Below are 115,343 nucleotides of genomic sequence, written 5' to 3'. Positions count from 1 at the left end.
CCTGCTGTTCACGCTGCCCCGCTTTATGGGCACGACCGGCGTCTGGCTGGCCATCCCGCTGTCGGAGCTGATCGTGCTGCTGACCGTCTTCGCCTACATTCGCCGGCGCGCGCGTACGCGCATAACGGCCAACCCCGCCTGAGCGGGATTGGCCGTTTTTGCTTGTCGCTTGCCTCGCATATCGCTCGCATTCGTCCTTATCCGGCTCTTGCTGCGACCTAAGTCTAGGCGCACGTACCCCGTCGTGCCGGCATATTTGCGCCGGACGTCACAAGTCCAAATGAGGCTTTATGACGTGCGCCAAACGATCGGCCAAACGATCCGGATCCGCAATATCTTCATCGGTCAATGTCACCTTCACGCACCGCTCGTCCCAATCGAACGTTTCTTCCAGCATACCGAGCAGCCCTTTTCCGCGTCGATCGATTTCCATATAAAAATCAACCTGCCGCTCGTTTTTTACCAAATAATACACTTCGATTTCGTCCAGCGCCGACGGAAGCCGCGGCTTGAATTCGAACTCCTGCACGAACGGCAGGCTCGACTGCAAATCGGGCATGCGGAGCAAGGATACTTCGTGCAGCCGAAGACCCAATAAACCGACCGCTTCGAAGAAGGCGGAGACGATAGGATGCGGCAGGATCGTTACGCTGTCTTTGTCCGTTCGAACCGATTCCGGATCTGTCTCGACCTCCGTTTCCAACCATACATTCGACGGTCCGAGCTTCACGGGAGCCGCAAACGGGATCGTAAAGGCGAAAGGGATGCTCCTCTCTTCGCCGGACGCCATGGAAACATCGGTGTCGAGCATATAGCGATATATAACCCCGGACTGCTTGGCGATCCGTTTATCCTTCTCATAAATGAATTCCGCCGCCAATTCCAAAGAAATTCGCCGGACCCGCCTTGCGCCTTGCCCGTTCTTCAGGACGACATTCCCGCGCAGCTCCTGCCCGACCCGGACTCCCTCCGGCCTTTCGAGGCGAGTATCGACGTACAGGCCGTTTTTGCCCGCCTTGCTTATCATTCGATCGTAAATCGACATTTTCCCGCCCACTCTCCATTTTTGTCACCATCGTATCGAAATGACGACAATACGGCAACCGAAAAATCGACAAATTTCCGGTTAATTTGAAACTTTGCCCAATTTGCTGCGTAATGACAAAAGCGCGTTTCCAAATATCTGGACGCAATCATACATATTTCGGGAGGTTACGACTGTGGGATTGTTCGATATGTTTAAAGGCGACAAAAGTACGGAAGGGATGACGCCCCATTTTGCATTCGCAACATCGCTGCTGTACATGATGCAATCGGACGGCGAGATGGATCACGAGGAAATCGGGCAGCTGCTTGCCGTATTGGGCGGGGAAGAACAAAACGGCGTGATTGGAGTAGGCGCAAATAACCGGCAATTGCTTGACCGTGCGTTGAAATACGTTCGCTCCCATTCCATAGATAAGTTTTTGCAGGAAGCCGCTCCGATTTTGACGGACGCGCAAAAAATGTGCATTTTGGTCAATCTGGTCGACTCCTCGCTCGCGGACGGAGAACCGGAAGCCCAGGAACAGCAGTTGTTCGCCAAGTTCCTGAACGGCTTCGGCATTTCCGAAGAGCGGTTTACCCCGTTCTTCGAAGTGATTGTGCTGAAAAACGACCGCTCTGTGTTCATTAACCAAAATCACCCGAAAAACCAACCGGGCTATCAAGTTTCGCTTCAACTATAAGAACACGGCCGTCAAAAACGCGAAAAAGGCGACGATAAATCGCCGGAAATGAAAAAAGCGGACGTCCGTCTCGACGAAAAGCCGAAACGGACAGCCCGTCCAAATAAAAGACAAAGCACAGGAAGAAATCCGGCCGCGCCGCGTCATGGCGCCGCAATCGGAATCGCATCCGCGGCATGCGGTCGCGCCTCACGACAGGCTGTCCGGCCCATCGGCCGGCGGCCGTTTTGCAGCTTGGCGCATGTCCGCCTTGCTTTGCCGCAGCCGACCGGCACCCTACTCTTTCATCAAAATGGCCGTAATGCCGGGTTCGATCAAATCGATAAATTTCACCGCATCGTCCCGCGTGCCGACCACATCGCCGTAATGGTACGGAACGACAATGCGCGGACGAATCCGATTCGCCGCTTGGGCCGCTTCCTCGTATGCCATCGTATACGTGCCGCCCATCGGCAGGAAGGCGACGTCCGCGTCGATGTCCTTCATTTCCGGAATGAGGTCCGTATCGCCGGCCATATAGTAGGACGCCCCGTTCACTTGAATGATGTACCCTACCCATTCCCGGTCTTTCGGATGATTGGTCTTTTCCGTATTGTACGCCGGCACCGTCTTGTAGGAAACGCCTCTTACGGTTCCCTCTTCGTTAGGCGCAGCGCCGACGATTTCCTCGAACCCGGCATCCGCCAATTTGTCCAGCTCTTTGGCCGGGAACACGATGGCCGCGTCGGGCTTCGCCACCTTGCGAATTTCGCTCAAGCTGAAATGATCGCCGTGCGTATGCGTAATAAACACGATGTCGCCGTCCATCGGCTCGCCGTCCACCTTATAGGGATCGATGTAAACGACCTTCTCCCCGGTCAGCTTGACCATCGACTGCTTGAACAGCTGAACGCCCTTCAGCACGTTCGACTTCGTCGTGACGGAAACGGTCGACTTCGCTTGATCCCAAACCGCCTGCGCCCCCAGCTTGTCCCGGATGAACGCAAGATCGACATACACCCGGCCGTCCTTCAAAAACGGCTTGCCGCCGTTCGCCGTTTGCTCCGGCTTGAACGTTACGGCCGCATTCCCTTCCCCGATCCGCACCGACTTGTCGGTCTCGTTCCAGAATACCGGAATCCCCATATTTTCCGCGGCGATCCGGACCGGGATGTAAACGCTTGCGTAGACGCTGCCCGTTACCGAATAAGGCTCGGCGTCCGGAAATACGATTTCCCGACCGTCCACCTGAACCGTTACCGGACCGCCCCCCGCCTTATCGTCGGCTGCGAACAGCGCCCCCGGACCCGCCAAAGCCAAAAGCAAAACGAGTAAAACAGCTGCACGTACTTTCATTCGGATTCCCTCCATTTCGAGTTTGTTTTTCTTTCCCGGAGCGGACGGCGCGCCTTCGGAGGTTTCCGGCGAAGCCGCTTCGGCGCATTCACCCGAGACGAATCCGTCGCAACCTCATTAAAGCCCGCCCGGCGCCGGTTAACAAATCTTGGATGCAGTTCGAATTCCCGTTAGCGATTACATTCTACAACGACCGCAAAGTTCCTGTACGGGCCGGCACAAAATTATAAAAAAAATAAGTCGCTGTCCAAATATCAGGTACTTACTATTGGTAATCGATTCCAGCTATGTATGCGCTTGACCTTCACGCTGCGTAAAGGTGTATGCTTCTTTCGAAGCCGACATAAAGGTTCGCTCTCAAGGAGGAGATTCGGATGATAATGAACGGTATCGATATGCTGCGAAATCAACGTTTGCTATTGGAAGCCGCACCGGAGCGTAGACAGGATTTGTACGGGGAGCTGGTCGTCGAGCCGCTGAGGCCGTTTTGGGAATCGATGCTGGCGAAAATGCCGCCCGGACAGAATACGACGGATCCTGCCGGGCTGATGGGCGTGTTCCCGCCGGATTCGGACGACAACGAAGGGTTGGAGGCGATCGCCCGGCTGGAGCGCGCCGGCTCTTGGCAAGCATGCCTGAACGCGATCGAACAAGCGGAACGGCTGCTGCGTCCGGCCGATTACGGCGTCTCTCTCGATCGTCTGCAATATTCGCTGGTCCTTGCAAACCCCGAAAAGGTAAAACATCTGCACGGCTTCACCGGTTTCGGCGGAACGCCGGGACAGGCCATCGTGCTCGTATGGCCGAGCGACTACAACGTACCGCGCCTGCCGGCGATGACGGCGCACGAATTTCACCATAATATCCGGCTGTCCTGCGAGCCATGGAGCGCCGATACGACTGTCGGTCAATATATCGTGGTAGAGGGGCTGGCCGAAGCATTCGCCGCCGAGATGTACGGCGCGGATAAATTGGGCCCTTGGGTTCGCTCGCTTGACGACGGGCAGCATGAGCAGGTCAAGCCGGTCTATCGGGAGGCGCTGTCGACGACCGGGTTCCCGGTCATTTCCGGCTACATGTTCGGCAACCCGCAGGCGGGCATACCGGCGTATGCCGGCTATTCGGTCGGATACCGGGTCGTAAACGAATATTTGCGGCGAAGCGGAAAATCGGTTGTAGAGGCGACCTATCGGCCTTGGCGGGAAATTATCGACGAATCGCGATACTTTTGACGTCGGCGAAAACGAAAAAGCCGGAACGCCTCCCCGAACGAGGAGCTTCCGGCCTTCTCTACTCCGTCGACCTGCCGATTCAAGCCGCCGCTAAGCGAAGAGACTGATTAAATTGCCGTCGGGGTCCCGAACGACCGCGTAGCGCTGCCCCCAGACCGCATCCCATGGCTCGCGGTACCCGCCGTACCCATGCTTCGTCACTTTGTCGAACAACGCGTCTACCGCTTCGCGGCTTTCGCAGCGAAAGGCCAGCTCGATACGATGTCCCGCGGGCTCTTCCCAACCGCCATGAATGTCCGTTACCGTTTCCCGGGTGTCAAAAGCAAGCCGGAAACCGTTTTGCGCAACTTCAACATGGATGTCGTCGTTCGCGCTCTCCGGGATGTCCAGTCCGAGCAAGCGATAAAACGCCAAAGCCTTTCCCATGTCCTTCACGACAATGCCGACCATATCCAATCGAATCGCCATCAATCCCATCCCCTATCGTCCAGTTTGATTCGCGCTCCCGCGAAAATAAAAAGTATGGATGCATGTATACGATAACACGTCATTTTGCCGCCGAAATAGTAAAAAACGGACTTGTTCAGTCCGTTTTCGACAGCTGCCCGGGCAGTATCCCGTAATAACGCTTGAAGTTTTTAATAAAATGCGATTGATCGTAGTAGCCGTATTTCGCCGCAATATCCGTAAAGCTTGAACGGGCGCCGCCGTAAAGCTCCTGCAGCACGCTTTGAAATCGAACGATTCCGAGCATTTCCTTCGGGCTTACCCCCAGCTCCCGATCGAAGGTTCTTCTAAGGTGGCGTTTGCTGAAACCGAGCTTGTCCGCCAGCTCCGACGCCGACAGGCTCCCCTTGAAGGCGTACATATATTGCAAGCTTGCGTATATCAAGGAATTGGTAGGAGCGCCGTCCGAACGCAGCATATGGTTCAGGTTACGTTCAACGATTTCAATAATGCCGGAGACGGTGTCGACGGACAACATTTCTTCGGCCATGAACCGCCCGCTCGCTCCCCATACATCCTCCAGAAAAACATGTTGTCCGAAAAAATCGGAAACGGGAAATCGTAAGACGGACTGCGCGGATTCCGAATAAAAGCGAATGCCGAACAACGACCGGGCTTCGGAAAAATTCAAAACTTCGAATCGGGTCATCAGCCCTGCGACGAAGGCCGCCTTCCGGCCGGAGGGCGACCGGCGGTCCAAGATAATATCGACGCAGCCGTCCGGGATGATCCGATGCAATTGATTCCCGACGTCCGCATGGAAGTCAACCGTCCAGTAACAAGCGACATGCGACGCCAGGCTTTCGCACGGAGCATATTCCCGGTAGCGGTAACCGGGACGCTGCTGCTCCTGCTGCATTTTGGGCGTTTGGATCGGGCGGTAACCGCTCGTCATCCCCTCCGAGACACCTCCCTGACAGTAGTCGATCGACGGAAAACGGCCGCTTTGCGCGCGAAGTCGAGCGACGACGCCCATCGGCCGCGCGAATGCCCCTGCCGCGGGTTGTTCGCGATCGGGAAGCCGTCCGTCTTGTCGCCGTTCGGCCGGCGTCCGGGCGCCTCCGCTCAAACCGCCGCCCGGCGGGCCAGCTCCCGAATATGATCGATCGACTGCTTGGCATATTCGTCGTACAGCCGCTCCGAGCCGCTCCGTTCCGCCGCCTCGTAAGGATTGGCGACCCGCGGCAAAAATTCCATCGTCACGTTTCCGCGGTAGCCGATCTCGACCAGCGTCCGGACGACCTCCGCGAAGTCGGTTTGACCGAGGCCGGCCGCTTCCCGCGTGTTGTCCGCGATATGGACGTGCATCAGCCGCGGAGCGACGTCCCGAAGCGCCCGGGAGCTGCTGCGCTCCTCGATGTTCATATGGAACAGATCCGCCATGACGCCGACGCTCGCGACGCCGACTTCCTCCGCCAGCCGGTTCGCGACGTCGAGCGTATTGACCAAATACGTCTCGAACCGGTTGAGCGCCTCGATCGCCAGCCGAACCCGCTTCGACTCCGCATAAACGCCGGCTTCCCGCAGGCTGGCGACGGCGTTGTCCCACTCCTCCCGTCTCGTCGTAACCGGTCCGCCCTTGCCGACCGGCGTCGGCACGACGATGACGACGGACGCGCCGAGCGTCTCCGCCATATCGACGCAATCCTTCACATACCGGACCGCATTCCCGCGCACCGTCGGGTCGGGATGCGACAAGTCGCGCTCCGCCGTATAGATGCCGCAGATCGACGTGCAGACGAGCCGATGCTCGCCGAGCCGCTCCCGGATCGCCGCCGCGTCCAGCTTCGCCGGCTCGCCGGCGAGCTCGACCCCGTCGTAGCCGAACCGGGCGAGCCGCCGCAGACTCGTCTCCAGCTCCTCGTTTCCGAAAATCCATTGCGTCGCGCTGTACGTGAACATTCGCCGTTTCTCCTCCCCGAATACCCGCAATTAGTTCTCGTGCAAACGGTCCTGCAAATCGAGCGACAGCCGCACCATATCTCTCAGCCGTATGCCGTTTTCGTAAATGTCTTCCTCGTAATGCCGCACGAAAAAGTCTTTGTCGATGCCGGTCATGCGAAAGCCGCATTTTTGGTACAGCGCAAGCTGGACGACGCCCGTGCTCCCGGTGCCGATCTCGATCGTATGAAAGCCGCGCGCTCTCGCTTCGTCGATCGCATGCAGGACGAGCCGCTTTCCGATCCCTTTGCCCTGCTCGGGTTCCGCGACCGCCACGTTGACCAGCTCGATCGTCCCCGGCCTCGTCGGCAGCAGCACGTACACGCCGACGATGCGGCGATCCGCCTCGCAGACGAAGCAGTCCCCCCGCGCGATGTATTCCTCCACCAAAGTCCGGGACGGGTCCGCGAGCAGCAGCAGCTCCATCGGGGGCGGCTCGTGCGGAGCCAGTTTTCGAATATGCATATCGGTCTCCTTTTGGATGAAGGCCGAGTGTCAGTCCGACAAAGCCGACCCGTTCCATTTTTGTTCCATTGTACGGATTCCGTCAAGGATTCGCCCGAATCGGTCCGTCGGGCAAGCTCCAAGTCCGGTCTATTGCCATTGTACCATCACGCCCGCAGCGAGGAAACGCGAAATTGCCGCAGATCGACATGCCGAAACGTACGGCGATGCGCATTCTTTTTCGCATACGGTGCGGATCGGTTCGGGCGCCATAAATACGAAGGAATACTCGTTGTGAAGCACGCACGGGCGATGGTATAATGGAAAGTAGTAATATGTAAAATGGTGTCGACTGCGATGAAACCGAACTTTAAGCAGCGAGGGGTCAGACTTATGAAATACGTCAAAGAATTCATGAGTCAGCGTCTGATTGTGGTGCTAACGTTCATTTTCGCGGTAAGCGGTCTCATGGCCGCCGTTACGTTCGGCGGCATACGGACGGCCGCCGCCGTCGGTGCGGGCATACTGCTCGTCGTCGTCACGGAATACGTCGTTCACCGGTACATTTTGCACGAATTTCCGAAAGCGGCGCCGTCCGCTTACGAAGGACACGTCGCTCATCACCTTCATCCGACCGATGCGAAATATTTGTTCGGCCCCGTCGCGTACGATGCGTTCGGCTATGCGATCGTCCTGCTCGTCGCGTACGCGGCGACCGGCTTCGATTGGCATTTGGCTTGCGCGGTCGTCTTCGGCGCATCGGGCTTCCAGCTTTACTACCAGTGGACGCACTATGTGTCGCACCGGCCGATTACGCCCCGGACCCCCTGGGGCAAATGGCTCAAGAAACGGCATTTGCTGCATCATCATCTGGATGAGCATTCGCTCTACGGCGTATCCAATCCGGTGCTGGACATCGTGCTCGGCACGAACAAGCCGCAGGCCAAATCGTCCTCCCGGTCATCCTCCGGGCCGCCCGGCTCACCCGGGTCGCCGGGCAGATCCGGTTCGAAGCCGACCCGTTCCCGCCGCGATTCGGGCCTTCCGCTTTCTTGATCCGTTCTCGTACGACCTAATGCGGCCCGTCCCCGCAGCGCCGGCTCGACGAGCGGAAGAAAACGAGCAAGAAGTAAGCTGCGGGCGTCCAAAAAACGAAGGCTGCGGGCATCGTCCCGCAGCCTTGTCTGTTCGCGCATCAAACCATAATTTTGCAAATGTCGTTCGTAAATTCGACCGGATCCTGCACCGGCAGCCCTTCGATCAGCAGCGCCTGATTGTACAGCAGATTCGTATACAGGCTCAGCTTTTCCTTGTCCTGGGCGTACGCGTTTTTGAGCGACCGGAACACGTCGTGGTTGACGTTGATTTCGAGCACTTTGTCCGCCTTCACGTCTTGGCTGCCCGGCATCGCCCGCAGCACCTTCTCCATCTCGATCGACAGCTCGCCCTCCGAGGACAGGCAGACCGGATGGGTTTTCAGCCGTTTCGACGCTTTGACGTTCTTGACTTTGTCCGCCAAAATCGTCTTCATCTGCTCGAACAGCTCTTTGTTGTCGTTGTCCTCGTTTTCCGCCTGCTTGTCTTCCGCGTCCGCCTCGATGCCGAGATCGCCGCTCGAAACCGACCTGAACTCCTTGTCCTTGTACTTCATCAGCATTTTGATCGCGAACTCGTCGATATCGTCGGTGAAGTACAAAATTTCATAGCCTTTGTCGGCGACCAGCTCGGTTTGCGGCAGCTTCTCGATCCGTTCGTTCGATTCGCCGGTCGCGTAGTAAATGTATTTTTGATCCTCCGGCATTCTCGATACGTATTCGTCGAGCGTCACCAGCTTTTTCTCCTTCGACGAGTAGAACAGCAGCAGGTCCTGCAGCAGCTCCTTGTTCGCGCCGAAATCGCTGTATGCGCCGAACTTGAGCTGACGGCCGAACGCTTTGTAGAACGTCTCGTACTTGTCCCGCTCGTCCTTCAGCAAGCTTTGCAGGCCGCTTTTGATTTTGCTTTTGATGTTTTTGGCGATGAGCGTCAGCTGCCGGTCGTGCTGCAGCATTTCGCGCGAAATGTTGAGGGACAGGTCTTCCGAGTCGACCATCCCTTTCACGAAGCTGAAATAGTCCGGGAGCAGGTCCGCGCACTTGTTCATGATCAGCACGCCGTTTGCATACAGCTCCAGCCCTTTCTCGTATTCCTTCGTGTAATAGTCGAACGGCGTGCTTTCCGGGATGAACAAAATCGCGTTGTACACGACGGCGCCGTCCGCGCTCACATGAATATGCTTCAGCGGCTTGTCGAAGCCGTACCGCTTCTCGTGGTAAAAGTTTTCGTAATCTTCCGGCTTCAGCTCTCTTTTGTTTTTGCGCCAAATCGGGGTCATGCTGTTGAGCGTCTGCTCTTCCGTATAATCCTCGAACTCGTTATCGTCGCTGCCTTCCTTCGGCCGTTTGCCCGTCACGTCCATCTTGATCGGATAGCGGATAAAGTCGGAATACTTTTTGACGATCGCCTTCAGCCGGTACTCTTCCAAAAACTCGTCGTAGTTGTCGTCCTCGGTGTTCGGCTTGATTTTCAAAAGGATGTCGGTTCCGACCGCCGCCTTCTCGCCCGGCTCGATCGTATAGCCGTCGGCGCCCTTCGACTGCCACACGTACGCCTCGTCCTCGCCGAGCGCCTTGCTGATCACCGTAATTTCGTCGGCGACCATGAACGCGGAGTAGAAGCCGACCCCGAACTGGCCGATAATGTTATGGCCGTCCTTCGCCTCGTTCTCCTTCTTGAACGCCAGCGAGCCGCTCTTCGCGATGATGCCGAGGTTGGTTTCCAGCTCGTCCTTCGTCATGCCGATCCCCGTATCGGAAATCGTCAGCGTCCGGCTTGCTTTGTCGGCCGTTATTTTGATGTAATAGTTGTCTTTGTCGAAGACGAGCTTGTCGTCGGCCAGCGCCTTGTAATAAATTTTGTCGATGGCGTCGCTGGCGTTGGAAATGAGCTCGCGCAGAAAAATTTCCCGCTGCGTATAGATGGAATTGATCATCATTTCCAGCAATCGTTTCGATTCCGCTTTGAACTGCTTTTTGGCCAAGATGAGTTCCCCTTTCGCCGTAAAAGTTGTTCGGGACCGCCGCTCGGCAGCCGCACTATGTCCTTATTTTAGCACTCATTTCCCTTGAGTGCCAATAATAAATTGTGTATCGCCGCTCAATCTCCGTATTTGGAAGAGGAGCGGCGACAAATCGAAGGTACCCGCCCTTCCTAATGGATAACCAGTGTGTAAACAATAGATAAGAAGGTGTAACCGAATGAATAAAGCAGAACGTTTTTGGGACAACAGAAACGTCATCGGCAAGCCACAGACCTCGCAACGGCTCGAAGACGCGGCAGCTCAAACGTCTGCTGTTCATGATAAGACTGGATTGGCATTAAGCTAAAGGATAGCATACGCGTATCGTTCGCACGGCATGAAGTTCAGCATGCCGTGCGCTCATCCGCTCCCTAAGCCGCCGGACGATGGGCGCCGGGCGGCCCGGAGCGGAATAAACGGCCGCATCACGACAACGCGCGATACATATCCTGCGCCAGCTCCTCCACGTCCTTGCAGCGAATGATCGGCTTGACGCCGCGAAACTGCGCGCCGCCCTGCTTCAGGTTGTCGTCGGCGCCGTACTGTTCGATGAACGCCCGGGAAGCGCCGGCGGCGATTTGGACGGTAAGCGGAAGCCGCTGCTGCATGATAGCCTGCAGACTGTCCTGACTGTGCCGGAAATAGAGCGTGATGTAGTAATCTTTGCGGATTTCCCCCGCCTTGTAGCTGGTCGCATACCAGCCTACGAGCGACTGGTCCCGATTGTACACTTCGACCGTGTTCGTTTTGAAAATGTTGGACGACCGGACCTCGATCGTGGCGCTCTTACCGGTAGACCGGCGGCGGACGGCGATGTCGACCTGGTTGAACGAGCCCCTCTGGCGGCTGATCCCTTGCACCGGTTCGGCGAACGCGTCCCCGGTCGGATCGATCTCCCGAAAGTATCGGTTCAAATAGTCCAGCACAACCGACTCCGCGATCGCTCCCGTAAACGCCATCGTCTCCCGGACCTGCATCGGCCGCTCGTTCCCGTCCGGTCCTTTCGGGTTGAGCTGCCCGGCGAGCGCGGGCGCTCTGCGCAAGGCGTCCGCATAGATCGGATCGCCGCTGTCCAGCTTGTAGTCGATAATCAGATGCGTCGTTTTTCCCTCTACGACTTTGCATGGCACATCCATTTTCTCTATCATGCAAAAAGCCCCCCTCCTCAGCCGTTCAACATTTTCCGCAGCATCATGCCGATATACGTCGCCGCCTGATCGCGCTGGAACAGCACGTTGCGCTCGTTGAACTGCTCGATCGTAAGCGTCGTCCCGCTGTTCGTCAGCTGCGCGTGCGGCGTATTCGACACGATAAACGAATGGAGCGACACGCGCGGATTGCCCATCTGCGCTTCCTTCTCCTTGATCGTCCGGTAAAACTCCAGCTTCTTATCCGTAATCGAATGGTGCTTGATCCCTTTCGGATCGACGAACGCCACGATTTGCCGCTCCCCCGTCACCAGCCACAGGATGAAATCGGGGTAAAAGCCGCCCGCCTCGAAAAAGCCGATCCCTTTCCGCGACCGGTTGCGCAGCAAAAACAGCCGGTTTTCCGCGAAAAAGGCCGGATCGCTTTCGCAAAAGTCGCTCAAGTCGCGGACGAACCGGTATTCGCCTTCGTTCAGCGCGACGGGCGTCACCCGGACGCCGCCGCCGTCGCCGGCGTAAACGAGCGGCCGGTACAAATGCGGCTCGAAGTCGAAGACGTCGAGGCCGGCGAAGCGGAAGCCCGCGTTGTCGCCGCTCTCCAAACTTTGCCGCAGCTTCTTGAGCCCGGCAAGCAGCGTCGTGTCGCCCGCGTCGACCGCGATGCGGTATTCGTCCGTAAAGTTGCCGTCGCTTTCCGACAAGGGGCGGTAGATCGTATGAGGCGCTTCCCACTCTTTGCGGCGGTAGTTATAGTACCGCTCGCAATACTGCTTCAGCAGCGCGAGGGCGATTTGCTCCCACTGCGCGACGCGCGCGTACGAATCGAACGCCAGCTCTTCCTTCGGAATGTACAGCGTATACCAGTCGGTCCGGGCCAAAATCGCGCTCAATTTGTCCAAATCGAGCTTCAAGTTGAACCAGCGCCGCTCGTTTTTGTATCGCTGCAGCTCGAAGTACAGGCGCTCCATGTTCAGGAAGGCGATGTGCGCGGGTCCGAGCTTGCCGCTGTCCCGAGCGGCCCCTGCCGGCAGGTCCCGATTCCGGCTCGCCGTCATGTCGATTTTCGGATACCAGTCGACCGCGATTTCGCCGAGTTCCATCCCGTCGTCCGGCACGTCGAGTACGGGCTTCGGCCCTTGCGTCTTGTAGTCGATCCCCGGCTTCAGGTCGAGCGTGACCAGCTCCACGCCGCGCTGCGCGTACGTCTTCGCGACCGGCAGCGTGACCGTTGCTTTGGCGCTTTCCCGGCCGGCGATATCCTCCGCCTCCAAATAGTCGCGGAACTGCTTCATATAATCGGCCCGTATGCCGAAAATCGTCAGCGTCTCCAACACGTCGATGAAAGGCGGCGGCTGCACGCCTTCGACATGGCTGCTCCGCTTCAGGCTGTGCCCGTAGCCTTTCAGCCGGACGCCCCGGCCGAACAGCTGGATCATTTCCGCGCCCTCGGTCCGCCCGACGTTCATCAGCCCCATCGTGCTGACGCGCCAGCTGCTCCACCCTTCGGTGAACTTTTTCGAGCCGATCAGCAGATGGATGTTCGAGCCGCGGTCGTCGAGCCGGTGAAACAGCGAGCCGGAAAACGGCTGCGAGGAAACGACCATCCGCTCCGGATACGCCTCGCACAAGCCGCACAGCTTGCCCGTATCGCCGACGTTGATGACGCCGAACGGCTCGTTATCGCCGAGCTTCAGCGCGATTTCCCCTTCCGCGCCCTGCAGGTCGCATACGTGCAGCATCGCCTCCGCGGACGCCGAGTTGAAGACGGTGCGGAGAATGTCCCGGTACATCTCCTCCGGGCCGAGCGGCAGCGTCGCCAAATACGTGAACGAGCTGCGGAAAATTTCCCGCCCCTCGCCGTCCGTCAGCCCCGGGCTGCCGCCGAGCAGCCGCCGGATCATCGCGACGCAGGCGTTCCGCTCTCTGACGAAGCCGGCCAAGAACAGCAAAATGTCGAGCACGTCGGAAACTTCCTGTTCCTTCTCCTTCTTGGCCGAAGCGCTCACCGTTTTGCCGACGAAAATCCAGAGCGGCTTCTCGATCCGAAACTCCCGCATCGCCCGCTCCTCGCCGCGAAACAGCTTCAGCTGCTCGTAAAACGTAAGCAGGCACGCGGTCATGTACAGCGTGCGCACCGACGGATCGGAGTCGTCCCCGAGATTGAGGATGCGGTAATCTTTCCCGTATCCGTCATTGTAAAAATATTTGTACGAATAGTCGAACAGGATGCATTTCGCATATTCCTGCTCCAGCTCCTTTTTGCCGGAGACGGCCTGCCCGAACGTCGCGGAATATTCGAAGGCGAACCCCCGCTCGCACAGACGGTCGCGCATCCGTTTCCATTCGTCGCCGCTCGAGCCCCGGTGGCCTTCGTCCACGAGCACGAGGTTGTTGCCCTCGAACGCTTCGACGGCGACCGTCTTGTCGCCGGACTCCTCGCGGATGCGCTGAATGTTGATGATCGTGACGGCGTGACGGTCGAACAGGCCGGCGACGTCCTTCTCGAACAGCTCGGCGTGAATGCCGGACAGCGCGAACTCGCGCAAATGCTGCTTCGACAAATCTTCCTTCGGCGTCAGCAGCACGATCCGGTCCAGCTCGTCCTCGCGCCGGTGCATGCGCAAATAATGCAAATACTGCTTCATCTGCACGTGCATGAGCAGCGTTTTGCCGGAGCCGGTCGCGTTCCAGAAGGCGAGCTTGCGCAGATCGTCCGCCGCATACGGCCGAATCGCCGTGCCTTGGCGCTCGTTGAAACGGTCCAGATGGGCGTTCAGCTCGGCCAGCAGCTTGTCCTCGCCGCCGAAGTACCGGTCCAAATACAGCTCCGTAAACAGCAAGCTCAAATATTGAAAATATTTCCACGAGACGAATTCCGGCCGTTTCTCCCGCAGCTGCAGCGTATGGGCCGTAATGTTCTCGTCATACCGCCGCAGCATGTCGTGCGTCACGCGGGCTTTCGCAGGCAGGACGGACGCGAGATGGCGGTAAAAGCCGGACACGTTCTCGTCGTCCCACCCTTCCAGCTCGGCGCCCTTCATCCCTTTGGCCAGCTCGTGAAGCGAGCCGGCGCCGAACAGCTGCACCGCCCAATCGAGCAGCGCCAGCTTTTGGGAGAACGGCGCTTGCGGCGCCTTGGTGTCTTTTGGTTTCGCGGCTGCTCTGGGCACTCCGATCTCTCCTTACCGAATCAAAGAACGGCAGCGTCGAACATGAGCCGATGGAACTGCTCCTCGATCAGCTGCACCTTCCACGTATCGCCTTCCGTTTTCGCGTTTTCCAAATGATTGTCGCCGTTGACATAGATCGCGTCAAACGCCGCGGTTTGCGTATAGCCGTGCACGAGCCGCTCCAGCTCCTCGTCGGTCGTCTCGCGCACGTTTCGCCAAACGACGAGCGCCGTTTCGCCCGTCGGCAGCTCGCCCCGCACCGTTTTGAAGCCGCCCGACGCCTCCACCTTCCGGACCGTCAGGCCGAGCAAGTAATTGAACGTTTCGACGAGATCGACCGCGCACGTCTTCGTTTCCCCGCCGGTCGCGATGCGCAGCTTGTAGTCGAACGGATTGTCGAACGCCCGCACGTTCAGCAGCGACGGACTGCCGGCGGCTTCCGTCTCGAGCATGTACGACAGCGTGTACGCCTCGCGGGCTTCCCCGCTCATCTCGGCCAGCGCCAGCTCCTGCTGCCCCGTCCGGACCGGCTCGATGTTGTTCAGCGAATCCTCGTACGATTCGAGGCGCAGCACCTTGATCAGCTGGCTGACGCCGTCGCGCTTCACCGGCTTGCCGTCCTTCCATTCGCTGGCGTAAACCGCCTTGCATACGCGCGGCTTCAGGGCGGTGTAGAAATGATTTCCCATCTCGACCAAAATATATTTGCGCTTGCCCCCGCCGCCCGGTTCGCTGCGGTTCATGTCGACGACGGCGTGGCCGGTCGTGCCCGAGCCGCCGAAAAAGTCGAGCACGACGCAGTCGGGCGAGTCCGACATGACGCGGATGCATTCCGCGACCGCATGCGGCGACTTCGGGAAGTCGAACCGCGCCTTGCCGACGAGATCGTCCAGCACCTGGGTGCCGTGCTCGCTCGCCGAAAACAGCGGATCGACCCACAGCGTCTTCGGCGTCTCCCCTTCCACGCCGCCGCGGAAGCGGAAATACACCTGCCGCCCGTACTTCGTTTCCTTCGTGAAAATATCGCCCTTGCGGAACATCGCGTCGATATCTTCCTTGCCCCGCCGCCAAATGCGCGCCTGCCCGGTCGTGTCGATCGGCCAGATGACCTCCGGCAGCTCGGTCGTCGCGCTGATCTGCCCCGTCGCGGGATCGTAATAGATCGGGTAGTACCGGGCCGCCCCTTCCTCGGCCAAGCTGTCCTGGCCTTCCTTGCGCAGGTTGCGCTCCTCGTACCACGAGCCGTCCTCCGCCTGCTTGTAGCTGTGCGTCTTGTCCTCCGGCGCGACGGGCAGCTTGGCGACCTCGGTATGCTCGTCCGTGGCGAAAAACAGCGCGTACTCGTGCTGCGCCGCCAGCTTCCGCTTCGACTTGCGCCCGCCCGGATTGATGCGGATGACCGCCGTGCCGAGATGATTGTCGTAGCCGTACCGCTCGCCCAGCAGCGGCCACAGCCGCGGCAGCTCGTAATCGTCGATCGTCACGCACAAAATGCCCTTCTCGCGCAGAAACGGCTTGGCCAGGCTGACGCGGTCGTCGATCAGGCTGAGCCACGACGAATGCTTGAACCCGTTTTTGTACAATATTTCCGTCGCGTTCGTATTGTACGGCGGATCGATATAGATGCAGTCGATGCGGCCCTCGTACCGGCTGCGGATCGTGTTCAGCGCCTGGAAATTTTCGCTGTGGATGAGCAGGCCGTTTTGCAGCCCGTCGATATCGTCCAGCCCGGCCAGCAGCTTGTCGACGAACGCGCGGGAAAAATGAACCGTATCGAGCACGAGGCTCGGGTTCGCCTCCAGAAACGGCTCCGTCAGCGGCTCCGCGTAGCCGTCCAGCGCCTCGATCGCGTACAGCCGCTTCCATTCTTCCCGCTGCGCGTCGTTCGCGGCGATTTCCGCGTACAGCGACCGCGGAACAAGGTCCAGCGTGACGCAGTAGTTCGTGTCGACGACGAACTTCTTTTTCAGCCACAGCTTCTTTTGGAAGTTTTCGATCTGCTCGAGAAACCGGATAATTTTGTGGGCGATCTGCTTGACCGCCTTGATTTTCGACAAATATTGCCCGATGCGCGCCTCGTTGTCCGTATCGAGATCGTCGAGGTGCATCAGCTCGTTTTTGATGTAAAAGTCGAGCTCCCGGCGCAAAAAGCCGCCCAAATCTTTATGGATGAAATAGTCGAACGTATTTTTCGCCGTATAGTCGGTCAGCTGCTTCTCCAGCAACGTCCGCTGCTTGTTTTTGTCCGTCGGCATCGGCGTCGCCAGCTCCCGCAGCCAGTCGGCGCGCCCTTCGGCGCCGAGCACCGCCGCGACGGCTTGCTCGTTCAGCTTGCTCTGCTTCGCCGCCTCGATTTTATATTCGAACTGCACGTACAGCTCCCCGTCCCGTTCGACGAGCGGCTCGTCCGCGTACAGGACGAACTTCCGCTCCTTGTCCTCCTGCTCCTTCACGTTGTTCTGCTCCGTGCTGGCGTCGACGAGCGTAAAATGCACCTTGCGTCCGGACGGCAGCGCGAACGCGTAGTCCCGGAAATATTCCGACGTCTTGATGTAATATTGGTCGGCGTTGGCGTAATGGAGCTTCACTTCCTCGCCCTCGTACGGGATGGCGTATACGTCCTTCTTGTACCGCCGTTTGGACAAAAAGTCGCCGCGATCGTAATACCGGCGAAAGAAGCCGGTCAAGTCCGCGTACACCTCGTGCTCGATCGTCGCGGCGTCGAAGCTCGCCTCCAGCTTCGCCCGCAGCTCCTTGTACTTCGGCGACTGCTCCGGGTCCATCCCGGCGTCCTCGAGCGTCCGCTTCAGCCGTTCCAGCTCCTTGCGGACGTCGTCCAGGTCCGCGCTGCGGTATGCCGCCAGCGACGCTTTCACCTGCGGCAGCAGCCGGTTGTGCAGAAAGTCGCGGATCTCTTCGCGCTTCGCGTTCATGATGCGGTATATGCCGAAGTCCAGCTCCTGGCTGTCGAACCGGAACATCGACTCTAGTAAAGCTATGAATTTATGGTAGCTGTCGCTCATACGATCCCCCGTTGCCTGGATAGAAAAAAGTGCTTGCTCGCATACTCGTCCATTTTACCATAGGTTGCCGGGGTTATAGGAAACATGAATTAGGAAAAACCGCCTCTTTCGAAAATTCGATAGGGGCGGTTTATGGTTGCAGGGTTATAAATAAAGTAACGGTATATCAAGTTCGCTTTGAACGAAGCTCATATCGGAATCTCTTGACACTAAGATTAACTCATGTACTAGAGCTGTTGCTATAATGAGCGCATCCGGGGTCTTCAGCTTTCGTCCCTTGCCGCTCTGATCCCTGCGGACAGATCCTGCCACAAATAACCTCTGCTCATGATCCCCATTCCTCACGGGATCTGTTCACTTCAGCGAGAAGTTCCTTGCCTCGCTCAGGGGAAAGCGTGCCGGCCGCTTCCAGAAGATCGTCAATCGAACAATCATCCTCTTGAGCCTCCACAGTCTGTTTCTCGAGATCAATCAATACGCGTGTATGATGAATATTCAATTTTGCAGAATGGATTTAATTGCAGTCGCTGTTTGTTGATCGATTTTTTTGGCGATCATGGATGTCACTCCAAATCCTGTTAATGCAACCGTTATAACATATATGCCGCACATCCAATACGTTATCGTTTGGTAAAACGCTTCGGTTATTATCTAAGCGTTTCTTCGATCATCCTGGCATCGGCCGACCGCCTCCAGCCAGTCCCGGCTTAACTTGGCAAGCGCGGTCTCCTGGAAGCATTTGACCCCGCGTTCCGCCATCGCCGCCCCCAAGCCGGCATCCCACGGAAGTTCGATTTGCTCCAGCAGCCTCCGTTCTTCCTCCGAAAATGCAGGACCGTCGCCGGATACATAAGTCCGATAAACCCCGGTATCCATATGCCAAGCCTCGAATGCGTCCGGAAACCGCGCCTCCATACTGGCCGCCATTTGCAAGCCGCCCACGTCGAAATCGCCCGCATAATAAAGCTTCGTCCCTTCCTTGGCCGCTTCCAACGACTTGCGTATAAAAAGCGAGGCCGCCGTGCTGGGCCGGCCGCTGGTGCAGATTAACGCGGGACAAGCAACGGGGTCCGCGCCGGCCGCCCCGCCCCGGAACGGCCCCAAAGCCTGCATCGCATCCAGCAAGGCGGAAAAGACGGAAGGATTCTCGACGACGTACAGGGCCGAAAAAACCGGCCATTCCGCCGCCGCTTCCACTTGCCTTAGCGTCACAACCGCCGGTTCGCCCGGCCGGGAAAACGGAGGGGCGCATACGAGAACGCCGGAGCTGACGTCGTCGTCCCGGATGCCCGCCTTCCGGTATAGCTGTCTGACGGCCCATGGGTCGTCGTTCGCGAATTCGGTTAGCGCGGAAGGACCGGCCGGCCAGCCGGACGATTCCGGTCCGTTCCACTTCCCGTTCGCCGATTCGGGACCGTCCCACTCCTCGTCCGCCGATTCCGCCCCCCACAGGTCGGATAAAGCGCACCAGAACAACCGGCCCAAAGACCGCTTCCAGTCCAATGCGTGCGCATCCCCGGTAACGATCGCGGCGAGCACCGGGAGCCGAATCGGCGCCGGCGCCGTCGACAAATATCGCAGACTTTTGACGCAATGCAGCAGCTCGCCGCGCGCCCGCTGCGGATTTTGCCGATAGACGGCGCGGATGATCCGGTAACCGGGCGCTTCGCCCCGCCGAAGGCGCGCAAGCCAATCGGCGGCGGAACGAGGAAACGCATCGTTTCGCATGCCGTCCGCCAACCAAGCATCCGCGGCCCGGAGCGCGTCCTCGAATACGGCGTCCCATTGCTTTTCCCGAAGCTCCAGCTTCTCCGACTTCGTCAGCAGCGGACGATCGTACAGTCGTTCGTAAAGCTCCGGAATCGTGAGCCGGAAGCCGCGAGCCAATTCGGCCTCGAACACGCGCAGCGGCACCCGGACGTCATCGCCCGGCCTGACCCTTTGTCCGAAAAACCCGCTTAACGTCTCGCACTCGTCCGGCCGCGCCCCGTCGATCGCGGCGTTGCCGCCGACGCGTTCCAGCCTCTCGTACTTGGCAAACACCTCGTCCAGCAATCGCCGAAACCCCGGCTGCTCGAAATATTGTTTGGCTGTCATGCGACGCTCGAATGCCATACGCTACACGCCCGCTCCATCCGGCTCCGCGGCCGGCTGCTTCTCTACGAGCTCTCTTCGGCGTCCGTTCCAGCGGTAATGGAACAGCGTCACGAAATCGACGTCCTTCGGCCTGTAAATTTCGTAAATGGCGAGGCGGGGCACCGTGTCGTAACAGCCCCACAGCACTTGCGACGTCATCATATAATCGAAGCCCATGTCCGTGAGCAGCTGGAACATGTCGCGCATATTTTCCTCGTCCACGCCGGCGAACGCTTCGTCCAGCGAGATCAGCTTGGGCGCTTCCGGATCGGCGTCGTTATACCGCGAATACGTCGCCGCGAACAGAGGGATGTACATCGCCATCGCCTTCTCGCCTCCGCTGAGCACGTTGAATCGCGAGTCCGTCAGCTCCCGGTATCCGGTCTGCTCGCCCTTCCGGTACGACAGCACGAACTGAAACCAGGAGCGGTAATCGAGCAGGTCGTAAATGTGCTTGCGCAGCGATTCGCGCTCCTGCTGCGCTTCCTGCTTCGCCCAGACGATGCGGGAACGGAAATGGGCGATAATTTGTTCGATCTCCTCATCGTCCAGCCGATGCGCGTCCCGCAGCAGCAAATCGACCAGCTTCTCGGTGTCCAGCTGCTGCTCCGTCTGCTTCGGCTTCGGCATCCAGTCGAGCGACAACCGCAATCCGCTCGACGTATTGCGTTCCCCCATCAGGCGGTTCATTTGCTTGACCCATTCGTACGCCCGGTGAATCCGCCCGCGAATCGCCTTGCCCACGCTGCGGAGAATGATCTCCTCGTACAGCTCCCGGTCTTTCTGGCTGAGCAAATTCCGCTGCTCCCGCTCCAGCTCGGTCAGCTCTTCGAGCAGCTTCCAGGGCGGCTCCGGATTCATGCGGTCGCGCATCGATACGATCGTAATACGCCCGTTGCCCTCGTTCACACAGGTTTCCATCACATAATCCGCCAAAGAATGCCGCACTCCGTTGAACGACTCGAGCAGGCCGCTGGCCACCGCATCCCGGGTCCGGCCGGCCGGCAAAGCGCCGTATTCCTTCACAATCTCCCTGCACAAGCGCACCGACGCGATCTCGTCCAGATCGGGACGATACGCATCCTTCCATTCCTTGACGAGGTACAGCTTCATCTCCGCATGCCACTGCTCGAGCGACTCGTCCAACCCGCTTTTGAGCCGTTCCCATTCCTCGCGGTAAAGACGCAATCTTTCCGTTAACATGGACAACTGCTCGCCGGCCCGCATTTGCGCCTGCCGCGACGCGCGAAGCTCCTGCAGCAGCGTATCTTTCTTCGCCCTCAAATGCGAAATTTGCCGGTGCAAGTCGGCGATGCCCATATCGAGGATCATTTGCCTGAGCCGCTCGACCTGCGCCTTTAACGTATGCCGCCGAGCCTGCAGCTCCTCCTCCAGCGACCGCTCGCTGTCCAGGCCGGAGGCCGCTTCCTCCAGCTCGATCTCCGTTCGCTCCCGGGCTTGAGCCGTTTCCCGGTAACGTCCCCAGGCGGAATGAAGCTGAGAGACGCTGCGATCGTATTCGCCGCAGAGCCGAATCGCTTCCCGCAGCTCCGGTTCCCGCTTCAGTCTCGACCAGCCGGCGGTAAGCTCCGCCAGCTTCTGCTGCAGCGCTCTCCAGGCGGCCGTCTTCTCCTTGAACCGTTCCTGCATTTTCTCTTCCTGGCGCAAAACGGCTTCCAAACGGTAAGACGCCTGAGCCAGCCGTTCGAACGACTGCTGCAGCTCGGCGTCGGGCGGAAACAACTTCAGTTCGGTCTGCAGCGCGGCTTCCTCTTGCCGAATGTCGTCCAGTTGCGCCCGAACCTGTTCGATTTGATCCGAATACAGCGCGATTTCCGCTTCCAGACGGGCGACCGCCATCTCCCGGGTGCGCCGCCGCGTTTCGCGGCCGATATATTCCGCGCGCGGCTTCCGGGAAGCTTTCCCGAGAAGCGGACCGAGGCGGAAGGAGCCGTCCGTCCGGAACCACGGGGCGGCGCCGCCCGGATTGTCCGCAGACGCCCCTCCCCCTTCTTCCCACAAAAAGCTGCGCAAAACGGCGTCGATGTCGTCGCCGCTTAACCCGCTGTCCGCGGGAACGACCGGCGTCAACGCGTCGGCCAGCGTATAGGCGAGCAACTGGGGATCGGGCTCGACCCATACTTCTTCCTCGTCGTCGGCCGGCACGCCCAGCCGGCCTCCCGGAGCGATCCACGCATCGAGCAAGCCGGCCTGCTCCAACGCCTCCTCGAGCCTCGCTTTCCCCTCTTCGTCCAGATGATCGCGAAACTCGCAGACGGCATAGAGCGGCGCCCCCGTCCGGGGCTGCCTTCCGCCTCGCGCTTTTTTGCGTCCGTCGCTCCGGTTCGGTTCCGGCTCGCGGCTGCCAAGCCATTCCTCGCGTTCCCGTCGAAGCTGCCCGACCGCGTCCTCCATCCGTTTCGCCTCTTGGCGCAACTGCGCCCGGCGCTGCATCAACTGCTCGCGCCTTTGTTCGCCGACAGCTTCCGCCGGACGCCGTACGAGTCCGTAATCGCGCCGGTCAACCCCGAGCTCCGACAAAGCCTGCAGCGATTCGCGCAGAGCGTCTCCATCGAACGGCAGCGATCGCAAGCTTTGCCGCCACTGCACGAGACGCTCGCGCAGCGCCTCGCGCTCCCGTTCCGCCTCGCGTTCGCGTTCCGTGCGCTCGCGTTCCGCCTGGTCGCGCTCCTTCCGCACCTCGCCGAGCTGCAGCTCCAGCTCCTGCGCCAGCTGCTGCGCTTCGCGCTCGGACCGGGCCGTCGCAAGCGCCGCCTCGAGCGATCGCCGGTGCGACTCGAGGTCGCGCTTCCACGGATCGCGCCAACGTTCGTCCTCGGGGGCGCCCCGCTCCCAACCGCGGTGATGCACGTCGTGCTCGGCGAACTCCATGTCGCGCGCGGCGCTTTCCAGCTCGTCCAGAAGCTCGCGCTGCTCCTGCGACAACGTGTCCATGTTGTCGGAAGCGCGCCGCATGTCCGCTTCCAGCCGCTCCTTTCGTTTGGCATGGCCCGCCACGCGTTCGGCGGTCAGCTCCAAATGCTTGATCGTCTCGGCCAAGCGGCTTTCCGCGGCTTCAAGCTCCCGCTGCTTCTCGATCGCCTCGCTGCGGCCGAGCAGCTCCAGCTCGGCGTCCGTTTCGTGCAGTTGCCGCGTTTGGTCCCGCTCCGCCTGCTCTGCGGCGAGCCGTTCTTGTTCCGCGGCGGCTCTCGCTTTTTCCGCTTCATCGACCTGCCGCGCGAACTTGTTGAACTCGCCGTGACGGTCGAGCAGTTGTTCCGAATGCAGATGAAGCAGGAAACGATTGTATTTATCGTAGCTATGCTGCAGGCTCTCCATATCGCGCCGGTGCAGCTCCAACTCTTCCAGCCGATCGGAGATTTGATCCATATCCTCCATCACTTCGGATAAAGGACTCAACTCCTCCTCCAGCAGCGGAGGAAGAGCCTGGGTCAATATTTCATAGATGGCGGAAGGCTTGAAGTCTTTGGACAGCTTCGGACTGCGCAGCTGCACCATCAGCTGCAGCAAATCGTGAAACGCGTCCTGCTCGTGAAAGCCGAACAGCGCCTTGTTGACCATATCTTTATAGGCCGCCTGCTCCTGCACGACTTGACCGCCCGAGCCGATCTTCTCCTCCAGCGCCCGGCGATGAAGCGGAATTTTCTGCTCCTGCTCCAGCCACAAATTTCGGTCGTACAGCCAAAAGTCCCGATTCATGCGCCGGCCGTCCTGCAGCAAAAACCCCCAAAATCCGACCTGAGCGGCCCCTTTGCGCGCGCGCAGGCCGATGCCGATCGTCTTGTACAGCCGTTTTATCGGATGATAAAATTCCATCCACAAGTAGCCGGTCCGGTCCGTATGGCCGCTGTCCGCCTCCCCGAGCAAATAATACTCGATCCGCCGGTCGCGCGAGCCGAACGGATCGAGACGGTGAGGGCGCTTGTCCCCGTCCAGCACGAGCGGCAAAAAGCTTTGCATCGTCACCGATTTGCCGGAGCCGTTCGCCCCCCTCAAAATTAACCGGCCCGCCTCCAGCTGAAATTCTTCGTCGTCGTAATACCAGAAGTTCAATATGCCCGCCCGGTGCATCTGCCAGCGGTTTACGACGTCCGTCGCCGGGCTTTCCGCCGCCGACAGCATCTGTTGCTCCATGATCAACGTCTCCCCCTTACGTATCGAACTCCTGCGACCGGTATTCCGCATTCCACCTGCCGACGACCGGGTAAACGAGAAAATGGTGCGCATCCTCCCATCGGCCAAGTCCCCATTCCAGCATATGGTCGAACGCCCATTTCGCCAAATCCCCGGACGGCGCCTCCCGGTGCTCCTTGCTCCAAAACTCCTTGTGCCGCTCCTTCAACCGGTACAGCATATGCTCCAGCTCGTTTTGCGAAATCCTGACCGTCCCGTCGTCGTTCGTATACAGTCCGGAGTCCGGATCGTTCAGACGCCGACGTATTTCGCCGGCTATCAGCAGCACGAGATCGGATACGGCGGACAGCGTCGGGAACAGCTCGGACTCGGACGTCGGCTCGGGGTGAAAAAACAGCAAGCCTTCCCTGTACCTTCGTCCTTCCCAGCCGAACATCATGTTCATCTGTTCGATCAGCGATCGCCGCTGGGTCGCCACATAGTACAGCTCTTCCTCGGTCCACTGCCCGTCCAGCACGACCGGCTCGAGCAGAAACCGTTTGTAGATCCGGTGCTTGCGGCGCGCCTTCGCCCCGTCCGGGCTATCCGGGTACAAAATCGTCTCCGACAGCTCCTCCGCCGTCCGGTAAGCCGTCAGCTCCCGTGGGAACCGGCGCAGCACGTAGCGCGAATGCGCGGAGCATTCGTACAGCACGTTTTTGCCCATATCCTGCGCCCAATCCGCCTCGTCTCCGTCCACACCGCGCAAAATGCCGAGCGCCTTCAGCTTTTTCAAAGCCCGGGCCATCGAGAGGCGGTGGTAATAATTTTTCCAGTCGACCTCCATGCCCTGCTCGACCATATGCTCGCGAATATCTTCCACCATCTGGGTGAGCAAAAACTGGTCCAGTTCGGTCTTTCCCTCCAAATACCACAGTCCGTAGGTGAAAAAAGCGTAGTCGAGCGGCTCGCGGAACTCCGGAAACCCCATCCACGGCCATGCCGCAACCGGCGCCTTGTCCAGCTTGGCGATCGAGCGCGTCACGACAAGCGAAAACCCGGTATGCTCCATAAACCAGTCCCGCAGCTCCGCAAACTGGTCCTTGATCCAGTAATACAATTCCGGCTCCCGCTCCTTCGCGATCCAGGACCGGTTCAGCAGCGCGTGGGCGCACGCCGTTCTGCGCTGCGCCAGCTGCTCTTTGTCGACAACTGTCGACCGTCGCCTTCTGGAGCCTCGATGTTGACCGATAACGATCTTGTTCATGGCCGCAACCTCCGTAAGAGTATGTCGACGCCTATTCCTGCCGTCCCGCGGCGGCTTCCCATAGCGCGCTTCCTTCCATGGCAAACGCAAGCCGGTAATCCGGCAGCTCCAGCTCCCCGTCTTCGCACCGCAAAACGGTCGTTTCCCCCGGTCCGGGCTTGGTTAGCGAAACGTCGATGCCTTCCGGCGTACGGAACCTGGAGAAAGCGGAGGCGTTGCAGCGGCCGATCCATTGCAGCAGCCGAAGCCGCGTTCCGGACGTAACGACGCCCAGCTCGGACATGCGCACCTCTCCGCGGGCGACCATGTCCATCAGCAGCTGCAGCTCCTCCCGCTGATGCTCCATAATGCGTTCTCGCGCTTGCCGCCTGCGCTCGCCATGCTCCTGGACCGGCTCCGTCTCCTGCCGGTCGGCCCGCTTCCGGCTCCGGGACCGAAGGAACCTCGGCGTCGGGCCTTCCTGCCACATGGACAGATCCGCCCGATCGGATTCCCGCAAATCTTCCCCCTGCAAATGCCGCGCCGGAAAAAGCCCGAACGCATAAGCGGCCAAACGATGCGCCTCGTCGATCGACTCCGTGCGGTAAAACCAATGTCCGAGATAATCGAGCTCCTTGCGCCGGCTCAGGCCGGACCGCTTCCTTTCCTGAATGCGCAGGACGCAGCGAACGATACGGGCGATAGCGTCCTTCGTGGCCCGCTCCAGCAGCGTCAATTCGCTGGGCGCCCGCCCGTCTCCCATAAACCAGCGCTGCAAGTTGCCCCAGCCTTGCCGGTATTCCTCCAGCAGCTCCTCGCGGGTAGGCCCGTCCTCGAGACGCGGCCTGCGCAATTCGTCGTCCGCCGCCGTTTCCATAAACAGGTCCAACACCGGCTGCGAAATTTGCCGCAGGTTGCCTTCGATTTTATACGCACGGCGCTGCAGCGCCTGGACGAAGTTTTGCAAATAGTCCGTAAGCGTCTCCTTGTACGCCAAAAAAGCGTCGGTGACCATCAGTTCCTCCGCCCTCGACGTTTGCAGGCTGGCGATATAATCGACCGATGTTTGGTGCAGCCGTTTAAACGATTCGTACAGCTCGTTCCACAGCTCGAGCGCCTGCCCCGGCTCGAACGCGCCTGTCCGGGCCCGGATGTCGAACAGCTTCTCGGCGATCGTATCGAACAAGGTCGGCTCAAGCGAGCCGCCGTAGCCCCGCACGTTTTCCAAAGCTTCCAGCAGACGTTCGATCTCGATCGAATACGGCGTCATTAAATATTGATATTTTTTGCGCAAATATTCTTCGACGGTTGCCGATCGTCCGCCATCGTGGCGGGATGCGAGGTTTTTCCACTCGACCAGCTGCTCCAGATCCGCCTGACATTGCTCCAGACTGTAAGCATCGAACAGCCCCCATCCTTCGATGCCTTCGAACACTTCCTCCGGCCTGAGCCAGTAGCGAAGCCTTTGGTACTCCTGGTGAAAAAATCGCATGATTGCCCGGTATCTCATCACGTTTTCCGCGTTCACATACTTAAGCTCCGTCACGCCGCGCAGCGACTGAAGAGCCGGTGTCGATTTCAATGCGGGAACCTCCCATCGGCGGTACTTTGCTTTATTGTACCTTCGCTTGCGGCGTTATCGCATGCGCCACTTTTAACCATTCGATGATTTCGTCGACTTTATCATATCATTTTCGCGACTATTCTATCATTCTCGCATTCCGATTGTTGATTATAATAGAGGTAGACTCGCCGAAGCTTTCAGGCATCCATTTCAATGGGGAGAGGATGATCGATAATGAAGAAACGCCGGATTACCGCATTCGGGCTTGCCCTGTTCGTGCTGATGATGCTGGCTACGTCCGCATCCGGCCTATCGCTGGCCGGCGAAGGTCCCGATCCTTTTCCGAGAGGAGAGGAGGTCGCCGTGAAGGTCATGTCGTACAACATCCACCACGGGGTCGGCGAGGACGGCGTGCTCGATCTGAACCGGATCGCCGGCGTCATCCGGGAGGCCGGGGCGGATCTCGTCGGGCTGCAGGAGGTGGACAAGCATTACGGGGCGCGCAGCAATTTCGAGGACCAAGCGAAGAAGCTGTCCGAGCTGCTCGGCATGCACGTCGCGTTCGGGGCCAATCTGGACCGGGATCCGCTGGAGGAGGGCCAGCCCCGCAGGCAGTACGGCACCGCCGTGTTGAGCAAGTATCCGATCATTCGGTCCGAAAACCATTTCCTCAGCAGCTTCGGCAGCGAACAGCGAGGACTGCTGGAGACGACGATCAACGTTAAAGGCAATCACGTGCACTTATTCAATACGCATCTCGGCTTGACCGTCCAGCAGCGGCTCGCCCAAGTGAACGAAATATTGGATATTGCCCGGAAGCGGCAAGGAACGAAAATTATCCTCGGCGACTTCAACGCGAAGCCGACGAGCCAGGAAATCGCGACGATGACCGCGCAATATAACGACGGCTTCGCCGGCATGGACGACGCCTTCACGTATCCGGCGTCCCCGGCTCCGACGTCGCGCATCGACTACATTTTCACGTCTCCCGACGTCTCGCTTACCGAACGGCAGGTGCTGAACGGGATCTTGGCTTCCGACCATCTGCCGGTCGTCGGCACCGTCGTGCTGAACCGGGAAGCCCCGTTCGACAACGGCCTCGGCGAGTGATCGACCGGGCATCAAATAAAGGACCGCTGGAGGAAGTGCTCCGGCGGTCCTTTCCCCTATCCATCAGCGCATCGATTCCGATTCCCCTACCACAGCGCCGGTAAGCGAAGGTTACCGGTAAAAACTCCCTCTAACTAGGCCGATTTGCCCTTGGCCGGCTACATTTACAGGAAACCTCCCGCTAATCCCGCCTGAATCGCGCTTTTTGCCGATGCGTTGCGGATTTACCGGGAGCTTTTCCCGTTTTTTCGAATCGAAACCAATCCGCAGACGAAAAAGTGGTTGGTTAACTGAAAAAATAACAACGGATACATTACAAGTAACACCAGACGGCAAATATGAATACCGCTTAGAATTAGTTAACCTATTCCAGAAAAACAGTAGTGCTCGACTCTACTTAAAAAGTATACCTACTGTAGAAGAATTACGTATTCCTCTCGAAATGGAGATATATAACTGCTTTGACAATTCTTGTATTGAATCATTCTTCTCGCATCTGAAAACGGAAAAATTATATCTGGAAAACCTAAGGATTTCGCTCACGCCCGCAAACTGATTGCTGAGTATATTCAGTTTTACAGTACAGAACGATTTCAGAAAAAACTCGGCGATCTCTCCCCTGTTGAGTACCGGGAATCGATCGCCGTGTAATTGATGTCTTTTATTACTGTCTACTTGACGGGGCTATGATCACAGGTGCGATCAATCTTTAAGCGCGCACTTCAATACGGCAAACGCCCGCCTGCTCGTGACGGCTACTGTCCGGGTGCAAGCGAGTACGAACCGCAAATCGAAAGCGATCGCCCCTTCTCGTTCCGGGGTTCCCCTTCTGTTCTTTTGGAAGTTATTCGTTCGTTCATCGCCGTGGAGCTTTCAGCCACGGCTATCCCTCTCTGCGGACACGGTCTTATTGACGAATTGCAAATTTCAGTTTGATTTTTACTTGACAAGGGGCAAAGTCAAGAACTACGTCTTTGGTTGGATTAGATAAGCTTCGAACAAGACGATCTGAGGCGCGGCCTAGACTTGAAAAAGGTTAAAATTACCGGACCCTACTTCCTATACCAACTCAATAACTCCTATTTCGGGATCTAAATATTTTCGAGCTGAAACAATCCAAATATTATCATAGATTTGTTCGTATGTCAGAAGATTATAGCACAATTTATAATTACTATACTGCAAATTATACTTCAGTAGTTCTAATGGTACGTTTACTTTAAACAATTTATAATCTTCAACAACGGAGTATAATACCGGATGAAAATTATTATTTTCATTTACAAGCTCCTCTTGTATCACTTCCTCTTCTTTTCTTTCCTTATTATCATTTATTAAGCTAAATGGCACACAAACAAGTTCCTCTTCGCGTTTAACAATCGAGAACGTTCGGCTTTCTAAATTTTCTGTGAAATCAAGACCAGTAATTGTGAAGGAAAAAATAAAGAATCGATCTAATTGTTTCAGCATTTTTTCATCAATTATGAGCGTTAAAAAAAGATTAGACGTATCGTAAGTAAATAAGTACTTGTGTGTAAAATCGTTTATTGGGTCATGGAAAGCTTTGTAATTGCTTATATCAGTAATTCCCGAAAGTAAATCAAGAGCTACAAGTAATGGATTCTCGTAATTTCTATTCCTGCTGCTAAATCTAAATATTTTCATAGCTTCTTTATATTCTAAAAGTCGTTGTTCGTCATCAAACAATCTTGTTTTGATGTCGGTTTTCCATTGCAAAAAGTTTCCGTTTTCGTATGCGTTAATTTCATAACTGGCAAGATGAGGTCGGAATAATTGTATAACATCTATATCTACTACATCTCCATACAGGGCGTTTAAATAGTTCATAACGCAATATATTTTATGGAGAATTTCATATTTGTTGGATAGTTTTGCTAATTCGTTCTATTCGATAAGAGAATTGTACTTATTAAAAAACATCAATAAATCCATATAATCTCTTAAACAATTTTTGGAAATTACACCATAAGGTAACTCTGTATAATTATAAGCATATGAGCATAATAATAGAAAAGAGTAATTAATATTAAGCACTTCAACGTCTGAATTGTCGATTTTTATGGTTTGGGTATTTTTAAAAAAGTCTGCCACATTTGAAAATGACCACATATATCTCTTTAGTTCTAAACGGCAACCTACTTCTCCATCCGGCAACTTTTTATTATAGTGTATATCATGCGACTCCGGATAAAAAAAAATAGGTTTGGGTGTTACTTTAAATGATGATCCAAACACCCTTGAATAATAGTTATGGCTCTGCAATATGGAATCTACTTTTTCGATATCCGTTTCTTTTACAAGTATATCGATATCATTATAAGATCTTGTATATGGGTTATCATAAATGAGTTTGGATAACACGAAACCTTTAGTTGGAATAACTTGAACTCCATTAGCCATTGCTGTATTGCAAATATTTATACAGTCCTGAGCCATCTCTCTTCTTCTAGCTATCATTTCAAAATAAGGGGTAAATATTTACTTTTGAGTTTATCGGGAATGAACGTATTTGTGTACTTAAAAATTATCGGAAATATCTTATGACGTAATGATTGGTCCAGCAAAACTTCCCAATCGAAATTATTTAAATTTTTTAAATTTTCTTCAAGAAATGCTATATTATTATAAGCGTAACTCTTGGTAATGCCGATTAATAATTCGTGTTCAATTAATAAGCTCATAGAGCTCACCTCTTAGAAATATTCAACAAAGTTAAAAACCTCATATTCCCAATCAAAACACATTATTAAAAGTTAAACATACCATTTTGCTTGTTCGCGATAGAGATTAGCGTACTTCCCGTTTTTTCTCATCAATTCGTCATGTGTCCCTATTTCTTCCAGTTTATGATTTGAAACAACGAAAATTCGATCGGCAAGCTTGCACGCACCAAGCCTATGTGAGACCATTAACGAAATACTTGATTGGTTTAACTTAGCATAGCTCTCATAAACCTGAGCTTCTTGCATGGGATCAAGTGAAGCTGTAGGCTCGTCGAGAACAAACACTTGCGAGTTTCTAACGAATCCGCGAGCCATCGCAAGCCGCTGCCACTGGCCTCCGGAAAGATCTGTAGATGAGGGGAACTCTTTCCCAAGTCGAGTCTGATACTTCTGTGGAAGATATTGAATAAACGTATTCGCACCTCCTTTATTGGCGGCGTCTTCCACCGTTGAAAAAGGATGCCTCACGCCTGCATCACCGAAGCAAATGTTATCCTCCACTGAATACTGGTACTGCATAAAATCCTGTAACACAAGAGAAGAGGCGGAGCGGACCGAAACCGGATCAATCTTTTCCAAATGAACTCCATCATAGCAAATGATTCCCTCGGACGGTCTGTACAATCCCAATAGGAGCTTTACTAGCGTAGATTTACCTGCGCCGTTCTCTCCGACAATTGCAATACGCTCGCCCTTTTTTATATAAAAAGATAGGTTTGATAGCGCATTTGCATGTTGGCCGGGATATCGGAAACTGACCCCTTCAAAACGAATTCCGTCCGAGATAAATACAGGCATGTTTTGTGTGCTACCTCTAGTCTCTTCTTCGGGATCATCTATAAATTTGAATAAGTCGGATAAGTAATGCCCTGCTTAAGCTACATATGTAAAATGTATTAATGAAGCCCTAACTGTGCTTTGGAAGTTTCGCAGAGCAATTAACGTTGCGGCTAACTCACTAAGTCCTAATCTACCTGAAAACGTTGCCGAAACCGCAATAATAATCCCGCAAGAATATGCAAAAACCTCTGTTGTAGCAATGCTGTATAATAATTCGTATTTGATATTTTTTCGTTCAAACAGCCATCGCTCTTCCCGCAGCTTGCCGCGAAGGACTTTTATTCGATTTAAAAAAAACTCGCTGACTTCGAAAACCCGTATTTCTTTTGCCTCGTTACGACCTGTTAATAACCGCGTAAAATAATCGAGCATGCGTATGTTCGGCGATTGAAACCATTGCAATTGCCAGAATTGTTTCCCCCGCACAAGCCTTAAAATAAATGCGGGCAAAGCCGTAAGGAAAAGACTAAAAGCCAACCAAGGACTGAACTTTACAATTACACCCGTCATAGCTATGGCAGTTATCATTGATTGTCCCCCTGCAACAGCCCGGCGCATGAAATTAATAAATCTTCCGGAACTTATAACCGATCTTGCTCTCGCAAACTGATCGTAAAAAACGGATTGTTCGAATTTTTCTAGTCGCAATCGTTGTATTTTCTCAAATACACGTAGATCCAAACTATTTTTCAGATGACGTTGGAGTGATGAAAAGAGAATAAAAGTAATTTGAGTCAGAATATTCTCTACCAATTGAATCCCTGCAAACCAAACCGCAACATAGATAAAAGGTGTAAACTCGCTCACTCCAGAGATGTACCGGCTTCCTTCCTCAAAAAGGCGTGCCATGAGCAGGATGCCCGTAGCTGGTAATAAGGCTTGAACAGTGACCAGCATCCAGTAGCCTAGAAAGACTAGTGGCTGATCTTTCAATAAGATAATAAACAAACGAAGATAAATGAAAGGTATCTTTTTCATGACTTCACCGCCGTATACCAGCCTGACTGCGCGGAGTGCATTTCCCAATATAATCCGCGTTTCTGCAGCAATGCTGCATGGGTCCCCTCTTCGATAACTGCACCTTCATGTAGAACAACGATTCGATCACATACTCGTACGGATCCGAGACGGTGTGATATAAGTACGGCTGTTTGATCTTGAAGGATATGTCCGATTTGATTGTATAAATCTGCTTCTGCCAACGGATCCAACGAAGCGGCTGGTTCGTCAAAAACGAAAAGTTGTGCCTGTCGGATTAATCCTCGGCTTATTGCAATTCTCTGCCATTGCCCACCCGATGGCTCATGGCTATAAGGTGTAAGTTTACCTAATGGCGTTTCATATTGAAACGGCAGTTGTGATATGAACTCAGAAGCGCCACCTAAAGAGGAAGCATTTCGTATGCGATCAATGTCTTGGATTGAATCAATTTGTCCAATCGCGATGTTCTCACGGGCTGTCAAACTATATTTAACAAAATCTTGAAAAACGACTGAAATGGATTTGCGCAGATCTGATTCGTTAATCTCCTTCATATCAATTCCATCTATTAAAATTTTACCTTCGTTAGGTTCATATAAACCAAGGAGCAGTTTTACCAAGGTGCTTTTTCCAGAACCATTAGCTCCTACCAATGCTACTTTTTCACCGACACGAATTTGTAAACATATATTTTTAAGAGCAGGCTGATCATCGTTTGGGTATGTGAAAGTCACGTTTTGAAATTCGATACCTCTGCAAAGCGGATTTGGAAACGAGTACTTTGCATGATCTTTATCGTGCTCGGGAAACTGTAAAAGAGATCGCATTTCTGCTACATACGCGCTTCCCTCCCCAAGATTCCGGGAATAGAAACTGGTATTCTCCATGGCATCAAAGAAAGAAAGGAGGGCTATTATCGTTGAGGAAAATATAGCTAAGCCGCTATTTCCTTCACGCATTTGCCACCCGATCAGAACTATACATGTAAGCAATATGACTATTCGTGGACTTGCAACAAGTAAATCTTTTTTAAGTATAACTAGTTCAAACGCAAGTCGCGCTTTATGTATGCGGGCACTCCAGCTGTTCCAACGCCCTATCAACTCCTTTTTCAAACCAAAAACCTTAACCTCTACTGTGCTTGTTCGCCCGGACAGCAGCTGTTCCGCATACGTCTTCTCTCTTTCGGTTACCGTCATTTTCTTTTCAAATGTTTGCCTACTTACGCCTATTTTAGTATCAAACCGGGAAGAAATGATCGATATAACCATGAGCACTGGAATTAACCACCAGAAGAAGCCTCCAATATATAAAAGCAGCAGAACCATTTTCATCCACGTTCCCAATGTATGCAAAATATCCTCAGCAATTGACGCGATACGTTTAGATGGAGCCGCCATCCGGGTAATGAGGTCAAAAAATTCCGATTGTTCGAAGTAGGTTAGCGGCAATTTACTGACTTTTTGCAGAATGGGGTCATCCAATGCCGCCTCAAGCTTTTGTTGGTATAGGTAATCTTTGAAAGAATTAAAGACGAAACCTTGCCCCGCGAGATGCGCCAGTACAAGTAAAAGAACCCATTGCCAGACATAACTTCCATTACCTTCGATTTCCTTTATTAGTCGTCCAACGGCAAATGCTACGGTTACCGGAAGACATGCGGATAATATTTGCTGCAAAGATGCCACTAAGAATGGGAAGCGAGCGTTCAACCAAATAAATTTAAGCATCCAAGCAAGCGGTTCCAATCTGTTATGACTTTTTTTCATACTCCCTCCAACCAGCCCGAGCATCATTTTAACGTTGCATATCATCGGTCAGTACAAATGTTATCAAGTCGGTTACATACCTCAGGAAGTTTATCTATAGATTTTGGAAATCCAAAGCTATGGACGTTTACATTCTTATTCAAGACTTGTGTAATAAGATTCGCTTGAGCTTTATACTCTTCTGCAAGAAGCGACCATGGATTATACAAATGGTATGTTAAGGCCACCAATGCATTGATCGTATTTAGTGGAACTATGTCAAGGTCTTGATCAGGTTGAAGAGGTTTAAGAATAACGACCTGCTCGAGGTTCAAAGGCACATTAAGAGGCTTAATTGAATTTCCAAGCGCTTCATCAGGAACATAAACTTTTGTTCCATCATAGCCCACAGGATAATAAAGATTTGGATCAAGATTGAAATAATTATGTAGGTTTTTACTAATTAGTTTTAACAAAGGAATGCCATCCAACAAGTAACAACCACTCTCATTTAATTGGATCACCACTAAATCATCAGAGATAAGCCGCCAATTTTGAAAATCATTCCAGCGGTCATAGTTGATTTACCCGTACCCGAATCTCCAAGAATTACACATGTATGGTTATCTTTAATAATTACATTTCCATGTAAGATGAGAAGCCCCCTATCCCTTAAATATGAGGAAGACCAAGCGCATAATAGAGCAGCCAACCTATGCGTTCCCAGCCCTCCCGACTATTTGATACGTGAATACTCACCTTCCCCTGCTCCGAAACCTTCATCATTCCGAATTGATCCGTAAGGAAAAAATGTTCGTTATCAAACTTCCACCTGCTTGCAGTGTTCCATTTATTAATTCCGATAAGGGGAGCCAGTGAATCAATCCTAGGAATTTTGAGATGATCCATGAAACAAACTTGAATCGGGTCGTCAGTGGTATGATTTATCATACTGATTGCACGGGTAGCACATTCCTCCGGAACCCAAGGCAAATCGAAATTGTGGAGTTGATTAAAACAAACGATGTTCTTTTCCGAGTGTATACTATTCACTTTCAATGAACCCCTTCGATTGTAGTAGCTTTAAAAACTGATCAATTTCATAACGTATTTCGATCTGTTCGATATCATAAAATTCCTTTAATTTTTCTATTATTTCATCTATATCGGCTGGCTGCTCCAGTTGATTCCAAATATCTACCCCAAATTCATTTAACTCACCAAATAGCCCCAATTCCAGATCACACAGTAAGTTTTGTTGCATCACTTCTTGTAATATGACACCTTGCTTTCTTTTATATTTTAATTGGGCCACATCGATCACCTACTCAATTGATAATTAATCCCTATACAAACTTTTGTTAAACATTTTATATACTGTATAATAATCCTTTTCAGAAATGTCCTCTATTTGATCCCATTTCTTCGGATAAACATATTTGATGCCGGATGGCAGAGAGTTATATCGATTCAACCACTCCTTTAGTAATTCTTCCGTGAATGTAATCGGAACATGTCCGCTTTTTGCTACATGAATCGCTCCTTTGCCAGCCATATATTTTAGGATATCCCAAGCTTCTTTATCATGTTTACTCGAATTGGAGACAGCAAATGAAATAGGATTAATCGCTGTAAAATCCGAGTTTTTATGGTTGGGAAGCGGAAGAATGTTCCAGGAAAAACCCCATTCTTTTTGATAATACGGTAATGATGTAGTTAATTGTAATGACATCGCAGCTTTTTCAGACGAAAAATCATCTATATTTACACCACCGACGATTCGTGTATCGCTAAACTCTTTTTTTGTAGCAGGCCGCACCTGGTACACTCCATTTACCATATTCTCAAAAAAATTACTGGTGTTTGTAATCTGGAGCGAATCGTTCAACCACGTGTATCCTTTATTATTCTGTACTAAATAAGTCATTGGGAGTAGCTCCAACATAGACGAGGAAAAGCCCCATATTTTTTTATCAGAGGACGCCAGCTTTGCCGTCAGATTATTAAAATCGTCCCAAGTCCATTCATTTGTAGGAATATCTATTTGCTTCTCCTTAAACAGCTCCTCATTAATCACTACCGCTAAAGGTGACTCAATTGCAAATGGAAACATGTATACTTTCTGGTTATACTTCACCTTCTCAAGCACCCTACTTAATTGACCCATTTCTGCTTTTTCCATATTCATAAATGGGGTCAGATCCTTTAGGAGATTTTGAGAACTCCAATCCTTCATAGTGCCTGTGCCAAGAAGCGTAACAATATCCAATTCACCGTTTTTCATCATTTTTTGTGCTTCTCTTATGCTTTCGTCATATCCGCATCCGCAGCTTACATTCCTTATCACATATTGCGGAAACTTCGATTGCAAGGCTTCTATGAGCGGCTTTGCTTCGTTTTCTATTCCAATTGGCATTATAGATAAAGTGGGAAGATTCTTTTGTTCGGAGTCCGTATTTGCAACTATATCTGGTTTCTGGCAAGAAGCTAGTAATAATCCAAGGCAACTAAAACAAAGTAAATATGCGAATTTTTTCAACAATTTCCCTCCAATCTATACCAAATTACGGACGGGCCCTAATAGGGCCCATCCATCATGATCATTTGGTTAAGAAAACTAGTATCTCATCAATCTTTAAATTGTGGATAAAGGCGTTTTAGTTTGATTCTTGCATCGGAGGTCGTGAACTGCCAGTCCACGCCCCTTTGGCTTTGGTTTCGGACGCTCTCCCATGCCGATAGTTCACGATCCAATTCGGAGATGGAAGGGATACGTCGTCCCAGACATTGGCTCGTCATTACGCTAAGTTCAATCTCCGCGATATTTAGCCAACTGCCATGCTTGGGGGTGTAATGGATCTCCAGTCGCTTGGCCAAGCGACGAGCGATTTCGGGCTCGAATGCCTGATAAAGCGAAGCGATGGAATGGGTGTTCAAATTATCCATCACTAACTTGATCCTTGGTGCTTTCGGATAATAAATCTCCAGCAATTCGCGGACTTGCTCCGCCCAGTCGATCCGGGTTCGCTGCGGTCGTACCGTGACATGACGCCAGCCCGCTAAAGGTTCCGTGAAGAGGAAGATGCTGCAAGTTCCATTGCGAACGTACTCACTGTCTTCCCGAAGCGGCTTGGCGGGCTTCATTGGAATCGGCTGCCGGGCTTCGTCCAGGAGTTGATACGGTTTTTCGTCCATGCAAATGACCGGACAGTCGGCATCGTAAGGCAATTGATAAATATCCAGCACATCCTCCATGGCCGCGACAAACGCTGCATTCTGTTCAGGCGGAATGCACCAACATTTACGAAGATGAGGTTTGAGTTCGTTTTTTTAAGACCTGCCTGACCGTTTCGTGAGAGATGCTATCGATGTAATTCAGCTCGACCGCCCGATCAGCCAACAACTCCAGAGTCCAACGGCTTCTTCCACTTGGCGGCGCGCTGCAACTGAGAGCGATGATTTTGGCCTCGACTTCACCGGTTACTTTTGGCGCAATGGGAGGCGTGACTCGCTTTTTTCTTCCGACCGCACCTTCCCAACCTTGCTTGGCATAAGCTTTTCGAACGTTATACACGGTATTGACGTGCACTTGCATGCGCTCGGCGATCTCTAATTCTTTTAAGCAACCGCCGGGCCTGTTTTCATCAGCGGCCAGCAGAATTAAAGCACGTCTGATGGAGCGTGCCGATGATTTCCCTTTAGAGATGAAGGTTCGTAACTTTTCTTGCTCTTCCACCGTTAAACGAACAGGGTTTTGGATTGGACGCATCTATGGATACCTCTTTTTAGCACTAATATACCATATCCATCCAATCTATACTATTAGAGTTGAGAGAGTACTAGTGCTAATCATGATTTGAACTGCAAAATCAAAAAAGTGGAAAATCGGTGTCAACTCTTATTACGTCGACAACTTCATTTATGTTAAAAAGGTCACAATCATTCATAATAATGCTTTCTACTTTATAATGATTTGTTGTATGTTCAATAAGTGCCTTTTCATCACCAAACTTCCCCGGATAACACCAACTAACGCATAAGATTTCCTTTTTGTCATGTATTTTTTTGGCACTTTCAATTAACATATTTAATAAGGAGGTTGAGTCTATCCCCCCGCTCAACAAAAGCCCCACTGCCGATTCTTCTTTCCATAACCGGTCCGCGAATGAAGTTAGATTCCCATAAATACGACTTTCCAAAGAATCCAGGTCCTGAACTTGATTCGATAACTGGGGGAAGTACCATCTTCTTTGTTTCTCCCATTCGTAACCATTGAATACAACAGCATGACCACTCAATAGTCTTTGGATCTCGTTATACGGTGTTCCATGTACATAAGGATTACCCATAAGTGAGTATGTTGAAATATATCGCCAGTTTATAGTTAATTTTTGAGTCCGATTAACAACTTGTTTAACCCAATCCAAATTATCGCTTGCAACGATACTACCTTCAACAGAAGCATAGTATATTCCGACAGGAGCGAGCCCTCTTTCTTCTAAATATATTCGGAGATTTCCGGCATCAGTTATAGATATAGCGGCGGTGCTTCCCTCCCAGGATCCGAAAATGGATACAGATCTAGTTGTAACACAGGAATGTTCAATGCGGCCATCAGTTTCATTGATCTGAACAGACCACGGATATGTAGCAAAAATGAAAACATTACCTTCTTGAATGGAAATGGCGGACGGGTCGTCAGAAAACTTTAGCTTTGAATGAACTCCAGGATTCGATAGATTTTCCTGTGTTTGCGCTACCAAAAAAGACATTACTTGATCACCCCAATTTTCTGAAATGCGATTCTCTCATTCGGCGAATCAAATAATATGGAGCCATCGTCAAGTTCTATCCAAATATGCATGAGATATGGACGAAACCTCACTCCATAGGCCAATGAAATTTTGAGTCCGAATAAACTAAATATTAGTGCTGCAGCCAAAGCTCTTTCTGTACATACTGTTGGGAAAGGATTCAAAATAATAGCTAGCAGTATCGCTTCTTTAACAGACTTAATGTATGTTTCGCTATCTTTAATCCGCCCCGAAATTGGAAATCTTCCGTAGAGCAAATTATATATCGATCCCGAAAGTTTGTTGATATATCGAATTGCTTTCCAGGTTTTCAAATATTTAAATGTTATTAAAAGTGGAATAGCAACTATGAAAACTAGATATTTCATCACGGCATTTCTAAATTTCAATAAGGTCAAAATCATCACCTACTGTACCCACTTTTTAACTAAAATTTCAATAAACCAATACTCGGCAGTGGCTCGTCAATCGGATGCACCTTCGTTATGATAGTCAAGCGTTCATAGCTTAACTCTGAACATCCAGACTTCGTCAAGTTCCCGTATCCCGGGAATTACTAATGTAGTTATCATATATGGTATTAAAAAGGAAAATCTTTGTATTATTTTTCGTTTTTTTTATACACATATTGTAATATTGTTCGCAAATTTTGTTGTTTTGTTCAAACAAAAATTGAAAGCGCAACAATACGTTAATATAAAAATGGCGGAGCAGAAGGCTATCCCTGCACTGCCATTTTTCGTCTTCAGTCATTAGTTATCCAATGTCTCAAACCTCTACGTACCGTGTTGTTATTTGGATGATTCGCCCAAGAGAGTGTCTTTAATCAATTCTCGTTTTCGAAGGGTGTCCCTGATTTGGTTCAGGCTGATCCCGTATTGATTCGCAATGTCTTCGGCGAAACTTCTTCCTTGGGGAGGACTAGGTACGACCTTGTAAGTTCGCGTTGCTTTCCCATCCTCGCTTCGTTTCACACAGGAAACCATGCTGATTAGCTTGCCATCCCCTTCCTCTTCCGAATTGATCATATCGACACTCGCAGCCAATTCATGAAGGTGCGTGGCGAATACCGCCCTGCAGCCTAACAATTTAATTCCTTTTACAATGTCGATAGAAAGATACAAGCTTTCCCCAGGGCTTGTGCTCGACAAAGATTCGTTTAGCAGCAACAAGCTATAGCGTGTCGCATACTCGAATATGTCCGCCAGCCTTTTGGATTCTTCCCCCAATCGGCCAAACTCAATGTTCGGTTTCTCTTCCAGACTGAAGTGAGTAAATATTCGGTCAACGGGGCTCATATGGGCTTTGCTCCCTGGAATATAACATCCGGCTTGGAACAACACTTGTGCTAGTCCAATGGATCGGGTATAGGTCGTTTTGCCTCCTTGATTCGGTCCTGTCAAAATAAAAACGGTTCCGTCGGGACCGAATTCGATGTCATTTGTAACAATCGAGGTTATTGCATCCCGTCCGTGAAAACGTTCGGACATTTTCATGGCTAATATAGGATCGACCAAATTTTCTATGCGACATATGCGTTGCTCGATCGGGGCAATCATCGGTTTACACATCTGTATCCCTAAAGCCTCTAACTTCTCAATATATTTGGCCATACCTATGTAGAAGCATAATTCCCGTTCCAAACTGGTAATAAGACGAGTGTTTATGCTGGTATATTGCCGAATTGTGGCTAAAATAGGTAAAAACGCCCCCTTGAATATGCCATGCAGATCGTCGAATAGCGCATTTTCAAATGGCGTAGGGGTATCCTTCTTCGCAATGCTGTGAAACTGGGAGATTCCCATATAGCCTTCTTCATTCGAATTCAATCCCAAAAACTTGGATAGGATCGACCTTTTCTTGATCGGATTGGATTCCACGGACAGGAACACCGCTTCCACCGGTCTAAGCTCGCTATCCAAATTGATGCCGATCGTAACGCTCGACATATTTTGCAGCTTTCCATTCAACAGCGGAAGTTCGGCCGCTAAAGATTGAAACTGGGCAGATTTCAGTGTTGTTTCAATCAAATCGTCCAGCATCCGTAAACCTTTGGATTTTATGTTGTACCTAAACTTTTTCATTATGGAATTCAGCTTGTACAAACATTCTACGTAGACGTTTAATGTCTGTAAATGCCATGCCATTTTTCGGAACAAATCCGCTCCGGCGACAAATTTTCCATCGTTGTAGCTATCTAATTTATGAATAACCGGAATAATGTCATCGAAATAAGAGGTCAAGGCAGGGTTAATGACAAAATCTTCGATGATGTCCAGACGATATTGAATTACAGCTGGATCGCTGCAAAAATGAAGCAGCATCTGTTTGGTTTCATCTAAAAAATGGGGATTGGAACAAATTTCTTGAGCGATTTGATCGATTCCCAAATCGAAAATGTTCTGTTCCGTTAAATTTACGGAATGCCCGAACTTTTCCTTACTCTCCAACGATGGCCAGAGTAAACTGACGACATAAGCTTCTTCCATCCTTGAACCCCTTTCGAAAAATTAACTTTTTTCTATTTTACAAAAATTCTGTACTTTTTGGAAAAAAACCTGCGACGGAAATGACCTGGAAACGAAACGTGGTAAAAAAATACATCACGATTCGTTGATCGAAGGAGGCGGACGTGGAGAATCGTTAGGCTCATGCGTCACAAACAAGAATATGGTATATTGCCGAGACTGTGCGCTCGGTCGTCGTCACGACGGGCGTGTATGACGTCTACGACAAAGCTTTCTCGACGCCGCGGTTTGCAGCTTTCCGGTTGTAGGATGTTTTAGGATTCTTCGGAACCCGGTCCGGTTCCCGTCGGCTTGAAGGGCGAATTCCATGGCTGCAGCGCGTACCCGTTGTAGAAAAGAGCACCAGATCATTGGTCAAATATTGGTAAACGTGATCGAAGTAGCGCGGGAGCCTTATTACGGCAACATCCATAAAGACATGTAAAGCGACGTGCTGCTCTTCTTGCGAATCCCGGCCCCAAGGACAAACGAACTCGCCAAAGAGGGATGGAACGAAAAGGTAAAAGACCGATATTTCCGCTTCTGGTTGAAACAGGAGTAAGATGGTCAGGAGGCTAGAGACAAAACCGTTGGAGAGATTGACGGCTTCAGCAAGCGAGAGGCATCGTCGGCGATGTTGGCTTCCTCCACACGAAGAAGTTCTCCCCGTTCCACACAGGAAAGGATGAACTGACCGACGATTTAAACATGTATAGGTGAACGACTTTCCGCTGGCAGATCTTACGTTCCAATCCCTGAAAGATATTGCTGTGAATCGGAAGAAAAAAGCGATTTTTTCGACTAGACGCGACTTTAACGTCCTCCTTGAAAAGACGGTAGCCCAACCGATTGCGGAACGGCGGGCTGTGCGAATACGATCGGTAGCGACGGGAAGACCACCAGTACAAGTGGCCACGGAGCGAAGTCCGAAACATCTGGAAGCTCCGTTCCCTTTGGAAGCATACCCCCGCCTGCCAAGCAGGGCAAGGAAACGCCGGCGTGCAACCTGCACGATCATGGATCGGCAAGAAACGGGACACGAACGGCGCGAAGATGTCTAATTCGTTCGATTCCCCTCTGCTATACTGAACCCAGACGAACGGAGGTACTGCTCGGATGTCATGCCCGTCCTTTCGAAAAACAAGTCGCAAAAGTACGGCGCCGTTTTATAGCCGACCTGCTTCGAAATGCGCCCGATCGGCAATCCGCTCGTTCGCAGCAATTCTTTGGCCACTTCGATGCGCATATGGAGCAGCTTTTCCTTGAACGACATTGTAGTGCTGCTTCAACACGCGGCCCGTCTGTTTCGGACTCAAGCTCAGCCGCTCGGCCAGCTCGTCTATCGTCAAATTTTCGTTGTAATGTCGGAAATATTGATCGATCACCCGACAGCGCATCTCGTCGAGGACCCTCTCGGGAAACAGTGCCGGGTATTCAGGCTGCCGGTCCATCGGCAGCAGCCGGACGAGATGAACGATCAACAGCGAGAACAAGCTTCGCACGATCGTACAGGCGCCGGCCGATTGGGCTTGAATTTCCGAACGGATTTCGTCCATCAGCGAGACGATTTTACGATTGCGCTCGACATGATCGGAGCGGAAATAAGTTATGCCGGACAGCGCGGCCGCGATCCGTTCCGCATCCTTGGACGGGAGCGACGCATGGCGACCGGGAGTTTCCAGATAAGAAAACCGCATCGTCGTGCGGACGAAGCTTTGCCGCGCGCTCGCCTGAAAGGCGTGGAACACGTTCGGTCCGAACAAATGAAGGGTGCCCGGCTTCAGCTCGTATTCGGCGTTCCCCATCACCAGGACACCCGTTCCATCCAGAATCGTATGAAGCTCGTACGTGGAATGGTTATGGCTGGACAAAGGTTCCTCGACCCGGCCCGGCACGAACGTTCCGTCAAGGAAAACGTCGATCTGCAGCGAGTCGACGAAAAACCGAATGTTCAATTGTTCCAAAAAGCTTTTGTGTAGGCTGGGGTTGTCGGCCATGTACATGTGCGATATCCCTCCCTGTGCAAACGCTTTCCGTACCCTCACACTACCATATTTAGGGCGCGGTGCCGATATGAGAAACCGTTTTCGGGATCGGACAAAGAAAGGAGTGAACCGGCATGGCGGATGATGAAGGAAAGTACGTCTCGCGGATCGCCGTCCGGGAATGCGCCATCGAACGCCCTGGCTACGCTCTGCTTAATGCGGTTTCGGCTTATGCGCGCAACGAAGCCCAGCCGGGGTGCGGACGGCTGCTGCAACTGATCAACCGGTTCGGCAAGTCCGACAGCGGCGAAGGCATCCTGTACCGGATGTCCGACGACAACGGACGGACATGGCGCGATGTCGCCATATTCGATCCCTCCTACCAGCTCGGCCACGGCCGACACATCATGCGCAAAATCGCCGGAGATTGCTTTTACGACGACGCAGCCGGCGTCATGGTGCGAATCGTGACGGAAATGCTGTAGGAAAACGACGAGATTGCGTCCTTGTTCAAAAAACGGCGAATGTACTACTGCCTCTCCTTCGACAACGAAGCGACTTGGACGGATGCGATCCATATGCATAAAAACGGAGAAGGCTACGACAAAAACCGGATGTTCCCCGGCATTACGTTCGAAGCGGCTGACGTACGACGACGGTCAGCTCATGTACTCGTCCTCCAGCTGCCCGGATTTGATCAAAGACCGCCAAGGCCGCATTTTTTATACCGGAAACATCACGGACCGCAACCCGAACGGCAATTTGCCGCGATATCCGTTATGCATAGCCAGGCTGAATCCCGATACGTTAACGATCGAACGCGACAGCGTCACCGTTATCGATACGAAACGTTCGTCGCACGTCGATCAGGAGCAAGCCGGCGCCCGTTACCCGGTCGACTTTTCCAACCATCATTCGTATCTCGATGCGGAGGAACATAAGATCGACGTCCACGCGCCGTTTCGAGCCGACCTCCATCGTTTCGAAACGGCGATCAACAAGTACGACGTTTACTTGAAATGAACGCTAGCTTAAAACGGCAGTACCAAGGGGGGACTATCGTTGCTATATAAAAAAGGAATACCGCTTACGGCAATCTGTCTTGCTTTAACGGCCTGCTCCAACGGCGACGCCGGCCGCAAGTCCGCATGACGGAAACGCACCCGCCGGTGCGGCTTCCGATGTCCGCAACGTAGCGGATGCGCCCGCGACGCTAACGTTTACGCAGCCCGGTCTGTCCGAGGAGCTGTTCAACGCCCGGTACGGGGACCAAATCCGCAAAAAATTTCCGAATTACACGATCCAATATATAAACACGACCTCGGCCAATTTCGCCGATACGATCGCCACGAATCCCCAACTCGATATCGGTACGATCTTCCAATACAATAAGACCTGTTCGACAAATTCGGCGTCGCGTATCCGAGAGACGGCATGACTTGGGACGAAACGTACGAGCTCGCGCGCAAGATGACGCGTACCGACGGAGGCGTGGCGTACAAAGGGCTGATGTTCGCCTGGGAGCATATCGTCGGCTGGAACCAGCTGTCGGCGCTGTACTTCGATCCGGCGACGAACAAGGCCCAGGTCGCGACGAACGACAACGTGAAGCGCGTATACGAGAATGCGGCCCGGTTTTGGAAAATACCCGGCAACGAGCCCCCTGACAACAAGTACAATCTCGGCAAAATGCGCGACTGGTTTTTGAAAGACCAGACGATGGCGATGTACTTGGATGCCGACGGCCTCATCAACTTGACCAGCGCCAGTACGCTGAAAAATTGGGATTTGGCCAAGTTCCCGGTATTTCCCGACAAGCCCGGCGTCGGACCGTCGCCGAATCCGACGCTCGCCTTTATTACCAAGCTGAGCAAAAACCGCGATGCCGCGTTCCTTTCAGTTTGACCATGCTTTGACACCGGCCCCCTTTCAAAATAAGAAACCGTCACGTTTGTGCGATATCCTTCAAGCTTTGACCACCGAACAAGCTGCCCCTGCCCTGAAATCTCCCGATTTTCGGATTTTATATCGTATTCTTGCAGATGTAAGCCTTATAATCAGGCTGCCGTCGTGTTGTAATAAGATTGAGCTCTCGTATCCTTTTGTTCTAACTTTTTATTTTTGTTTTGTTTACCATCGCCTTAACGATGCGGCACGACAGGATCAGGGCACCCGCAACAGCTACCAGGCTATAACTAAGCGGAGTTGACGAAAAGTAGATGGATTGAGGCGGTTTTTTCGCATTTGCTTTGTGAGCCTGATAAAATTGATCGAAGACAGAGACATACTCATCATTAGAATGATTAAGGACTTCTGCCACCCGGTCTTCCCGGATAATGCCGACGTTGTTTGAATCCGCCACACCGGATAAGGTATTGTCCGGCAGTTTGCGCTGCAGGATCAATAACGTTTCTTTTTGACTATCCGGATAGCTCTGATGTACGGCCAGCCCCCCTTCCGATTGCTTCAGGACGGCCATATCCGATTCAAGGTCTCCTTTTAATATTCGATCGATCTTAACATGAATAAGCTTGACTAGGTACGGGCCAGGTTCATTTTTCCGATGAGGGAGGTTTTCAACCCTAATGATGCTGCCGGTAAAAATCACATCCGCATCTTCCAACATACGATCCGGAGAAAGAATCAAGGCTTTTCCATAAGAAGGGGTATTGCCCTGGTAAATCAGCAGGCAGCATACGAAGACAAAGCATACAAAAGAACGCATTTACGATCATCCCTTCTCTGCCACGTCGCCCCCGTGAGTCTCTTATTGATTATGAACGCGATGACGCGCTTCTTCACCGCTTTCGCCTCCTCCATTGAATAACCCAAATTGTAAGAGCAACGGCTGCGACAGAGAGCAAATCGACCAAGAGCTTATTGTATTCTTGTTCTTCGTCCCCGAATGTTTCCGCTTCGGCGGCTTCAAGGCGAGGCTGTTTTTCGATTTCGCGACCTTGGCCTAACGCCTTTATATTCTCCCCGGCCTTGGATAATTCCACGGTTCCGTAGCAAAAATTGGTGTAAGATTCCCCGTTTTTATCGTACGTATATACCATATACGACTTGCCCTCTTCAAAATTGAACCCGCAGGAGTCCCCTTTGTTGTAAACGATCGTCCGGGACTGTTCGACGCCCTTCCAGACCCGATCCACTTCAAACAAAACGGCGTGTGTGCTGGGACCGTTTTTCTCCTGTACATATTGAATCTCAATCACGTTGCCGGAAAAAACCTTCTCCGCCCGATCCAGCTCCGCTTGCGGCTCCAGCTTCGGGCACCAACAAGCGTAGCTCGTTTCTGGAGCAATCGATAAAGACACGATGAAAAATACCAAGGGAAGCAGTACTTTAAGAACCGTTGCTTTTCTCATAACGGGAACCTCCTTACACGACAATTGTTAAGGATCCGTTATATTCATTTTACTCTCCAATAAATGGAAGGTTGCGCACTAACCCACCAATGCCAAAAAATGGGCAGCACCTTATACATAAGTCTGCCGCCGCGCCCCTTATTCCATCAACCGAAGAAGAAATCAAGAACGTTTAAACCGGCCGACGCTTGTTTATTTTAAAATTCGGAATATCCGCAATTTGTGCAGTACACCACTACAAATTGATTGTGCTGTATATCGAACATTTTGGAAAGACCCGTGCCGGTCATCGCCACTTCTTTCGTCCTTGCGTCTTTGCTTCCGCATTTGATACATCCTTTTTCTCTCATGCACCATCACCCCTTACCAGTAATGGTTCTTTATACGTTTCCAAGGCCTGGCAGGTTGCGTTATAACGGCAATAAGCCCTGAATGAACATCCCTATTCCGTTTCATGAAACGACACTGCCGTTCCTGATATGAACGAATTCTCCGGCAACAAAAGCACTCTTCACGATCTCCTTATCTTGTCCTTCGTGCTCGGCATTCCCCCCTTAATGGCAAGGAGGAAAGCAAGAACGGCAGGTATGATTAATGCAAATATAAATAGAAGCATCGCCCACCCGTTACTGTACAAACTTTACTTTGGATATCCCGGCGATCAAGGAGTACATGTAGGCAAACATATTGATTATTGTGAAAATAAAGCCGATCACAACCATCATTACTCGACTGTTGGTCATGTTCCGCTTGAGTCCTAGCAGGTTCAGCAGAAACGATGCGGTGACGGCAAGGGTTGAAGTATATGCAAGAGCGGCGCCGGCAAGAGGCTCCGATTCCGCCGCGGCCGCGGTTAAACAAAGACCGAAAAGAAGCAGCACCGCTCCCCATACAGCCATATTGATTTTTTTCATTCGGCATTTCCCCCTTTAACCAATAATGCCCTCCACTTCATTGGTGCTTATTTGTCTCATCCAACCATCCATCAAGCTCGGAAGCTAATCGTGAAAGTTCCATTTGCACTTCCGCTTCCGAGCTAAGAGAAACAAGATGACTCAACATATTTTTTGCCGAAGCGATCGTTTTGATTTTGGGGTTGCGGCAAATGACCGGCTTGACGGCATGATTCAATTCGTCTATGAATACCTTCCATTCCGGCTTGTCGTTCAGCTTAAGCCTGTGAATGGAAGATCGGGAGATAAGCATTCCCTGTTTCGACCAATCCACCTGGAATTCGCTTTCCGGGTTAAGGACCATATCCCTCATGAACTTCCAGGCCAACCGTTGCTGCTTGGAAGCGGCGACGATGGACAGAGCGGCCTCGATCCATACCGCATTGGCCCGAACCCCGCTCGCCAGGCGGGGCAGCGGAGCGACTCCGATCCTTTCTTTCAGCTCCCGGTTACGGGCAAAAAAAGAATAGTTTCCGATTCTCCCGACACCCATTCCCGCATGGCCGGAGGAAATTTCTCTAAGAATGGCGTTGGTCCCATTGGGCACCTTTTTTACGACATCTTGGCTGTTCTTCAGCAGCAAGGCGAACGCTTCGACGACCGGCCGGCCATCCAAATATCCGGTAAAGTGGCTATTGTCGGGTGACAGCATGCTGCCGCCGTTGCTTTGTGCAAGGGATTCAAATAAATCCGGGATGATCGGAACCGCGCTGCCGTACATCTCCTTCCCCCGGGCCGTGTTGGCCGCTTTCAATTGGACCGACATGGCGAAAAATTGTTCCCATGTCCAATCCTCTTTCGGCTCCGGCAGATTCGCTCTGTTGAACCAATCTCTGTTATAGAATACGGCCAGCGGTTGAGGAGACATCGGGATCCCTGTTAATTGTCCGTCCTCTGTCGTCAGTTCGATTAGCGGTTTGTACAAGTCGTCGAGCGTTATTCCATCTTCCTTATAAAAGTGAAGCAGATCGACAAACAGGCCCTGTCTGCTGAAAGCGGCATCATAAGGCCAAAAGACGAGGTCTACAGCATTGGATCCGCTTATTCGTTCCAAAAATTTGGCTCCACGGAAATCGGGTACAGGCATTGTGGCAATGGTAACCTCTATCCCGGGATTGGCGGTTTTGAAAACTTGTGCACCTTCGACGAACGTGGATATTCGGTACCTGAGTGAGCCGTCGTCATTGTTGGGTACAAGAATCGTCAAAGACCGTTCTTTCGAACTTGGCTGTTCCGGGGGCATTACGGCTCCTGATGAGTCACGCGCATCATCCATATACTGTTCCATCAAAAACTGCTTCCATTCCGCCTCAAACCGGCTCGGTGTGCGCTCAAAGACGGATTCGAGGTTGTCCGGGTCTCGAAGCAGACGGTGGAGGGCGTCCCAGCTAAATCGGGTTACGATAAAATCAATCAGGGTATAGCATAAATCGATGCCACCAATCTCTAAAAACGTAAGCCAATCCACGACCCGCAAGTAGGTTATCGAGGGCAGTTCACGTTGTCGGTACCTGGAAGTTATCCGGCTTCGCACTTGTTCGCGGGACAATCCTTGCCCGACATACCCTCCTATCCCATATACGAGAAAAAACGGTATTTGCGGACTCAATTGCTTGGTTAACGCCATACTATACAGAGCCAAAGATTGCCGGACGATATCGTGATAATCAACTTCCGGATTTAAAGGTGAAATGATCTTCACAACGTTCAGCTTACCGAAGTTTCCGGTGCTGGTTTTTTTGGAGGGATGCCCTTCGGGAAGCATTGGAAGCATCGACTCTCGATCGGGATAAATCTCATACGTTATTTTTGTGTGCGGGGTGAAATGTAAAGACGATGTAATGCGCCGGAAGTTTTTGCGCAAAATGGCCGCGAAATCGTCGGTCACCTTCCGGAATTCCGGACCGCTTTGCCCGGTTTCCAGCATATTGACCATGTTGATGTACTGCTTGGGATTGAAGGGCGCTGCTATGTGCCAGTTTTCCAAGTCATTTCTCATTTTTCCGAGGCAGCGGTACATCCTGTTTTTGATCATGCTTTCATTCAATTTCAACAGCTTGGCGATGTCGCGGAATGAGTAGTCGGCAATATAACGCAGCGTGAGAATTTCCTGGTCGATCCGATCCAGTTTATTGAAGGAAGTACCGAGATCAATTTTGAAATCCACCTCCTTCGTGAAGTCGGTGGTTATAAAACGCGAAAAGCTAGTCTCCTGACCTACCGGCACCTCTTTGGCGCGATACGCCCTACTTGCTTCGTTCACCATGATATTGGAGGCAATGGAATACAGCCAAGTGTACAAGCTCGACTTGTTTTGAAACGAGTTCAGCGACTGACTTGCCTTGAGAAACACCTGTTGCGTCAAATCCTCCGCTTGATCGTTTCCGGCTTTGTAGGCGATATACCGCTTGATGCGATCATAATGCTCCATTAACAGATCATTATCATGCCAATTCACCGATCGGTCCACCTCCCAGGTATGTTAGACAGTTCAAGAGCGGAAAAAGACACAAGTTTAATTCTAATTTTTTCCGGCTCCGGACGAAACGGGGGATTTAACGGACTGCGGTCCGAGCAGCGCCTCAATCGCTTGAATCAGCTGTGGAGAACTGCGCGCTCAATGGAGGAATCGGAGGAAGCTCCCGCATTGGGCCAATACTGTGCCAGTCCTTCATACGTATTGCCGCCAACGATTAGCGCATCCACCGTTTTGTAGTACGACAGGTAGTCTTCCAAAATTTCGTCGCTTAACGTCATCCGGCGTTCCTCCTGCGATACGACGCCGTCCAACGACATTGGCATGGTGATGATGATTTCGCCCATTCGATAGAGTCCTCCTAGTCATCCTCGCCCCCATCGTCAACAACATGGTCCTGTATTATGTTTTTCTGGACATCAAGGGAATCCGCACCCGATACGGGTCGAGTCCTTCCGTTGAACCAACCCTAGCAAAACGTTTCTGAAGCGGAGTCTATTTTTTTATCAAAAAACCTCCGAACAACGAAAAGAGACTGTACCCCTGTCGTTGGTACAGCCCCACTTCTTTTTTAATAGCCCGTCACCCGGACGGAGTCGATGTCGAAGGTCCCCGCCGAGACGTCCGGTTCGATCCTGGCATGAAGCTCGGCGGCCCATCTTCTGCTCCGGTATATGGCTATAGCTTCAAACGCCTCCCGAAACGATGGCACAGCGCCTCCATTTCATGAAACGGAACGGTATAGAACGTTAAGCCGTTCACAAGCGACTTCGTCGAGCCGGGCAGGGCGCAAAATTTGGAGAACAACTTCTCCGCTTCCCCCCGGTCGGTCGAAGTCCAGAATTGAACCTGCTCGACATCGGGATTGCCGGCCTTCATCTCGTCGACGAGCGCTTGCAGTCCGCTTATAAATAAAGAGGTCCGCCGATATTCGCTCCGAATAAAGGCAACCTCGACTTGGCATATATGCCGATCCTTATACTCATTGGCTCCCGTACCGTATACGAACCCTGCGGCAGCTGCAATTTCGTAAGGCTCTTCATCGATTACGAGCATGCCCTTCCCGAACAGCAAAGGGCTGCTTATAAAGCTAAGCTTCATCGCGAAGGAATAAGGCAAATTCAGCCCGGCGTGATGCTGAAGAAGAAAACGGATATATGCCTGATGATCCATTTCCATGTTGCAGGGTCGAAACTGGAACGGCATTACTTAGGCTGTGCTCTCAAAGCGTCGTTCAAGATCGCGATCCTTCCGAGCTTGCCGCCGGTTTTCTTGTCGAAACTAGGGGGTATTAAGGCCATGTGTATTCCTCCTTCGCTTGTATAAATCGGTTTCATGATTATTATTATACCTTCTCGAATTTGTGTAGGAAAGCCTTTAATTTGTTAATTTTGACACAAAATACGAGCTGTTCGATAGCCGCCCCTTCACGCGAATAGCTAGTCTCGGTAAATTTGGAGTACAGCCTGCACAAATATGCATTATCCGCGAGGGCGGCCAACCGGATTTCCTGCACTTCCGGATGCTCCCGCGCGATTTGGTTCACCATATACTGCAATCCGATAAGGAAAAGACGGGTACCCCGATATGCTGGGTCGGCAATAGCCATGTCCAAGAATGCGATATCTTTGTCCAGAAAATTCAGTTCCGGAGTTCCGTGGTAATAAGCGGAAGCCCCGATGACCCGCTTATCGGCGTCTTCGATGAAAACCAATTGGCCTTGCGTCACATGCGTATACAGCGCTTCCACCATGTCGATGGTATTAAAAGAAGAATGCAGGTCGTGTTTGTGATCGAGAACGAACACGCACACTTTGGCGAAATCGTCATCGGTTGTACAGCGTTTGCATTGCATGGTCATAGCATGGCGTTCTCCTTCCTGTTCCTGTTGAGCCGTCGCTCGTTTTTGGAGTGCCATCCGATCGGACTCAGTTCCCGCATGATCGGAATGCTCATATCGGTATTCGGGTTGTATTTCAGACCCCGATGCATAACGGCAAACACGACCGGGAGCAGATCAAACGCTTTTTGCGTCGGCCATCGCCCCATATGTCGAGCGCATACACGATTGGACAAACTGTAGAAGTTCGCTTTTTCATGAGCCTGATTATACGCTCCATGCTTGCATTTCCGCAATGGAGGAATAACATTAAAATCATTAATGTTTAAAGGTTGGCTATTGCTGACGGCCTGACGCAAATCCTGCTTGCGCTCTGTCGCTCAGGCATCCAGGTTCAGGAGAAATTGCCGCGTGCCTTGATAGGCATCTCTCCATCCCATCTTCGCGTAGAATCGAAGTCCGTCGAGTCCCTTGAAATAATAGGCACCGATTAACCGCTCCTTGAAATTCGGAATCGTGATGTCGGCTTTCGCTTGAAAGTCTTGGTACGCCTGAATAACGCTGTTCCACGGCATATGCCGATCGAGTATCGCAAGGTCCACGAGGGAATCGCCGTAGAGGCAATTGCCGTCAATGATGCCGGTAATCCGCGTGCCGTCCGACAAAATATTCCACTGGTGAAAATCCCCGTGGATAAACCCCCTATGCGGTTCGTTATACGGGACGTAGGCCATCAAGCGGTTATAAATTTCTTCGAAAACTTCCCTCTCCAAGCAAGACGTTCGATAGAGGTCGTGCCAGTTCTCCCAGAACGTCCCCGTCTGATCTTCCGCGTTGCAGGCAACGACGAAGTCCTTCCAAGATGCGTAAGTTCCATTGCCGTCAGGCCCGATCCACCCGTACCCGTTCGTTGCCCCGATATCCACAGCGGCCAGCTTGCTCAAAATGCCGATAAGTTCCGGCAGCTGACGTGCCTGTTCCTCCGCCGTGTAATCGGCTAGATTGCGTCCATCCATCCGCTCCATGATGATGTAGGCCAACTGGCCGGTTTTCCCCAGCGCTAAACATTTCGGAAAAGCGATGCCTTGGCCCGACAGCATGTTGGAGACATAGCGTTCCGCCTTGTACGCGCCTTCCAGATCGCTGAATTTGACGACATACCCTTTACCTTCGTGGACGAAGGAAAATACGCTGCTCAAGTTGCCGCCAGTCAACGGCGTAATCTCGGCCGCACCGGGTCCAAAATGATTCCGCAACACTTCCTCGATTTCGTTCTCGGCCAAGCTCGGTTTCTCATAGGTAGTCACGGTTCCGCCCCCCCGTTCATCAACGTACTCTCGGTCCAGTGGTTAGCGAATCTTAGTCGCCCATTGTTAACATAGCATCCCATAAATCATAAGCAAGGTAGTAAATAATTAAAACTATCCTGCTCCGTTACTTCAACAAACGAAAAAGGAGCCGCCACGCAGGAGCTCCTCCATCGGTATTCATGAACCGTCTGACGCCAGTTCATCTCAGTAATACGCCATCTATCTATCAAATCAGTTTAGATCGCTTGTGGAGTTTCAACACGGATCCCCATCCGCCACAACAATGTATTCGCTTTCATTGGAAACTGTCACCAAACACGCCTCGCGGAGGCAGCCCTCTTATTTTTCATTCGCTTGCTCCGTGGCGATGTACTTGTTAATCGCTTCTTCCGCGTTGCGCAGGGCGGTATTCAAGTCCACGGCTCCACCAGCAAAATTCACATACTCGGCCATTAGCTTCTTTCTGGATTCCACATAATATTTCGAGAAGTCCATCCCTGCGGCCGGCTTGCTCTTGAAGATCGATTGGAGATCAATGCCCTTCAGATGAGCCATATCCGCACCCAGCTGCTTCTTTATCTCCGGATTTTTGAGCGGCGAGAACTTGCCATATTTCCTGGCGACCTTCAGCTGCACTTCATCGGAGGTCATCACTTCGACGACCTTCATGGCGGCGTCCTTGTTCTTGCTCTGCGGCGTGACCACGATGAAGTGGGCGTCGAGATAGCCGTACGTGTTCGGCAATTCCTTGTAGCTTGGGTACTGTGCGACGCCCAGATTCAAGCCTTTATCCATCGCATCCTTCGTGCTCTCGAGCATATTGATAGTAGCGTACATGGCGACCGTTTTATTTTTCCAGAATGCATCCGTGTCCCCTGCATCGACCTTCGGCGGCATGTTGTTCGGAATGGATAAGATGTCCTTGCCCAACTGGAACACCTTGCGCCAAGAATCGTTATTCACATTCGCCTTCTGGTTCTTCGGATCCACCACGTTCGGAGAGAGCGAGGAAGACAAGCGAGAGATGTGCTCATAGGCCAGACCGCGGTACTGGATTCCGTTCTCTATGCGCGATACTTTCTTTCCGAGCTCGATCGCGTCATCCCAGGTCATGCCGTCCTTCGGATAGGCTACGCCGAACTTATCGAAGATGTCTTTATTGTAATACAGCGCGTTAAACTGCTGGTTGTACGGAATGCCGTACAGCTCGCCCTTCTCGGATAACGCTTTGACCGCATCGATCGCCACCGGCTCGAATCGGTTTAAATCCAAGTTGTTCTGCTTCGCGAGCGGAGCCATATCTCCGACCAAACGATAATTTTCCAGCGTCTTAATCTCGGCCTGCCAGCCGTTGATTAAGTCGGGCGTATCGCCTGCGGCGAGCATACCGGGGACAGTCATGCCACCGGACTGCGAGCGAATGAGCTGAACCGTAATGTACGGGTACTTCTTCTTGAGCGGCTCGACGATATAGTCGTTGAACATTTCGTCATTGGTAAAATTCTGGTACGTATACAGCTTCAACGTCACCGGCTCTTGGCGCGCTTCCTGCTTCGGTGCGGCATCCTCCGCCGCCGGCTGAACCGTTGTCGAGCCCGACCCGCATGCGGAGGTCAGACCCATCATCATGACCATCGGAATCCCTGCGAACACCCTTTTTTTCATAAATGAATACCCTCCGCGTTTTCAATTAAAAACTGCCCTTATTCTGCTCATACCATGCCTGCACTTGCTTCCACACCGTATCCCCGCTCAGCCGCTTCCACTCCTTCTGCAGCTCTGCCGCCCCCCACTCCGGAGTAAACTCGGCCCCGCCCATAATGACCTTATTATCGATTTCATCCGCCTTCGGATTGAACTCGGCAAGAAACGGGCTTAATTCCGGGAACGAAGGGGCGTAAGGAATATCGCTTCGGAATTTGTTTTTCAGGGCCGTTTCCAGCCCCAGCGCCTTCAGCTTGGCATATTTCTGAGACAGGGGATCGCCGGCCGCCATCTTCACCAAATCCTCCGGCTGCGGATTCCACCGGTTCACGATCGGGTACTCATACGCATACTCCAGCTCTTTTTTGTTCTTCTCCCCATCGAGCGCTTGAATGCCGGAATCCGTCTTCTTGTAGTGAACCCCCTCCACGCCGAATTTTAACGTGTACCACCCCTTGTCGACCATCCAATCGAGGAACTCGACGGCAGCCTTTGGATTCTTCATTGATTTGTTAAAGGCAATGAGCATTGAAGCCGGAGCCTCCTGCAGCAAGCCGAACTTCCCGTATTTGGTCGAAACCGCTTCAAGAGGGACGGGCTGGGCGCCGGGCACGTTCGTCATCAAATCCCGATATTCGGCATCCATGTGCCATGAGCCCAAATAAATGCCCGCCTTGCCTGTTACCCAGAGCTGACGCTCCCGCTGATAGCTCTTATCTGTAATGTACTCCTTATCCACCATGCCGCCGTCATACATGTTCTTCGCCATCGCCAGCGTATCGAGATACCTGCTCGTCAGACGCCCCAGCTGCATCCGGCCGTTTTCGACATACCAGGTGTCCTGTCTGGAAGCATACATCGCCGACAGATAACTCTTGAATTGGCTGTTGAAGGCAAAGCCCAGCGTATCGTTCTTCCCGTTACCGTCCGGATCGTTCTCCACGAACGCCTTGGCGACGCTCATGAGCTCGGCATCCGTCTTCGGCATCGGCAGGCCAAGCTTGTCGAGCCAGTCCTTGCGAATCCAAATGCCTTGATTAGCGATGGAATCGATGCCGCGCTTCGTTGCAACCGCATACATTTTTCCATCAATGGTCAGATAAGGCTTCAGCTCGGGGTGCTCGCTCAAATATGTCTTATAGGAGGTGCTGTACTTCTCGATGTAAGCATCGATCGGCTGAATCGCTCCTTGAGAAGCCAGCAGGGCAATATAGTTCCGGTCATACTCCCAGATGAGATCCGGCGCTTCGTTCGCTGCGAAGAGCGTGTTCAGCTTCTGCTGCGCCGTACTGCGCGGAATCGGAACCCACTTGACCTTGATTCCCGAATGATCGTTAATCCACTTCGTCCATCGGTTCTGCTCATAGGAGCCCTCTTCCGCAGGAACGCGTCCCCGGTCGAACATGGAGATACTAAGCTCCTTAGGCGGATCGCCCTGCACCGCATCCGTTGGCTTCCCCTCATTACAAGCGGATAACAGACCCGCCATGCCGAGTGTGACCGCCAGGCAGCCCCACACCCTCTTTTTCTCTCTTGGGAACCGCATGCCCTAAGCCTCCCGATGATTGGAATCGTTAGCCCTTGATCGAACACCGACCCACTTCCCCGGACACCCCTTCTCGGCTACCCCTTCGGTGATGTTCTTATCCTACTCCACACGGGCTGCTGTGGAAATGTACACTTCTTCATATGATCGGCTAAAGATCGCTTTTCGCCAGGTTACCTTTGTTAAGATCATGGACGCTTGTTCTGCTTCGCTCCAAAATGAGTTGTTCCCGGTATTCTCCCGGGGTAACCCCCGTCACCTTCTTGAAGATTCGAATGAAGCTGTGGGAGTTGGCGTAGCCCACTTGCTCGGCGATCTCGGCCACCTTCGCCCCGCCTTCCTCGAGCAGCCGCTTCGCCTTCTTCATCCTCAGCTGAATCAGATGATCGGTGAAGTTACTCTCCGTATACTCCTTGAAAATCTTACTGAGATAAGGGACGCTAAGCTGGAATGTGTCCGCTATCAAATTCATGGACAAATCGCTTCGCCGGTAGTTGTTCGCGATGAAGTCAATGATGTGCCCGATCGTCTCGTTGCTGCCCCGCTGGCTCCGCTTCTCCGTAATCCGGGCAAGCAGCTCCCGGAAGAAGCGGGTAATGTCCTGCTTCACCTCCGCCGCATTCTCCGCCGCTTCGATCTGCTCGTACAGCTTGGCGTCCCCACCGGTTATCGCCGCGGCATCCAGGCCGATATCCGAGCCCACCTTCAAGGACCGCAGCACGAGCTGCAGACAGATCTGCTTGAGCAGCTTCGGCGGGACACTCTCCTGAAGCGCCTGCTGGAACAGCAGCTCCAGCTTCTTGGCTACCCCTCCGTCATCCCCAGCCTTCACGGCATCGAGCGCCGCATCGGCAAGGTCGAACAAGCGGTAAAACTGCTGCTGGCTGTAATCTTCGATATCTTCGATCGAGATTACATGATTCGCACCGAGCAGCATTCGGTATTGCAGCGCGTCAATCGCCTCCCGGTAAGACTTCGGCAGCTCGTCCAGCCGCTCGTACTGTCGGCCTACGCCAATCGTGACCGTCATCTTGAGCTGCTCCTGCACGAAGGTCTTAATCAGATCCGCAGCCGACAACGCTCTCAGCATATTGGATTGCCGGTCCTCCTGTTCGAAGCTGATCAGGATGACGACCCGGCCGTCGACCATCTCCACCGCGGTCCCTCGGCTCTCGGCATTGATCAGTTCCTCAGCTGCATTGCATAAGGCATACGTGTACAGCTGCAGATCCTTGGAGGAGATAAGCGCCTTCTGGTCAAACTCCGCCGACATGACGATGTAGTGGGACGAATACAGCCGGATATCCAGCCATTCCAGCGAAGGCTCCACATCGCTGAATCGCGTTCTGTAGCCCATCAAAATGTCCGAGATCAGCCTCCACTTCATCGCCGGTATATTTTGCCGGACCTGCCGCTGCATGTGGTCGTGCTCCGTTAGGAAGCTGTCGAACAGACCCTCGGCCGCTTCCAGATTCATCGCCTTGTCCCTGGTCTTCGCACCTGCAGGCCGGCCGGTCCGGGAATGCAGCTGCTTGTTCACGGAGCTGACGAAGCTGACAATCGGCCGATAGGTGACTTTGTTCACCAGGAATACGGCCGCAACCGCCAGGGCGAACATCATGAACGCGATCAAAAGCAGCCAGTTGCGGATCGTCAATATTTCGCGGTTCAGCTGTACGTCCGGGATAATGCTGACATATTTCCAGCCGGTATAGTTGGATGACGCGTAGAACACCAGACTTGGATTCCCGTCGACGGTCTGCGCGAAGCTGCCCTCTCCGCCGCTGCTCATAATCCTCTTCATTTCTACCCGGGAGCTAATATTTTGGCCTAGAATGCTTTTATCGCCGTGCGCGATGACCTGTCCGTTTCCGTCAATGACGAAGGCTTGCCCCAATTGTCTAAGTCCATCATTCACCGACAAATTGTAAATCATGCTCTCATCGATATTGACAACCAGTGCGCCTTTGCGAAACGAAGGGCTGCTGATGGCCGGGTAGGAGCGCACCATCGTCAGCACCTGCTTGCTTACCGGGTACATGGCCAGCTTGTCCTCCACCGTCCGCAGGCCGAGCCACTTGTAATAGCCTTCGAACTTATCGAAGCGCTCCCTCCACTCGTTGTCGAAGAAGGCGGACTCCGGCACTGCCGTACTGGGCGTCAAGTACGTCCGCTGCCCGTAAGAATATAGATAGGCCGAGTGAATATGAGGATTGGCGTTCATCATAATATCCAGCTTCTTCATCAGATCGCTCTGCTTCTGCAACTGCTCCAGACTGCGGCCGCCAGCGCCTACGACGTCCGAGAAGCTGCGGAGCTCCGGCTCCTGTAATAAGCTAAGCACATCCTTATCCACTTCATGCAGGATCATCTCGGTCTTATCCATCACCTGACGCAGCAGAACGGCGTTGGAGTTGACCAGCTCCCGCTTCAGGCTGCGAGTCGTATTGAGATAGGAGAGCAGCACGGTGATCGAGATGATGACGAGGAAGACGGCGGCGTAGATGAGTCCGGCCGTCTTAGAAATATTGGAACTGCGGAATAGCATCGAGTCCACCTCAAGGTCGGAGAATGAGCTTAATCAATAGTATTATAGTCGATTGTGCCCATGGACTGCATACAGTTTCCATTGCTTCCTCCAAAAAACAGCGGCAGCCAGGACGAGCAAAATAAAGTCCCTGACTGCCGCTGATTTATTGAATTATCGTACCCGTTAACGTAATCGATTTTTGCTTCTAGCGTTACCGCCCTGATCGGTGCCTACGCTTCATACGCAAACACCCTAATTGTCATCGTCTGAAAACGACGCTCCCATCTAACGCAGGATCTCGGGTCCTCCTATTTCTTATATCGGAAACTGCTCGGAAGTAACGATTCGACTCCAGAGGCACGCTGCTTCGCACCTACCGGCAGCTCTTTGCACAGCACCACGGATTACTTTCCGGAAGCCGAAAACAAAGCGTGTAACTCCGCTATTTCTTCCGAAGTCAGTTTCCTCGATTCCCCCGACTTCGCTTCTTTTTCCCGTTTCTTAAATACGGCAATTTCTTCGGGAGTCAAGCTTCTGACGGTAATGGAAGTTCCGGGAGGAACCGACGGATCTTCTTCATGCGTTGTTGTGACGGATACCCCGGGAGGGTACTTTTCATAAGATTCTTTCAATCTCGCTATGCTTGCGGGCGAATAATACCCATCCTCTATCAAGACCTGTTTCTGTTCGTCGGGTGTGAGCTCGTCCACAGGTACCGGGTGCTCGTAACCTTCAAGAACATAAAGGCCGCCTACCCCTTTTTCGGTTACGAATGTTTGTTCGTCGGGCGTAAGAGCGCTGTATTTCAAGAAGGGCACGCCTTTATACAGGATCGAATCGCCTGCGCCTTCGGCGGTTTGAGGAGCAGCCGCATGGACCTTGGGCGTTGCCTGGGCTGCCCAGGCGGCTGTCGATGCGCCGATTGCCCCGACGGCAAGGACGGCCGCTGCGGTCAGCAGGATCGTATGTGTTTTCAGTTTTTTCGTATGAAGCATGTTCGTTAGTCTCCTTTTCAATCGTTTTCCGTCTCCGGACAAGGATGCGCAAAAGCGAACGGGAATGCCCCTTGAACCTATCATCACGTTCAGGATCGTTTCGCCGTACCGTTTTCGCTCGGCATAGGACATGTTTTTCACGACTTCTTCGTCGCAGGACAGCTCGCTCCACGTATGAATGTCTTTCCGGAGCACGTGAACGAAGGGGTTAAACCAATGCAGACTGCTCGCCGCCAAGGTGATGGCCTTGACCCATAAGTCTTTTCGTTTCAGGTGAATCAACTCATGACGAATCACCATGCCCATGTCCGCATGCTCCAAATTGTCCATAGGGAGATAAATGGTCGGTTTCCACAGCCCGACAAGAACGGGACTCCGGATCGCCGAGCTATACGCAAGCCGGACGTTGCCCGTCGCGCCGAGAGCTTCCTTCAACAAAACCAGCTGTTTGGCCGCTTCGTTGTTCACCGGCACGGGCGAACGGGTTAGCCGTAATTTCTTTATAAACCTGCGATAACAATACATTTGCCATATGGCAAAAGCGAAAACTCCCGTTCCCCAAATCCCCAGAATGACAAGGGCCGCATCGGCAGAAATCTTCAGTTCCGGGATGGCCGCTACCGTTAGGTCGGATTGGGTTCGGTGAATACTCGAAGGGAGTCCGGATATAAGAACGGTTGACGTTTGCTTCGGTACGAAGAGCGGCAAAAGCCGCTGCATCACAAGGGCGACCGGCAAAATATAAAACCATACCGCCATTTTTCCGATCGCGTACCGCCGTTTCGCCGGGAAGACGCCCGGTGGAACGAGCCGCAACAGCAGAAGGCAGATCACAACGGTACTTCCCGCGGCGGAAAGGGAAACGAGCAGTTCCAGAAGGTTACTCATAGACTGCACCTACTTTCCCGAAAACCATTGCTTCAGCTCCGCAATGTCTTCATCCGAAAGCTTGTCGCCGTCATACAAGGCGGCGATCAAGTTTTTAACCGATCCTTGGTACAGTCCGTCCAGTACATGCTGCGTCTCCGCGAGCTTGTACTCTTTCGGCGACAGGAGGGGAACATACTTGTTCGTTCGGCCGTGCCTTGTCGCTTCCAGCACCCCTTTCTCGACCAACCTCGACAGGAAGGTCGAGATCGTTTGTGCCTTCCATTCTTTACCCCGCCCGGAGAAAATGCGCAATAGTTCGGTCGATGTGACAGGCGGGTCGCATTCCCAAATCACCTCCATGAGCTCCATTTCCGTGTCGGACAATTTTTGAACTTGTTTCACGGGCGTACACCTCTTTGCATCGTTATGCGTCCATAACGAGTTTATTACTACACTACGTAGTAATTGTAATTTACTACATGTTGTAGTAGGATGTCAAGCGAGTTTGGAGCGATGCAGCGCAAACAATTTTCGTTGACAGATCCGGGACGGCAACCTACAATCAAGGCAAATTGTGTCATACCAAGCAAAGCAAGGAAAGGAGCTTCGACATGAATCGCATCAAAGTGGAGGGGCCGGAGCCGCACCGCGTCTATCAACGAAACGATCGGGACGAGGCGGATATTCCGTTTGCAATCGAGCTGTCTGCGCCCGTACAAAGCGCCGCCGTTCAGACTCGTCTTACATCCGAAACGTTCGCGTCCCCCTGGTCCGTACAAGGCGAAATGAACGGCACAACCTTCGAGGGCGTATTGAAACGAGTCCCCGTCGGGAGGCATAACGTGGAGATCCGGGTTCTGGAGCCCGGCGGAATTGCGACGGCGTCGGCGTCGGTGTCCGTAGGTCCCGTTTTCGTAGGGGATTTGTGGATATTGGCCGGGCAATCGAACATGGAAGGCTGCGGCAAGCTCGTAGATACGGAACAGCCGCAGGAAGGCGTATCCTGCTTCTACCTGGGCGACAAATGGGACCTCGCGGTCGAGCCTTTATGCTGGCTGCAGGAAGCGATCGACCCGGTTCACTGGCGAGTGCCCGAAGAGCAATTGGAGGAGGAACGCCGCGCGCAGCGCAGGGAGCGGGTCAAAGGGGCTGGACTCGGGCTAACGTTCGGCAAAGAGCTGCTTCGCCATACCGGCGTTCCGATCGGGCTGCTCATGTGCGCCCATGGCGGCACCAGCATGTCCGCGTGGGATCCCGGGCTGCTTCACGAGGGAGGCCGTTCGTTGTACGGAGCGATGCTCCGCAAGGTAAAGAAGCTCGGGGGCAAAGTGAAAGGCTGCCTTTGGTACCAAGGCGAAAGCGATGCGAACGAGCAGGCGGTTCCGCATTATGCGGAGCGGTTCAAGAATTGGGTCGCTTGCTTGCGCCGGGACGTCGGCGACCCTGAGCTTCCTTTTATATACGCCCAGCTGTCCGTGCATTACAGCAACATGAACGCGGTATGGTGGAACGCGATCCAGCACGATCAGTTGATGCTCGAAGCGCAGGTGCCGCATGCGGCGATGGTGCCGACGATCGACGCCATCTTGTCGGATGCGATTCATTTGGATGCCGTATCGCTGCAGTCGGTCGGACGCCGCATGGCTTGGCGGGCGTTAAGCCTCGCTTATCCCGGCCATGCGCCGGTAGCGGAGCCGGGTCCGCGGCCGTCGGCGTTTGCGTGGAACGAAGACAGGACCGAGCTCGCGATCGAGGTAAGCGGAGCTAACGAGCGGTTGGCGGACGTCGCGCATGCGTTCGGATTCCAAGTGGATGCGGACGGAGTCAAGCAGCCTTTTACGGCGACCATCGCCGATGACGGTAAAACGATCCGCCTTCGTTTCGAGCGGCCGGTCCCCGAAGGCGACGCATTCATCAGCCATGGAGCGGGCTTCAATCCAGCGGTCAACGTAAAGGATATGAAGCAGATTCCTTTGCCCGTTTTCGGCCCTATTGCGATATAGAACATCATACCCCTACATACTTTTGGAGCAGGCGCCGTGGGACCTGCTCCTTTTTGGTCGAAGGAAACGGGCTGGATATAGGATGCAAATCGCTTAAGGGCTGCTCGCGATTCATTCAACGAGTTGCCGGAGGGCAACTGCATTTTATGCTTGAACGTGACGTAACGTCATGTTTTATAGTATAGTTGCCGGTTATGTGGACATTTTGGCACAGCTCAAAGCTCCACCTCGCAGAAATCGAAGCTGTTGCGGGATATGTTCAAAATGGGCTATTTCGATAACGAATTTGCTACGAAGAGTACGCAGCAAAGCAATCCGTTTAACAATTTGGTATCCATAAACGGATATATTGTCCCCGCAGATTTTCTAAGAAATATAAAGAATAGTCAATAAGCTCCGATTTCGGATAGCCGAGCCTGTGGAACTTTTCACAGCATGCTGTCCGTTAGCCGACCATGCCCCGCGCCACAGTTTCTCCAGATCAGAACGTCATCTGTTCGCACGGACACCGGAGTTGCGCGTACATACGATCGGAGCAGGCGCCGCGGCAGCCTGCTCCTTTTTTTCTCGAAGAGATACGAACGAGAGACTATTGCGGCACTTTCCGCCCGTACAAAACAAACGTCAGCGGCGCGAACAGCGCGATAAACACCGCGCATCCGACCAGCGCCCAGAGGATGTCCCCCGCCGCGGCCGTACCGTGCATCAACCCACGTACGGCTGTCGAAGCGAGGCTGAGCGGGTTCAGATCGACGACGCGCTGCAGCCAGCCGGGCATCGTGGACGAATCGACGAACACGTTGCTCGTGAACATGAGCGGGTACAGCACCAAGTAGCTCGTCGTCGTCAGCGACTCCGTCTTTTTCACCACGACCCCGAGACAGGCGAAAATCCAACTCGCGCTGAAAGCGAACAAAATGACCGTCGCGATCGCGAGCACCGCGCCGACCAGCCCCGCCTCCGGCCGGAAGCCGAGCAGCATCCCGATGCACACGGTAGCGATCAAAGCCGCGGCGTACCGGACGATATCGACGAGCAGCGCCCCGATGATCGCCGCCGGCTGCCAGAACGGCAGCGTTTTGAACCGGTTGAACACGCCTTTCACGATATCCGTGCTGATCATCGCCCCCGTGTACACCGTCATCGTCGTCACCGTATAGACGAGCATGCCGGGGAGCAAAAACTGCAAATAGACGCCGGTCGAGCCGGAGATCGCCCCGCCGAACAAAAACGTAAAAATGAGCAAAAACAGCGCGGGAAACAAGACGGCGTCGATCAAAAACATGAAAATGTTTTTCTTCGTCCCCTGTAGGATTCGCCATGCAAACGTCATGATGGCGGAAAACGGATGCGGCCGCTTCGGCCGTTCGCGGACGGACAGCGCCTGCAGCAGCTTCCGCTCGTCGATGGACCGGGCCGTTCCCGGCATAGTCTGATTCATATCGCTCCTCCTTCACGAGCCGTTGATTCTTCCGCCGGATGACCGGTTAACGCGAGAAACACTTCATCCAAGCTCGGCTGCCCGAGCGAAAAATGGTTCGTCGCGATGCCGGCCCGAAGCAGCTCCGTAAGGGCGAGCGCGGCCAGCTCGGGATCGGACACCCGGGCCGACAGCGCCGCCGGATCGGAGTCGAGCTGCACCTCCGCGCCGAGCGTGCGGGACAAAATGCGCTCCGCCTCCGGCCGCTGCTCCGCCCGGTCCAGCCGCACCTGCACGGTCCCCGAGCCGACCGACGCTTTCAGCGCCCCGGCCGTCCCTTCGGCGATCACCCTGCCGTGATCGATCACCGCGATGCGGTCCGCAAGCTGGTCCGCTTCCTCCAAATATTGCGTCGTCAGCAGCACCGTCGTCCCGCGGGCGACGAGCGCCCGGACGATGTCCCACACCTGATTGCGGCTGCGCGGATCGAGCCCCGTCGTCGGTTCGTCCAGAAACAGCAGGTCCGGCGTCACGACCAGGCTGGCCGCGATATCGAGCCGCCGCCGCATCCCGCCCGAAAACGTGCTCGCCTGCCGGTCCGCCGCGTCCAGCAAATCGAACGCCTCCAGCAGCTCGTTCGCCCGCGCCGCGGCCGCCTTCTTCCCGTACCCCATCAGGCGCGCGATCATCACCAAATTTTCGCGTCCCGACAGCCCCTCGTCGACCGAGGCGAACTGCCCGGTCAAGCTCACCCGGCTGCGCACCGCATCCGCCTCGCGCACTACATCGTGCCCGAATACGCGCACCGTCCCGCTGTCCGGGCTGAGCAGCGTGGACAGGATGCGCACCGCCGTCGTCTTCCCCGCGCCGTTCGGCCCCAGCACCGCATACACGCTCCCCCGCTCCACGCGAAGCGTCACGCCTTTCAGCACCTCCACCTTGCCGTACGACTTTCTTAAATTCTCCACTTCGATCGCAAACTCGTGAATCCCCATAGCGCCTCCTTACTATTTTCCGAAATGCGGACCCGGTTTTTGCCCCGGCCCCCAAATTTCGTTTGCAATTCCAGCTTACTACATTCATGCAAATGATAAGGTCGCTGCGGAATTGCGGGTATGGCGGCAAAGGGGGGAAAGAAAAGCTTTGACATGTTCTTTAAGCTTTTGCAGCAGGCTTATACTTAGGCTCCAACCGCTCTTGAAATCGTGTTGTCTTTGAGGTTTAGCGGTAACAACACGACTTCAAAGGCGGCCCGTACGATAGGCGAACTTGGAACCTTTTCCGTCTCACTCCTATTGTTTTATCTTTGTCACACACCGTTATCCCCCGTAAACATCCTGGTTTAGGCTCGCCATTTCATCAAACGAGAGAAGTCGCCCCTTCTAAGCTTAACGATGCCGCGCGATAAAATCAGGGCACCTGCAATAGCAACCAGACTATAACTAATCGGAGTCGACGAAGAGTCGATGGTTTGAGGCGGTTTTTTCGCATTTTCTTTGTGAGCCTGATAATATTGATCGAATACAGAGACATACGCATCGTTAGAATGATTAAGGACTTCTGTCACTCGGTCTACCCGGATGATGCCGATGTTGTTCGAATCCGCCACACCGGATAAGGTATTGTCCGGCAGTTTGCGCTGCAGGATCAACAATTTTTCTTCTTTACTATCCGGATAGCTCTGATGTACGGTCAGCCCCCCTTCCGTTTGCTTCAGGATTGCAATATCCGATTCAAGGTCTCCTTTTACTATTCGATCGACCTTAACATGAATAAGTTTGACCAGGTAGGGTCCGGCTTCATTTTTCCGATGAGGAACATTTTCAACCCTAATGATGCTGCCGGTAAAAATCACATCCGCCTCTTCCAACATACGATCCGGAGGAAGAATCAAGGCTTTTCCATAAGAAGAAGGAGTATGTTGGTAAATCAGCAATAACCAAAGGCAGTATACGAAGACTATGCTTCCAAAATAACGCATTTACGCTCATCCCTTCTTGCCGCGCAGAAGCTCATCCAATGACTGGAAGGTTGCGCCGCTACCCGAGCCTTCATTGCAGCTTTTCGAACCGGTCGGCTTTGGCCGCCCGAAACTGCTCTTTTATGCTCGATGATTTATTCTATCCTTTTTAAGGACTCAATCATATGGATTTGGGACACTTTTCTCCGAAGCAGTAAGTTAGAGAGAACGGTGAGCAAGAATGCAAGAAGAACGGATACCGATATGACAAACAGATTGAGTTGATCCGGTATTTGCTGATGGCTGCTGGACAGCGCCTTTACAATAAGGGAATACATATAGCCGCTGATCGGCAGCGCTACAAGAACCGCAAACGTGGTGAGGATGATGTTCTCAAAGAAGATTAGCCGATTTATTTTATGCCTGGGATAGCCTAAAACCTTAAGGGTGGCAAGCTCGCGATCCCTTTCATACATGTTGATGGAAGAGATCGTATAGATGGCGCCAAAGGAGAGGATGACGGCACAAATGATAAACAGGAAAAAGACAAAACGATTTTGCTTCAAAATATATTGAGCGTGTTCCTTTAAATCACTCTGATCTGCGATTGTATCCACCCGTTGATCTTGTTCGAAACCATGACGAACGCTTGCAAGGTCCGAGGCGCTATCGACTTCCACTAAAAGCGAGGTTGGCTTGTAGTCCATGCCAAAGCTCTCGAGATACGCGGTCGTGCAATAAAACGACGGATTCGAATACTGGGTGGATAGTTGGGAAACCTTCATTTCGACCGATTGATCGGCAAACTCCGGACCTGTGAACTTGATTCGGATCATATCCCCTTCCGCAATCTTATAGCTGTCGGCATACGATTTGGGGACCAGCACCCCGTCGTCTTCCAAAACGATCCGATTGTCATCCTCGTCGAAAAAATGAAGAAGACTGTTTTCTTTCTCCGTAACAATCAATGTGGCCTTTTCGTTCCGATCGCCCTTGATGAATTCAACGGGTAAGGCGGATAGCCCATAACTGCTTTTAATGCCTGCGGGTAATTGTAACGGATCCGGAGCCGCTCCATTCGTATAATCGACTCTTAAATCGTAAGTATGTACCTCTTCAATCTGGTCGGCTACCTTTTGCAAGGACGTTTGAGTGCCGAAAGCGGTGATCAATAAAACCGTGCTCGCCACAACACCGACCGAGCTCGCCAGCGCTTTTTGTTTATTTAAAAAAATATTTCTCCATATAAGCTTGTAGCTGTACGAAATACGGCTCCAGATCCCCGGAATGTTTTCGATGAGCAGCTTCTTCATCTTCTTGGGCGGTTTGGGCCGCATCGCTTGAGCCGCACGTTCTCGCAGGATGGCTTTGCCGCTCAAGTAACAGGCCAGGATGCCGAACGCACTCGAGAAAAGGATGGGAGGAAGCACAGAAAAAACGGACAGGGAGAACGTAATGCCAGGCAGCGAGTAAGACCTTGCGTTCGACGCCGTTACCAATGGAATAAATACGCCGGCGGCAATGATACAACCCAGAATGGAGCCTGTAATCCCTACCAGCACCGGGTATCCCATGTAATGAAGCATAATGTTTCCGTTTTTGATCCCCAACGCCTTCATGATCCCGACTTGGTTTCTTTGAGAATCGATGATCCGCGACATGGTAAGAAACAGGATAACGGCTTCGATCATAAAAAGAACCAACGGGATGACCCTGCCCATCAATTGATTATTGTGGATCGTTTGTTGCAGCTGAGAATAGCTAAATGTCCGCTCTTTACTGATCCGGTTCACATAGGGAAGTTCTTCGGATTGCGCTTCAATGCTTCGACCTAACCGGTCCACATCGTACCCTTCTTCAGCATCGATCAAAATTTCGTTGTAGTAAAAGCCGCCTGCGATTTCAGGTATCGTCTCTTCGGCCATATAAGCTACGCCGTACGTTTTATGGTCTTGGATTTCGTTCTTTTTGGCATATTCCACATTCTCGCCCAAACCGCTAATGGTGAACGTCACATTCTTGTCATTCACACTTATCGTCATTGGATCGCCGACTTGGAACCGATGCTCTTTGGCATAATGGGAATCCAGCAAGATTTCGCGTTTTCGTGACGGAATGCTGCCCTCGATCATTGTAGGCGTATTGATTTGATTGTTCGCAGGGATCGAATGGATCTTTACAGCAGCTTTCGTATCTTCAAAAGCTTGCGTCGCATCGAAGGAGTACCGCCCTTCGATTTTGTTTATACCTTCGATTTGGCTTAGCCCCGCCACGTCCTGCTTGGAAAGCTGACTGTAATACACGTTCAAGTCGCTTAAGTTATGCTCTTTAAAGTAAACCTTCGTATAGGCGCCAAGCGTATCGCTTAACGTGACCAGCCCCGCATAGAAAAAAGCGCCCACTGCGACCACCAACACAAAGGCGATCAATTGCCCGATCGATTGTTTGACGTCCCTTATCCATTTGATCCATAACTTCATCCTCACCACTCGATCCCTTCAACGCTTTGCTTGTCGCGATTAATCGTAATACTTTCGATCTTTCCGCTCTTCACCTTAATGATTTTATCCGCCATGGGAGCGATCGCGGAGTTGTGCGTGACCAAAACGACGCACTTCTTCGTTTCCTTGTTCAAATCCTGAAGCAGCTTCAAGACGGCCTTCCCTGTCACATAATCCAAAGCTCCGGTCGGTTCATCGCACAGTAAAAGCAGCGGATTTTTGGCAACGGCTCTCGCGATCGCAACTCTTTGCTGTTCTCCTCCGGAAAGCTGCGAGGGGAAGTTCCGGATCCGATTCTGTAATCCGACTTTACGTAAAATATCTTCAGCATCCAGATGGTTTTTGCATACTTCCGCGGCGAATTCAACGTTTTCCAGAGCGGTTAAATTCGGAATCAAGTTATAAAATTGGAATACGAATCCGACTTTCTCGCCGCGATATTGCGTCAACTTTTTTTCGCTCAAACTCGTTATGTCTTGATCGCCGACAAACACTTGACCCGAGGTAGCCGTATCCATGCCGCCAAGTATATGTAAAATTGTACTTTTGCCGGCGCCGCTTGCACCCAAAATAACGACGAATTCTCCCTCCGAGATGGAAAAATCGACACCATCGAGCGCCTTGATCGGGACTTCCCCTATGTTGTATTCTTTCGATACTTGTTTGAATTCGATTAACGGTTTCACTTCTGGCATCTCCTCGAATCGTATTCATTGAAACTTCGGAAGTTCCCCTTTGCCAAAGTTTGCCCTTCGCAGCATGTCGGTATGTTAGTCATGTAGCATACTATAATTCCTGCTCGAATAATTGTCAATAACCGAGCGGATCAATTCCTCAAAGTCTTTTCGAGCCCCCTTTTCCCGGTCGAACGATCGGTTATTGACATTTGCTGGCACATCCATTACAGTATGCTGGATTGGTAACATACTAATATGCTGAATGGTGGGACAATGAACGTCACTTTCGACGATAAGCAGCCGATTTTCCAACAGGTAGCCGACTTCATTGAGGACGATATTTTGAACGGCACTTTCCGCGCGGACGAGCAAATTCTTTCCGTGGCACAGTTTTCCCAGCTGTTACAGATCAATCCGGCGACCGTAGTGAAGGGGATCGGCCTGCTCGTAAATGAAGGGATCCTGTACAAAAAAAGAGGGCTTGGCATGTATGTCGCAACCGACGCGGATCGGAAGATCCGGATGAAGCGAAGAGATCGTTTCTACAAGGAACTGTTGGCCCATCTGGTGAATGAAGCCGACAAACTCGGGCTGACGACGGAGGACATCATGGACATGATCAAACAGTTGAGAAAGGAATGAACGAACCGTGAGCCTGGCATTGACTTGCGGCCATATCACGAAAACATACGGTCGAACTGATGCCGTGCGGAATCTGGATCTGCAGCTGGAGGAAAACGTGATTTACGGCCTGCTCGGACGAAACGGCGCCGGCAAAACGACGCTGCTTAACATGATCGCCGGCGGAACCTTTCCGAACCACGGCACGATCGAGGTAAGAGGGAAAACACTTGGGAAAGGGGAGCTTCCGAAAGAGTTCTGTTACATACGCGAGAAACACAAGCATTTCGGAGGAGCGCGGGTTATCGAGGTTTTGCAGGTTGCCGCGAAGTTCCATCCCCACTGGAACTGGGCGTTAGCGCATGAGCTGCTCCGCACGTTTCGGCTCGAGCCGAACAAAAAAATGAGACAGCTTTCAAGAGGGACGGAATCGCTCGTAGGCAACATTATCGGTCTGGCCAGCCGGGCGCCGCTGACGTTATTCGACGAGCCGGTGCTCGGACTCGACGTCTTGATGCGGGACAAATTTTACAAGGCGCTGCTGGAGGATTACGCCAACCACCCTCGCACGATTTTGCTGTCAACGCATTTGATTGACGAAATCGCCCCGGTCGCGGAACGAATTTTTATCATGGAAGCCGGCTCCATCCTGCTTCATGACGAGATGGATCGGATCCATACGGCAGCTCATCTGATCCGGGGACATTCGGAAGCGGTGGCTTCGTTTATGGCCGGAAAGCGAGTGATCTATACGGAGACCTACGGCCACGGCACAATCGCCGCCATTTACGAAAAGCTGAACGACGGGGACAGGCAGCGGGCGCGCGAGATGAACATTTCGATTGAAAATCTGACGCTTCAAAAGTTTTTCTCGTATGTAATCGAAGGAGGTCACTGATTTGGGGGCGTGGGCCGTTCATGTAAAGGCTACCTATTTGCAAATGAGGATGTACATCTGGGGCGTCATTCTACTTATCTTGCTTGGAAGGCTGGCGGATTTCATTGTCAGTCTCTTTATAGACAGCAGTCAAAGCACCCGCCTTTCGGACGGAAACATGCTCATTCTCATTTTGCCCCTGATCGCGATCGTGCTGCCGCTCACGTATTACAAACGCATCGTCCATTTGGGAGCAAGCCGAGAACAATATTTTAAGGGACTTCTATTCGTCTTTGCCGTCTTCGCGGCAGCCGTCGCTTTGTTCAATTCGTTCTGGTATGTGCTTGAAGTGCATGTGATCCGGAAGTATACGAACACGATCGATCTGATTGAAGCGTTTCATTGGAACGACTTTGGCTTGGCAGGCTCTTTCCTGTACCAAACCGCCTTTTATTTGATGGCGATGGCGCTGCTCAGTATGCTGATCTCCGGGTACTACCACCCTGTCGGTTGGCTGCTGACGGCGCTGCTCCTTGCGGCGATCCCTGTCGGAACAGCGATTCCTTCGCTGCGCGTTCATGTCGTCTCTTTTTTCAAAGCGCTCCTATTCAACGGCTCGCTGCCGGCGGGCGTCGGATTTAACCTTATGCTTTTTTGCGTTTTCGCGGCCGGCGGCTGGCTTTTTACCAGGGGAAGGACGCACTGAATAGGCTTGTTACAAGCAGCCCGGAATTGCAGTAGAACGGTTCCGGGTTGTTTGGTTCTATCGATACGCGAAATGAACGAAGTTATAGCAAAATAGAGACAGGAATGACAACAGGAGGGATTAACGATGAAATGGCAGCAGGTCAGAGAGTTATTTCCTGACCAATTTGTTTTAATTTCTATACTTGATTATACCGAACAAGGGGATAAAAAAATGGTGACCGAAGTTGCCCCGATCCGGTCGATTCCCGCGGAGGAAGCAAACAGAGCGTTTTTCAGCGCTGAGCCTGGCAGCATTGTTTACCATACCGCCAATGCGGATTGTGTGATTCATTTGCGCAAGGATCCTCTACTAAGGGTGATACGAGGCTCATGAAGATTAATTATGACGGGCATTTGCTGACTACCTCAATAACTCTTTGTTATCGCGGAAAGACGTTGCAGCTTTCCGATATCATAATTGATTGAACTCCAAGCGAAAAAGTCCCAGCTGGAACTTGAACTAATCGACTACAATAGCTCTCCTGTCGTTTTCGAGCAGGTGCGTGAGTTGATTCATAGATTCCATCAGGTGCTCACCACTGCGCCGTTCGAACAGCGAAAAACGTTGCTTCACCTGTTTATCAAGCGAATCACGATGGATACAAGCAAAAAGATCAAGACAATTGAGTTGAGCTTCGATGAAAACGTGGATTCCTACTTCTCCGACTCTACTATCGCAGTAGCGGCGGGGGATTCATCCCAGCGAAAACAATCGAGGAAGCGGGAGAAAATCGACATTGCCATTTGAATAAATGGAAGCGCTAGCAGAACTGCTCACCTTAACGATTATGGGGTGAGCAGTTCTTTTTATGGGAACAGCGCGTAGAAAGCAACTCATCATTCACACTACCAGTTTGACGTAAAGTTCAGTCACCTTTAATTCGTACCCAAATCGTTATTTACGTTCATACACAGCTTAACGATATGGGGTGAGCATGATGAGCAAAAAGCAAGATCGACTCAAAGATGGAACGAACAAATTCAAGCCCGGCAAGGTAGCGGCACTAATGAAATGGATTAACAGGCCGTATCTGGACAAGTTGATTGATGACAATACGCCTGTGAAGGAATTGGCGGCATGGTGTAACGAGAACGGCTTCCCGATCAGCGTTCCTACGACGTACTCTTACATGAAGCAGCGCAGGGAAGCGATTGTAAACGGGCTCACGATGGAACTGATCCACTCGAAGGAAGACCCGCTCAAGAAGGCGTTGTAAGATTCAGCGCGGAAGAAGGCAAGAGAAACGGGCAACGTACAGTTTAAGGAGAACCGTGCTGAAGAACGTGCTAAGGTTAAGGCCACGCTGGAGAGGGAACTAGCAGATCAAGAGTCTGCGAAGCGCATCCGGCATGACCTGGAGCTGTTGGACGAAGTAATTCAAAAGGTCTTCGACACGTTGAGTAAGATGGAAATGATCACCCCTGTTATGGCTATCAAGGCTATTGAGATGAAGCACAAGCTCACCAATGGCAGCGCTGGCGGTTACACGCACTATGGGCTGGAGGAAATCAAGCTGCGTGAGGCTGCGCAGGAACAAACAATCACAGCGGCGATTCTACAATTAGCTGTCTTTCTACCTTCGTAATCTTGATTAATTATTGATATGTCACAGATAAAAATATCAGTTTTATCTATTTTATTAAAAATTATTTCGCTAATATCGGGAGAACCAGTTACACCGAGAGTATCTCGGTCATAATATAAATAAATGGAATATCCGTTCCAACATCTCATCAAATTCTGCGTCTGACTTTAAGCCAATAAGAAAAATTACGATACCTAATCCTAGCAATACTATTGAATCGTTTATTCGTTTAATAATTTCTGATTCCCAATTTATCAGTAAATGAGGAAAAACGATTATTGAAAAGGCTGATAATAAAAGCATTGATCCACTTGTGTATCTTAAGGATTTAAGTTTCCAAATCAATGTACGAGTTAATACTCTTGTCTTCTTTAATCTCTCGATTTTGAAGTTTACAAAATCAAAAACAATAAACAAAAAACCTCTATTGAAAAACTCAAAATAAAACGTGTTTCTAATTCGAAATAATTTGTCATAGTCCAATAACCTAGCAGGAAAATCCCAGCACCAATAAATTTTGTAATTGAATGAGTATTAAACATAAATTGAATGAGTTCTCCTTATTCTGATTTCATCTAACGTCTTATTTACGAATTTCGGAAACAGTCCATATCTATAAGTCTTTTAAATCTACATACATAATAATACCATAAAATTGGAAAATACTATCGCATCTTCTCACACAAAAGTCCCCCTAGAACCGACCTCTATGGGGTTAAATATATCTCTACAGCATCTTCCTCCATACTCCTACAGACCACTACACCCTTCTTATCATCAAATTATTCGCCGTCACTTATGGTACGGTTCCCCCGATAAATCTAATCGCGATATACCTGCTCCAGCAGCACCAGCCGCATCAAAAACATGGCACTCCCATGATACCGAAGCTGAGGCCGGACCAAGCGGGAACATGGTGTTGGGCGAAAGATTAACTTTCAAGGGTAGTTGGAGAAGGATACCCATTTCTCCATTCTAGTTGAATAACTGGAATTTTAATTGATTTAGAATACAGCAAAACCTTGTATATTTGCTCTTCAGGAAAGTCATCTCCTAAAACAATTCCACAAACTGCTTCTTCAATGGAGAAATATTCATATGATGATGAAGAACTAATTAAAGCCACCTATATTCTAACTCTGATTTCCAGTCTACTAGTTTTTCGAAAATCAATGATTTTAGATGTTTTCTTAAGTGGTACTTATAGAATTTTTCTACACCTAACTGCTGGATTTTTGAACAATCAAGGGAAAATACTTCCATTTTCACTTTGGTATCTTTATATCTAACAGCACCTTGTTGTAATTCTCCCAAAAAACCTAACTGATTAATTATTAGATCATTTAACTTTGATTTATCAAATACCAAACAAACACCCGTATGGTTGTTAGCGTATTGGGCCCACATTCTTGGACGACAATAACCTCTATGAAGAATTCTTGATTGTCCTGATACAAACTTCCTTGGATCATCCCTAGTAAAACAGACTACTTTACATCTTCGCTGAAGTTCTTCCTTAAAAAGGTGTGCAATATCAGGAAGTTCTTTATTTCTATCTATTGAATCGATTCTATAGCTAAATTGCCAATCTTTTGTTTCCTTTGGGTCATTAGTTTTAATTAAAGGACTGAATCTTAGTTCATTAGAAGTTAGTATATGTTCGAGAGCTGTTTCGTTTGTTGTGTAGTGATAAAGATATTTATTTGGATCTCCCATATCTGTTCTAAACGGTTTGTAAATAAATATCACACCTTTGCTAATCTTTCGCCTAACTTCCTATTCACACGAATGTCATGAAAATCTCCATCATAGCCCTACATCTGAAAGCATTTACCTGCTTTTCAGCATACCATACATTGGAAAAAAGCGGGCGAATTTCTATTTGAAAAGAACTAATAAACTCCTTAAACTCAGGTTTTCAGCGGTTCTGAAAACCATTGTCCCACGGGTCCCACATCACTCCCGGCATCCAACATCAAAATTTTTCGCCGTCACTAATGGTAGGGTTCTGCGCGCTGTCTGTAACGGCAAGTTTTAAGGCCATCCTTTGTTTGGATGGCCCTTTCTTTTTCTCGCATTGTTCAACTATGTTCTCCGAAATTGCATTCTTCTCTTATAGTTTTCTTGCTTTGACTACAAAAGTTACAGGTAGCATTTTTGCCTTTTTAGCGAAATCACTGTCACTTGCTTGTATAATCTCGTCATCAGATTGCTCAATCAATTCTTCAATAACAAAACCTGCTTTTGCCAGGGCATTCACATAGGTTGATAATTTTCGATCCGATATTGTTAGAGCACCTTCATCAAGAGATACTGAGTACCAAGATTCATCGAAATAAGACTTTTTAAAAGTAAGGATATCATTTTCTAAAGCGACACATTTGTGTATAGGGTGAGACCAACTGAAAATAAATACACCGTCTTTTTTAAGGTAAGAAGCAATCCGGGAAAAAGTCCCCTCAAGGTCGGTGGTCCAGCCTATGGCGTAAATCGAATATACATAGTCAAAATACTCCTCTGGTATACCACATTCTTCTTCCATGGGAGAACAGATCAATTTTGCTGAAAGACCGCACGACGTCAAATGTTGCGTTGCCTTTTCGATTTGTTTTTCTGATATATCCATACCCCATAGTTCAGATGCTTTGCGATCCCCATGATACTGCAAGGATTGGCCGTTTCCACAGCCTATCTCCAACATCTTTTTTCCTGAGACGTCACCAAAAAGTTGGCATTTTTCTTCTGAGACAAATGCCCCATATAAAGGAAGCACGATCGCTCCTAAAAAGTCATTACCTTTTGTATCCCAATATAAACTGTTTGTTTTATAAACAGTATTCTTCTCCATGCAGATTGAGGTGGCACTGCCAACCTCGCCAGCACCTATAATGTTTGGTTTATATACAGAATTCTTAACCATGTCTGACCCCTCCCCAAGTATTAAAATTGTCCTGTCCTTTATATTAAACCGGTTTAAACAATTTTTGGTACATATATCATATTCGTGACCTAGAGCCAAGCCCCCTTTTTTGAGTGGTCATTTTCATTTTTAGGAGGGATGTATGAATGAGGATCATCAAGAGACAGTAGGACCTTGTCATTCTGCGCCGCGCAGAAGCACTTCCGGCGGTACTTCTCGATCTGGTCGAGGACTACTTCAACCAACTCAGAGTTGAAACTGTAGGACGAATCAGAGAGCGAATTTCGCTTGAGTAAGCAAGGCTACATCGTCGTTCTCAAAGCGGGAGACAACGTTCGCGACCTCGGCAACTTCAGGCTAAGCCGCGAAGACGGTTGTAAATAGCCCCAAATTTTTCGCCGTCTCTTATGGTACGTTTCAGCATATCATCTTGGAGGCGAAATTTTTAAGGCGCCCATTTGGGCGCCCATTGCTTTGTAATATGATTTTATCTTGTTACTCTTTGTACATTAATAATAGCCTTTTTAATAGAGTCTTTTAAACTATTTCTTACAAAATATTTAATCTTATAAGGTTCTTGTAAGTAGTTTCCATAAACTTCTCCCAACAATTTGTAATTATTTGTATTTCCATTAGTATATGATAACACATAATAATAAAAAACCTTTGCAGTACTCTTCATTTCTAAGAATAGTCTGTATTTTGATTTGGAGGAACAAGTAAAGTCTTCAAACTGTCTATAATACTGCTTAAAATCATAGATTATCTGTTCAGTTAATTCCAAACCTTTTTCAACCATTCCAACTATAGTATCCATTGCATTAAAACATATTTGAAAGTATACAAATTCACTAGTTAATCCTATAACTTTCATTGTTGAGAAAGATTCTTTAAAAAGAACCATTGCTCTAGAGACTTCTTTTGTTTTCATTTTATGAAACATACCGTATTTAAATAACATTGACGGGTAACTTTTTTCTTTAAGTAAGGCTCTATTAGATAAACTCAATGAACGACTGTATTCATATAAATCAATAATCTCTTTTTGCAGACTTTTTTTTAATTCTGTGTTGGATGAAATACTCAAGAGCTCTGAAAGAATAGCAGCATGTTGAAAAATTACATAAGGCGTTGTCTGAATATCATATATCACTGAGAATTCTTCACTAATTTTTTTATGAACACTCTCGAAACTAATTCTTTTTCTGCTATTCATATAATTCTTTAGTTCAATAAATTTAAAATATGCTTTGTAAGTGGCTATCTCTTCAGCTTTATTTCTTGGTTTCCACTCCCTTATTATTAATTTTACATTATCAGGAGTATTCTCATAATCCCTTAGTAATCCATCCATCTCAGTATTATACGCAATTATTCTTTTATGCAATAAACCAACTTCTTGTTCATATCCAATAATAAACCTGTAATGAACATAGTGGATTGCAAAGTCATTTAGAGCATAACCATTGTTAATAATTCGTACTGCATACCTTGATGTTAAAACTGGTAAATATGAAAGTTCCAATTCTTTTAGTGGAATTTTCGTAAGTCTTGATATATCTATTAGTTCAGCACCCTCAAAATAGTGAAGAGTCAGTAAAATATCTTTCACTTTCTCATCATTTCTTACCAACAAATCAATTGACTCTCGGAAAAAATACTCGCCAAGCTCTTTTATTGCACTCGAACTACTGTCACTTAATATGGAAATTATTCTTTCATAAGTCATAGTTTTGTTATAGATTGCCTCAATAGCTACTACTAATATTAGTGTTACACCAACGGATTCTCTCACTAAATTTCTTATTTGCTCTTCAGTTAGAGAACTTTCAATATTATTTCTCTTACAAAACTCATCTACGAAAAGCAATCCTTCATCATCTACAAAACGGTTTAACTTCACGTCACCTTCTATTTCATTAGGAGCTGAATCCTCCCTTGATGTCAAAATAAATTTATATCTATTTCTAAGAATGGAATGCTCCTGAATCTTATCGATAAACTTAAGAATAGCTTCTCGAACAGATTCGTCTAAGTTGTCGAAATTATCAATAATAAACAGGCCGCTCTCTTGACTATTGGCAAAACTATTATATAACTCTTCTAAAGAATTTATTGTTTTGTCTATTCCTTTAAAGTTACAAAAACGCTGAATAAATTCTTCTACTGTTGAAAAATTTGCTTTTATGTTGTTTACCTTATACCCTATTGATTTATCAAATTTTATTTCTTCGTCTTTTGATGAAATCCAAAATATAAAATTAAATTTATCGGCAGTAGCAGCTTTTTGTGTAAACTCATACGCCAACCTAGATTTCCCTACACCACCCATTCCTAAAATAACATACGAACATCTATGTCCATCAAGAATATATTTTATTAAATGCTTATTTAATTCATTATCCCTCATTATAAGTTTCTGTTTAAACTGATCTTCAACTTCATATAGGTTATTTAGTGTTAGAGAACTTGTGAGAAACGAAATTAAATTTGAACATTCAGTTATATAACTTTCCAAAGACTCCGATAAATCGACCTCGAGGTATTGGAGAGATCTCTGAACAAAATTTATAACAGCTACTGTCGGAAGACTAATGTCATATTTATCAAAATCAATATTAAGATCAGTACCATTTCTAATTTGAATCCATAGTTCATCTAATTGCTCATGAGAAAATGAGTTCCTAATTTGCTTAGTTTGATTTAATAAAAAATAAAAATAGTAAAGATCTTTGGTGATATATTTTTGATAGTTTTCGAATAAAGAACCAAACACATGAACTACCATTAGAATGTCAAAAAAGCGTATTCCAAAATATGCGCCATTATAAATAGATTCAATTCGTTTTTTTTGCAGTAAATCTTTGATATACTCTAGTTTAGTTTGTCTATCACCTGTAATCTCACTCTGATCTATTTCTCTCTGGATAATGTCTCTTTCTTTTTCCAGGATGGCTACTAAACTTTCATGACTAGTATACTTATTGTTTAGTTTTTTAGTCACATACGTCCTCAAGACATCCTCATACTTGCGCACTACTAAAAAAAGAGATTTTAACGAATCATTTTGGATAGATTGCACTATATCCCCCCCCCTATGCTGTTAACATTAATCAATATGCCTATATTATAGCATAAGTGGTACCAAGAAATCCCTTTCTATTCTATGGCCATGCACATTATGACAGATTGAAATTTCGCTGTCACTTATGGTAAGGTTCCCCGCATATAATCCTAAATATGATTAGTTATATTTAAATTTACTTTCGCCTTCTAAGTTAATGACTAAAAATAGAATAACTCCTTTTCATAAGTTCCAACGCCTTTTCCGTTCTCTGCTTGTACAAATAAATTTCCGCTAAAAGATCATAAAGTAAACGGTTGCTTGAATACACAGTTCGAAAACCGGCGCTTCTTCGAACCATTTGTCCATATACATATTCAAAAAATTTAGTGTGAATCTGTTTTGGGCTGGTATTAATATGATATAGAATTGTGGTTATACACTCCCAGCCAATATCCACATTTGCCTCAAAGGAATCTCGGCTTTAATATCGCCCTCTAATCGATCATAATTCTCAAGCAATTCTTTTATAACCGCCTTCTTCTTTATCGACTGTGCTCTTAAACCCACTCCACGAAACTAACAAACCATGTTCGGCTTTAAAGTTGTGCATGGTACCGATTAATTGGTCCAGCGTCGGTCTATCCACGGGAGTATCTGAGGTCTTGACCTGAACGCAAATCTTGGGACTTCCAAACCCCAAATTGCCTTGCGCGGCAAGGATATCTACGCCCTTATCAGGACCTGCCGGACTGTTGTAAGTAGTAAAACCTTTTGCTTTTAAAATAGCCTCGATTATTCGAGCCATTCCATGCCCTTTGAATTTCCTTATAATAAATTTCGCAATCGTATCGCTTGCATACTGTTCCATATCAAACTGTTGTTCCATGCTATCATCATCATTTTGAAAATGATGATTTATTGAGCTATCGCTATCGGAAGACCAATTATTTTTCGCCATTGTTTTGATTCGTTGTTCTGCGTCGTTTCTCTGTATTCTACAAACGGTCATAAACGCACCGAACGAATATAGTAGGTCTTGATCAAAATTCGTTCTTGGAATATCTGTAGCAAACCATTTTACGGCCCGAGAATGGTAGTAGGGATTCCCTTGTTTCAAATCAAATTGATATTCCCCTGTTATCTCCCCGAAATGGATGGCGGATTTGATTTTACTGGGGAGAACAACCCAGTCTCCTTTTTTCATTTCATGCGCAATTGGCCAAATCTGACCCGCCCAGTTTCTAGCTCTGCCAAGTTTTCCAGCTTCGTATTCGTTCATTAAGTATTCCACGAGTTGTTGTCTATCGGTAAACTTCCTCAAATCTTGGTCTAGTTCATCCCAAGTCAAATAAACACGCTGATCGGTCAAAAATTTTATTTTCGTATTCGCCGGAACTCCCAGCACGAAAAAGCCAAATACTCATGTTATAACTCCCCCCAAGAAAGATTAATCAACTTAAGAAGTTCATTTGTAAAAATCTAAATTTCCCTTTATACCCGCAACTCCCCAATCTCCCCCGCCCGATCAAACACATACTTACTCGCATACATCACCCGCTGAACCCCGTTCCCGCCCGGCAGGATCGGCTTGGCTCGCTTCACCCACTCCTCAATCGAAAACACCACATACAACTCATCCGCTGCCCCACGCCCCGACGGAATTTGCGTGATCTCTTTCCTTTGTACGACCTTCCAATCGGCCACTTTCCCGTAGACACGTATTCCCGCTTCTTCCCGTCCAAACAATTGAATCGACTGATAAAGCGCTACATACTCGATTTGCGTCAATAGTTTATGATCCGTAATATTGTGAAGCGGCGTATGGTAGAAGCGATGATCCAGCGCAGCGTCAAGCTGCTCCTTCTGGCTGAGTGCGCCGATGAGTACATTTTTACCGGAAAGCTTGTTCTTGTAATACTCCTTTGTTCCCCGAGGGCGAGTGGCTCGTTCATACGCTTTCTCCGGAGTATCCAAGATGATCTCATCCAGAAACTTCTCCATCAAGCTCGTCGAGTTCGGCAGAAACGGGAACGCCCCGATATTAATCTGCTCGATGCTTCTATAAAAATGATGCTCGCGGAATTGCTCCTCGTCGTGGTACGGGAACAGGACGTACGCTCCGAACATGCTGCGTTCGAACTCTTTGTCCTTCTCGTTCATATACACGATCGCGTCCCGGTACCGGTGCATCGTGTTAATATCGTCTTCCTCCGGTCCTGGCGTTTTGTAGTCCCGATGGTACGACGTACCTTCGTAGGCCGGGTTTAGGCGGTATTTGGCGTCGAATATGTATTTGTACTCAACCGAAGCATTATTCTTCTTCAACGTCAGGACGTTGTCGGGCCGTTGGGATAATGTCGGCGTCTTATCTCCTTTCGGCAACGCGTTGTAATACAGGGTAAACGTTTCGCCGTTCTTCGGATTGCGATACACCATCTTCGCCTGCTGGGATCGGTCCAGCGTGACGAATAGGCCGCTGCGATTGACTCGGATAATGTCCTGCTTCACTAGCTCGTAGTTTTTACTGAGCAGGTGATGGATTTTGAGAAAGCACCAATACTCGTAAAGCAGCGCCAGGTCTTTCATCGACATGCGGAACAGATCGCTCTGAATCGACAGTCCTTTCATCAGCATCAGGTAGTAGCGGTATACTTCCCGGTAGCCGGCCGCCATCTGCAGCACGAGCGAAATGGACATGTGACGCATATCGCCGACTGCCAAAAAATCGGATTTCAACATCCGCTGAAGCTGCATTTGCATCAAGTTCATTTTGTGCGTGAGCTCCGGATCTTCCGCTCGGCCCTTTTGCGCTAAACGGAGCTTCAAGTCCTTCAGCTTTTGTTGGATGCGGAGCAAAACCCAGCGTACAAACCGATTTTCGGCGGTGTCGTAATCGATATGCCGTTTCGTTTCCAAGACGTGGCTGGGAGCGAGCTTCTGACCTCCCACTGGGATCCATCCATATTGGCTGTTCTCAGCGAGTAGATGTGGCCGTTTTGCTAGAAAGGCAATATTCTCTTTTCCCGCTTTGCGAACCCGAGCGGCATCCACAACCCGATTCTCGACTTGAAGCTTGGCATGCGGCGATTGCTTAATGCGTTCAATAGCTTGTACCAGTTGGCCAAACACGTGCTGCAAGATGGTGAAAAATTCGGTCAAGCTTTGGTTCCGGGTCTCTTTCAATCCCGTTAAATGATACGTTTTGCGCAAGAAATCGAAAGACAAGTTATAGATTTGTTCGTTCACGTCGTTCAGGATTATCTGGTAGTCTTGCTTGTAATCCATTTTTGACGGAAAAATTTCAAGCTGCAGCCGGAGGGCGGCTTCCCCGTTTACTCGAAGCTCAAGCTCGGTATAGCCGACTTCGTTTTGAAAGTTTACGATGCCGGATAAGATCGATCGGCCCAATGGCTTGATCGCTTGTCGGATGTATAAGTTCTCGTGGTGAAAGCTTAGGGCCACGTCCTGCTTTTTCTCGATCACAAGCTCGTACGATTGGGTTTCGTAAAAGATCGGGCGGACCGGGGTCCCTGCCATCCATGGAACCAGTTCCCCGAGTTCCGGCGAAAATATAGAAACGGACTCAATCGCTACCGAAGCCGTTAGCGACAACGCCGTGAAATGAGCCTGAACCCATTGCTCGTCCTGTTGCCGGTGAAGCTGCAGCGTCTCCACGGTCGGATAATACGGCTTGCCCTGGATATACCAGTTAAACAAATTCGTCTCTACGCGGAGCAACTCGGTCTGTTGATTAGGAAAGCCAATAGGACGTGAAGCCATCTTCCTCTAACCTCCGCAGCATGAAGGCGATTTTCTTTGCGCTTTGCGGGTATTTTGCATCGTCAACATTGAACCCGGTTTGGAATAGCTCCGTAGGATCGTCCATTAAGTTTTGGATCGGCAGTCGGCGACCTATCGCTTCTTCTAAAAGTCTCAACAACACTCTGCGCACGGTTGTTGAGCTGCCTTGGACTCTGGGCAATATTTTCTGAAGAAGCTGGAGATCGAAAGCCGCCGCAGGGTCCAGCAAACCAAAGCGCTCATTGTACAGCATATAGAAGCAAATGGCGTCCCGAATCCGAAATCCAACATGTGCATGGATATCCTCCAAAATGCCATTTATCTTCACCAGCTTCTCAGTCGTCTCTTCGACCAGCTTCCGGTTATCCCGATAGATGTCCACGAGCTGCAAATATTCGGAACGTAACAAAGAGTTAGACGCCGGTATAATCTCGCTCGCGGTACCGGTATCTTCATCCCCCGGGTATTGCCCGAGGTGAATATAGTTAAACTCGATCGTGTTGGCCCGGTCGAGCACCTTTTTGCTAAATGGATGCGTCGTCTCGTCCATATTGACGGTACCGATCATATATACATTGTCCGGCAGGTGCAAGTTGTACGTTTGTTGATCCTCTTCAATCGCCAAAGAGTCGCGGTGAAGCAGCGGCGCCGTGACGATCCGCTCCCCCTGCCATTCCTGCGTTTCCAGCACGCTGAGCAGATCGCTGAAGTAATGCTCGACCCGAGCCAGGTTCATTTCGTCCAAGCATATGAAATAGGGCTTGTTTCGGTTGTCGGGCTGAGCCGCTTCTACAAGCACTTCGGTTAGCTTGCCGGGACGGAAGGTGCCAGATAAATCTTTATATCCGAGTAAATCGGATGGGTCGCTCCAATCCGGCCGAACCGGGATTAACGTAAATTGCCCGTTGGCGCTTGTGGCGCCGAGCGCTTCGGCGAACAGCTTGACCAGCTTCGTTTTGCCTGTACCGGATACGCCGGCCAGGATGACGAACGGCTTCGTTTTCAAACATAAATAAAAGTTTTCGATCAGGTGATCGGGATACGAGAAGCCTTTGCGCTTGATATACGCTCTGATGATGTGGATCTGGTCCGATACGGGAATAGGCTTCAATTGCGGCTGCTCCTCTGGTCTAGCGGGTGGCTCCGCATCGACATATTGCTTATAGTTTTCGACTACGTTCCGCAGGTCGGCTACAAGCTGTTCCTCGCTCGGCAGAAGGTCCCGCTCGTACCGATAATACGCCACGGTAGATACTTGGTAGTCTAGGCCGAGACCGGAAGCAGTCAATTGGATATATTCGTCTGTACGCATCCCTTCGAGCGGGAGTACGCTTCGAATATAGGCTGCTTTTTGCCGGAGATACTGGTAGGCTCTAGGCTTGCCCATCTCCTTCGTCGGAGCGGTGACACCTTGATGAAAGGCCAAATACACGGCACTCATATCGTCCGCGAACAGATACACGATATATTCTCCGCGCTGGGTCGTTTCCGTGTTACGACGGTCCATGATGGCAATCCATGGCACGGTAGCCCAATTGCCCATGCCGACAGAGCCTTGAATGCGCATTCGACTTCGATCGATAAACGGCAATTGGTTGATTTCCTGAGGAATCGTATGCCGGACGAGCGTGCCTAGCGGGTGATTGGTGAACGGCTCTCTTTTGGCTGCAACATATTGGGACATCACTTGATGAAGATAATCGCGAAGCGATGTTCCGATCGGCTGCCTGTGCTGCTCGTAATAGCTGTCCAATTCCCGATGTGCGAGCTCTCGTAGCTCTTGTGCCATTTGCTCGGACCATACAGCCTGGAGCTCATCGGTGAAGCGCAGCGTCTGCTTGCCCGAGTCGTGGACGAGGACCGAGCTTAGTGCCTTCATAGGCGTTTGGATCAGACCGTTGATTTGGAAGCCCTGCACTTGACTCCATCGGTTCCCTACGCTTTCAGGTGGTTGATCGACCGGCAGTCTTTGTGATTCGCGGAGTTGCATCAGCTTCAGAAAGCGAGCTCGTACAAGCGTGACGGGCACTTCCCGCTTTTTCAGCTCCTCAAGCGTGTCGAGCATGGCTAAGACGAGAACCATTTTGTATGATTTTTGTTTATGGGCGAAAATGCCCGTTAAGGTTGTAGGTAGCGTCATGGGGATCACCTGGATAGTCTTTGTTGGGACTTTCGACGTATACTAGCATAGTTCGACGAGTTTCCAGTGGATTCCTTCTTTGGTAAGAGGGATTTGAGGGGGAAATTGAATCAGTAATAAAAATAAGACCAGCACGAGGCAGCCCCAGAACGGAACCACTCCACCAGTCTTATGGAAAAAAATATCAAATTATGTTTAACAAGTCAAGGTGCATTTCCTTATTCTTCATATAATTACCGTTCGGGCATATGGTATATGTACGAGCCACTCTATTTCCCCCTAGTTTCAATTTACATTTCTACATATTCCTTCCTTTTGTCTTGCCCCGTCACCCTAACTGCGACCCCGACGTCTGACGCTCGCTCCGCTGCTTACTCACCGCATCCAGATACTTCGTAAATTTGGACTCCCCGCTATAGGTGAGGAACAGCCACTCCAATGCCCTTGTCATGCCTATGTAGAATAGCGAAACTTCACGCTCCTCGACTTCTTCCAAAGGAAACGGCATGCTCTCCACGTTGACGATGAATACCGCGCGGAAATCGAGTCCTTTCGCGCTATCGATTGTAGAGATTTTGACCTTAGGCTCATCCCGTACAAAGCTCCGCTTCGATTCCGCGTTTTCCGTAATCCATGTATAGGGCAAATCGTGGTTTTCCAAGCTGCTCTTGATTTCGTCGATATACGAAATCTGATGGCTGTTCTTGACCCGATACAGAATCGCTATATCTTGCAGCGGAATTCGCTTCTCCCTATGGAGGAACGTAATCGACTTGGAAACGAAGTTCATTTCCTCTCCGATATTTCGGAAGCATTTCATGATGGGCTCCGGGCCCTTTCGCTTCGTCGATTGCGGCGGAATAATCTCGACTCCCTCGATCGATCCTTCCTGCACAGTCTTTTTCAACTGGGAGTGCTCTTGATAGAAATCCCAAGCAAACTGCACGATTTGCGCCGTATTCCGGTAATTGATGGATAGTACTTTGGAACGTCCCCGGAAATCGAGGCCGATGTCCTGTACCAGGCTCGTTTTCCTTTTGAATATGGTTTGCGCCCGGTCTTCTACCAGAAGCAGCGACTGGGTATCCGGATTCAAGCAGCAGCCCAGCAGCTTAAGCCAATCCGCTTCGAAATCTTGCCCCTCGTCGATCATGATCGCATCATAGGTTGGCAAAATCGCTTCGTTTTTGCTCGCTTTCTCCAAAAGCGCGGGTATCTCGGTGTCTTTCATATGGAGGCTGTTCCGAAGCCACTCATGAAAGTTGTATACCTCGACCTTCGATGTTTTGTCATTTACCGGCGGTACCGGATTGATCAAATCGAACAAATCGTCAGGTTCGTTCATCATCCGCTCGATCATTTGCTTCAAGCTCCGGGATAACGGGATGCCGTAGCATAGAACGAGAATTTTCCAATCGGGCTTGGTCTTGGCGAGCATTTTGGCTCGGCTGGCCAGTACTAGCGTTTTACCGCTTCCCGCCACACCGCGGATCAACCGGTGTTTATCGCCGATCTGCTTGGCCATATTTTCTTGATGAAGATCCATCGTCTTGATGTTATGCAGCGACAGCAGCAGTTGATCTTGATGCTGGGTAGGAGGCTTGAACTCGGCGCTGATCCGTACCTCCGGGAACAGATGAAACCGAATCGCCTGGATGTCTTCATGCGACAGTACGGTTTTTCGCTGATGCCATATCGTAAACATGCCATGAATCTTTTCGAGCAGGATATCCGGAGAGAAGCTTTCCTCGTCCGGGTCGATTTCGTCCCTACACAGAACAAACGAAGGCTCGATCACCTGATACAGATTCAGCTTAACGAAATCCTCCTGCTTGAGTCTGGTGAAAACGGTGCCATATCCGTACGGAAATTTGAGATTGGTTCCCGATTCCTGGAGCAGGTTTCGATCCTTTTTCAAATGATCGGTCAAGAAGCGAGCGTTATCTCTCGCTTGCTTTAAAGGACTTTTCGTCTTTACCAGTTCCCCGCTCGTATTGCGCAGCAGCCACTCGTCATGGTTGATCTGATACAGTGTGCCTTTCGTATAATCTTTGACCTCCAGAATAACCAATCCGAGATCGGGACCTATAATGACGAAATCCGGCCTTCTTCCGCGAATTTCGGGTTCATAATAGACGATATAATCGCTCGGCAAATGATCTTTTAACGTTTCGAATAAAATGCGTTCGCCTGCGGTTGCGCTTCTCGGAATCGTTTCCGGAACCATATAAGCCATATGTCGACTCTCCTAGAACGTATTACCTACTTTTCTATTATTATATTACTAGAGGCTGGGAAATAATATACAAAGTATGACAATTTTCCTACTTACCTTACACAGGCACATGACTATGAATAACGGAATCCGTATAGCCTAAGGGATCAAAGCGGTCTTACTATAACGGACCAATTGGGATTTACTAAAAAACTATAGTATTCACCGCAGTAAGCTTAGTAATGAAAAGAAACATATTTGCATTACGGACGTTTATATATTTACAGCAGACGACTAACTTCGGAATGAGGTGAACTATGCAAATTTTAGACGGTCTCTAGCTTCCCAATAAGGAGGTTAGAGAACCTGATGAGTAGAAGTGTAAAAAAATCGCCGGTATGGACCGACCACAGCACCCCCGGAACTCGCTGGAGCAAACGACAAGCCAGCAAAGCGGTTCGGCGCTTCAAAGGCGATGTTCAAAATGGAAAGTGGTGCCGGAAATTGTTTTGTTCGTGGGATATTTGCGATTACTGGTTTTACAAAACCAGGCAGCAAGCGATACACGAATGGGAAACATCCCGTAGGCCGCGGGTGCAACGATTAACTCGAGGGAAGTCATTGCACAATGGGAAAAGCTCTATAAAAGAAAATAAGCTCAAAGCGTCGGCTAGGGAAGCCCGGCGCTTAAGCTTATTTTTTTGTAGCCGTCAAATCCGGAAAAACTCCGCCGCCGTTTCCGGCGTGGCCTTGGCGACTTCCGCCGGCTTACCGATGCGGCGGGCTACCGTTCGGACAAGCTCCTTCAAGTGCTTGCCTATTCGTTCATCGCAAATCCAGCAAGGGACAACACGCCGTTCGCTGCCGCCCTTTCGATCACCTGCTCGCGATCCTGGTGAAACGAACGGTGCATCAGATTGACGCCGATATCAACGATTGGATGATTCATGATTCGAGTGCGCCTTTTCCTCGGGCTCCATGACCGAACAGCATCCAGGCGGCACACGGTCGGCTAACCACACTTCGTTACCGGCGTAATAGAAGGTGACTCCTGATTGCTTCGCACTTGGCGTATCTACCTGGAGAATCACCGACTCTCCCCTGCGGCTTCCCGCCAACGTCGCGAAATGGGTTCCTTCCGACAAATGAACATACTGCCGGCTCATCGGAATGAGCCCTTGCTTCAAAATCGATGGAAGAGCCTTCTTGTTCGTGCCATGGTAGAGAATGGACGGGGGCTCGGCTGGAGCATATTGAACTTTATCATGACTGTGACCGTACCTTGCTCGAATGCGGCCGCCTTCGATTGCGAAGCGCTGCTTGTCCGAATGGCGGACCACCTGCTCGATATGTTCCTGTTTGACCCACGACCACTTGGGTTGGGCTTGAACGGCTTCCAGTAAAACGCTTATCGGACACGAACCGTCCTCCGGATCCAAGACAACGCCATAATGCTCGGGCGTGTGCCGGAGCAGCTTGGTCATGAATTTGCTTAAGCTTTTTTCCTGTGCTGGAGTTAACATGGCTTTCCACTTCGCTTTCTATTGCTACTTGTTCTTGCCTTCGATACTTGCATTATAACCATTTCGAATGCTCGGAGGCGGGGAATATTTGGGTAGACCCAAACGTTACCGCTGCCAATGCAAAAAAGATGCCTGAATCCGGGGTCAGATTCAGACATCGTATCCATGTTACAGACGCGGATCGATTTCCCGCTCCTGCGCAACTTCAAACAGCAGGTTGGCCGCAATCTCCTTGTAGTTCTCATGCTCGGGCGCAATCTCGTCAAATGGAATCGCCAGCATTCGCATCCCAAGCTGGTACTCACTGAGGGAGGTGCGAAGCTTCTGCGTTAAATGTAATGACAAACTAAGGATTTTGGAGGTTACTCAAATTATCAAAGCTATCTCCGCTCTACTCATCGATACTTGCACTCAACAATTCTGTTCGAAGCTTACGAATTAATATAAGACACGGGATCATGTAAATGCAATTTTTGCCTTTACACCCTGTTCCTCAAGCATATGCAATAGCACACGTCCATCAATAAGCTCAATGGGTTTGTCTTTCGCAAAGCTACGAGCGTCCGGTCCATATGTTGACGTGGTGACCAAAATACCTTTTGAGGCATTTTCATTCATCATTGTACCGTAAAGGTCTCGCACTGCTGCAACTTCAACTGTATTTTTATAACGCTTAGCCTGGATTATATACTTTCCGCCAAATACAGGACGAGGGTCGAATGCAATGACATCAACCCCACCATCTTTGCTGGAACGGGTAAGCTTAGATTCAAGTCCCATCTTTGCGAAGAGGTTACAAACCAGGTGTTCAAAATCGAATGGATCCATCTCCAGAAGATTCGACCGGTTATCCAAACTCCCGAGCATATCTCGTTCGTCGACAAAGCGCTTGTCGTACATCATTAGATCAACGATCGGTTTTACCGGCGTGAGCTCTGTAATCAATGGCGAAATTTGTGCCTTAAGTCCTTTAATACACGCAATAACGTCTACCATACTGAGCTCGAACTTCATAAATTCCTCTTTCCTGGTTTGGATCGTAAGGAGACATGGTCGAATTCCAAGTCCTGTACTTGGATCGAACGTGGACACAACTCCGTTGAAGACCACTGAGTTCAGGTTTCCTCCCTGATCAGCCTCAAAAAGTTCATGAAGCGTCCGAAGAGCAATTGATGCTAGAAGCGATGAATAAATTTCACTAATCTCTTTGGGCTTAAAAGCCGTACCTTTGATTTCATCACGGCTTTGCGTATACTTGTATTCTTTATACTCAGGAACAACCGTCACATCGGGAAGCTCGTATTCAACCAACAGTTCTTTGCTTTCGTTTATGTAAAATATGTTGAAAGTTTGTGGGAATATATCACTGTAATTCGAACGTTCGAGCACCATTGTGTTATATGCTTCAACTGCATCTTTCTCGCCTTTAAAGTAGTTGATTTTAAATTGATCAATCGCTTGATTGTGCTCAGTTAAATCCCTTAAAAAGATTTCCTTTTCTTTTTCATAACTAATTTTTGCTGCTTCCAGAGCAACTTCATTTTCCTTCTTAATTTCTTCAATTTGTTGTTGTAAGGATCGATGATGGCGGTTGGCGCTGTTGAATGCCTCTTCTGCCTCTACTAGTGACTTAAGCCGCGCCTTTTTGCCGATACCAAGCAACTTTTCCGCAATTGAAGCTTCTTTTTTTAAACCGGCAAAAAACGCTTCGCGAACCGGTACCGGATTATCCGGAATTAGTTTTAATGTTGGAGGATGAAAAGCCGGGAACTCATCACGTTTGTACAGTGATTCGAAGGAGATATTGTCATCCACGCTCAACGTCGTGCTTATAATGGATCGGAACTCATCTAGACGGTAAACAACCTCGTCATTTAAGTCATTGGTTTCTTCCTTGCGACTTTCAATATAAAGTAACTTTTGTTCCTTCTCGAAAGCTTTTTGGTCACGAACCGCCTGTTTCATTGCGCGTTCATTATCACGCTCTAGCTGGCGTTGATACTGCCGCTGTAACCGCAAATTCCGCTCTTGTTCTCGGATAGCTGCATTCCTTGAACGTTCAGCGGCGCGTTGTGCTTTCGCTGCTTCTTTAGCAATTTTGTTTAACGTGCCAATAAACCCGCGTGCCACATGAATCCCCCTCGATGTACCGATATATTTAGACATTAATATACAAATTATAACATCCGAGGGTGACTTTGTACCTTCCTATTTGATCAAATCATCGTGACGTATAGACCTTTCCTCAAATTGTACGTCATATTTCTTGCTATTAAACCGTCTAAACAAAAAAAGCATGGGCCAAGCCCACGCTTCATCGTTTATCGTTCACTTATTGGTGTCGTAAGGAGGACCGTACCGGATAAAGCTGCTGGACGAAACGCCGCCTGCGACGGCTTCCAGCTCGGATTCGTCCAGCTCCCGTTCCCCGGTGAATTCCGTCTCGCCCTCCAGCTCTCCCTGCTCGTTCATATAAAAGGTGATTTCCACGCCTTCCGGCAAGTCGTGTCCCGTCAATTCCTTTACAGCCGCCCCCGCATCGTCCAAAGCCAGCTCGAGGAATGCATCGTCCTCGGCGACGCGCTCCTTCAGCTGCTCGAACGCCGCGTTAGCCGATTCCACTGTCCATTTCAATGTCATACCCTCCTCTAATTTGGAAAACTATTCCACTCCTATTTTACACGAATTTGCTCCGAAAGTCCCTACTTGTTGTTATCGTTTATTAGGCCCATTTCGACTTTTTCCGCTTCGATCGTGACGGTCATAAAGGCCTAAAGGAGGTCCGAACTTCGGTCACCTTCGGCTGGAGCGGCATCACCAGCCGCCGTATAATGCCCTCCATCTGCCCGTTGCCGTCGCGCACCTGAATGACGCAGACCGGGACGCCCGTGGCCAATCCCGCATGGGTCGTTCGCACCGCCAACGCGATGCCGAGCCATGATTTTCGGTACGCCTCCCTCAGGTATACGGCGCGGTACAGCAGGACGTCGCCGCCATCGCGGTCGACGATCGACCATCCGGCAGGCTGTTCGCCGTCCAGCAAAATAAAGCTGCAGTCCCGGTCGATCAGCTCCGGCTGGCGGTTCGGGTCGAAGTAGGAGCGATACTCCGCCTCTTCGCTTAAAGGCAGCGCCGCGATCCGCTCCGCCAGCTCGGGGGACCATGGGACGATCCGGTACCGGGACGGAAGACGGTCGATCCGCAGCCAATCCGCCCGGGCCAGCTCCGCCATGTCAAACCGGTAAAAGCGGCTGTACGGCGCCGGCCGCTCCCATCCGCCGCTCCCCAGCAGCCGTTCGAACGGCGCGATGTTCGGCAGGGCGAAATATTCCGCGTCGATGCAGGGCAGCTTCTCGCGCATAAGATGCGTCACCAAGGCGTCCAGCAGCGCGCGGCCGATCCCTTGCTTGCGGAACCGCCCCTCGACGAACACCGACAGCAGCCGGCTCCGGCCGTTCGGCTTATCCGCGTGGGCGACGATCATGCCGGCGGGCGTTTCGCCGAGGCTGGCCCGAAAGGCGATAAGGCCGGAAAGCGCCAGCGTGCGTTCGTCCCGGAAGCAAGGGCGATACGATCGATACGTATAGGCGAGATAAGGGCCGCAGTTGGCTGCGGTGACCGGTTCGATCCGGAGCGGTTGCATATGCATGGCGGTTGGGCGGCTCCTTTCCATTTTACATCACTTGGCGGGCCGCCATCCGGGCAAAATGGCCGTCGCGGCGAATCAGTTCCTCGTAAGTGCCTTCCTCGACGATCCGTCCCCGCTCCATCACGACGATGCGGTCCGCATGCCGGACGGTGCTCAGCCGATGCGCGATGACGACGCGCGTTACGTTCATCCGGTCGAGCGTGCGGGTGATTTTTTCCTGCGAGATTTGGTCTAGCGCGCTCGTCGCTTCGTCCAGAAACACGATGCGCGGCTTATGTACGATCGAACGGGCGATCAAGATGCGCTGCACCTGCCCCCCCGACAAAAAGCCGGACGCGTCCGACAGCACCGTATGCATGCCCATCGGCAGCTTGGCGATATCCTCGTCGAGACCGACGGCCGCCGCGGCGTTCCAAGCATCGTCAAGGGTCAAGCCTCCGCTCTGCCCGATGATGTTGTCGGCGAGGTCGCCCGCCCACAGCGATCCGTGCTGCAGCACGACCCCGCATTGTTTGCGCACCGCGGCAAGGTCCAGCCCGTTCAAATCTTTGCCGTCGTAGTATACCGCACCCGACTGCGGACGGTCGAAGCCGATCAGCAGCCGAAGCAGCGTCGATTTCCCGCTGCCGGACGCTCCGACCAGCGCGACGTATTCGCCGGCCCGAATGTGCAGGGACAGATCGTCGAGGATGACGGGACCTTCTTCTTCATAGCGGAACGTCACATGGCTCAGCTCGATGTCTCCGGACAGCTCCCCCGGATCGCCGCGCGTCTCCTCCGATTCCGGACGGGCTTCGAGCAGCGGCCGAATACGCCGGTAAAGCGGCACCAGCTCGAACAGCGGCAGCGTCGACGCGCACAGTCCGATCACCGAGCCGATCAGCGTCGAGTAGGCGGCGAAAAAGGCCGCGAACGCTCCCGGCGTCATGCCGCCGGCGTTTCCGCCCGCGAGGCCGAACAGCAGCGCGCCGGCGAGGATCGGGTACCCGCTGCCGATCACGAGCAGCACGCTCTGCACCGATCGGAGCCGGTACGCGTAGGCGCGCTGCTCGCCGAACCGCCGGCTCCATTGATGGAACGCCCGCGCCTCCGCCCCGGCCACTCTGAATTTCGCGATGCCGCCGAGCAGTTGGACGAGCAATCCGTTTACGCGCCCTTCGAGCTCCGTCTTTTGGCTCGTTACCTTCATTATCGGATAAGACAGCGCGGCGAACAAGAGCGCATAGAGAACGACGAGTCCGACGCCGAGCCAGGCGAGCGACGGCCGGTAGACGAACAGCAGCGCGATCTGCACGATCGCGAACAGAGCGCCCGCCATGCCCGACAACAGCCAATTGGACAAAATACGGAAAAACGCGTTCACGCCGCCGACCCGGCTCGCGAGATCCCCCGAGCTGAACCGGCGAAAAAACGGAAGCGGCATGCGCATGAGCCGGTCCCATACCGCGCTTTGCAGCGAGGCGTCCCAGGCGCCGAATACCCGCAGCCAGGTGGCGGACTGCGCGACCGCAAAGCCGAATACGGCGAAGGCGATCGAGGCCAGCAGCAGCGCCATCGGCGCGATCGGCTGCGATCCCGCATCCGGCAGCAAATGGTCGACGAGCAGGCCCGTCGCGGCCGGAAAGCAAAGCCCGAGCAGGCTCGCCGCGAGGCCGAAGACGATGCCGCTCCGCAAATCGCCGCGCCATCTCGGCGTCAACGCCAGCTTGGCCAAATCCCGCAGCCGCAGCGGCCGGTTCGGCAAAGGGCGGTACATCTCGTAAGCGAACGGCTGGAAATAGACGACAGTCTCCGCATCGACATAAAACGGCGCTTCCGCCGACGGATCGAGCCACGCCTCGTATCCGCCCCTCCGTCTCGGCAGCAGTGCGGCCGGCGTCCCGTCGTCAAGAAAGCCGAGAAGCGGTCCGTGATCGTCCCGGTACCATTCGTCGCGCAGCGCAACCCGCCGGTACGCGATCCCCGACTCTTGAAACAGCCGCTCCGGAGCGAGCGGTTTGCCGTCGCCCCGCCGCTTGGGCGCGCGGACGGATAAGCCGATAAACTGTCCGACCCGTCTGCAGCAGGCGACGAGCGGATCGCCGCCGTCATCGTCCGCGCTTGCGCCCGCGCTTAAGCCGCCCGGGCCGGCGGCGCGCGACAGCCCGACGACCGCCCGCTCCATCAGCAGGCGATCCCGCGCCGCGCGTTCGCGAAGCTTGGCCCGCTGCGCCGTCTCGGCCTCTTCCGCCTTAAGGACAAGCGCTCGCGCGATCAAACGATGGTAGGAAGCCAAATCTTTTTCCCATCCGGGCATTTCGCTCGCTTGCCCGGTCGTGTAAGCTTTCAGTCGGTTGCCCGCGGGCGAGGCGACCCAGCCGTCTCGGGTAACCGGCACCTTGGACCCCGCCCGCACGCGGGGCAGCCGTCCTTTATTCCAGGGCAGGAGCGGCCCGTTCAGCGGCTCGACCCAGAGCACTCCGCTCTCCGACACGAAGGCGGCGTCCCGCCAAACGACCGTTTCTTCGAACAAGCCGACCGTTTCGCAGCCGGCCGGCGGGGCGGCGATCGCGGCCGCTTGGCCGAGCGCGAGCAGCCATTCGTCGATTTGGCGCGCCCATTCGGCGCAATCCTCGGGCGATGCGGCGAACGCTTCGAACGTCCGCCGGAAAGGAAGCTTCCACACGTCCGCCCCCGGCATCACGTCGGCCATCCAGGCGAGCTCCCCGTCGTCCGTCAGCGGGAAGAACAGTCTTTTCTCCTCCACGCGAAGCAGAAACGTTCGTCCGCCCGCGCGCATGCCGCCCGCCTGCATCGGCACCGCGTACAGCTCGACCGCGCCGGAAGCGACATAATACAAGCAGTCCGGCTCGTTCAGCGCAAGCCACGGCTCGTCCCGGCGGTGAAGCGAAGCGAGCCGGGCCAGCATCGTTTCGTTCATGACAGCTCCATCCTTTCCGCCGCGGCATGAAACAGCCGCGCATAAGGTCCGTCTGCGCGGGACAGCTCGCGATGCGTGCCCTGCTGCACGATTTTTCCCTGCTCCAGCACGAGAATGAGGTCGCAATCGCGAATGGCGCTGAGCCGATGGGCGATGATCAGACAGGCGCACCCTCGTCGCCGGATGTTTCGGTAGATTTCGGCCTCGACCAACGGGTCGAGCGCGCTTGTCGCTTCGTCGAGTATGAGCAGGGAGGGCTGCTGGGCGAGCGCCCGGGCGATCTCGATCCGCTGCGCCTGGCCGCCGCTGAAATTGCGCCCCCGCTCCTCGACCGGATGATCGTAGCCGTTCGTTCTCGCGCTGATCGTCTCGTGAATGCAGCTGTCTTTCGCCGCCTGGACCAGAACCTCCTCCGGAATCGTCTCGTCCCACAAGCTCAGATTGTCCCGAACGGTTCCTTCGAACAGCCGAATGTCCTGATCGACGAGCGCGACGGATTGGGCGAGCACCGGACGGGGAATGGAGGAACGCTCCTGGCCGCCCAGCAGGACGCGGCCCGACCACGGCTCGTACAGGCCCGCCGCCAGCTTCGCGACCGTCGACTTGCCGCTGCCGGAGCCGCCGACGATCGCCACGCTCATTCCCGGCTCCACGCGAAAGGACAAGCCTTCGATGAGCGGCGCTTCGAGCGGGCTGTACCCGAATGACACCTGTTCGAACTCCAGTCGGCCGCTCGGCTTTCCGACGGTCGCCTTTCCTTTCCTCGGCATCGCCTCGTCCGTCGCGGCCGGGCCGCCGTCGATCCCGCTCGGGTGCTGCAGCACGTCGTCCAGTCGGAGCAGATCGCCCTTCATGTCCTGCAGCTCGCTTCCCATCGAGACGAGCTGCTTCACGGGCTGAAGAAAGCCGTCGGCGAAAGCGAGGAAGGCAAGCAGCGTGCCGACGGTAAACTCGCCCTGCCGGACGAGAGCGCCGCCGAGAACGAGAATGAGCGTTTTATTCAGCAGCTCCAGCAGCACCGGCACCGCGGACAAATATTGCGCGGACAGGCGCGCCTTCTGCTCGGAATTGACGAGATTCGCCTGGTACCCCGCCCACCGCGAGAAAAAATCCGCCTCTCGTCCGCTCGCCTTGATCGTTTCCATGTTCATCATGCCGGCGACGGACACGCCCGTAAATTTTCCGCTGTCCGCCTGAAGCTTCCGGTTCAGATCCGACCGCCGCCGCGACACGTACAGCAGGTACGCGACGTTCAGCGCGGCGATGCCCAGCGCCGCCAGCGCCAGCGATGCCTGGTAGACGAACATCAAGACGAGATACAGCAGCATCAGAAGCAGATCGATCATCGTGCCCGCAAGCCGTCCGGTCAAAAAGGCCGCCACCCGGTCGTTCAGGCCCGCTCTCCCCGCCAGCTCGCCCGAGAATCGGTGCGCGAAAAACGAAACCGGCAGACGGAGCACATGCCAGATGAACATGCCCGACATGCGCAGCGACAATCGCGTCTCCATCCGGAGCAGCACCTGCTCCCGCAAGCCGGTCAGCAGCATGCGCAGCGCCATGACGGCTCCCATGCCCAACAGCAGGGCGACCAGCCCGTCCAGCTGTCCGGCGAGCAGCATACGGTCGACATACACCTTCAGGAAAACCGGGACGAGCACGCCGAGCGCCGCCATGGCGGCACCGGCCAGCAGCAAATACGCAAGGCCCTGTCCGGATCCGTGCAGCCGTTCCTTTAAAGAACGGGTTACGGAAAACGGCTTCCCGCCGCGCTCGAACCGTTCGCCCGGCTCCATCGTAATAACGACGCCGGTAAACGATTTGTCGAACTCGTCCTCCGACACGACGGTCGGTCCGTGCGCCGGATCGTTCAAATATACTTTGCCTTTTCCGAAATGCTCGACCACGACGAAATGGTTGAAATTCCAGTGCACGATAAACGGCGGCTTCAGCTTCCGCAAGCTGTCCGGCTCTTTTTTGAAGCCTTTCGCCTCCATGCCGTAGCTTCGGGCCGCTTTCACGATGTTGCTCGCTTTGCTGCCGTCCCGGGAAACGCCGCAGGCGATCCGCAACCGCTCGATCGGCTCGTAGCGGCCGTAATGCGACAAAATGATGCCGAGCGATACGGCGCCGCATTCGATCGCTTCCATCTGGAGCAGCGTCGGCGTCCTGATCCGCTTCCGAAACCGCCCCGCGCCGCGTAACGCCATCTTTCCCATTCCCTTCCTCTCCATTAAAACAGCCACTCGATGGGGCGAACGGTTCGAATCGTAAAGTCGACTGCGCACGGCAGTCCGGACTGCGGGACGAAGCGCGAGTCCGTCTTCGGCGCCGTCCAGCGCAGGCCGGACGGGTGCGCGGGCTCGCGCTCCAACCGAATCCGCACCTCCGCCACCGGGCCCTGCCGCGCGAATTGCTCGACCATCCCGGCATTGCCGGTCATGCGCAGCATGCGGTCGCGGTCCGCCGGAATCGAAGCGACGTGCGCGACCTCGCCGACGAGCGCGCCGTTTTCCCCGGCCGCCTCGCCGCTAAGCTTGACGCGAACCGCCGTTCCCGGCCCGATCGCCTTCGCCTTCTCCAGGGGCAAATAGACGACCGCCTCCATGTCGCGCCGCGGATCGCCCGTTTGCAGCGCAACGACGGAGTCGCCGCTCTTCACCCATTCGCCGACGCCGCGATGGACGGCCGCTACGGTCCCCTCCTGCATGGCGACGACTTTCGTCTGCGCCGCCAATCGTTCCTGCGCCGCCGGATCGCCGGGACGCGCCGCCTCCGCCCAAGCCGGATTGTACATGCGGGCGATCGTTTGTCCCCGCTCCACGTATTGTCCCGGCTCGACGGAAATATCCGTCAGTTGGCCGTCCTGCAAAGCGTTCACCTGCACGACGCCTCCCGGCGTCGTCAGGACGCCCGCGCCGCCGATCCGTACCGGGATGGCCGCGGTCAAGCTCCACGCGACGGCGGCCGCGACGAGCAGCAGGACGGACGCCAGCGCGATCCAGTAGGGAGGGCGCGTGATCGTGATCAGCACGTCGAGCTTGTCCGGCGTCGACATTCGTTCCAGAGACGTTTTCCGAAACACGTTTCGGTTCATCATCGGCCCTCCCGGTCGAAATCGTAATCGCGAAGCATGCCGGGCCATTGGCGTATAAGGTTCAGCGCGTCGGACAGCGCGTCCGGGGACAAACGCCCGGCACGCTTAGCCGCCTCCGCCGCCAGCAAAACCGCGTCGTAGGCCGCCGCTGCGTTCCGGTCCGGAGAAAGGCCGTACCGTTCCTCGAAAGCCCGCGCCCAGCCGCGCGCGGAGTCCGATCGATCCGGCCCGTAGGCGGCCGGAACTTCGAGGAGCTGCGGCTTGTACGCCCCGTTTTCGCGAAGGGCTGCGCCGAGCGCCGGGCCCGCCTGACGTTCCGGATCGTACAGCACGATCGCGGAAACGCCCAGCGCTTGCCATTTCGCGAGCAGCCCGCGCTGCCCTTCGTCGGACCGGACGAGCATAAGCCGGTCGGCGACCGCGATGCCTGCCGCTTCCGCGGCGGCCTCCAGCGAGGAGGCGAGTTCTTTGCCGTCCGCCGAAGGGGCGTAATAGATGGCGACGGACGAAGCGCCGCGGTCCGCGAGCCGTCCGACCCATGCGCCGGCTTCGAACGGCTTGGATGCCGACAAGTATAGCCGGCTGCGCTGCCGCTCCGGTTGCTCCGGTCGCGGGCCGGACGGCGCCTGCCCGTTCAGTACGATCCAGGGCGTTTCCGCAGACAATGGCGGAGAAGCTTCCGCCGCGATGCCGATCGCGGCTTGTTCCGGTTCGGACGCTTTCGCTGTTTCGCCCGCGCGAACGTACCGCACCCGAATCGCCGGCGAGTCTGCCCCGGACGCGGCGGCGTACGGCCCGGGCCCCGATATGGCGAACTCCGCGCCGCGCCGAACCGACGCCGCTTCCTGCGGATCGTCCGGCAGCACGATATCGAGCAGCAGCCGCTCTTGGAGCGCCGGCGCCGCATCGCCCGCAGACTTCGCGGCCGTAAGGCCCGCAAGCTGCCATACCGGAAACGCCGCCATAAGCGCGAGTCCGGCCAGACCGCTTCGGCGAAACCATTCCTTGGCCGGTTGGGCATGACCTTTCCGTACGGCGTCTCCGGCGTATACGCCCAGCATCGCCGCCATGGCCGGAAGCGCGGAAGAAAGTCCATAGAACGTCCAGGCCGGCATCGTCAGCAGCAGGCCGATCCAAACGGCGGGCAGCGTCCCGGCCCCCGCGCGTACGAGAGCGACCGCCGCGAGAAGCAGAAGCAGCGCGACCAAAGGCGGCACATGCCCCCAGATCCGTTCGCCCGCCGCCAAACCTTCCGCGGAGACGCTCCATTGGCTGAGAGGCTGCGCGAGACCGGCCAGCAGGCCGAACACGATCCAGTTTTTCGCCTGCGGCTCGCCGAACAGCGGCTTGTCGCGCCGATGAATGGCGAGCAGGCACGCCAACGCCGCCGCCGCGATCCAGACGAAGGCGAATTCGCCTGCCTCAGGCCCGGCGAGCCACATGGCCGGAACCGGCGCCGCCATCGCCATCAGCGACAGCGTGTCGCGGTACGTCCAGGTGCCGATCACCTTCAACTGCTCCCGCAGATTGGCCCGCCCGCCCCCTTCCGCCGTCGGTTCGTAAGCTTTGCTTTTGGCGAAGAGGCGGATCGGAACCGGCGCAATCGCGAGCAGGATCGTCACGGGCAGCGCGGCCGTCAGCCATGCCGGAAGCAGCGGCGACGAGAGCGGTACGTCCAGTACCGTTAAGGCCAGCCAACCGGCGAGGGAGCCTTGGACAAACAAGGCGGCCGACGGCAGCAGCAGCGCATCCGTTTTTGCCGGGGGAAGCGCCGCGCGAAACGCCTCCTCCCGCAGCTTCGCCGACGGCAGCAGCGCGGGAGCCAGCAGGCCGACCAACGCCGCCGCCAGACGCGGCATCCGTTTGTCCGCTTCGCTTCGGACAAGCAGCGTCAGCAGCAGACGCTGCACCATGCCCGATTGGTACACGACTTGCGCGCAAACGGCGTAGAGGATGGCCGTAAACCAGGTCGCGTCGGAAAATCCGGCAACCAGCTGCCCCGCGGTCGCCGTGCCGGAGACGGCGACGGCTAGCGTCATTAGCGGCACGGCGGCGATCGGGGACCAACCGCCGGCGATAATGCCCGCGATTCCCGCGCATACGATCGCGATATATATCGCGATATCCCGGGGCGCGGACGCGACGTGCGCGAGCAGAACGTAGAGGAGTCCTCCGGCGAACAGGGCGAGCAGGGCGCCCCGGCCGATTCGGGTTCTCCGGCTCGCGGTCGAGGCGGCCATCTCCGCCAGCTTTTGCGACGTCGCGGACGGCGGCTTGTCCGCGTTTGCCGTTCCGGCTGCCGCCGCTGCCGACGGTATGCCGCCGCCGGCCGGCAAAGCATCCGCCGCCGCCGAGCTGAGCCGAAGCCCCGACTCGGCCTCGGCCGTCGGCGCCGGGCCCGACGCTATATTCAGCGCCACCAGCCGGTCGGCCAAAATGTTGGCGAACTGGATCGCCAGCGAATTATGCTCCTCCAGCAGCGCATCGAATTGCTCCTTCAGCAGCCGCAGCACGACCACGTCGGTCTCGGCGCGTGCGGCGGCGGACCGGGGATCGCCCGTCAGCAGCGACATTTCCCCGAGCGATTCCCGCTCCCCCAGCACCGCAAGCGTCCGATCCCCGTCCGATTGCAGGTAAACGCGCACCTTTCCCTGCATGATGATATAGAGCGAATCCCCGAATTCCCCTTCCTCGAACAGCAGCTCTCCGCGGCGGTAGCTGTGCTGCGTGAACTGGGTCAGCAGTCTCGCTTTGAACACCCGGTCCATTTCCGCGAACAGGGGAATGTTGAGAAACTCGATCTTGCTCACGTGTATCGCTCCGCTCCTTTCGGACGTTCCCGGCCGTTCCGTCGCATCGATCCGGCTGCTGAAACGAAAAGACGACATCGCGGACAAGGCGATGGGCGATGCGCCGACAATGCCTTGATCCGAGTCGTCTCTCGTTCGTCAACATCGTAATAGCCCGATACGTTTCCGTAGAAGGCTGAATTCAGTCGCTTAGCCTGGCCGTCATGGATGCAAGATGGCGCGCGCTCGTATGCGATAGGGCCGACCGGTAATCGTCCATCCTTCCCGGGACGATGCCGGCCTGCCGACTCTCCTGCGCGTATCATCTACTTTTCTACTATTATAGTATTAGAAGCGCGGAAAGCATATACAAGTTGCGACAATTCTCTTGTTTAAAGAATGTGGTGGAAGGCAATTATTTGCGAAAGCGGATTCAAAAATCTTAAACATAGGCGTGGAGGAATGTTACGGGGTTCGCGAGGAACAGTCAACGGCTAAATAAATTACTTTATTTTTGTATTCACCTTAAATCCCGCCTTTTTTAAATCAGCTTTAAGTTTGTTATCGGATATTTTACCGTAGTAATCGTCCATCTTTTTAGTCCAACGCTTAATCTTGCTGCCTTTCCCTTTTCCTCTCCATTGTCCAGTTCAAGAAAATCATCTTCATCAATCGAAACGTTACATTTCATTACTGCCCAATCATCGCCAAGAAAATTGGGGTTCCGACTAACTTTCATCCGGGCCCCACCGCGAGTCGTAAATTTTGATACAGCCGGGTGGTAGTTATCGAAGATTTTTTTCGGGCCCCAACAAAAAACAGCAACCGTACCGGAACCGAATCCGTTTACGATTGCTGTTATTTGTTCAATGCTCAGACCTGCTTAAGCTCGTCCCGGAACGCGGGCTTGTTCGGATACAGCGCCAGCAGCTTCCCTACGATGGCTTGCGCCGAATCCGTCCCTCCGATTTTACGGACGAGCCGGATGACGCGGCATACATCCTGGTATTGTTTCCGGTTCGAGGCATGGCTCGCTTGCCTCTCGATCACCGTCCGGAAGATGGCGAGCACTTCGTCGCGGTATTCCTTGACCAAATGCGAGTAATACTGCTCCACTTCAAACGGACGCTCCTTCACATAGGCGAGGAGGCGCGAAGTTTCGTTCTCGTGAACCAAAATCCGGGTGTACATCGATCGCCACCCATACGTTTGTTTCTCCAACTGATCCAGCAGTTCGGCATAGACCGTCACCCATTCGTCGGGCGAATATAGCGCTTTGACCTGCTCGTACATGTCGAATTCGCCCTCGCGGACGAGCTCCAGGCCGAGCTCCCGCTGCCGTTCGCATTGACCGGATAATCGATAAGCTTCGTAACGGAATTTCCTCCATTGGTTGACAAGTCCCGGAAGGTTGTTGTCCCGATCGCGGGATTCGCCTTCCTCCGCCCAAGCGATCGCTTTGTCGTAGCTGCCGCTGTCGATAGCCTGCTCGATCGCCCGTTTGCGAAATTTGGGATAATGCATGTTCTCGTGCAAGAACCGGTCCGCCGCCTTCTCTTCTCCGCCAGCATACTGGTGATACTGCATCAGGGCGATTTGTTCGGCCAAATAGCTGCCGCTCAAAGCATCCTTTCGGTCCGCTTCGGCGAGCCTTGCCGCCGCTTCCTCCCAGACGGACCGCAACTCGGCCGTTGTGGCTGCGGACGCCGCGGCCCGGAGCAGGCCGAGCTGCCAGTCCGACCATCCTGCGTAATCCGGCTGTTCGGCTGCATGAATGAGCATGCGGAGAAGCTTGTCCCGTTCGTCCGAAGTCAATCGACCTGCATCGCCGGCAATCTCGTGAATATGCTCCAGGTTGTTATGGATCAGCGAGCCGATCGTTCCGCTCGAATCGTCGGCCGAGTGAAGCAGTTCCATCATCTCTTCCATAATGCAAAGATGGATGGCGACCGCTTGGAGCGGGTTGCCGCCGTCGGCCGTCCTTAGCGCTTGGTCCGTCGCCTTCTCCGCCCCTTTCACCGCATGGTCCACGTTTCGCCAATCGACGAAGCCGTGCTTGTCCGCGTGCCGAACGATCGAGGAACGAATCAGCGCCCTGCATGCCTCGATTCCTTGCGGACCTTCGCTCCCCGACAAGTAGAGCCGGATTCGCCGTTCCTCTGTCCTCGATTCGTCCGCGATGTCGAGCAGGAGCGCAATCAGCGTTTCTTTGCTCGCCGCCTCCAGCAGCGATTCCAGCTTTTCGGGATGACGGACGGGGGCCTCATGCGGTCCGCTGTCTGCATCCTCATCGTGCCCGTCCATACGCTCGTCCAGCAGCTCGATCAGCACGGCGGCCTGATGCTTGCAGATCGCCCCCTCAAACGGGCAATCGCATTCGGACGACAACACCTCTCCGTCGTCGTCAAGCTCGACGTTAACCTCATACAACTCGCTGCCCTGCACTTCCGCCCAATATACGCCCGGCTCCGATTCCTCGATTTCAAGGACGCGGCCGTTCTCGGCATATTCCCGTCCCCGTTTCAAAACGGCCGGCTCGATGAAGCGGTCCAGCATGTTGATATTCAACCGTCATCCCCTCCCTCTGTTCCGTTTATCCGCTGTGAAGCACGATTGCATTTGCCTCGCGGCGACAAGCTCTTACACGCTCTTTCTTCATCTAAACAAGGAAAGAGCGGTTTGGCAAGTGCCGGATGAACGGAAACGGCGGTCCGATTCCACAAATTCGTTCCGCGGCGAGGAAGGAAACGTCCTGAAACGTATGGCCGTCAGTCCTTGTAAGGGTCGAATTCGTCCGCCCCCGCCATACAAAACGCCGATCGGCTTCAGGACGTGCACGACCTCGATCGTTTCGGCGTGGGCGTCCAGCACTTCCTGCAGCTTGCGGTAGACGAACGGGCTTTCGTCCGTGCCTGCGCCGCGGAGCTCGACGCCGAAGGCGCGGACCGCTTCCAGCATTTGCGCGGGGGAGATTTGTCCGCCGCTTCGGGTACGCGTTTTCCAGTTCATTTTGCCGGCCGCCTGGGTGCGGCTCATGATGCGTCCCGCTCCGTGGACGGCGCTGTAATAAGCGTCGCGGCTTTCCGAGGTATCCTTCCCTTTCACGATGACGGAGATATCGCCCATGCTCCCGCCGATAAAGCCGAGCTGCCCCGGAGCAGAAGGCGTCGCCCCTTTGCGGACGACGTTTTCGCTTGGGCGAGCGCGCCTTCGTCCGGTTTTCCCCAAACCCGCACGCCGTCTATATGTCGGTATGCCATCTGTTTCATCCCCTGTCGTTTCATTGCTCCAAATCCATTCCCGCGATCCGCTCCGTAAGCGTACCGTACCCTTGCACGCACCGGGCGATATACGAAAGGACGGCGTCGCTCCAGCCGTAAATGTAGTACGTTTGCGGGTCCCGCTCGGGCACCATCGCCTGCCGGTACGGCGCGATGTCGACGACGAACGCTTTCGCGTCGCGGTTCACCTTCGAGCGGTACAGCTTCAGCTGCTCGTAGAACGGGCTGCCGCTGTTTTGCTGCTCGTCCGTGATGATGACGATCTGGTCGACCTGCTTCCGCTCCCGGATCAGCTTGCGTACCGGCGCTCCCGTATCGGTTCCGCCTCGGGCGTGGATTCGCGCCGCCTGGGTCAGGATGCTGTCATGGCGGGAAGGCTTCGCGTCCACGACCTCGGTGTCGAACAGCCAGAACAGCGAATTGCCATGCGTCTTCTTGTACAGCGCCAAGGCGAAAACGGCGCCGATTTCCAAGTATTGCCCGTCCATCGAGCCCGAGATGTCGAGAAAAATCGCGGTGCGTTCCCCGAGCTCCGGCAAGTTGTCGAACGTAAGCTCCGCCGCTTCCCGGAGCGCATCCCGCAGCTCCGGATGCTCGACCTGGCGAAACGCGGTCGCCAGCCGAAACGGCAGCAGCTTCGCTTTTCGGAGAGCGTCCCGGTCGGTCAGCCGGCTTGCGATGTAATCGACGTTCCGCTTCTCGTCCAAAACGCCGGCCCGTTCCAGCGCATTCATATGGCGGAGCAGGGCGAACGTCGGCATTTGGTACAGCAGCGCTTCCCAAACCGCCTTCGACGGCTTGACGGCGCCGGTCACCGTTTCGTACGGCAGCTTGCCGCGCTCGATCCACTCGATCCGCTCCGCCTCGGTCGAAGCCAGCTTCAGCCGCTCCAGCGCCTCCACTTGCGGCAGCAGGGCGAGATCCGTCTCCTGTCCCCGCAAATAGCGGAAGAGCGCCCGCTGCTTCTCGTGTTCCGGCTTCGGATGGGCGGTCGCGACGGCGTCGCCCAAGCTGTAGCCGCGTCCGCGTCCGTTATATTTCGTGGCCCAATATTCGGATACTCCGGCCAAAAAGCGGTTCACCTGCCGTTTGACGGCGCGGCCTCCTTCCCCGCGTCCGAGCCCTTTCAAAATGGTCAGGAAGTCGGACAAATCGGAAGGAATGCGCACGACGCGCAGGAAAACGGCCGCAAACAAATCCGGACGGTACATCGATAAAATCGCCAGTCCGAACAGCGGCTGCAGCCGCATCAGCCCTTCGCCGCGCGCGAATACGATCGCCTTGGCCATGAAGGCCGGGTTCGTTTCGGCCATCCGATGATGAAGCTGCGCCGCGTCGGCCAGCAGCTCTTGACCGTCGGCATAAAACGTGTTGCCCATCGTATTGGTCAGCAGCGTCTGCACGTACTGCTCCTCGGCGGAACGCGCATAGGCCGGGTAACGCTCCTGGTTGGAAACGTTCGGGCGGGCGGCTCCGAACAGCTTTTTCGCGATGCTCACGATTCGTTAACCTCCTTAACAAAACGCCGCGAGGAAAAGGCGGGACAGGTGTTTGCGCAGGAGTCGAACCTGCCGTTAGGTTTGCCGGGTAATCCATCGTTTTACTTGAAATAGAAGGAACCCGTCCCTGCGCCTCGCTTCGCGTTTCGTTTGTAAACATCGTCGAGGAAAATTCGGAAAGGTACGTAACCGCTCTACCGCTGAGCTATTCCGTCATCGTGACGGAAGCCGGATTCGAACCGGCGACCTGTCGCTTATCTGGCGAAGTAACCCTTCCAGGCGCCTCGACGATGCGTCGGCTTTGCCGCGTACGGCGCCGCCTTCTGATCCTATATTCGCTTATTTTCGGGCGAACGAACATGGCGAAAGTATTACGACCGCAACAAAAGTTTTGTTTCCGCGTATCCCCTAGTACGTTGAAAGAAGGTTTTCGGACCGAATAGCAGGAAGCGGGGGAACGGCGTGGCCAAGGAAAGCTTCGATAAAGAAATCCAGTTTTTGCGCATGCTCGTGCTGACGAGCGGCGCTTACAGCAGACAGCAGTTCGCGGAGCGGCTCGGCATATCCGTGCATACGTTCGACAAAACGATCCGGCGGCTCAAAGACGTCGTCGGCGCCGTGTACGAGCAGCTGCCGCAGGAGCAGGGCAAGCAGTTCGCGGAGTCGATCCGCTTCAGCTATTACGATACCGCCGATCCGCTACTGCTGTTTCTGTTTCGCGCCAAATCGCTCAAGGAATCCGAGTCCGAGCGCATCTCGCTGCTGCTTGCGGCTTTGAACGAGCAAGCCCGGACGGCGATCGAGCTGATGGACGTCTGCAGCGGCGCGCTCCCTTCCGACCTCCCCCTGCCGGACGAGAAGACGATTCGCTCGGATCTGAAATATTTGGAGGAGGTCGGCGTCGTCAAGCGGGAACCCGGCGTCCGCCCTTACCGGTACCGGCTGCGCAACGACCTGGTCCGGGAATTGTCGAACGAAGAGCTGTACGACCTGTACGATTTCGTCGACGTGATGGCGAATACGCAGGTGCCTTCCGTGCAAGGCTACTTGCTCCGCGACGGACTGAAAAAAGCGCTTCTGCGCGGCGAAGCCGGGAAGCACGCCGTCGAGCCGTTTCTGTACAAATACCACTATTACTCGCGGATTTTGGACGAAGCGCATTTGTTTGCGCTGCTCGGCGCGATCCGGGAGCGGCGCCGGGTCCGTTTTTTGTATTTCTCGCCCAAGACGGAAAAAAGCTACGCCTCCAAAAACACGAACCCGTTGTTCGAGCGGGAAACGGAAGGCATGAAGGAAAAAGCGCTGCCGCTTCAAGTCGTCTACGACCATCAATACGGCAGATGGTACTTGCTCGCATCCGGCAGGGAGGGCATTCGGAAATACCGGATGGAAGGGATCACCCGGATCGAGGAAGACGAACCGGTTTCCCGGGAAACGTTCGAGGAGAAGGCCGCCGAGCTGGAGCGCCAAACGAGGCGCAGCTGGCTGATCGATACCGGCCGCCCGGTGACGGTGCGGGCCCGATTTTACAATCCCGACGGCCCGGAGCCCAACTTCGTGAAGGAACGCGTTCTGCTTCAGGGCCAATGGGGACGCATCGTCGAGGAGGACGAGCGTTCGTTTCTGTACGAGATTACGGTGAACGGAACGACCGAGATCAAGCCGTGGCTGCGGAGCTTCGGATCGAGCTGCGAAATCGTCGAGCCCGCTTCGCTTCGCCGGGAAATGATCGCCGAATGGAAGGAGCTCGCCGCGTACTATGAATCCGTTTGAAAAAATTTTCAACTACCGCATTATGTCCCGGCTCGACGATGCCGGAACGTTCCTCGTCACGTCGCACGAGCGGGCTTGGCTGAAGGCGATGCTCCGGCATCCCGCGGCGGCCGAAGCGTTCTCGGCGGAGACGAGAGACAAGCTGCTCGGCTTGCTCCGTCACGACGACGAATTGGAGCTGTCGGACCGTCTGACCGAGAAGGCGAAGAGCCGGGAAAAACAGGTGTATCACCCGCTTCTCCGTCCGCTGCGCCGGCTGATCCGCGAGAAGAGCGGCATGCGTTTGACGTACGGGATCAAGAGCGGACGAACGATTGCGGGCCAATTCGGACTGCCGTACAAGCTGGAATATTCGATGGTCAAGCGGGAGTGGTACCTGCTTTGGTTTCAAATCCGGCGGCAGTCGTTCATGAGCACCCGGCTGAGCGGCATCGTCGCCGTCTCGGCCGAGCCGATCGAGCCGTCCGCGGCGGAGCGCATGCTGACGAAAATCGGCCAAACGCTCGACTCCCGGAAAACGGAATCGGTCGTCGAAGTCGTACGGGACTACAACAAAGAGCTGTCGCGCATCCTGTACGCCTTTTCCTGCTTTGAAAAAGACGTCGCCTACGATGCCGAATCCGACCGGTACCGGGTTCATATCCGTTTGCAGGCGGACGAGCGCGAATATTTGCTGTCCAAAATCCGTTTTCTCGGGAAGCGGGTTCGGGTCGTCGAAGACGATTATTTGCGGAAGCGGATGCTCGAATCGTCCAGGAAAGCTTTGGAGCGGTACGGGGTTACGGGGGCGGAAAAGCCGTAACGGCGGTTTAAAAAGATCCCCGTATCCAGGCGAAACGGGGACCGGATCGTTGTCTATGGTGCGCCAATCGTCGCGAGCTATCGGCGGATGCCCGGTTATTTCGGCAAAGGGACGTCTTCGCCGTCCAGCAGGTCCTGCAAAAATGCGGGCAAAGAGAAGCACCTGCGCAATATGTCCTCGCTCGCATAGCGCGCGGGTTTATCGAAACGGATGCGTTCCGGTGCGGGAATCGGTCGTTTGGAGCCGATCGTGAAGCTCCACAATCCACCCGGGTACGTCGGAACGACGGCCGTATATAGTCGGCGGTAAGGGAACGTTTGCCCGATGCGGCGATACGTCTGTTTCACGATGCCGCCGTGAAAAATCGGGGATTGGCTTTGGCATACCATCAGCCCGTCTTCGCGCAAAGCGCGGTGCAAGCTGCGGTAAAACTCCGGCTCGAACAGCTGCTGCGCCGGCCCGACCGGGTCGGACGAATCGACGATGATGACGTCGTAGACGCCGGATTGCGTTTTCGCGAACTCGACGCCGTCGATATAATGGTAGTTTACGCGCGGATCGGACAAGTTGCCCGATACTTCGGGCATGTGCCGTTTGCTTGCCCGGACGACCGCCTCGTCGATCTCGACCAAATCGACCCGCTCGACGGTGTCGTACCGGACCGCTTCCTTCGCCGCGCCGCAATCGCCCCCGCCGATAATCAGCACGTTTCGGGGCTGCGGATGGATCGTCAAGGGAACATGGGTAATCATTTCGTTGTAAATGTACCCGTCTTTCGACGTCGTCTGCACGACCCCGTCGAGCACGAGCATGGGGCCGAAATCGAACGAATCCAAAATCATGACGTGCTGGTACGGGCTTGTTTCCTCGAATAATACGTCCTTGATGCGGTAGCTGATTTTCAAATTGTCCCTGTCGTCTTCGGTCAACCACAGTGTACCCTGTGAGCTTTGAATATACTTTGGTAACCGTTCCATTTTCAACCTCCCGTTTTGAATGATCCTTCTTATTGTAGCAGAAAATCCCGTTCGGGAACGTTGTACCGGGATAAAGAGTTTGTGGATCTCGTCCCTTCGATGGCGCTCCGAAAGTCATCATAGTGCCAAAAGTAGTCATCATCGCCCCTATATGCCGAAACCGCTCCCACCTATAATGGATACCGTACTCGAAACTAACTACATAAGGGGAAGGTGTATGCATGGGAAGGCATAGTGCAAGACTGAGCGCATTCCTCATCGTCTGCCTGCTCGTTTCGTTGTTCCCGACGTTCGGAACGACGGCGCGGGCCGCCGATGGAAGCGCTACCGTAAGCGATACGGTTTACGCGGCGTCGCTGGACGGCAGTAAGAAGTTGAAATTGAATTATGTCAACGTCAATGTGGATAACCCGCAAAAAAGCGATTATTTGGCTCTCTTTACAAGCGGGACGACCGTAACCAACGTTGCCGGCGACAGCAAGGCGGTTTACGTCAAAAATACGAACGCCGCCATCCAAGTGGATGCGAATGGCGTCATTCTTAAGATGGTAGGCCCCCAGGGAGGCATTAATCCGTCTACGAACAAGCCTTACAGTTGGGATGCCGCGCAAAATGTAACGATTCCTCCCGGCGGTTTCGTCATTCTTGCCTCGGATAACGACTGGCTGGGCAAAAACTTCCGAAAGGCGCTGTATAATACGTTCCAAGCCGGCGAGACGATCGCCCTCGAGCGTGGCGGCGTACGCGTAACCGCAGCCGATTTTCTATCCGCTCCGGCGCAGCCGAGCCTGCAAGTGTCGGCGGCGGCCGAAACGACGGTTACCTCGGCGACGTACAACGTGCAGGGCAAAGTGCTCGGCTACTCTTCCGACGCAGGTTTGTCGGTGAAGGTAGGCGAGACGGTTGCCGCCGTCCAACCCGACGGTACGTTCAGTCAGACGGTGACGCTGGCCGAAGGAATCAACGAAATTTCGGTCAAGCTGCTGAAACAGGCGGACGTACTGCAGGAAACGAAGCTCAAAATCGTCTATCAAAAGCCGTCCGGCGATCTGATCGAGATCGAGGCGCCGCCGGAAGATATTACGATCATCGTCGAAGGGCCGAAGAAGACGATCAATTACGTCGACAAGGACGTTACCGGCATTCCGAATATTATCGCTTTGTTTACGACCGAGTACGGCTCGAAAATTCAAATTCCCGCCACCAACGTGGCCATTCAAGTCGACGCCAACGGCAAAGTAACCAAAATGATCAACGCGGCGACCGGCAACGGAACGCCGTCGTGGGTCGGCGGCGAGCTCGAAATCCCGCAAGGCGGCTATGTCGTCATGGCACAGGACAACAGCTACGCCACGATCGGGCTCAAAAAATATTTGGCGACGAAATTCAAAGTCGGCGACGTCGTCAAGCTGCGGAAAAACGGCAACGTCGTATCCGTCACCGACCTGATGAGCGGCACCGGCGCCGTTCCGCGGATGCAGCTCGACGGCCTGTCGATGTTTACGACGTCCGCGACGAAGACGACGATTGCCGGTAAAATTACGAACCCGACCGGCGCTTCCGTCACGATCGGCGGCCAAGCGGTCAACCTGCAGGCGGACGGAGCGTTCAGCCACGAAACGGCGCTTGCCGCGGGGCCGAACTATATCGATGTCGTTTTGTCCAAAAACGGCGAGCAGCTCGACAAAAAATCCGTCGTCGTCTACAGCAGACCTTCGCTCACCGCCGACAAGCAGGTGATTTTGTGGGTCGACCAGGCGTCGAACGCGAAAAAGTTCCAATCGAGCGAAAGCGTACTCGATTTTCTGCGCAAGGCGAAAGGCGCCGGCGTGACCGATATCGCTTTTGACGTCAAAGGGGTCGAGGGCTATGTCTCTTATAAAAAGAGCGACTTGACGAACCGTCCTTACGTCAGCGAAATGGTCGCCGGCGATCGGAAAGGCGCGAGCCCCGAGCTCGATTTGCTCGAATTGTTCGTAACGCACTCCCATTCGCTCGGGTTGAAAGTGCATGCGGCGTTTAACGTATTCGCGGAAGGCTCCATTACGGTCAAAGATTTTGCCGTTATCGACCAGCATCTGGACTGGGAGGAGCGCGTGTTCCGTCCGGAGGACAACGGGGAAATCAAACGTCTGAGAGAAAGCGCGTACGGCCAAAAAGGACTGTCCGGCGCTTCGGGCGGCGCGGCCGTTCTGTTCGTCAACCCGTCGAACGACGAGGTGCGCGACTTCCAGCTGAAAACGTTCGAGGAAGTCATGAAAAACTACGACGTGGACGGCATCATTCTCGACCGCGGCCGTTACGATAACGAAACCGCCGATTTCAGCGACGTGACGAAGGCGAAGTTCGAAGCGTTCCTGCAGCATCGGGGCAAATCGCTCGCGAATTGGCCGCACGACATTTTCCGTTACGAGAACGGCAAACGGGTGGACGGACCGCTTATCCAGGATTGGTGGGAATTCCGTTCCGGCACGATCGAAAGCTTCGTCAAAGAAACGCGCGCCCTCGTCGACCGCTACACCGCGTCGAAAGGGAAGAAGATCGAAACGTCCGCCTATGTCGGAGCGTGGTTCGAGTCGTATTATTTGAACGGCGTCCATTGGGGGAGCAAAAATTTCCGCTATGACAGCCGTTTGAAATTCCCGACCGATTCGATTTATACGGACGCGTATTATCAAACCGGCTATATCGACCATATGGATTTCCTGATGGTCGGAACGTATTACAGCACGACGCCGGAAATTCAACGGTACATTACGCTCGACTCGATCGTGACGAACGGCGAAGTGCCGCTGTATGCGGGCATGGCTTTGGCCGATCTGCAATCCCCGGCGCTGCAGCGCGAAATTTTCCAAAGCGCGCTAGGCAGCTCGAACGGGCTGATGCTGTTCGACGCCTCCCTCGCCAACTGGCCGATCATCCAATCGTCCATTCGGAACGAGGAGTACGTGAAAGATTACCAAATCGGCATGAGCAAGCCCGGCGACGCGTCTTCGTTTATCGAAGGCAGCTACTACAACGTCAGCCGGAACTCGGGCGACCTGAACGTGTACAACGAGGAGTTCGGCACCTCGACGGGCGCGAACCGGTTCGGCGTGGAAGTCGTGGCGGACGCGACCGGCAAAGTGACCAAGATGGTCAACAAATCGCAAGCGATCAACTGGAACTGGGGAGCGCCTCAAGAAAACAACAGCGCCATTCCGCCGGGGGGCATGGTCATCTCCGCCCTCGACGAAAACGGCGTGCGCACGAAGCGCCAGCTTATCGCGAACACGTACAATATCGGAGACGACGTCAGGGCGGCCGCGCTGTCGGGCTTCCTGAACTATGACGGGAAAACGGTGGCGACCGCAACCCCCGAGCTGAAAGGAAACGTAAAAGTGCTCGGCGCAGGCTCGGACGTGGATGTGTACTTGAACGAAACGGCGGCGACGGTTGCCGCAAACGGCGATTTTGCCGGCAAGGTAAACCTTCGGGAAGGCAGCAATACCGTAACGTTCGCCGTTTATGTGGACGGCATGAAGACGAACCAGAAGTCGATTCAACTGACGTATACGCCGGGCAGCGGATCGGAAGAGCCGGGCGGGTCGGACGGATCGGATACTCCGTCCGCGCCTTCTACGGGCGGTATCGGCGGAGGCTCGGTAACGACACCGGAGCAGCCGAAGCCGACGGATAACGGCGTCATCCTTCCGGCTGCGGCCGTCCAAACGACGGACGAGAACGGCAAACCGGCGATGAAAGTGACGCTGGACAGCGCCGCGATCGACAAAGCGCTGGCCGCATTGCAGCAGCAAAGCGGCGGTTCCAAAGAAATGATCGTGAACGTATCGGCCGAACTGCCGATCGCCATCGTTACGGTTTCCGCACAGACGCTGGCGCGCGCGGCAGACTCGGTCGACGGCGCGATCCTGACCGTCAAATCCGGAGACGTCAGCTATCGGCTGCCGGCCGATCTGATCGATATCGACGAGCTGGCCCGCGCGCTTGGCGGGCAAGCGGGAGACGTTCAATTGACGATCGTGATCGAGAAGAAAACCGGAGCCGAGGCAAAAACAATCGCGGACGCGGCACGAGCGCAAGGCGGCGAGCTGATCGGCGACGCCTACGACTTCCGCCTTGTCGCGCAAGCCGGCGATCAAACGATCGCGCTGAACGATTTCGGCGATCGTTACGTCGAGCGTACGCTCACCTTGCCGGGCAGCGTGCCCGCCCAGGCGACGGCGGTCGTCATCGATCCGAAAACCGGAGAAATGACGTTCGTTCCCGCCCGTTTCGCGAAAGCGAACGGATCTACGATCGTTACGATCAAACGGACCGGCAACAGCACGTATGCGGTTGTCGCGGCCGATAAAGCTTTTGGCGATACGAAAGGGCATTGGGCGCAGGCCGATATCGAGCTGCTCGCTTCGAAGCTGCTCGTGAAGGGCGTCACGGATACCGCATTCGATCCGGACCGTTCGATCACCCGCGCCGAATTCGCGGCGCTGCTCGTACGCGCTCTCGGTTTGGCGCAGCAAGACGGTACGTCGTTCAGCGACGTCCGCTCGAGCGATTGGTACGCCGGCGCAGCCGCAACGGCAGCCAAAGCCGGGCTGATCGATGGCTACGAGGACGGCACGTTCCGTCCGAACCAGGTGATCAGCCGCGAGGAATTGGCCGTTCTGGCGTCGCGCGCCTTCGACTTCGTGTCGAAGCAGACCGCTTCCGGCGCATCGGCCGCCGCCCTGCAGCCGTTCGCCGACGCCGGCGCGATCAGCGACTGGGCGCGCGGCGCGGCAGCCCGCGTCGTGAGCGAAGGCTTGATGAACGGCGTCGCCGACTCCGTCTTCGCGCCGAAGGAGCAATCCAGCCGCGCGCAGGCGGTCGTCATCCTGAAGCGACTGGCGATCAAGCTCGGCTTGATGGACAACAATTGATAGGCATGGAAAAACGGGAGTATGGCCGTATTGGCCGTGCTCCCGTTTTTTGCGTCGGGTATACAGACTCGCCGCCCTCTCACCCCCTTGCCGCGGCGCCGAAACCGCAGCGATAGTGCGCTTTTGAGCACTATCCGCGCAGTTCACGCCGCTGGTTGGGGCGGGATAGTGTTCTTTCGAACACAATTCGCCCTCCCCCCCTTGCCGCGGCGCCGAAATCGCGCCGATAGTGCGCTTTTGAGCACTATCCGCGCAGTTCACGCCGCTGGTTGGGGGGGATAGTGTTCTTTCGCGCACTATCCCCCCTCTCCCCTCTTGCCGCGGCGCCGAAACCGCAGCGATAGTGCGCTTTTGAGCACTATCCGCGCAGTTCACGCCGCTGGTTGGGGGGATAGTGTTCTTTCACGCACTATCCCCCCTCTCCCCTCTTGCCGCGGCGCCGAAACCGAGGCGATAGTGCGCTTTTGAGCACTATCCGCGCAGTTCATGCCGCTGGTTGGGGCGGATAGTGTTCTTTCGAGCACTATCCCCCC

At 52.9% G+C, this 115,343-nt stretch carries 86 protein-coding genes, 1 tRNA gene and 4 pseudogenes (1 of these 91 running past the window's edge); 22 read left to right on the top strand and 69 right to left on the bottom strand.

Annotation, left to right across the window (positions count from 1 at the left end; genetic code table 11):
* Positions 1–142: the end of an MATE family efflux transporter gene (locus tag PV407_RS24555; protein WP_332092646.1), read on the top strand. 1,214 nt of this gene lie to the left of the window's left edge; only the last 142 of its 1,356 coding nucleotides appear in the window; its start codon lies off the left edge, out of view; it ends in the stop codon at positions 140–142.
* A 126-nt stretch (positions 143–268) separates the two neighbouring features.
* Here the strand turns inward: PV407_RS24555 and PV407_RS24550 are convergent, their stop codons facing one another.
* Positions 269–1,045, bottom strand: coding sequence for a sporulation protein (locus PV407_RS24550; protein WP_332092645.1), 777 nt, complete (start codon positions 1,043–1,045; stop codon positions 269–271).
* 94 nt (positions 1,046–1,139) lie between these two features.
* Between PV407_RS24550 and PV407_RS24545 the strand changes: the two genes are divergently transcribed.
* The gene (locus PV407_RS24545) at positions 1,140–1,727 is read left to right on the top strand and encodes a tellurite resistance TerB family protein (RefSeq protein ID WP_332092644.1); all 588 of its coding nucleotides are present in this window, start codon (positions 1,140–1,142) and stop codon (positions 1,725–1,727) included.
* 276 nt (positions 1,728–2,003) lie between these two features.
* On the opposite strand, the gene PV407_RS24540 is transcribed toward PV407_RS24545, so the two are convergent.
* Entirely contained in the window at positions 2,004–3,062 is a 1,059-nt protein-coding gene (locus PV407_RS24540) for an MBL fold metallo-hydrolase (RefSeq protein WP_332092643.1), read from the bottom strand.
* Positions 3,063–3,436: 374 nt separating this feature from the next.
* Here PV407_RS24540 and PV407_RS24535 point away from each other — a divergent pair, with 374 nt between their 5' ends.
* Complete coding sequence (locus PV407_RS24535; protein ID WP_332092642.1) at positions 3,437–4,294, top strand: DUF2268 domain-containing protein; 858 nt, start codon at positions 3,437–3,439, stop codon at positions 4,292–4,294.
* 90 nt (positions 4,295–4,384) lie between these two features.
* Here PV407_RS24535 and PV407_RS24530 read toward each other — a convergent pair whose 3' ends face one another.
* The 4 genes from PV407_RS24530 to PV407_RS24515 form a co-directional block, all read right to left on the bottom strand.
* Positions 4,385–4,762: a VOC family protein gene (locus tag PV407_RS24530; protein WP_332092641.1), complete on the bottom strand. Its 378-nt coding sequence runs from the start codon at positions 4,760–4,762 to the stop codon at positions 4,385–4,387.
* A gap of 115 nt (positions 4,763–4,877) precedes the next feature.
* Positions 4,878–5,696: a helix-turn-helix transcriptional regulator gene (locus tag PV407_RS24525; RefSeq protein WP_332092640.1), complete on the bottom strand. Its 819-nt coding sequence runs from the start codon at positions 5,694–5,696 to the stop codon at positions 4,878–4,880.
* Positions 5,697–5,866: 170 nt separating this feature from the next.
* Positions 5,867–6,703, bottom strand: coding sequence for a sugar phosphate isomerase/epimerase family protein (locus tag PV407_RS24520; protein WP_332092639.1), 837 nt, complete (start codon positions 6,701–6,703; stop codon positions 5,867–5,869).
* 30 nt (positions 6,704–6,733) lie between these two features.
* Positions 6,734–7,207, bottom strand: coding sequence for a GNAT family N-acetyltransferase (locus PV407_RS24515; protein WP_332092638.1), 474 nt, complete (start codon positions 7,205–7,207; stop codon positions 6,734–6,736).
* A gap of 372 nt (positions 7,208–7,579) precedes the next feature.
* On the opposite strand from PV407_RS24515, the gene PV407_RS24510 reads away from it, so the two are divergent.
* Positions 7,580–8,242: a sterol desaturase family protein gene (locus PV407_RS24510; RefSeq protein WP_332092637.1), complete on the top strand. Its 663-nt coding sequence runs from the start codon at positions 7,580–7,582 to the stop codon at positions 8,240–8,242.
* 139 nt (positions 8,243–8,381) lie between these two features.
* Here the strand turns inward: PV407_RS24510 and htpG are convergent, their stop codons facing one another.
* On the bottom strand, positions 8,382–10,265 hold the full coding sequence (htpG, locus tag PV407_RS24505; RefSeq protein ID WP_332092636.1) for a molecular chaperone HtpG: 1,884 nt from the start codon (positions 10,263–10,265) through the stop codon (positions 8,382–8,384).
* Between the two features lie 217 nt (positions 10,266–10,482).
* On the opposite strand from htpG, the gene PV407_RS24500 reads away from it, so the two are divergent.
* Positions 10,483–10,611: a hypothetical protein gene (locus PV407_RS24500; protein WP_332092635.1), complete on the top strand. Its 129-nt coding sequence runs from the start codon at positions 10,483–10,485 to the stop codon at positions 10,609–10,611.
* A gap of 118 nt (positions 10,612–10,729) precedes the next feature.
* Here PV407_RS24500 and PV407_RS24495 read toward each other — a convergent pair whose 3' ends face one another.
* The 8 genes from PV407_RS24495 to PV407_RS24460 form a co-directional block, all read right to left on the bottom strand.
* On the bottom strand, positions 10,730–11,452 hold the full coding sequence (locus PV407_RS24495; protein ID WP_332092634.1) for a hypothetical protein: 723 nt from the start codon (positions 11,450–11,452) through the stop codon (positions 10,730–10,732).
* Positions 11,453–11,469: 17 nt separating this feature from the next.
* Entirely contained in the window at positions 11,470–14,622 is a 3,153-nt protein-coding gene (locus PV407_RS24490; RefSeq protein WP_332092633.1) for a DEAD/DEAH box helicase family protein, read from the bottom strand.
* Between the two features lie 20 nt (positions 14,623–14,642).
* Positions 14,643–17,645 (bottom strand): site-specific DNA-methyltransferase, encoded by a 3,003-nt coding sequence (locus PV407_RS24485; RefSeq protein ID WP_332092632.1) that lies wholly within the window; start codon positions 17,643–17,645, stop codon positions 14,643–14,645.
* Between the two features lie 144 nt (positions 17,646–17,789).
* Positions 17,790–17,957, bottom strand: coding sequence for a PIN domain-containing protein (locus PV407_RS24480; protein WP_332092631.1), 168 nt, complete (start codon positions 17,955–17,957; stop codon positions 17,790–17,792).
* Positions 17,958–18,296: 339 nt separating this feature from the next.
* Complete coding sequence (locus tag PV407_RS24475; RefSeq protein WP_332092630.1) at positions 18,297–19,760, bottom strand: TIGR02679 domain-containing protein; 1,464 nt, start codon at positions 19,758–19,760, stop codon at positions 18,297–18,299.
* 3 nt (positions 19,761–19,763) lie between these two features.
* Positions 19,764–23,936 (bottom strand): TIGR02680 family protein, encoded by a 4,173-nt coding sequence (locus PV407_RS24470; RefSeq protein ID WP_332092629.1) that lies wholly within the window; start codon positions 23,934–23,936, stop codon positions 19,764–19,766.
* A 16-nt stretch (positions 23,937–23,952) separates the two neighbouring features.
* A complete protein-coding gene (locus PV407_RS24465; protein WP_332092628.1) occupies positions 23,953–25,182 on the bottom strand; it encodes a TIGR02678 family protein in 1,230 nt (409 codons plus the stop codon).
* A gap of 31 nt (positions 25,183–25,213) precedes the next feature.
* The gene (locus tag PV407_RS24460; protein WP_332092627.1) at positions 25,214–26,743 is read right to left on the bottom strand and encodes a TIGR02677 family protein; all 1,530 of its coding nucleotides are present in this window, start codon (positions 26,741–26,743) and stop codon (positions 25,214–25,216) included.
* Between the two features lie 216 nt (positions 26,744–26,959).
* Between PV407_RS24460 and PV407_RS24455 the strand changes: the two genes are divergently transcribed.
* Both PV407_RS24455 and PV407_RS24450 read left to right on the top strand, forming a co-directional pair.
* Positions 26,960–27,835 carry an endonuclease/exonuclease/phosphatase family protein gene (locus PV407_RS24455; protein ID WP_332092626.1) on the top strand — a complete coding sequence of 292 codons (876 nt, stop codon included), beginning with the start codon at positions 26,960–26,962 and terminating at the stop codon, positions 27,833–27,835.
* Between the two features lie 454 nt (positions 27,836–28,289).
* Positions 28,290–28,486: pseudogene (locus tag PV407_RS24450) on the top strand (IS3 family transposase); the annotation flags it as partial.
* Between the two features lie 408 nt (positions 28,487–28,894).
* On the opposite strand, the gene PV407_RS24445 reads toward PV407_RS24450, so the two are convergent.
* From PV407_RS24445 to PV407_RS24385, 14 genes are all read right to left on the bottom strand, one after another.
* On the bottom strand, positions 28,895–29,683 hold the full coding sequence (locus tag PV407_RS24445) for a hypothetical protein (RefSeq protein ID WP_332092625.1): 789 nt from the start codon (positions 29,681–29,683) through the stop codon (positions 28,895–28,897).
* Between the two features lie 57 nt (positions 29,684–29,740).
* Positions 29,741–30,313, bottom strand: coding sequence for a nucleotidyltransferase family protein (locus PV407_RS24440; protein ID WP_332092624.1), 573 nt, complete (start codon positions 30,311–30,313; stop codon positions 29,741–29,743).
* Positions 30,314–30,609: 296 nt separating this feature from the next.
* Entirely contained in the window at positions 30,610–31,377 is a 768-nt protein-coding gene (locus PV407_RS24435) for an ABC transporter ATP-binding protein (RefSeq protein ID WP_332092623.1), read from the bottom strand.
* Positions 31,378–31,452: 75 nt separating this feature from the next.
* Positions 31,453–32,397, bottom strand: a complete 945-nt coding sequence (locus PV407_RS24430) for a hypothetical protein (protein ID WP_332092622.1) — start codon at positions 32,395–32,397, stop codon at positions 31,453–31,455.
* Complete coding sequence (locus PV407_RS24425; protein WP_332092621.1) at positions 32,394–34,169, bottom strand: ABC transporter ATP-binding protein; 1,776 nt, start codon at positions 34,167–34,169, stop codon at positions 32,394–32,396. The genes PV407_RS24430 and PV407_RS24425 overlap by 4 nt, the downstream gene beginning before the upstream one ends.
* A gap of 41 nt (positions 34,170–34,210) precedes the next feature.
* The gene (locus PV407_RS24420; RefSeq protein WP_332092620.1) at positions 34,211–34,642 is read right to left on the bottom strand and encodes a hypothetical protein; all 432 of its coding nucleotides are present in this window, start codon (positions 34,640–34,642) and stop codon (positions 34,211–34,213) included.
* A 551-nt stretch (positions 34,643–35,193) separates the two neighbouring features.
* Positions 35,194–35,463, bottom strand: coding sequence for a PqqD family protein (locus PV407_RS24415; protein WP_332092619.1), 270 nt, complete (start codon positions 35,461–35,463; stop codon positions 35,194–35,196).
* 24 nt (positions 35,464–35,487) lie between these two features.
* On the bottom strand, positions 35,488–36,687 hold the full coding sequence (locus tag PV407_RS24410; protein ID WP_332092618.1) for an ABC transporter substrate-binding protein: 1,200 nt from the start codon (positions 36,685–36,687) through the stop codon (positions 35,488–35,490).
* An 89-nt stretch (positions 36,688–36,776) separates the two neighbouring features.
* Positions 36,777–37,917, bottom strand: a protein-coding gene (locus PV407_RS24405) for an IS630 family transposase (RefSeq protein ID WP_442951701.1) whose coding sequence is annotated in 2 segments (ribosomal slippage) — positions 36,777–37,470 and positions 37,469–37,917 — 1,143 coding nt in all. Because the reading frame shifts where the segments join, the coding sequence is not laid out codon by codon here.
* 100 nt (positions 37,918–38,017) lie between these two features.
* Positions 38,018–38,920 (bottom strand): asparagine synthase-related protein, encoded by a 903-nt coding sequence (locus PV407_RS24400; protein WP_332092616.1) that lies wholly within the window; start codon positions 38,918–38,920, stop codon positions 38,018–38,020.
* A complete protein-coding gene (locus PV407_RS24395) occupies positions 38,920–39,366 on the bottom strand; it encodes a lasso peptide biosynthesis B2 protein (RefSeq protein WP_332092767.1) in 447 nt (148 codons plus the stop codon). Before PV407_RS24395 ends, PV407_RS24400 begins: the two co-directional genes overlap by 1 nt.
* 387 nt (positions 39,367–39,753) lie before the next feature.
* A complete protein-coding gene (locus PV407_RS24390; protein WP_332092615.1) occupies positions 39,754–41,451 on the bottom strand; it encodes a MutS-related protein in 1,698 nt (565 codons plus the stop codon).
* A 1,075-nt stretch (positions 41,452–42,526) separates the two neighbouring features.
* A complete protein-coding gene (locus tag PV407_RS29640) occupies positions 42,527–42,715 on the bottom strand; it encodes a helix-turn-helix domain-containing protein (protein ID WP_442951700.1) in 189 nt (62 codons plus the stop codon).
* A complete protein-coding gene (locus PV407_RS24385) occupies positions 42,636–43,472 on the bottom strand; it encodes a cupin domain-containing protein (protein ID WP_332092614.1) in 837 nt (278 codons plus the stop codon). The genes PV407_RS29640 and PV407_RS24385 overlap by 80 nt, the downstream gene beginning before the upstream one ends.
* Before the next feature lie 116 nt (positions 43,473–43,588).
* Here PV407_RS24385 and PV407_RS24380 point away from each other — a divergent pair, with 116 nt between their 5' ends.
* The 3 genes from PV407_RS24380 to PV407_RS24370 all read left to right on the top strand — a co-directional run bounded on the left by PV407_RS24380 (position 43,589) and on the right by PV407_RS24370 (position 45,359).
* A complete protein-coding gene (locus PV407_RS24380; RefSeq protein ID WP_332092613.1) occupies positions 43,589–43,939 on the top strand; it encodes a hypothetical protein in 351 nt (116 codons plus the stop codon).
* A 181-nt stretch (positions 43,940–44,120) separates the two neighbouring features.
* Positions 44,121–44,477, top strand: a complete 357-nt coding sequence (locus PV407_RS24375; RefSeq protein ID WP_332092612.1) for a hypothetical protein — start codon at positions 44,121–44,123, stop codon at positions 44,475–44,477.
* Positions 44,478–44,888: 411 nt separating this feature from the next.
* A complete protein-coding gene (locus tag PV407_RS24370) occupies positions 44,889–45,359 on the top strand; it encodes a hypothetical protein (protein WP_332092611.1) in 471 nt (156 codons plus the stop codon).
* A gap of 202 nt (positions 45,360–45,561) precedes the next feature.
* On the opposite strand, the gene PV407_RS24365 is transcribed toward PV407_RS24370, so the two are convergent.
* The 13 genes from PV407_RS24365 to PV407_RS24305 form a co-directional block, all read right to left on the bottom strand.
* The gene (locus PV407_RS24365; protein ID WP_332092610.1) at positions 45,562–46,179 is read right to left on the bottom strand and encodes a hypothetical protein; all 618 of its coding nucleotides are present in this window, start codon (positions 46,177–46,179) and stop codon (positions 45,562–45,564) included.
* 73 nt (positions 46,180–46,252) lie between these two features.
* On the bottom strand, positions 46,253–46,825 hold the full coding sequence (locus PV407_RS24360) for a hypothetical protein (RefSeq protein WP_332092609.1): 573 nt from the start codon (positions 46,823–46,825) through the stop codon (positions 46,253–46,255).
* Between the two features lie 197 nt (positions 46,826–47,022).
* Complete coding sequence (locus PV407_RS24355) at positions 47,023–47,175, bottom strand: zinc ribbon domain-containing protein (RefSeq protein ID WP_332092608.1); 153 nt, start codon at positions 47,173–47,175, stop codon at positions 47,023–47,025.
* A 276-nt stretch (positions 47,176–47,451) separates the two neighbouring features.
* Entirely contained in the window at positions 47,452–47,739 is a 288-nt protein-coding gene (locus tag PV407_RS24350; RefSeq protein ID WP_332092607.1) for a hypothetical protein, read from the bottom strand.
* A 37-nt stretch (positions 47,740–47,776) separates the two neighbouring features.
* Positions 47,777–50,236, bottom strand: a complete 2,460-nt coding sequence (locus PV407_RS24345; RefSeq protein ID WP_332092606.1) for an extracellular solute-binding protein — start codon at positions 50,234–50,236, stop codon at positions 47,777–47,779.
* A gap of 137 nt (positions 50,237–50,373) precedes the next feature.
* Positions 50,374–50,601 (bottom strand): hypothetical protein, encoded by a 228-nt coding sequence (locus tag PV407_RS24340; protein WP_332092605.1) that lies wholly within the window; start codon positions 50,599–50,601, stop codon positions 50,374–50,376.
* Between the two features lie 998 nt (positions 50,602–51,599).
* The gene (locus PV407_RS24335; protein ID WP_332092604.1) at positions 51,600–52,115 is read right to left on the bottom strand and encodes a hypothetical protein; all 516 of its coding nucleotides are present in this window, start codon (positions 52,113–52,115) and stop codon (positions 51,600–51,602) included.
* A 359-nt stretch (positions 52,116–52,474) separates the two neighbouring features.
* Positions 52,475–53,401, bottom strand: a complete 927-nt coding sequence (locus PV407_RS24330) for a phosphotransferase family protein (protein ID WP_332092603.1) — start codon at positions 53,399–53,401, stop codon at positions 52,475–52,477.
* Positions 53,402–53,743: 342 nt separating this feature from the next.
* Positions 53,744–55,069, bottom strand: a complete 1,326-nt coding sequence (locus PV407_RS24325) for an ABC transporter substrate-binding protein (protein WP_332092602.1) — start codon at positions 55,067–55,069, stop codon at positions 53,744–53,746.
* Positions 55,070–55,094: 25 nt separating this feature from the next.
* The gene (locus tag PV407_RS24320) at positions 55,095–56,654 is read right to left on the bottom strand and encodes an extracellular solute-binding protein (protein ID WP_332092601.1); all 1,560 of its coding nucleotides are present in this window, start codon (positions 56,652–56,654) and stop codon (positions 55,095–55,097) included.
* Positions 56,655–56,805: 151 nt separating this feature from the next.
* Complete coding sequence (locus tag PV407_RS24315; RefSeq protein ID WP_332092600.1) at positions 56,806–59,202, bottom strand: helix-turn-helix domain-containing protein; 2,397 nt, start codon at positions 59,200–59,202, stop codon at positions 56,806–56,808.
* Positions 59,203–59,588: 386 nt separating this feature from the next.
* Positions 59,589–61,067: a M56 family metallopeptidase gene (locus PV407_RS24310; protein WP_332092599.1), complete on the bottom strand. Its 1,479-nt coding sequence runs from the start codon at positions 61,065–61,067 to the stop codon at positions 59,589–59,591.
* 9 nt (positions 61,068–61,076) lie between these two features.
* Positions 61,077–61,451, bottom strand: coding sequence for a BlaI/MecI/CopY family transcriptional regulator (locus PV407_RS24305; protein ID WP_332092598.1), 375 nt, complete (start codon positions 61,449–61,451; stop codon positions 61,077–61,079).
* 209 nt (positions 61,452–61,660) lie between these two features.
* Here PV407_RS24305 and PV407_RS24300 point away from each other — a divergent pair, with 209 nt between their 5' ends.
* Together PV407_RS24300 and PV407_RS24295 are read left to right on the top strand one after the other, a co-directional pair.
* Positions 61,661–63,052: a sialate O-acetylesterase gene (locus tag PV407_RS24300; protein WP_332092597.1), complete on the top strand. Its 1,392-nt coding sequence runs from the start codon at positions 61,661–61,663 to the stop codon at positions 63,050–63,052.
* Positions 63,053–63,253: 201 nt separating this feature from the next.
* Positions 63,254–63,445 (top strand): annotated as a pseudogene (locus tag PV407_RS24295) (DUF6398 domain-containing protein); the annotation flags it as partial.
* Positions 63,446–63,641: 196 nt separating this feature from the next.
* Here the strand turns inward: PV407_RS24295 and PV407_RS24290 are convergent.
* From PV407_RS24290 to PV407_RS24270, 5 genes are all read right to left on the bottom strand, one after another.
* A complete protein-coding gene (locus tag PV407_RS24290; RefSeq protein WP_332092596.1) occupies positions 63,642–64,493 on the bottom strand; it encodes an ABC transporter permease in 852 nt (283 codons plus the stop codon).
* Positions 64,490–65,467, bottom strand: coding sequence for an ATP-binding cassette domain-containing protein (locus PV407_RS24285; protein ID WP_332092595.1), 978 nt, complete (start codon positions 65,465–65,467; stop codon positions 64,490–64,492). The genes PV407_RS24290 and PV407_RS24285 overlap by 4 nt, the downstream gene beginning before the upstream one ends.
* Before the next feature lie 347 nt (positions 65,468–65,814).
* On the bottom strand, positions 65,815–66,453 hold the full coding sequence (locus tag PV407_RS24280; protein ID WP_332092594.1) for a hypothetical protein: 639 nt from the start codon (positions 66,451–66,453) through the stop codon (positions 65,815–65,817).
* Between the two features lie 134 nt (positions 66,454–66,587).
* Entirely contained in the window at positions 66,588–68,912 is a 2,325-nt protein-coding gene (locus PV407_RS24275) for an ABC transporter permease (protein WP_332092593.1), read from the bottom strand.
* Positions 68,913–68,914: 2 nt separating this feature from the next.
* On the bottom strand, positions 68,915–69,619 hold the full coding sequence (locus tag PV407_RS24270; RefSeq protein WP_332092592.1) for an ABC transporter ATP-binding protein: 705 nt from the start codon (positions 69,617–69,619) through the stop codon (positions 68,915–68,917).
* Positions 69,620–69,883: 264 nt separating this feature from the next.
* Between PV407_RS24270 and PV407_RS24265 the strand changes: the two genes are divergently transcribed.
* The 7 genes from PV407_RS24265 to PV407_RS24235 all read left to right on the top strand — a co-directional run bounded on the left by PV407_RS24265 (position 69,884) and on the right by PV407_RS24235 (position 73,441).
* The gene (locus tag PV407_RS24265; protein ID WP_332092591.1) at positions 69,884–70,252 is read left to right on the top strand and encodes a GntR family transcriptional regulator; all 369 of its coding nucleotides are present in this window, start codon (positions 69,884–69,886) and stop codon (positions 70,250–70,252) included.
* A gap of 64 nt (positions 70,253–70,316) precedes the next feature.
* Positions 70,317–71,129, top strand: coding sequence for an ABC transporter ATP-binding protein (locus tag PV407_RS24260; RefSeq protein WP_332092590.1), 813 nt, complete (start codon positions 70,317–70,319; stop codon positions 71,127–71,129).
* A 1-nt stretch (position 71,130) separates the two neighbouring features.
* Entirely contained in the window at positions 71,131–71,814 is a 684-nt protein-coding gene (locus PV407_RS24255; protein ID WP_332092589.1) for a hypothetical protein, read from the top strand.
* A 126-nt stretch (positions 71,815–71,940) separates the two neighbouring features.
* Complete coding sequence (locus tag PV407_RS24250; RefSeq protein WP_332092588.1) at positions 71,941–72,189, top strand: hypothetical protein; 249 nt, start codon at positions 71,941–71,943, stop codon at positions 72,187–72,189.
* 84 nt (positions 72,190–72,273) lie between these two features.
* Complete coding sequence (locus PV407_RS24245) at positions 72,274–72,603, top strand: hypothetical protein (protein WP_332092587.1); 330 nt, start codon at positions 72,274–72,276, stop codon at positions 72,601–72,603.
* A gap of 190 nt (positions 72,604–72,793) precedes the next feature.
* Positions 72,794–73,072 (top strand): hypothetical protein, encoded by a 279-nt coding sequence (locus tag PV407_RS24240; RefSeq protein ID WP_332092586.1) that lies wholly within the window; start codon positions 72,794–72,796, stop codon positions 73,070–73,072.
* A 147-nt stretch (positions 73,073–73,219) separates the two neighbouring features.
* Positions 73,220–73,441 (top strand): hypothetical protein, encoded by a 222-nt coding sequence (locus PV407_RS24235; protein WP_332092585.1) that lies wholly within the window; start codon positions 73,220–73,222, stop codon positions 73,439–73,441.
* 1,116 nt (positions 73,442–74,557) lie between these two features.
* Here the strand turns inward: PV407_RS24235 and PV407_RS24230 are convergent.
* The 21 genes and pseudogenes from PV407_RS24230 to PV407_RS24130 all read right to left on the bottom strand — a co-directional run bounded on the left by PV407_RS24230 (position 74,558) and on the right by PV407_RS24130 (position 106,623).
* Positions 74,558–75,190 (bottom strand): DUF2971 domain-containing protein, encoded by a 633-nt coding sequence (locus PV407_RS24230; RefSeq protein ID WP_332092584.1) that lies wholly within the window; start codon positions 75,188–75,190, stop codon positions 74,558–74,560.
* Between the two features lie 364 nt (positions 75,191–75,554).
* A complete protein-coding gene (locus PV407_RS24225; protein ID WP_332092583.1) occupies positions 75,555–76,361 on the bottom strand; it encodes a class I SAM-dependent methyltransferase in 807 nt (268 codons plus the stop codon).
* Positions 76,362–76,848: 487 nt separating this feature from the next.
* Positions 76,849–79,443 carry an NB-ARC domain-containing protein gene (locus PV407_RS24220; RefSeq protein ID WP_332092582.1) on the bottom strand — a complete coding sequence of 865 codons (2,595 nt, stop codon included), beginning with the start codon at positions 79,441–79,443 and terminating at the stop codon, positions 76,849–76,851.
* Between the two features lie 496 nt (positions 79,444–79,939).
* The gene (locus PV407_RS24215; protein ID WP_332092581.1) at positions 79,940–80,797 is read right to left on the bottom strand and encodes a restriction endonuclease; all 858 of its coding nucleotides are present in this window, start codon (positions 80,795–80,797) and stop codon (positions 79,940–79,942) included.
* Positions 80,798–80,919: 122 nt separating this feature from the next.
* A complete protein-coding gene (locus PV407_RS24210) occupies positions 80,920–83,208 on the bottom strand; it encodes a restriction endonuclease-like protein (protein ID WP_332092580.1) in 2,289 nt (762 codons plus the stop codon).
* Positions 83,180–85,369: an MrcB family domain-containing protein gene (locus PV407_RS24205; RefSeq protein ID WP_332092579.1), complete on the bottom strand. Its 2,190-nt coding sequence runs from the start codon at positions 85,367–85,369 to the stop codon at positions 83,180–83,182. The genes PV407_RS24210 and PV407_RS24205 overlap by 29 nt, the downstream gene beginning before the upstream one ends.
* Positions 85,370–85,697: 328 nt before the next feature.
* On the bottom strand, positions 85,698–87,605 hold the full coding sequence (locus PV407_RS24200; protein ID WP_332092578.1) for a 3'-5' exonuclease: 1,908 nt from the start codon (positions 87,603–87,605) through the stop codon (positions 85,698–85,700).
* 820 nt (positions 87,606–88,425) lie between these two features.
* Positions 88,426–88,533, bottom strand: a pseudogene (locus PV407_RS24195) (hydrolase TatD); the annotation flags it as partial.
* Entirely contained in the window at positions 88,514–89,107 is a 594-nt protein-coding gene (locus tag PV407_RS24190; protein ID WP_332092577.1) for an RNA 2'-phosphotransferase, read from the bottom strand. The pseudogene PV407_RS24195 and the gene PV407_RS24190, both read right to left, overlap by 20 nt.
* 456 nt (positions 89,108–89,563) lie before the next feature.
* Complete coding sequence (locus PV407_RS24185) at positions 89,564–91,237, bottom strand: restriction endonuclease (protein ID WP_332092576.1); 1,674 nt, start codon at positions 91,235–91,237, stop codon at positions 89,564–89,566.
* A 198-nt stretch (positions 91,238–91,435) separates the two neighbouring features.
* Positions 91,436–91,741 carry a hypothetical protein gene (locus PV407_RS24180; RefSeq protein WP_332092575.1) on the bottom strand — a complete coding sequence of 102 codons (306 nt, stop codon included), beginning with the start codon at positions 91,739–91,741 and terminating at the stop codon, positions 91,436–91,438.
* Between the two features lie 127 nt (positions 91,742–91,868).
* On the bottom strand, positions 91,869–92,756 hold the full coding sequence (locus PV407_RS24175; RefSeq protein WP_332092574.1) for a GNAT family N-acetyltransferase: 888 nt from the start codon (positions 92,754–92,756) through the stop codon (positions 91,869–91,871).
* A gap of 25 nt (positions 92,757–92,781) precedes the next feature.
* Positions 92,782–95,676, bottom strand: a complete 2,895-nt coding sequence (locus PV407_RS24170) for an NHLP bacteriocin export ABC transporter permease/ATPase subunit (RefSeq protein WP_332092573.1) — start codon at positions 95,674–95,676, stop codon at positions 92,782–92,784.
* Positions 95,673–97,892: an NHLP family bacteriocin export ABC transporter peptidase/permease/ATPase subunit gene (locus PV407_RS24165; RefSeq protein WP_332092572.1), complete on the bottom strand. Its 2,220-nt coding sequence runs from the start codon at positions 97,890–97,892 to the stop codon at positions 95,673–95,675. The genes PV407_RS24170 and PV407_RS24165 overlap by 4 nt, the downstream gene beginning before the upstream one ends.
* A gap of 14 nt (positions 97,893–97,906) precedes the next feature.
* Positions 97,907–98,770 (bottom strand): HlyD family efflux transporter periplasmic adaptor subunit, encoded by an 864-nt coding sequence (locus PV407_RS24160; protein ID WP_332092571.1) that lies wholly within the window; start codon positions 98,768–98,770, stop codon positions 97,907–97,909.
* Positions 98,770–101,580, bottom strand: a complete 2,811-nt coding sequence (locus PV407_RS24155) for a cyclic nucleotide-binding domain-containing protein (RefSeq protein WP_332092570.1) — start codon at positions 101,578–101,580, stop codon at positions 98,770–98,772. The genes PV407_RS24160 and PV407_RS24155 overlap by 1 nt, the downstream gene beginning before the upstream one ends.
* 520 nt (positions 101,581–102,100) lie before the next feature.
* A complete protein-coding gene (locus PV407_RS24150) occupies positions 102,101–102,298 on the bottom strand; it encodes a hypothetical protein (RefSeq protein ID WP_332092569.1) in 198 nt (65 codons plus the stop codon).
* Between the two features lie 134 nt (positions 102,299–102,432).
* Positions 102,433–104,127, bottom strand: coding sequence for an SWIM zinc finger family protein (locus tag PV407_RS24145; protein WP_332092568.1), 1,695 nt, complete (start codon positions 104,125–104,127; stop codon positions 102,433–102,435).
* A gap of 200 nt (positions 104,128–104,327) precedes the next feature.
* Positions 104,328–104,745, bottom strand: a pseudogene (locus PV407_RS24140) (RtcB family protein); the annotation flags it as partial.
* 94 nt (positions 104,746–104,839) lie between these two features.
* Positions 104,840–106,339, bottom strand: a complete 1,500-nt coding sequence (locus PV407_RS24135; protein ID WP_332092567.1) for a TROVE domain-containing protein — start codon at positions 106,337–106,339, stop codon at positions 104,840–104,842.
* Between the two features lie 219 nt (positions 106,340–106,558).
* A tRNA-OTHER gene (locus PV407_RS24130) sits at positions 106,559–106,623 on the bottom strand.
* Positions 106,624–106,801: 178 nt separating this feature from the next.
* On the opposite strand from PV407_RS24130, the gene PV407_RS24125 reads away from it, so the two are divergent.
* Together PV407_RS24125 and PV407_RS24120 are read left to right on the top strand one after the other, a co-directional pair.
* Positions 106,802–108,112 carry a helix-turn-helix transcriptional regulator gene (locus PV407_RS24125; protein ID WP_332092566.1) on the top strand — a complete coding sequence of 437 codons (1,311 nt, stop codon included), beginning with the start codon at positions 106,802–106,804 and terminating at the stop codon, positions 108,110–108,112.
* A complete protein-coding gene (locus tag PV407_RS24120) occupies positions 108,099–108,914 on the top strand; it encodes a WYL domain-containing protein (protein ID WP_332092565.1) in 816 nt (271 codons plus the stop codon). The genes PV407_RS24125 and PV407_RS24120 overlap by 14 nt, the downstream gene beginning before the upstream one ends.
* Before the next feature lie 95 nt (positions 108,915–109,009).
* On the opposite strand, the gene speE is transcribed toward PV407_RS24120, so the two are convergent.
* Positions 109,010–109,891, bottom strand: coding sequence for a polyamine aminopropyltransferase (speE, locus tag PV407_RS24115; protein WP_332092564.1), 882 nt, complete (start codon positions 109,889–109,891; stop codon positions 109,010–109,012).
* 221 nt (positions 109,892–110,112) lie between these two features.
* Here speE and PV407_RS24110 point away from each other — a divergent pair, with 221 nt between their 5' ends.
* Positions 110,113–114,810, top strand: coding sequence for an S-layer homology domain-containing protein (locus PV407_RS24110; RefSeq protein WP_332092563.1), 4,698 nt, complete (start codon positions 110,113–110,115; stop codon positions 114,808–114,810).
* The last annotated feature ends 533 nt before the right edge of the window (positions 114,811–115,343 follow it).

The sequence above is a fragment of the Paenibacillus sp. GYB003 genome, from assembly GCF_036577625.1.
Lineage (GTDB): Bacteria > Bacillota > Bacilli > Paenibacillales > NBRC-103111 > Paenibacillus_AB.
Note: the sequence above shows the minus strand (reverse complement) of the source record. Positions and strands in the feature narration are given on the sequence as shown.

Excerpts from the sequence above, each read along its gene's own strand:
- PV407_RS24200 (WP_332092578.1), bottom strand. The coding sequence starts at position 87,605 with ATGGCTTATATGGTTCCGGAAACGATTCCGAGAAGCGCAACCGCAGGC.
- PV407_RS24500 (WP_332092635.1), top strand. The coding sequence starts at position 10,483 with ATGAATAAAGCAGAACGTTTTTGGGACAACAGAAACGTCATCGGCAAG.
- PV407_RS24350 (WP_332092607.1), bottom strand. The coding sequence starts at position 47,739 with ATGAAAAAAATCAATATGGCTGTATGGGGAGCGGTGCTGCTTCTTTTC.
- PV407_RS24380 (WP_332092613.1), top strand. The coding sequence starts at position 43,589 with ATGGCGGATGATGAAGGAAAGTACGTCTCGCGGATCGCCGTCCGGGAA.
- PV407_RS24400 (WP_332092616.1), bottom strand. The coding sequence starts at position 38,920 with ATGTCTTTTTTGGTAGCGCAAACACAGGAAAATCTATCGAATCCTGGA.
- PV407_RS24390 (WP_332092615.1), bottom strand. The coding sequence starts at position 41,451 with ATGGAAGAAGCTTATGTCGTCAGTTTACTCTGGCCATCGTTGGAGAGT.
- PV407_RS24110 (WP_332092563.1), top strand. The coding sequence starts at position 110,113 with ATGGGAAGGCATAGTGCAAGACTGAGCGCATTCCTCATCGTCTGCCTG.
- PV407_RS24445 (WP_332092625.1), bottom strand. The coding sequence starts at position 29,683 with ATGAACTATTTAAACGCCCTGTATGGAGATGTAGTAGATATAGATGTT.
- PV407_RS24280 (WP_332092594.1), bottom strand. The coding sequence starts at position 66,453 with ATGCGTTATTTTGGAAGCATAGTCTTCGTATACTGCCTTTGGTTATTG.
- PV407_RS24510 (WP_332092637.1), top strand. The coding sequence starts at position 7,580 with ATGAAATACGTCAAAGAATTCATGAGTCAGCGTCTGATTGTGGTGCTA.
- PV407_RS24275 (WP_332092593.1), bottom strand. The coding sequence starts at position 68,912 with ATGAAGTTATGGATCAAATGGATAAGGGACGTCAAACAATCGATCGGG.
- PV407_RS24240 (WP_332092586.1), top strand. The coding sequence starts at position 72,794 with ATGAGCAAAAAGCAAGATCGACTCAAAGATGGAACGAACAAATTCAAG.
- PV407_RS24150 (WP_332092569.1), bottom strand. The coding sequence starts at position 102,298 with ATGAAAGTTAGTCGGAACCCCAATTTTCTTGGCGATGATTGGGCAGTA.
- PV407_RS24535 (WP_332092642.1), top strand. The coding sequence starts at position 3,437 with ATGATAATGAACGGTATCGATATGCTGCGAAATCAACGTTTGCTATTG.
- PV407_RS24485 (WP_332092632.1), bottom strand. The coding sequence starts at position 17,645 with ATGAGCGACAGCTACCATAAATTCATAGCTTTACTAGAGTCGATGTTC.
- PV407_RS24455 (WP_332092626.1), top strand. The coding sequence starts at position 26,960 with ATGAAGAAACGCCGGATTACCGCATTCGGGCTTGCCCTGTTCGTGCTG.
- PV407_RS24465 (WP_332092628.1), bottom strand. The coding sequence starts at position 25,182 with ATGAACAAGATCGTTATCGGTCAACATCGAGGCTCCAGAAGGCGACGG.
- PV407_RS24190 (WP_332092577.1), bottom strand. The coding sequence starts at position 89,107 with ATGTTAACTCCAGCACAGGAAAAAAGCTTAAGCAAATTCATGACCAAG.
- PV407_RS24365 (WP_332092610.1), bottom strand. The coding sequence starts at position 46,179 with ATGCGTTCTTTTGTATGCTTTGTCTTCGTATGCTGCCTGCTGATTTAC.
- PV407_RS24525 (WP_332092640.1), bottom strand. The coding sequence starts at position 5,696 with ATGACGAGCGGTTACCGCCCGATCCAAACGCCCAAAATGCAGCAGGAG.
- PV407_RS24285 (WP_332092595.1), bottom strand. The coding sequence starts at position 65,467 with ATGGGGATTCACGAGTTTGCGATCGAAGTGGAGAATTTAAGAAAGTCG.
- PV407_RS24540 (WP_332092643.1), bottom strand. The coding sequence starts at position 3,062 with ATGAAAGTACGTGCAGCTGTTTTACTCGTTTTGCTTTTGGCTTTGGCG.
- PV407_RS24325 (WP_332092602.1), bottom strand. The coding sequence starts at position 55,069 with ATGAAAAAAAGGGTGTTCGCAGGGATTCCGATGGTCATGATGATGGGT.
- PV407_RS24515 (WP_332092638.1), bottom strand. The coding sequence starts at position 7,207 with ATGCATATTCGAAAACTGGCTCCGCACGAGCCGCCCCCGATGGAGCTG.
- PV407_RS24320 (WP_332092601.1), bottom strand. The coding sequence starts at position 56,654 with ATGCGGTTCCCAAGAGAGAAAAAGAGGGTGTGGGGCTGCCTGGCGGTC.
- PV407_RS24170 (WP_332092573.1), bottom strand. The coding sequence starts at position 95,676 with ATGAACGAAACGATGCTGGCCCGGCTCGCTTCGCTTCACCGCCGGGAC.
- PV407_RS24440 (WP_332092624.1), bottom strand. The coding sequence starts at position 30,313 with ATGATAGCTAGAAGAAGAGAGATGGCTCAGGACTGTATAAATATTTGC.
- PV407_RS24310 (WP_332092599.1), bottom strand. The coding sequence starts at position 61,067 with ATGAGTAACCTTCTGGAACTGCTCGTTTCCCTTTCCGCCGCGGGAAGT.
- PV407_RS24265 (WP_332092591.1), top strand. The coding sequence starts at position 69,884 with ATGAACGTCACTTTCGACGATAAGCAGCCGATTTTCCAACAGGTAGCC.
- PV407_RS24210 (WP_332092580.1), bottom strand. The coding sequence starts at position 83,208 with ATGGCTTCACGTCCTATTGGCTTTCCTAATCAACAGACCGAGTTGCTC.
- PV407_RS24225 (WP_332092583.1), bottom strand. The coding sequence starts at position 76,361 with ATGGTTAAGAATTCTGTATATAAACCAAACATTATAGGTGCTGGCGAG.
- PV407_RS24355 (WP_332092608.1), bottom strand. The coding sequence starts at position 47,175 with ATGAGAGAAAAAGGATGTATCAAATGCGGAAGCAAAGACGCAAGGACG.
- PV407_RS24430 (WP_332092622.1), bottom strand. The coding sequence starts at position 32,397 with ATGAAAAAGATACCTTTCATTTATCTTCGTTTGTTTATTATCTTATTG.
- PV407_RS29640 (WP_442951700.1), bottom strand. The coding sequence starts at position 42,715 with ATGCGCATCGAAGTGGCCAAAGAATTGCTGCGAACGAGCGGATTGCCG.
- PV407_RS24385 (WP_332092614.1), bottom strand. The coding sequence starts at position 43,472 with ATGTACATGGCCGACAACCCCAGCCTACACAAAAGCTTTTTGGAACAA.
- PV407_RS24495 (WP_332092634.1), bottom strand. The coding sequence starts at position 11,452 with ATGATAGAGAAAATGGATGTGCCATGCAAAGTCGTAGAGGGAAAAACG.
- PV407_RS24175 (WP_332092574.1), bottom strand. The coding sequence starts at position 92,756 with ATGCATATGCAACCGCTCCGGATCGAACCGGTCACCGCAGCCAACTGC.
- PV407_RS24360 (WP_332092609.1), bottom strand. The coding sequence starts at position 46,825 with ATGAGAAAAGCAACGGTTCTTAAAGTACTGCTTCCCTTGGTATTTTTC.
- PV407_RS24470 (WP_332092629.1), bottom strand. The coding sequence starts at position 23,936 with ATGGAGCAACAGATGCTGTCGGCGGCGGAAAGCCCGGCGACGGACGTC.
- PV407_RS24475 (WP_332092630.1), bottom strand. The coding sequence starts at position 19,760 with ATGGCATTCGAGCGTCGCATGACAGCCAAACAATATTTCGAGCAGCCG.
- PV407_RS24530 (WP_332092641.1), bottom strand. The coding sequence starts at position 4,762 with ATGGCGATTCGATTGGATATGGTCGGCATTGTCGTGAAGGACATGGGA.
- PV407_RS24550 (WP_332092645.1), bottom strand. The coding sequence starts at position 1,045 with ATGTCGATTTACGATCGAATGATAAGCAAGGCGGGCAAAAACGGCCTG.
- PV407_RS24335 (WP_332092604.1), bottom strand. The coding sequence starts at position 52,115 with ATGACCATGCAATGCAAACGCTGTACAACCGATGACGATTTCGCCAAA.
- PV407_RS24395 (WP_332092767.1), bottom strand. The coding sequence starts at position 39,366 with ATGATTTTGACCTTATTGAAATTTAGAAATGCCGTGATGAAATATCTA.
- PV407_RS24205 (WP_332092579.1), bottom strand. The coding sequence starts at position 85,369 with ATGACGCTACCTACAACCTTAACGGGCATTTTCGCCCATAAACAAAAA.
- PV407_RS24435 (WP_332092623.1), bottom strand. The coding sequence starts at position 31,377 with ATGCCTGTATTTATCTCGGACGGAATTCGTTTTGAAGGGGTCAGTTTC.
- PV407_RS24375 (WP_332092612.1), top strand. The coding sequence starts at position 44,121 with ATGTACTCGTCCTCCAGCTGCCCGGATTTGATCAAAGACCGCCAAGGC.
- PV407_RS24300 (WP_332092597.1), top strand. The coding sequence starts at position 61,661 with ATGAATCGCATCAAAGTGGAGGGGCCGGAGCCGCACCGCGTCTATCAA.
- speE (WP_332092564.1), bottom strand. The coding sequence starts at position 109,891 with ATGGAACGGTTACCAAAGTATATTCAAAGCTCACAGGGTACACTGTGG.
- PV407_RS24315 (WP_332092600.1), bottom strand. The coding sequence starts at position 59,202 with ATGCTATTCCGCAGTTCCAATATTTCTAAGACGGCCGGACTCATCTAC.
- PV407_RS24340 (WP_332092605.1), bottom strand. The coding sequence starts at position 50,601 with ATGGGCGAAATCATCATCACCATGCCAATGTCGTTGGACGGCGTCGTA.
- PV407_RS24160 (WP_332092571.1), bottom strand. The coding sequence starts at position 98,770 with ATGAACCGAAACGTGTTTCGGAAAACGTCTCTGGAACGAATGTCGACG.
- PV407_RS24370 (WP_332092611.1), top strand. The coding sequence starts at position 44,889 with ATGACTTGGGACGAAACGTACGAGCTCGCGCGCAAGATGACGCGTACC.
- PV407_RS24290 (WP_332092596.1), bottom strand. The coding sequence starts at position 64,493 with ATGAATCAGACTATGCCGGGAACGGCCCGGTCCATCGACGAGCGGAAG.
- PV407_RS24165 (WP_332092572.1), bottom strand. The coding sequence starts at position 97,892 with ATGGGAAAGATGGCGTTACGCGGCGCGGGGCGGTTTCGGAAGCGGATC.
- PV407_RS24120 (WP_332092565.1), top strand. The coding sequence starts at position 108,099 with ATGAATCCGTTTGAAAAAATTTTCAACTACCGCATTATGTCCCGGCTC.
- PV407_RS24250 (WP_332092588.1), top strand. The coding sequence starts at position 71,941 with ATGAAATGGCAGCAGGTCAGAGAGTTATTTCCTGACCAATTTGTTTTA.
- PV407_RS24520 (WP_332092639.1), bottom strand. The coding sequence starts at position 6,703 with ATGTTCACGTACAGCGCGACGCAATGGATTTTCGGAAACGAGGAGCTG.
- PV407_RS24425 (WP_332092621.1), bottom strand. The coding sequence starts at position 34,169 with ATGAAAAAAAGTCATAACAGATTGGAACCGCTTGCTTGGATGCTTAAA.